General features: G+C 72.0%; 99 protein-coding genes and 1 pseudogene (2 of these 100 cut by a window edge). 58 read left to right on the plus strand and 42 right to left on the minus strand.

Features of this window, described 5'->3' with window-relative positions; translation table 11 throughout:
• The 8 genes in view from ACWGPE_RS00795 to ACWGPE_RS00830 are tightly spaced (at most 55 nt apart) and all read left to right on the plus strand, a layout consistent with a single transcriptional unit that may run on beyond the window.
• A protein-coding gene (locus ACWGPE_RS00795) for a serine/threonine-protein kinase (protein ID WP_231429084.1) crosses the window boundary here: on the plus strand, positions 1–922 show its 3' portion. 218 nt of this gene lie to the left of the window's left edge; the window shows 922 of its 1,140 coding nt (coding positions 219–1,140); the start codon falls outside the window, past its left edge; its stop codon occupies positions 920–922.
• On the plus strand, positions 922–6,894 hold the full coding sequence (locus tag ACWGPE_RS00800; RefSeq protein ID WP_452047901.1) for an Ig-like domain-containing protein: 5,973 nt from the start codon (positions 922–924) through the stop codon (positions 6,892–6,894). The genes ACWGPE_RS00795 and ACWGPE_RS00800 overlap by 1 nt, the downstream gene beginning before the upstream one ends.
• 55 nt (positions 6,895–6,949) lie before the next feature.
• Positions 6,950–7,915 carry an AAA family ATPase gene (locus ACWGPE_RS00805; RefSeq protein WP_231429082.1) on the plus strand — a complete coding sequence of 322 codons (966 nt, stop codon included), beginning with the start codon at positions 6,950–6,952 and terminating at the stop codon, positions 7,913–7,915.
• Positions 7,912–9,300 carry a DUF58 domain-containing protein gene (locus ACWGPE_RS00810; RefSeq protein WP_231429081.1) on the plus strand — a complete coding sequence of 463 codons (1,389 nt, stop codon included), beginning with the start codon at positions 7,912–7,914 and terminating at the stop codon, positions 9,298–9,300. The genes ACWGPE_RS00805 and ACWGPE_RS00810 overlap by 4 nt, the downstream gene beginning before the upstream one ends.
• On the plus strand, positions 9,297–11,867 hold the full coding sequence (locus tag ACWGPE_RS00815; RefSeq protein WP_452047902.1) for a transglutaminase-like domain-containing protein: 2,571 nt from the start codon (positions 9,297–9,299) through the stop codon (positions 11,865–11,867). Before ACWGPE_RS00810 ends, ACWGPE_RS00815 begins: the two co-directional genes overlap by 4 nt.
• Positions 11,864–13,369, plus strand: a complete 1,506-nt coding sequence (locus ACWGPE_RS00820) for a DUF5684 domain-containing protein (RefSeq protein ID WP_452047903.1) — start codon at positions 11,864–11,866, stop codon at positions 13,367–13,369. The genes ACWGPE_RS00815 and ACWGPE_RS00820 overlap by 4 nt, the downstream gene beginning before the upstream one ends.
• Before the next feature lie 14 nt (positions 13,370–13,383).
• Positions 13,384–14,205 (plus strand): PP2C family protein-serine/threonine phosphatase, encoded by an 822-nt coding sequence (locus ACWGPE_RS00825; RefSeq protein WP_231429078.1) that lies wholly within the window; start codon positions 13,384–13,386, stop codon positions 14,203–14,205.
• The gene (locus tag ACWGPE_RS00830) at positions 14,202–14,816 is read left to right on the plus strand and encodes a hypothetical protein (protein ID WP_452047904.1); all 615 of its coding nucleotides are present in this window, start codon (positions 14,202–14,204) and stop codon (positions 14,814–14,816) included. The genes ACWGPE_RS00825 and ACWGPE_RS00830 overlap by 4 nt, the downstream gene beginning before the upstream one ends.
• A gap of 31 nt (positions 14,817–14,847) precedes the next feature.
• Here the strand turns inward: ACWGPE_RS00830 and ACWGPE_RS00835 are convergent, their stop codons facing one another.
• From ACWGPE_RS00835 to ACWGPE_RS00855, 5 genes are all read right to left on the minus strand, one after another.
• Positions 14,848–15,231, minus strand: coding sequence for a DUF1304 domain-containing protein (locus tag ACWGPE_RS00835; RefSeq protein WP_452047905.1), 384 nt, complete (start codon positions 15,229–15,231; stop codon positions 14,848–14,850).
• Between the two features lie 472 nt (positions 15,232–15,703).
• Complete coding sequence (locus ACWGPE_RS00840; RefSeq protein ID WP_452047906.1) at positions 15,704–16,855, minus strand: winged helix DNA-binding domain-containing protein; 1,152 nt, start codon at positions 16,853–16,855, stop codon at positions 15,704–15,706.
• Entirely contained in the window at positions 16,856–17,701 is an 846-nt protein-coding gene (locus tag ACWGPE_RS00845; RefSeq protein ID WP_231429074.1) for an ABC transporter permease subunit, read from the minus strand. It abuts the gene before it with no gap.
• A complete protein-coding gene (locus ACWGPE_RS00850) occupies positions 17,698–18,597 on the minus strand; it encodes an ATP-binding cassette domain-containing protein (protein WP_231429073.1) in 900 nt (299 codons plus the stop codon). The genes ACWGPE_RS00845 and ACWGPE_RS00850 overlap by 4 nt, the downstream gene beginning before the upstream one ends.
• Positions 18,598–18,780: 183 nt before the next feature.
• Positions 18,781–19,551, minus strand: a complete 771-nt coding sequence (locus tag ACWGPE_RS00855; protein ID WP_376929917.1) for an isocitrate lyase/PEP mutase family protein — start codon at positions 19,549–19,551, stop codon at positions 18,781–18,783.
• A 64-nt stretch (positions 19,552–19,615) separates the two neighbouring features.
• On the opposite strand from ACWGPE_RS00855, the gene ACWGPE_RS00860 reads away from it, so the two are divergent.
• Complete coding sequence (locus ACWGPE_RS00860; RefSeq protein WP_231429071.1) at positions 19,616–21,064, plus strand: LssY C-terminal domain-containing protein; 1,449 nt, start codon at positions 19,616–19,618, stop codon at positions 21,062–21,064.
• Positions 21,065–21,115: 51 nt separating this feature from the next.
• Here the strand turns inward: ACWGPE_RS00860 and ACWGPE_RS00865 are convergent, their stop codons facing one another.
• Complete coding sequence (locus ACWGPE_RS00865; protein ID WP_452047907.1) at positions 21,116–22,366, minus strand: FAD-dependent monooxygenase; 1,251 nt, start codon at positions 22,364–22,366, stop codon at positions 21,116–21,118.
• A 106-nt stretch (positions 22,367–22,472) separates the two neighbouring features.
• On the opposite strand from ACWGPE_RS00865, the gene ACWGPE_RS00870 reads away from it, so the two are divergent.
• Entirely contained in the window at positions 22,473–23,063 is a 591-nt protein-coding gene (locus ACWGPE_RS00870) for a TetR family transcriptional regulator (RefSeq protein WP_231429069.1), read from the plus strand.
• Positions 23,064–23,144: 81 nt separating this feature from the next.
• Here the strand turns inward: ACWGPE_RS00870 and trhO are convergent, their stop codons facing one another.
• On the minus strand, positions 23,145–24,044 hold the full coding sequence (gene trhO, locus ACWGPE_RS00875; protein ID WP_452047908.1) for an oxygen-dependent tRNA uridine(34) hydroxylase TrhO: 900 nt from the start codon (positions 24,042–24,044) through the stop codon (positions 23,145–23,147).
• A 68-nt stretch (positions 24,045–24,112) separates the two neighbouring features.
• Between trhO and ACWGPE_RS00880 the strand changes: the two genes are divergently transcribed.
• Positions 24,113–24,670: a YbhB/YbcL family Raf kinase inhibitor-like protein gene (locus ACWGPE_RS00880; protein ID WP_231429067.1), complete on the plus strand. Its 558-nt coding sequence runs from the start codon at positions 24,113–24,115 to the stop codon at positions 24,668–24,670.
• Positions 24,671–24,676: 6 nt separating this feature from the next.
• On the opposite strand, the gene ACWGPE_RS00885 is transcribed toward ACWGPE_RS00880, so the two are convergent.
• Positions 24,677–25,315, minus strand: coding sequence for a LysE family translocator (locus ACWGPE_RS00885; RefSeq protein WP_275506017.1), 639 nt, complete (start codon positions 25,313–25,315; stop codon positions 24,677–24,679).
• Between the two features lie 189 nt (positions 25,316–25,504).
• Between ACWGPE_RS00885 and ACWGPE_RS00890 the strand changes: the two genes are divergently transcribed.
• The gene (locus tag ACWGPE_RS00890) at positions 25,505–26,566 is read left to right on the plus strand and encodes an enoyl-CoA hydratase/isomerase family protein (RefSeq protein WP_376929915.1); all 1,062 of its coding nucleotides are present in this window, start codon (positions 25,505–25,507) and stop codon (positions 26,564–26,566) included.
• 13 nt (positions 26,567–26,579) lie between these two features.
• On the opposite strand, the gene sufU is transcribed toward ACWGPE_RS00890, so the two are convergent.
• Together sufU and ACWGPE_RS00900 are read right to left on the minus strand one after the other, a co-directional pair.
• Positions 26,580–27,071, minus strand: a complete 492-nt coding sequence (gene sufU / locus ACWGPE_RS00895; RefSeq protein WP_231429064.1) for a Fe-S cluster assembly sulfur transfer protein SufU — start codon at positions 27,069–27,071, stop codon at positions 26,580–26,582.
• A complete protein-coding gene (locus ACWGPE_RS00900; protein ID WP_231429063.1) occupies positions 27,068–28,381 on the minus strand; it encodes an aminotransferase class V-fold PLP-dependent enzyme in 1,314 nt (437 codons plus the stop codon). Before ACWGPE_RS00900 ends, sufU begins: the two co-directional genes overlap by 4 nt.
• Positions 28,382–28,507: 126 nt before the next feature.
• Between ACWGPE_RS00900 and ACWGPE_RS00905 the strand changes: the two genes are divergently transcribed.
• From ACWGPE_RS00905 to ACWGPE_RS00925, 5 genes are read left to right on the plus strand one after another with little or no spacing between them, the layout of a single operon-like run.
• Positions 28,508–29,179: a GntR family transcriptional regulator gene (locus ACWGPE_RS00905; RefSeq protein WP_452047909.1), complete on the plus strand. Its 672-nt coding sequence runs from the start codon at positions 28,508–28,510 to the stop codon at positions 29,177–29,179.
• 35 nt (positions 29,180–29,214) lie between these two features.
• Positions 29,215–30,750: an MmgE/PrpD family protein gene (locus tag ACWGPE_RS00910; protein ID WP_231432203.1), complete on the plus strand. Its 1,536-nt coding sequence runs from the start codon at positions 29,215–29,217 to the stop codon at positions 30,748–30,750.
• The gene (gene prpB, locus ACWGPE_RS00915) at positions 30,750–31,649 is read left to right on the plus strand and encodes a methylisocitrate lyase (RefSeq protein WP_376929914.1); all 900 of its coding nucleotides are present in this window, start codon (positions 30,750–30,752) and stop codon (positions 31,647–31,649) included. The genes ACWGPE_RS00910 and prpB overlap by 1 nt, the downstream gene beginning before the upstream one ends.
• A gap of 32 nt (positions 31,650–31,681) precedes the next feature.
• Positions 31,682–32,815, plus strand: coding sequence for a bifunctional 2-methylcitrate synthase/citrate synthase (locus ACWGPE_RS00920; RefSeq protein WP_231429060.1), 1,134 nt, complete (start codon positions 31,682–31,684; stop codon positions 32,813–32,815).
• Positions 32,816–32,817: 2 nt separating this feature from the next.
• Positions 32,818–33,465, plus strand: coding sequence for a dihydrofolate reductase family protein (locus tag ACWGPE_RS00925; RefSeq protein WP_275506020.1), 648 nt, complete (start codon positions 32,818–32,820; stop codon positions 33,463–33,465).
• A gap of 59 nt (positions 33,466–33,524) precedes the next feature.
• On the opposite strand, the gene ACWGPE_RS00930 is transcribed toward ACWGPE_RS00925, so the two are convergent.
• Positions 33,525–34,664, minus strand: a complete 1,140-nt coding sequence (locus ACWGPE_RS00930) for a M24 family metallopeptidase (protein ID WP_452047910.1) — start codon at positions 34,662–34,664, stop codon at positions 33,525–33,527.
• A 120-nt stretch (positions 34,665–34,784) separates the two neighbouring features.
• Between ACWGPE_RS00930 and ACWGPE_RS00935 the strand changes: the two genes are divergently transcribed.
• Positions 34,785–35,516, plus strand: coding sequence for a hypothetical protein (locus ACWGPE_RS00935; RefSeq protein ID WP_231429057.1), 732 nt, complete (start codon positions 34,785–34,787; stop codon positions 35,514–35,516).
• A complete protein-coding gene (locus ACWGPE_RS00940) occupies positions 35,513–36,085 on the plus strand; it encodes a hypothetical protein (RefSeq protein ID WP_452047911.1) in 573 nt (190 codons plus the stop codon). The genes ACWGPE_RS00935 and ACWGPE_RS00940 overlap by 4 nt, the downstream gene beginning before the upstream one ends.
• 416 nt (positions 36,086–36,501) lie before the next feature.
• On the opposite strand, the gene ACWGPE_RS00945 is transcribed toward ACWGPE_RS00940, so the two are convergent.
• Positions 36,502–37,908, minus strand: a complete 1,407-nt coding sequence (locus ACWGPE_RS00945; protein ID WP_374201156.1) for a hypothetical protein — start codon at positions 37,906–37,908, stop codon at positions 36,502–36,504.
• 152 nt (positions 37,909–38,060) lie between these two features.
• Between ACWGPE_RS00945 and ACWGPE_RS00950 the strand changes: the two genes are divergently transcribed.
• Complete coding sequence (locus ACWGPE_RS00950; protein WP_231429054.1) at positions 38,061–38,621, plus strand: acyl-CoA thioesterase; 561 nt, start codon at positions 38,061–38,063, stop codon at positions 38,619–38,621.
• A 48-nt stretch (positions 38,622–38,669) separates the two neighbouring features.
• Here ACWGPE_RS00950 and ACWGPE_RS00955 read toward each other — a convergent pair whose 3' ends face one another.
• Positions 38,670–39,260: a TetR/AcrR family transcriptional regulator gene (locus ACWGPE_RS00955; protein ID WP_231429053.1), complete on the minus strand. Its 591-nt coding sequence runs from the start codon at positions 39,258–39,260 to the stop codon at positions 38,670–38,672.
• Positions 39,261–39,344: 84 nt separating this feature from the next.
• On the opposite strand from ACWGPE_RS00955, the gene ACWGPE_RS00960 reads away from it, so the two are divergent.
• Positions 39,345–40,838 (plus strand): DHA2 family efflux MFS transporter permease subunit, encoded by a 1,494-nt coding sequence (locus ACWGPE_RS00960; protein ID WP_275506022.1) that lies wholly within the window; start codon positions 39,345–39,347, stop codon positions 40,836–40,838.
• A 77-nt stretch (positions 40,839–40,915) separates the two neighbouring features.
• Here ACWGPE_RS00960 and ACWGPE_RS00965 read toward each other — a convergent pair whose 3' ends face one another.
• Positions 40,916–42,007, minus strand: coding sequence for an AI-2E family transporter (locus ACWGPE_RS00965; protein ID WP_231429051.1), 1,092 nt, complete (start codon positions 42,005–42,007; stop codon positions 40,916–40,918).
• A gap of 27 nt (positions 42,008–42,034) precedes the next feature.
• Positions 42,035–42,541 (minus strand): SRPBCC family protein, encoded by a 507-nt coding sequence (locus ACWGPE_RS00970; RefSeq protein ID WP_231429050.1) that lies wholly within the window; start codon positions 42,539–42,541, stop codon positions 42,035–42,037.
• A gap of 65 nt (positions 42,542–42,606) precedes the next feature.
• Here ACWGPE_RS00970 and ACWGPE_RS00975 point away from each other — a divergent pair, with 65 nt between their 5' ends.
• Positions 42,607–42,969 carry a hypothetical protein gene (locus tag ACWGPE_RS00975; RefSeq protein WP_231429049.1) on the plus strand — a complete coding sequence of 121 codons (363 nt, stop codon included), beginning with the start codon at positions 42,607–42,609 and terminating at the stop codon, positions 42,967–42,969.
• 15 nt (positions 42,970–42,984) lie between these two features.
• On the opposite strand, the gene ACWGPE_RS00980 is transcribed toward ACWGPE_RS00975, so the two are convergent.
• The gene (locus ACWGPE_RS00980) at positions 42,985–43,410 is read right to left on the minus strand and encodes a winged helix-turn-helix transcriptional regulator (RefSeq protein ID WP_231429048.1); all 426 of its coding nucleotides are present in this window, start codon (positions 43,408–43,410) and stop codon (positions 42,985–42,987) included.
• Between the two features lie 141 nt (positions 43,411–43,551).
• Here ACWGPE_RS00980 and ACWGPE_RS00985 point away from each other — a divergent pair, with 141 nt between their 5' ends.
• Both ACWGPE_RS00985 and ACWGPE_RS00990 read left to right on the plus strand, forming a co-directional pair.
• Positions 43,552–43,911 carry a DoxX family protein gene (locus ACWGPE_RS00985; RefSeq protein WP_231429047.1) on the plus strand — a complete coding sequence of 120 codons (360 nt, stop codon included), beginning with the start codon at positions 43,552–43,554 and terminating at the stop codon, positions 43,909–43,911.
• 55 nt (positions 43,912–43,966) lie between these two features.
• Positions 43,967–44,329, plus strand: coding sequence for a DoxX family protein (locus ACWGPE_RS00990; RefSeq protein WP_231429046.1), 363 nt, complete (start codon positions 43,967–43,969; stop codon positions 44,327–44,329).
• A 34-nt stretch (positions 44,330–44,363) separates the two neighbouring features.
• Here the strand turns inward: ACWGPE_RS00990 and ACWGPE_RS00995 are convergent, their stop codons facing one another.
• Positions 44,364–44,954, minus strand: coding sequence for a TetR/AcrR family transcriptional regulator (locus ACWGPE_RS00995; protein ID WP_452047912.1), 591 nt, complete (start codon positions 44,952–44,954; stop codon positions 44,364–44,366).
• Positions 44,955–45,009: 55 nt separating this feature from the next.
• A complete protein-coding gene (locus ACWGPE_RS01000) occupies positions 45,010–46,674 on the minus strand; it encodes a phytoene desaturase family protein (RefSeq protein ID WP_452047913.1) in 1,665 nt (554 codons plus the stop codon).
• Positions 46,675–46,839: 165 nt separating this feature from the next.
• Here ACWGPE_RS01000 and ACWGPE_RS01005 point away from each other — a divergent pair, with 165 nt between their 5' ends.
• Positions 46,840–47,004, plus strand: a complete 165-nt coding sequence (locus ACWGPE_RS01005; RefSeq protein ID WP_231429043.1) for a hypothetical protein — start codon at positions 46,840–46,842, stop codon at positions 47,002–47,004.
• 6 nt (positions 47,005–47,010) lie between these two features.
• Here the strand turns inward: ACWGPE_RS01005 and ACWGPE_RS01010 are convergent, their stop codons facing one another.
• Together ACWGPE_RS01010 and ACWGPE_RS01015 are read right to left on the minus strand one after the other, a co-directional pair.
• Entirely contained in the window at positions 47,011–47,793 is a 783-nt protein-coding gene (locus tag ACWGPE_RS01010) for an ABC transporter permease (RefSeq protein ID WP_231429042.1), read from the minus strand.
• Between the two features lie 29 nt (positions 47,794–47,822).
• Positions 47,823–48,809 (minus strand): ATP-binding cassette domain-containing protein, encoded by a 987-nt coding sequence (locus tag ACWGPE_RS01015; RefSeq protein WP_231429041.1) that lies wholly within the window; start codon positions 48,807–48,809, stop codon positions 47,823–47,825.
• A gap of 60 nt (positions 48,810–48,869) precedes the next feature.
• On the opposite strand from ACWGPE_RS01015, the gene ACWGPE_RS01020 reads away from it, so the two are divergent.
• Positions 48,870–49,853: a helix-turn-helix transcriptional regulator gene (locus ACWGPE_RS01020; RefSeq protein ID WP_231429040.1), complete on the plus strand. Its 984-nt coding sequence runs from the start codon at positions 48,870–48,872 to the stop codon at positions 49,851–49,853.
• A gap of 10 nt (positions 49,854–49,863) precedes the next feature.
• Here the strand turns inward: ACWGPE_RS01020 and ACWGPE_RS01025 are convergent, their stop codons facing one another.
• The 3 genes from ACWGPE_RS01025 to ACWGPE_RS01035 are packed head-to-tail and all read right to left on the minus strand — an operon-like array spanning position 49,864 to position 52,041.
• A complete protein-coding gene (locus tag ACWGPE_RS01025) occupies positions 49,864–50,256 on the minus strand; it encodes an META domain-containing protein (protein WP_231429039.1) in 393 nt (130 codons plus the stop codon).
• Between the two features lie 56 nt (positions 50,257–50,312).
• Positions 50,313–51,083: an META domain-containing protein gene (locus tag ACWGPE_RS01030; protein WP_275506024.1), complete on the minus strand. Its 771-nt coding sequence runs from the start codon at positions 51,081–51,083 to the stop codon at positions 50,313–50,315.
• Positions 51,084–51,132: 49 nt separating this feature from the next.
• On the minus strand, positions 51,133–52,041 hold the full coding sequence (locus ACWGPE_RS01035) for a LysR family transcriptional regulator (protein WP_231429037.1): 909 nt from the start codon (positions 52,039–52,041) through the stop codon (positions 51,133–51,135).
• Positions 52,042–52,200: 159 nt separating this feature from the next.
• On the opposite strand from ACWGPE_RS01035, the gene ACWGPE_RS01040 reads away from it, so the two are divergent.
• Positions 52,201–55,854 carry a proline dehydrogenase family protein gene (locus ACWGPE_RS01040; RefSeq protein WP_231429036.1) on the plus strand — a complete coding sequence of 1,218 codons (3,654 nt, stop codon included), beginning with the start codon at positions 52,201–52,203 and terminating at the stop codon, positions 55,852–55,854.
• Between the two features lie 107 nt (positions 55,855–55,961).
• Here ACWGPE_RS01040 and ACWGPE_RS01045 read toward each other — a convergent pair whose 3' ends face one another.
• Entirely contained in the window at positions 55,962–56,246 is a 285-nt protein-coding gene (locus ACWGPE_RS01045; protein ID WP_275506026.1) for a hypothetical protein, read from the minus strand.
• A gap of 57 nt (positions 56,247–56,303) precedes the next feature.
• Positions 56,304–56,831 carry an ATP-dependent zinc protease family protein gene (locus ACWGPE_RS01050; RefSeq protein WP_231429034.1) on the minus strand — a complete coding sequence of 176 codons (528 nt, stop codon included), beginning with the start codon at positions 56,829–56,831 and terminating at the stop codon, positions 56,304–56,306.
• Positions 56,832–56,849: 18 nt separating this feature from the next.
• Here ACWGPE_RS01050 and ACWGPE_RS01055 point away from each other — a divergent pair, with 18 nt between their 5' ends.
• On the plus strand, positions 56,850–58,043 hold the full coding sequence (locus tag ACWGPE_RS01055) for a RimK family alpha-L-glutamate ligase (protein WP_231429033.1): 1,194 nt from the start codon (positions 56,850–56,852) through the stop codon (positions 58,041–58,043).
• Positions 58,044–58,167: 124 nt separating this feature from the next.
• Here the strand turns inward: ACWGPE_RS01055 and ACWGPE_RS01060 are convergent, their stop codons facing one another.
• The 3 genes from ACWGPE_RS01060 to ACWGPE_RS01070 form a co-directional block, all read right to left on the minus strand.
• Entirely contained in the window at positions 58,168–58,542 is a 375-nt protein-coding gene (locus ACWGPE_RS01060) for a GntR family transcriptional regulator (RefSeq protein WP_231429032.1), read from the minus strand.
• Between the two features lie 24 nt (positions 58,543–58,566).
• The gene (locus ACWGPE_RS01065; RefSeq protein WP_231429031.1) at positions 58,567–59,004 is read right to left on the minus strand and encodes an Lrp/AsnC family transcriptional regulator; all 438 of its coding nucleotides are present in this window, start codon (positions 59,002–59,004) and stop codon (positions 58,567–58,569) included.
• 62 nt (positions 59,005–59,066) lie between these two features.
• On the minus strand, positions 59,067–59,681 hold the full coding sequence (locus tag ACWGPE_RS01070) for a TetR/AcrR family transcriptional regulator C-terminal domain-containing protein (protein WP_452047914.1): 615 nt from the start codon (positions 59,679–59,681) through the stop codon (positions 59,067–59,069).
• 144 nt (positions 59,682–59,825) lie between these two features.
• Between ACWGPE_RS01070 and ACWGPE_RS01075 the strand changes: the two genes are divergently transcribed.
• The 4 genes from ACWGPE_RS01075 to ACWGPE_RS01090 all read left to right on the plus strand — a co-directional run bounded on the left by ACWGPE_RS01075 (position 59,826) and on the right by ACWGPE_RS01090 (position 65,769).
• Positions 59,826–61,496 (plus strand): amidohydrolase, encoded by a 1,671-nt coding sequence (locus tag ACWGPE_RS01075; protein WP_452047915.1) that lies wholly within the window; start codon positions 59,826–59,828, stop codon positions 61,494–61,496.
• 26 nt (positions 61,497–61,522) lie between these two features.
• On the plus strand, positions 61,523–62,902 hold the full coding sequence (locus ACWGPE_RS01080; RefSeq protein WP_275506029.1) for an APC family permease: 1,380 nt from the start codon (positions 61,523–61,525) through the stop codon (positions 62,900–62,902).
• 95 nt (positions 62,903–62,997) lie between these two features.
• Positions 62,998–64,929, plus strand: coding sequence for a clostripain-related cysteine peptidase (locus ACWGPE_RS01085; RefSeq protein ID WP_452047916.1), 1,932 nt, complete (start codon positions 62,998–63,000; stop codon positions 64,927–64,929).
• A 36-nt stretch (positions 64,930–64,965) separates the two neighbouring features.
• Positions 64,966–65,769 (plus strand): LLM class F420-dependent oxidoreductase, encoded by an 804-nt coding sequence (locus ACWGPE_RS01090; RefSeq protein WP_231429026.1) that lies wholly within the window; start codon positions 64,966–64,968, stop codon positions 65,767–65,769.
• A gap of 37 nt (positions 65,770–65,806) precedes the next feature.
• Here ACWGPE_RS01090 and ACWGPE_RS01095 read toward each other — a convergent pair whose 3' ends face one another.
• Together ACWGPE_RS01095 and ACWGPE_RS01100 are read right to left on the minus strand one after the other, a co-directional pair.
• Positions 65,807–66,556, minus strand: coding sequence for a hypothetical protein (locus ACWGPE_RS01095; protein ID WP_452047917.1), 750 nt, complete (start codon positions 66,554–66,556; stop codon positions 65,807–65,809).
• Between the two features lie 91 nt (positions 66,557–66,647).
• On the minus strand, positions 66,648–67,388 hold the full coding sequence (locus ACWGPE_RS01100) for a DUF4097 family beta strand repeat-containing protein (RefSeq protein WP_275506030.1): 741 nt from the start codon (positions 67,386–67,388) through the stop codon (positions 66,648–66,650).
• 152 nt (positions 67,389–67,540) lie between these two features.
• Between ACWGPE_RS01100 and ACWGPE_RS01105 the strand changes: the two genes are divergently transcribed.
• Together ACWGPE_RS01105 and ACWGPE_RS01110 are read left to right on the plus strand one after the other, a co-directional pair.
• Positions 67,541–69,058: a peptide MFS transporter gene (locus ACWGPE_RS01105; protein ID WP_275506031.1), complete on the plus strand. Its 1,518-nt coding sequence runs from the start codon at positions 67,541–67,543 to the stop codon at positions 69,056–69,058.
• Positions 69,059–69,089: 31 nt separating this feature from the next.
• On the plus strand, positions 69,090–69,833 hold the full coding sequence (locus ACWGPE_RS01110; RefSeq protein ID WP_231429023.1) for a polyprenol monophosphomannose synthase: 744 nt from the start codon (positions 69,090–69,092) through the stop codon (positions 69,831–69,833).
• 13 nt (positions 69,834–69,846) lie between these two features.
• Here ACWGPE_RS01110 and ACWGPE_RS01115 read toward each other — a convergent pair whose 3' ends face one another.
• From ACWGPE_RS01115 to ACWGPE_RS01145, 7 genes are all read right to left on the minus strand, one after another.
• Positions 69,847–71,076, minus strand: a complete 1,230-nt coding sequence (locus ACWGPE_RS01115; RefSeq protein WP_231429022.1) for an ROK family transcriptional regulator — start codon at positions 71,074–71,076, stop codon at positions 69,847–69,849.
• A gap of 216 nt (positions 71,077–71,292) precedes the next feature.
• Positions 71,293–72,882 (minus strand): carboxylesterase/lipase family protein, encoded by a 1,590-nt coding sequence (locus ACWGPE_RS01120; protein WP_452047918.1) that lies wholly within the window; start codon positions 72,880–72,882, stop codon positions 71,293–71,295.
• A 9-nt stretch (positions 72,883–72,891) separates the two neighbouring features.
• Positions 72,892–74,208: an MFS transporter gene (locus ACWGPE_RS01125; protein ID WP_231429020.1), complete on the minus strand. Its 1,317-nt coding sequence runs from the start codon at positions 74,206–74,208 to the stop codon at positions 72,892–72,894.
• Between the two features lie 222 nt (positions 74,209–74,430).
• Positions 74,431–75,651: an ROK family protein gene (locus tag ACWGPE_RS01130; protein ID WP_452047919.1), complete on the minus strand. Its 1,221-nt coding sequence runs from the start codon at positions 75,649–75,651 to the stop codon at positions 74,431–74,433.
• Between the two features lie 3 nt (positions 75,652–75,654).
• Positions 75,655–76,233 carry a TetR/AcrR family transcriptional regulator gene (locus tag ACWGPE_RS01135; RefSeq protein ID WP_231429018.1) on the minus strand — a complete coding sequence of 193 codons (579 nt, stop codon included), beginning with the start codon at positions 76,231–76,233 and terminating at the stop codon, positions 75,655–75,657.
• Between the two features lie 604 nt (positions 76,234–76,837).
• Positions 76,838–78,643: a SulP family inorganic anion transporter gene (locus tag ACWGPE_RS01140; RefSeq protein ID WP_452047920.1), complete on the minus strand. Its 1,806-nt coding sequence runs from the start codon at positions 78,641–78,643 to the stop codon at positions 76,838–76,840.
• 36 nt (positions 78,644–78,679) lie between these two features.
• The gene (locus ACWGPE_RS01145; protein ID WP_452047921.1) at positions 78,680–79,252 is read right to left on the minus strand and encodes a TetR/AcrR family transcriptional regulator; all 573 of its coding nucleotides are present in this window, start codon (positions 79,250–79,252) and stop codon (positions 78,680–78,682) included.
• Positions 79,253–79,327: 75 nt separating this feature from the next.
• On the opposite strand from ACWGPE_RS01145, the gene ACWGPE_RS01150 reads away from it, so the two are divergent.
• The 3 genes from ACWGPE_RS01150 (at position 79,328) to ACWGPE_RS01160 (ending at position 80,829) form a co-directional block, all read left to right on the plus strand.
• Positions 79,328–79,903, plus strand: a complete 576-nt coding sequence (locus ACWGPE_RS01150) for a dihydrofolate reductase family protein (RefSeq protein ID WP_275506037.1) — start codon at positions 79,328–79,330, stop codon at positions 79,901–79,903.
• Positions 79,904–80,014: 111 nt separating this feature from the next.
• Positions 80,015–80,362: a hypothetical protein gene (locus ACWGPE_RS01155; protein ID WP_275506038.1), complete on the plus strand. Its 348-nt coding sequence runs from the start codon at positions 80,015–80,017 to the stop codon at positions 80,360–80,362.
• A gap of 2 nt (positions 80,363–80,364) precedes the next feature.
• A complete protein-coding gene (locus tag ACWGPE_RS01160) occupies positions 80,365–80,829 on the plus strand; it encodes a hypothetical protein (protein ID WP_452047922.1) in 465 nt (154 codons plus the stop codon).
• A gap of 328 nt (positions 80,830–81,157) precedes the next feature.
• Here ACWGPE_RS01160 and ACWGPE_RS01165 read toward each other — a convergent pair.
• From ACWGPE_RS01165 to ACWGPE_RS01180, 4 genes and pseudogenes are all read right to left on the minus strand, one after another.
• Positions 81,158–82,390 (minus strand): annotated as a pseudogene (locus tag ACWGPE_RS01165) (alpha-hydroxy acid oxidase); the annotation flags it as partial.
• 17 nt (positions 82,391–82,407) lie between these two features.
• Positions 82,408–83,130 carry a FadR/GntR family transcriptional regulator gene (locus ACWGPE_RS01170; protein WP_231429012.1) on the minus strand — a complete coding sequence of 241 codons (723 nt, stop codon included), beginning with the start codon at positions 83,128–83,130 and terminating at the stop codon, positions 82,408–82,410.
• 158 nt (positions 83,131–83,288) lie between these two features.
• Complete coding sequence (locus ACWGPE_RS01175) at positions 83,289–84,323, minus strand: NAD(P)-dependent alcohol dehydrogenase (protein ID WP_231429011.1); 1,035 nt, start codon at positions 84,321–84,323, stop codon at positions 83,289–83,291.
• Between the two features lie 73 nt (positions 84,324–84,396).
• Positions 84,397–85,470 (minus strand): NYN domain-containing protein, encoded by a 1,074-nt coding sequence (locus ACWGPE_RS01180; RefSeq protein ID WP_231429010.1) that lies wholly within the window; start codon positions 85,468–85,470, stop codon positions 84,397–84,399.
• A 147-nt stretch (positions 85,471–85,617) separates the two neighbouring features.
• On the opposite strand from ACWGPE_RS01180, the gene ACWGPE_RS01185 reads away from it, so the two are divergent.
• Both ACWGPE_RS01185 and ACWGPE_RS01190 read left to right on the plus strand, forming a co-directional pair.
• Complete coding sequence (locus tag ACWGPE_RS01185) at positions 85,618–86,589, plus strand: aldo/keto reductase (protein WP_231429009.1); 972 nt, start codon at positions 85,618–85,620, stop codon at positions 86,587–86,589.
• Positions 86,590–86,685: 96 nt separating this feature from the next.
• Positions 86,686–88,263, plus strand: coding sequence for a serine hydrolase (locus tag ACWGPE_RS01190; RefSeq protein WP_452047923.1), 1,578 nt, complete (start codon positions 86,686–86,688; stop codon positions 88,261–88,263).
• Positions 88,264–88,287: 24 nt separating this feature from the next.
• Here the strand turns inward: ACWGPE_RS01190 and ACWGPE_RS01195 are convergent, their stop codons facing one another.
• Complete coding sequence (locus ACWGPE_RS01195; protein WP_452047924.1) at positions 88,288–89,211, minus strand: 2-hydroxyacid dehydrogenase; 924 nt, start codon at positions 89,209–89,211, stop codon at positions 88,288–88,290.
• A gap of 49 nt (positions 89,212–89,260) precedes the next feature.
• On the opposite strand from ACWGPE_RS01195, the gene ACWGPE_RS01200 reads away from it, so the two are divergent.
• The 19 genes from ACWGPE_RS01200 to ACWGPE_RS01290 form a co-directional block, all read left to right on the plus strand.
• Positions 89,261–89,776, plus strand: a complete 516-nt coding sequence (locus ACWGPE_RS01200; protein WP_376929889.1) for a hypothetical protein — start codon at positions 89,261–89,263, stop codon at positions 89,774–89,776.
• 109 nt (positions 89,777–89,885) lie between these two features.
• Positions 89,886–91,247, plus strand: coding sequence for an NADP-specific glutamate dehydrogenase (gdhA, locus tag ACWGPE_RS01205; protein ID WP_231429005.1), 1,362 nt, complete (start codon positions 89,886–89,888; stop codon positions 91,245–91,247).
• An 88-nt stretch (positions 91,248–91,335) separates the two neighbouring features.
• Entirely contained in the window at positions 91,336–92,385 is a 1,050-nt protein-coding gene (locus tag ACWGPE_RS01210; protein ID WP_231429004.1) for a LacI family DNA-binding transcriptional regulator, read from the plus strand.
• Between the two features lie 177 nt (positions 92,386–92,562).
• Complete coding sequence (locus tag ACWGPE_RS01215; protein ID WP_231429003.1) at positions 92,563–93,894, plus strand: ABC transporter substrate-binding protein; 1,332 nt, start codon at positions 92,563–92,565, stop codon at positions 93,892–93,894.
• A gap of 102 nt (positions 93,895–93,996) precedes the next feature.
• Positions 93,997–94,944, plus strand: a complete 948-nt coding sequence (locus ACWGPE_RS01220) for a carbohydrate ABC transporter permease (protein WP_275506042.1) — start codon at positions 93,997–93,999, stop codon at positions 94,942–94,944.
• A complete protein-coding gene (locus ACWGPE_RS01225) occupies positions 94,944–95,888 on the plus strand; it encodes a carbohydrate ABC transporter permease (RefSeq protein WP_275506043.1) in 945 nt (314 codons plus the stop codon). The genes ACWGPE_RS01220 and ACWGPE_RS01225 overlap by 1 nt, the downstream gene beginning before the upstream one ends.
• A gap of 68 nt (positions 95,889–95,956) precedes the next feature.
• Positions 95,957–97,468 (plus strand): arabinosylfuranosidase ArfA, encoded by a 1,512-nt coding sequence (arfA, locus tag ACWGPE_RS01230; protein WP_452047925.1) that lies wholly within the window; start codon positions 95,957–95,959, stop codon positions 97,466–97,468.
• A 43-nt stretch (positions 97,469–97,511) separates the two neighbouring features.
• Positions 97,512–98,807: a D-arabinono-1,4-lactone oxidase gene (locus tag ACWGPE_RS01235; protein WP_452047926.1), complete on the plus strand. Its 1,296-nt coding sequence runs from the start codon at positions 97,512–97,514 to the stop codon at positions 98,805–98,807.
• A gap of 148 nt (positions 98,808–98,955) precedes the next feature.
• Positions 98,956–99,984, plus strand: coding sequence for a LacI family DNA-binding transcriptional regulator (locus tag ACWGPE_RS01240; protein ID WP_231428998.1), 1,029 nt, complete (start codon positions 98,956–98,958; stop codon positions 99,982–99,984).
• A complete protein-coding gene (locus ACWGPE_RS01245) occupies positions 99,981–101,543 on the plus strand; it encodes a sugar ABC transporter ATP-binding protein (RefSeq protein ID WP_452047927.1) in 1,563 nt (520 codons plus the stop codon). Before ACWGPE_RS01240 ends, ACWGPE_RS01245 begins: the two co-directional genes overlap by 4 nt.
• Before the next feature lie 196 nt (positions 101,544–101,739).
• On the plus strand, positions 101,740–102,732 hold the full coding sequence (locus ACWGPE_RS01250) for an ABC transporter substrate-binding protein (RefSeq protein ID WP_452047928.1): 993 nt from the start codon (positions 101,740–101,742) through the stop codon (positions 102,730–102,732).
• A gap of 124 nt (positions 102,733–102,856) precedes the next feature.
• Positions 102,857–104,485 carry a sugar ABC transporter ATP-binding protein gene (locus tag ACWGPE_RS01255; protein WP_452047929.1) on the plus strand — a complete coding sequence of 543 codons (1,629 nt, stop codon included), beginning with the start codon at positions 102,857–102,859 and terminating at the stop codon, positions 104,483–104,485.
• Positions 104,482–105,567, plus strand: coding sequence for an ABC transporter permease (locus tag ACWGPE_RS01260; RefSeq protein WP_452047930.1), 1,086 nt, complete (start codon positions 104,482–104,484; stop codon positions 105,565–105,567). Before ACWGPE_RS01255 ends, ACWGPE_RS01260 begins: the two co-directional genes overlap by 4 nt.
• Positions 105,564–106,619 carry an ABC transporter permease gene (locus ACWGPE_RS01265; RefSeq protein ID WP_275506047.1) on the plus strand — a complete coding sequence of 352 codons (1,056 nt, stop codon included), beginning with the start codon at positions 105,564–105,566 and terminating at the stop codon, positions 106,617–106,619. The genes ACWGPE_RS01260 and ACWGPE_RS01265 overlap by 4 nt, the downstream gene beginning before the upstream one ends.
• A 218-nt stretch (positions 106,620–106,837) precedes the next feature.
• Positions 106,838–109,795 carry a carbohydrate binding domain-containing protein gene (locus ACWGPE_RS01270; protein WP_452047931.1) on the plus strand — a complete coding sequence of 986 codons (2,958 nt, stop codon included), beginning with the start codon at positions 106,838–106,840 and terminating at the stop codon, positions 109,793–109,795.
• 138 nt (positions 109,796–109,933) lie between these two features.
• Positions 109,934–111,085 carry an SLC13 family permease gene (locus ACWGPE_RS01275; protein WP_231432200.1) on the plus strand — a complete coding sequence of 384 codons (1,152 nt, stop codon included), beginning with the start codon at positions 109,934–109,936 and terminating at the stop codon, positions 111,083–111,085.
• Positions 111,086–111,214: 129 nt separating this feature from the next.
• Positions 111,215–112,252 carry a LacI family DNA-binding transcriptional regulator gene (locus ACWGPE_RS01280; protein WP_231428991.1) on the plus strand — a complete coding sequence of 346 codons (1,038 nt, stop codon included), beginning with the start codon at positions 111,215–111,217 and terminating at the stop codon, positions 112,250–112,252.
• 172 nt (positions 112,253–112,424) lie between these two features.
• Positions 112,425–113,141, plus strand: coding sequence for an L-ribulose-5-phosphate 4-epimerase (locus ACWGPE_RS01285; protein ID WP_452047932.1), 717 nt, complete (start codon positions 112,425–112,427; stop codon positions 113,139–113,141).
• A protein-coding gene (locus tag ACWGPE_RS01290) for a xylulokinase (RefSeq protein WP_231428989.1) crosses the window boundary here: on the plus strand, positions 113,138–114,543 show its 5' portion. It continues 280 nt past the right edge of the window; only the first 1,406 of its 1,686 coding nucleotides appear in the window; its start codon is at positions 113,138–113,140; the stop codon falls past the right edge of the window. The genes ACWGPE_RS01285 and ACWGPE_RS01290 overlap by 4 nt, the downstream gene beginning before the upstream one ends.

The raw sequence follows: 114,543 nt of genomic DNA on the forward strand, positions 1-114,543 counted from the left end.
CTCGATCGTCACGATCTACCAGGCCTCGATCTCGGCCGACGGCCGCCCGTACTTCGTCATGGAGTACTGCCCCGAATCGCTCGGCGCCCGCTCGAAGCGCGGCCCGATGCCCGTCGGCGAGGTGCTCGACATCGGCGTGCGCATGGCCGGCGCCCTCGAGACCGCGCACCGATCGGGCCTGCTGCACCGCGACATCAAGCCCTCGAACCTGCTCGTCAACTCGCTGGGCGCCCCGGTGCTCGCCGACTTCGGCATCGCGGGCGCGATCAGCGACGACGGCACGGGCGACACGTTCGCGATGTCGATCCCGTGGAGCGCCCCCGAGGTGCTCGGCGAACGCACCACCGGCACCGTCGCGACCGAGATCTGGAGCCTCGGTGCCACGCTCTACACGCTGCTCGCCGGCCACAGCCCGTTCGAGCTGCCCGATCGCAGCCGCAACACCGTCGATCAGCTCTCGCGCCGCGTGCTCGGCGCGAAGTTCACGCCGCTCGCCCCGCGCGGGGTGCCGGCCCGCATCGACACCGTGCTCTCGACGGCGATGCAGCGCGACCCGGCTCGTCGCTACGGCACGATGGCCGAGTTCGGCGAGGCGCTGCGTTGGGCCCAGTACGAGCTGGGCGTCGCGCCCACGAGCCTCGAGGTCGCGTCGCCCGAGTGGGCGGCTGCGGCGCCGCTCGATTTCGCGGATGCCTCGGAGCGCGGCCCCGTCGTCACCACCGTGAACCCCGACTCTCGTCGGGCGGGCCGGGCGGCCGCCGTCGCCGCGGCGCGCCCTTCAGGACCGCGCGTCGACGACGGCGGCCTCGCACCCGCCAGGGCGCGCGGCGGCGTGTGGAAGCCCCTGCTCATCGGCGTCGGTTCGGCCGTCGTCGTCATCGGGCTGGCCGCGGCCGGGCTCGTCCTGTCGGGGGCGATCTGATGGCGGGCCGCCGGGGCGCGATCATCGCCTCGATCGCGGGGATCGCCGCGGTCGCGACCGTCGTCACGCTCGCGGTCACGGCGAACGGCTACGAGGCGCAGGAGGTGCCCCAACTCGAGACCTCGATCTGGGTGACGCGCGACGCCGGCCAGTACGCGCGCGTCAACACCGACCTCGCCGAGATCGACCTCGTACGCGACGTCGACGACCCGAGCACCGTCGTGCAGTCGGGCTCGACGGCCGCGATCTACAGCCAGGGCCTGCGGCAGCGCTGGGCGATCGACCCCGCCGAACCCGTCGACCTCGTCGCTGAGGACGGCGGCGGTTCGGTGCCCACGCCGACCGGAACGCGCGACGTCGTCACGGCGGGCGACTGGGTCGCCTACCGCACCGACACCGGTACCGTGCACGCGGGGCGCATCGACGGCGACGACGCCTTCCCGGTCGACCCCTACGCCGAGGCTCGCAGCGACGACGGAGGCGACGGCGAGGGCGACGAGACGTACGCCGCGACCGCCGTCGGCGTGTCGTCGGCGGGACTGATCGCGATGTACTCGGCCCGCGAGGAGGCCGTTCGGCTCTACGACGCGTCGGCGGGCGAGTTCACCGGCGGCGAGCTGGGGGTGCCCGAGCCGCCCGCGGCCGACGCGTCCCTCGAGCTGACCGTGCTCGGCGAACGCTGGGTCATGCTCGACCCCGCCGACGGACGCGTCTGGCTGTCGGGGCGCGACGCGCCGGTCGCCCTCGACGTGGCGCCCGACGCGCGCCTGCAGCAGGGCTCCGGCCCCGAGGCATCCGTGCACGTCGCCGACTCGGCCGGCCTCGTCGAGCTGCCGCTCGACGGCGGCGACGCCGATCGCGTGGTCGAGGCGAGCGGGGCGCCCGCCCAGCCGATCCTCGTGGGCGACGAGCTCGTGGCGGCCTGGCTCTCGACCGACGGCGGGGCCGTGTGGACGTCGAGCGGTGGCGAGACGGTGCCGCTCGAGGTGCCCGAGGGCGAGGCCGCCGGCGAGGGACCGCAGTCGCTCACCCCCGTGCTTCGCGGCAACGGCGACCGAGCCGTGCTCAACGAGACCTCGTCGGGCATCGTCTGGACGGTGCCCGACGGCCGCGTGGTGCCGCTCGAGCAATGGGAGCTCGACGACGAGATCGAGGACCGGGTCGGCACTGAGGAGGTCGAGGACCTCGCCCGCCAGGAGCCGCCGGTCGCCGTGGCCGACAGCTTCGGCGTGCGGTCGGGCCAGCAGGTCGAGCTCCCCGTGCTCTACAACGACCACGACCCCAACGCGAAGGACGTGCTCACGGTCGACCCCGCGTCGATCACGGGCGGCTTCGCCGACCCCGCCTTCGGCGAGCTCGCGCTCACCTCGAACGACCAGACGCCGACCGTGCGGGTGCGCGCCGAGTCGGGGTCGACGACGTTCACCTACGCGGTGACCGACGGGTCGGCGAGCTCGGCGCCCGTGACGGTCACGCTCACCGTGGTGCCCTCCGACGTGAACTCCGCACCGGTCTGGTGCGGCGTCGACGACTGCCTGCAGACCTGGCCCGAGCCGCAGCTCATGCCCGGCGGCACGGCGCTCGTGTCGGTGCTGCCCGGCTGGGTCGACCCAGAGGGCGACGCGTTCGTGCTCGCCGACGCCCAGCCCGTCGACGCGAGCGCACCGGTGACGGTCGTGCCGATGGCCGACGGTCGCGTCGCGATCCGCCACACCGACCCGAACGCCGCCGCCGAGAAGGTGCAGGTGCGACTCACCGTCGCCGACGTGAACGGCGCGGCGACCGAGGCCACGCTCGACGTGCGCGTCACCACGAGCGCCTCGCTCGAGGTCGCGCCGGTCGCGGTGACCGCGGGTGCCGGCGAGACGGCGATCGTCGACATCGCCGAGCACGTGAGCGGCGGCTCCGGCTCGTTGCGACTGCTCGACGCCGTTCCCACGGCCGCGGCCGCAGGCGCCGGGCTCGTCGTCGTGCCGAACGCCGCCGCCGGCGAGGTCGAGCTCTCGGCCGAGAAGCCGGGCGCCTACCTCGCGACGTTCACCGTGCAGGACCTGGTGACCCGCGCCGAGCAGACCGCGACGATCCGCGTCACGGTCGCAGCTCCCGGTGCGCCCGTCGCACTCGCCCCGATGACGGCGTTCGTGCGTGCGGGCGAGGACACGATGGTCGACGTGCTCGGCGCGGCGCAGAACACGAGCGGTCGCGTGCTCGTCGTCACCGGCGCGGTGTCGGGCAGCCCCGAGCTCGGCGTCGGCGTCGTCGCCCAGTCGCAGGTGCGGGTGACGGGCGTGACCCGCAACGGCGAGCCGGGCCTCGTCGGCCGGGCGAAGGTGACGGTCGCCGACGGTGCCGGTGCGACGGCGACCGGCGACCTCAGCGTGTTCCTCGTCGCGCCCTCGGCGGGAATCAGCCCCATCGCGATGCCCGACACGGTCACGATGCGCGTCGGCGAGCTCATCTCGATCCCCGTGACCGACAACGACGTGAGCCCGCGCGCCGAGGCGCTCGTCGTGCACCCCGAGGTGTCGAGTTCGGGCGCCGACGGCGAGCTCGCCTTCGCCTCGGGCGACGAGGTGCGCTACCTCGCGCCCAAGACGCCCGGCACCTACGAGCTCGGCTACGCGGTCGGGCTCGCGCAGGCGCCCGAGCGCCTCGACCACTCGACCGTCACGGTGACGGTGCTGCCCGACGGAGCCAACCGCGCGCCCGAGCCGCACCCGCTCGTCGCCCGCGTGCTGAGCGGCCAGAGCGTGCGCATCCCCGTGCCCTCGACCGGGATGGACCCCGACGGCGACCGCACCGTGCTCGTCGGCGTCGCCCAGCCCAAGGCGGGCCTCGGCATCGCGACCATCTCGGCGGAGGGCGACGCGATCGTCTACACCGCGCCCGAGAACGGCACCGGAGACGGCCAGCCGTCGTTCGAGTACACCGTGCGCGACGCCTCGGGCTCCGAGGGCGAGGGGCGCGTGCGAGTCGGCGTGCTCACTGCCGCCGTGACCGACGCCGCACCCGTGACGTTCAGCGACTACGTGCGCGTGCAGCAGTCGGCCGCGTCGCCCGTCACGGTCGAGCCCGCCGGCAACGACCTCGACCCCGCCCAGGGCGAGCTCGAGCTCGTCAAGGTGGTGCCGAACGCGCCCGAGGGCAGCCCCGAGCACGACCGGCTCGCCGCGCTCATCGACCCGTCGACCGATCCCGCCGCCGGTCGCGTCGTGCTGCACCCCGGCGACGTCGCCGGTTCCAACTCGTATCGCTACACCGTGCGATCGGAGCGCACCTCGAGCACGGCCGAGGGACTCATCGTGGTCAAGGTCACCGAGGGCGAGTCGCCCGACGCACCCGTGGTCGCCGACACGGTCGTCACGGCGCGTTCGCGCGCCGACCTGCCCGAGAAGGGCCTCGACGTGATCGCCGGCCATGTCACCTGGGCCTCGGGCGACCTCGCCGCCCTCGAGCTCGAGCTGTGGGGCAAGGCGCCCTCCGGGTTCCGGGTCGAGGGGCACCGCATTATCGGGCCGCTGCCCGACGGGGGCGCGCTCGTGCCGTTCCGCGTGCACGGCGCCGACCGCGCCGGGCGCGACGCCGAGGCGTTCGGCTTCCTCGTCGTGCCCGCGACCGACGACCTCCGCGTGCAACTGCGAGGGGACCTCGACGACCTCGAGGTGAAGGAGGACGCGAAGGTCTCGTTCGACGTGCGCGAACTGCTCGACCTCGCGCCCGGAGACTCGGCCGAGGTCGGCACCGACGGGTACACGGTCCAGCGCGCGAACGCGACCTGCCGCCCGGTCGCGGGCGGCGGTGCCGAGTACACGGCCGGGCGCGACGCACCGTGGAGCGACCACTGCCTCGTGCCCGTGCGCCTCGACGGCCAGAAGAGCTGGTCGTGGGTGGGCGTCCCGATCGCGATCGTGCCGCGCGACCCGCAGGCCATCCTCTCGGCCGTGAGCCGCACGGTGGCGCCGGGCGCCTCCGAGAGCGTCGCCCTCTACGACGAGATGACGACGTGGGAGGGCGGCCGCGAGGGCGACCGCGCGAAGCTCGACTACTCGATCTCGTACTCGGGCAGCGCGTTCACCGTCGAGCAGAAGGGCGACGGCGTCACCTTCGAGGCGCACGCGGATGCCCGCCCGGGCACCCGCGAGACCGCGACCGTCAGCGTGAGCGCGTTCGGGGGGCTCACCTCGGCCATCACGCTCGTCGTCGGCCAGGCGCCGCCCGACACTCCGCGCGGCGCCGTCTTCACGCAGCAGTGCTCCGTCGGCGAGGGCGCCTCGTGCACGATCGCGGTCGTCGGCGTGCCGGGCGAGTACGACCCGTTCTCGGGCAAGACGGGCGCGGGCCTCAAGCTCGCCGGCCTCGGGTCGGGCGCGAACAGCTGCCAGGTCGCGAGCATCCGGGCCGTCGACGACCGCTCGGTCACCGTCACCTGGCCGACCGGCAAGAATGCGTTCGGCGGCGAGTGCGTCGTGCCGTTCTCGGTGACCGACGCGCAGGGCCGTTCGGGCGACGGCCGGCTGACGGTCGACCTGCTCGGTCTGCCGCAGGCGCCCGCGTCGGTGTCGACCGCCGACTACACGGCGAACTCGGTGACGCTCGAGGTCTCGCTCGGCGAGGCGCTGCGCGCCCACCCCGAGGTCATCGGCGTCGAGATCCTCGAGGGCGAGCGCGCCGTGCGCGCCGACTGCAAGCCGGGCGCCCCCGGGGTGTGGTGGTGCACGGTCGGCGGGCTGACACCCGGTGAACGGCACCGGTTCGCGGCGCGCGCGGTCAACAGCGTCGGCGTCTCGACCGCGACGAGCCCCGTCGAGACGTGGAGCTACAAGGCCCCCGTCATCTCCGCGGCCTCCGCGTCGCCGGTCTACCGAGAGGGCACGACCGGTCCGAACACGGGCGTCGTCGAGCTGCGCATCTCGGCGGAGCGCGATGCACGCTCGTTCCGGGTGCAGGAGACCGGCCAGGTCATCGACCGCCGTGGTGCGACCACGACGACCGAGCTCACGCTCGTGCCCGGCCCGCAGATGCTCACGCTCGTGCCGATCAGCATCTACGAGCCCCCGACGGGCCGCGGCGGCAACGAGGGCGGCAACGCCGTCGTGCCGATCACGGCGGCCGGGTCGCCCGTCCTGAACCCGAACGGCATCGCGGCGGCCGCGGCGTCGAACACCTCGATCCTCGTGACGGGCGTCGGCCTCGACGCCAACCACAGCGCTCGTGCGTCGGAGCTCGTGTACCTCGCATGGCAGCGGGGCGACGCGCGGTGCTGGGCCGACGGCGACGGGGGGCTCCAGACCTCGGGCGCAGAGGTCGTCTCGAGCTCGTCGACGATCGCCGGGCTGCAGGACAGCCAGCGCTACTACATCAAGGCCTGCGCCTCGAACGGGTACGGCGTCGTCGAGACCGAGACGGTGCGCGCCGACACGATCCACGACGTCGACCCGCCGAGCGGCACGCTGACCTACACGGTCGCGACGGCGCCCGCCGGCGGCGGCGATCACTTCGAGTACCGGCTCGAGCAGGCGCCCGTCGTCGAGGCCGACAACGGGTTCACCCCGTACTTCTACATGTACGGCGAGTGGCGCGAGGACTTCGTGCTCGAGACGTGGGGCACGCCCGGCGACGTCAAGGTGAGGACCTGCAAGCGGTCGTGGTTCGACACGAAGTGCTCCGGCGACGTCGCCATCGTCGCGAAGACCGCGCCGACCGAGGTCACGGTCGACTTCGCGACCGGTTGCATCCCCAGCCAGGACGAGATCGGCGTCACCGTCTCCGACGCGGCGCGTGGCTCGTACGAGATCCGCAACTGGCGCCAGACCGACCCGACGAACGCGCCGCTCGCGGTCGCGTACGACCTCGTGTTCACCGGCGCGTTCATCGCGCTCGATCCGATCCCGCGCACGGGCGAGCTGTGCCCGCCGCCCGAACCGACGCCGACGCCGACGCCGACCCCGACGCCCGAGGCGCCGGCGCCCTGACGTCGCAGCACCAGCCCCGAGACATCCCCGACCGCCCTTCGAGAGGAACACCACCGTGACGATCGCCCCGGAGCAATCCGCCTGGTTCGCCGAGACGTTCTCGCTCATCGCCGACAACGTCGAGCAGGCCGTGCTCGGCAAGCGCCACGTCGTCGAGCTCGTGCTCGCGACGGCGATCTCGGGCGGCCACGTGCTGCTCGAGGACGCCCCCGGCACCGGCAAGACCGCGCTCGCCCGCGCGATCGGCCAGACCATCCACGGCACCAGCTCGCGCATCCAGTTCACGCCCGACCTCCTGCCCGGCGACGTCACCGGCATCACGGTCTACGACCAGAAGGCCGGGCAGTTCGAGTTCCACGCCGGCCCGGTGTTCGCGAACATCGTCCTCGCCGACGAGATCAACCGCGCGAGCCCCAAGACGCAGTCGGCGCTGCTCGAGGTCATGGAGGAGGGCAACGTCACGATCGACGGCGTCACCCGCCCGGTCGGCAATCCGTTCATGGTGATCGCGACGCAGAACCCGATCGAGCAGGGCGGCACCTACCGCCTGCCCGAGGCGCAGCTCGACCGCTTCACCGTGAAGACCTCGATCGGCTACCCCGACGAGGCCTCGACCATGCGCATCCTGCAGGCGGTCGGCGCACCGAAGCCGCGCCTCGAGGGCATCGTCGGCACCGACACGGTCGTCGCGATGACCGAGCTGAGCCGCGGGGTCTACGTGAACCCGCTCGTCTCCGACTACATCATGCGCATCGTCGACGCGACCCGCCGCGCCAGCGAGGTGCGCCTCGGTGTGAGCGTGCGCGGTGCCATCGCGCTGTCGCGCCTCGCGATGACCTGGGCCGCGGCCGCGGGCCGCACGTATGCGACCCCCGACGACGTGCGCGAGCTCGCCGTCGCCGCGCTCGCGCACCGCCTCGTGCTCGAGCCCGAGGCCGAGTTCGACGGGGTGACCGCGATCGCCGTCGTCAACCAGATCCTGCTCGACGTGCCGGCGCCCCGGGAGAACGGCGTGGCGTGACCGAACCGACCGATCTCCTCCACAAGCCCGCGACCGCCGACACGCTCACCTCGACGCGTGGCGCGACGGTCACGAGGCTCTCGCGCACGCGCCGCGGCCCCGTGGCCGAGGGTGCGGCGCGACTGCGCCGCGGCGCGCGGTGGGCGGGCGGCGCGGTCCTGCGCGCCGTCGAGTGGGTGCGGGAGACGGTCTCACCGGCGGGGATGCTGCTCGCGGGGCTCGTCGTCGCCGGCATCGCCTGCGGTGCCGTGTTCGGGTGGTTCGAGGCCTGGGTGGTCGCGGTGATGGCGGCGACGCTCCTCGTCGTGTGCGTGCCGTTCCTGCTCGGGGCGCACGACTACCGGGTGAAGCTCGAGCTCGACCGCGACCGGGTGGTCGCCGGCTCCGAGATCCGCGGCACCCTCGACCTCGTCAACAGCGGGTCGCGGCCGTCGCTGCCGGGCGTCGTCGACATCCCGGTCGGCAAGGGCCTCGTCGAGGCGCACATCCCGCTGCTGCGCGGCGGCGGGCATCACCGCGAAGAGCTCGTGATCGCGGCGCAGCGCCGGGGCATCATCGACGTCGGCCCGATGACGGTCTCGCGCGGCGACCCGTTGCGGGTGCTGCGACGCGAGATGAGCTGGCCCGAGGTGCAGCGCGTGCACGTGCACCCGGTCACGGTGGCGCTGCCGCCGTCGAGCGCGGGCCTCATCCGCGACCTCGAGGGCGCCCCGTCGAACCAGCTCGTCGACGCCGACCTGTCGTTCCATGCGGTGCGCGAGTACGTGGTCGGCGACTCGCAGCGGCACGTGCACTGGAAGTCCACGGCCCGCACCGGCAAGCTCATGGTGCGCCAGTACGAGGAGTCGCGCCACGCCCGCATCGCCGTGCTGCTCGACCTCGACCTCGACGGCTACTCGAGCGACGACGAGTTCGAGACCGCCGTCAGCGCCGCCGCCTCGCTCGGCGTGCAGGGCGTGCACGAGGGTCGCGACGTGCTCGTCGGCGTGAGCGCCTGGCTCGACACCGCCGACCGCGGCGCCGTGCAGTCGATGCGGTCACTGCCGACCGTCACGCCCCGCGTGCTGCTCGACGGCATGTCGGGCCTCGAGGGCGGCTCCGCCGCCGGAACGGGTGCACGCGTCATCCGCCTCGAATCGGTCGCGGCCCTCGTCGCCCAGTCGTTCGGCGACCTCTCGATCGCGTTCCTCGTGACCGGCTCGCAGGTGCCGCTGCAGCGGCTGCGTCGGGCCGCGATCACCCTGCCGCCGGGCATCACGGTCGTCGCGGTGCGCTGCGAGCCGGGCGCCGAGCCCGGTGCGCGCCGCTCGAGGGAGCTCACGGTGCTCACGCTCGGCGAGCTCGGCGACCTTCCGCAGCTGCTCGCGAGGGGAGCGGTGCGATGACCGACGCGAACGGCCCCCGCACCGCTGCCACCTCCGCGGTCTCCGCCGCGGCACCGGCCGGCGCGCGGGCGGCGCCACGTGCACGCGACCGCGAGTCGACGCGAACCGCGCTCGGCATCGGCTACGTCGTCGTCGCCGGCCTGCTCGCGACCGTCGCCGCCTGGCCGGTCTACGCCTCGGTGCGCATGCTCGTCGTCGCCGTCGTCGCCATCCTCGCGGGACTCGGGCTCGCCGCCCTCGCCCGCGCCCTGCCGCTGCACGGCGTCGTCAAGGCGATCGTCGTCGTGCTCGCGACCGCCGCGGCGTACGCGATCGTCGTCGTGCCGGTCGCGATCCCGTCGGCGATGGCCGATGCGCCCAGCTGGCTGCGAGGCATCCGCGACGGCTTCGTCGGCGTCGTCGTCGGCTGGAAGCAGCTGCTCACCCTCTCGCTGCCGCTCGGCGAGTACCAGGCGGTGCTCGTGCCGTTCCTGGTCGTGATGCTCGTCGGCACGCTCGTCGCGACGCTCCTGGTCGTGCCCGACCGTCGCACCTCGCCGCTCGCCGTGATCGTCGGACTCGCGATGTCGGGCTTCGGTCTCGCCTTCGGGTCGTCGACGCTCAGCGACCCCCTCGTGATCGGGCCCGTGTCGGTGCCCGCCCCCCGTGAGCTGCTCGTCGGCATCGGGGGACTCGTCGCCGCGCTGGTCTGGCTGCTACTGCGGTCGCGCTCGATCCGGGCGGTCGCACTGCGCCGGGCGACCGCGGGCACCGTGCAGCGCGCGGGCCTGTCGGGCTGGCCGGCCTGGCGCCGGCGCGGACTCGCGGGCGTGCTCGTTGTGCTGGCGCTCGTCGCCGGTGCCGTCGCGACGCCCGCGGCCGCCTCGCTCGCCGACCGCACGGCGCTCCGCGACCGGGTCGAGCCCGAGGTCGTCGTGCGGCAGACCGCCACCCCGCTCGCGAGCTACCGCGCCGCGTTCGGCGCCGACCGCATCGACGAGACGTGGCTCGAACTCGACGGCAGCACCACGGGCGTGCAGCGCCTGCGGCTGGCGACCCTGGAGGACTACGACGGCGAGACCTTCCACGTCGCGACCGAGGGCGCGGCGTCGCGGTTCAGCCGGTTGCCGCGTGCTGCGGTGCGTGCGCCCGGCGACGTCGCGTTCGAGGTCGCCGTCGGCGACGGCTACGCGGGCATCTGGGTGCCCGCCCCGCTCGGGCTGCGTGCCGCGCCCGACTTCGGCGGGGCGCGGCAGTCGGCGCTCGACGACGGCTTCCACCGGTCGGCCGACGGATCGACCGCCATCAGCATCGCGAGGATCCCGGATGCCTCGGCCGCGCCTCCGAGCGTCACGCGAGGGCTCGCGCCGGGCGACGTGTACGACCTCGTCGCGGCGCCCGACACCGTCGCGGCGCAGCTCGGCGAGCCCGGTGCGAGCGCGCAGCTCGACCTCGAGGAGTACCCGGCGCTGTCGGCGTGGCTCGAGCTGCAGGCCCAGCCGAACTCCGCGTCGGGCTTCACCGAGCTCGTGCAGCGCCTCCGCGCCCGCGGCTACCTGAGCCACTCGGCGGTCGACGGTCCCGACGCGGCGGGCTGGATCGGGCAGCTCGGCGGCGGCTACTCCTTCCTGCCCAGCTACTCGGGTCACTCGAAGGCGCGCATCGAGGCGCTCTTCACCGAACTCGTCGACCAGCAGCGTCTGGCGGGTCCGAAGGCCTCCGACGCGGCCCTCGTCGCCGGGATCGGCGACGACGAGCAGTTCGCCGTCGCGACCGCGCTCATCGCCCGCGCCCTCGGCTACGACTCGCGGGTCGTGCTCGGGTTCCGGCTGCCCGGTGCCGATGAGGTGCCGGGGGTCGCGACCTGCACCGACGTCTGCAGGGGCGGTGCGCTCACGGTGTGGACCGAGGTGTCGAGCAGCGGCACCGACGGCTGGGTGCCCGTCGACGCGACGCCGCAGTTCGAGGTCGCGCCGAGCCTGATCCAGGAGGGCGAGCAGCTGCCGCAGCACCCGACGACACCCGATCGGCCGGACACCGCGACCGTCGATCCGCCGTCGGCGCAGAGCGAGTCGAGCGACGCCGCCGCGGCGCCGCCGAAGGACGACGCGGTGTTCGGCTCGTCGCTGTTCGCGACGCTGCGCTGGGTCGGCCTCGGCGTCGCCGCCGCACTGTTCCTCGTGCTCCCGCTGATCGTGCTGCTCGTCGTGAAGGGGGCACGCACGCGACGGCGTCGCAACGACCCGGTACCCGAGGTGCGCATCGTCGGCGCGTGGGACGATCTCGTCGACCTCTACATCGACCACGGCGTGATCGACTCCGAGCGCGCCGTCCGCGCCGACACCGCCCGCGCAGCCGGTCGTCCTGCGGCCGTCTCGCTCGCCTCGCTGGTCGCCCGCGCGGTGTTCGCCGGCGACCCGCCGTCGGCCTCCGACGCCGATGCGGCGTGGGCGATCGTCGACACCGAACGGCGCGAGCTCCGCGCGGCTGCTCGCGCTCGACGCCGACTTTCCGCGAGGCTGTCCCTCGCCTCACTCTTCCACCCGTTCCGACCTGCTCGCGCATCACTCGAGGAGCCCGCACGATGACCAACGCCGACACGCAGCAACTCGCCGCGCTCTCGCTCATGATGCTCGGCATCTCCTTCCTCGTCGCCGTCGGCGTGTACGTCTGGTACGCGGTGATGTTCGCGAAGGTGCTGAAGCGCTTCGGCCAGCCCGCATGGTCGGCGTGGGTGCCGGTGTACAACGAGATGCAGCTCTTCAAGATCGGCGGCCAGCAGCCGTGGCTCGCACTGCTGCTCTACGTGCCGCTCGCGCAGATCGTGGGCATCGTGTTCAAGGTGTTCGCGCTCCACCGCATCAGCCAGCAGAGCTGGCGGGGCATCGGCACGACGGTGCTCGGCGTGCTGCTGCCGCCGGTGTGGGCGACCGTGCTCGCGTTCGGCCCGTCGCCCGACCCCGAGCAGGGTCGTATGCCGGTGCGGAGCACGCCGGCCGGTGAGATCCCGCCCGTCGCTCCGACCGGACCGCTCGCGGGCACGGCTCCGGGCGCGCCCGCGCCGGCCGCGGCAGCGCCGTCGACCCCGGTCGCTGCGCCGGCCGCTCCCGACGGATGGTTCCTGGCGCAGCAGCAGGCCGGACCGGCGCCGATCGTTCCGCCGGCGCCCACCGCGGCGCCCGTCCAGCCCGCGGCGCCCGTGCAGACCGCGCCGCCGGCCTCGTGGGCGGCACCCGCCAACGCCGCGCCGCCTGCAGCTGCCGTGCCCGGCTCCGCGACGGTCGCCGGCCCGGCCGTGCCGCCGCCGGCCTCCGCCGAGCCGGGCGGAACCGGCGCGACCGGAGGCGCCGCGGCGCTGTCGTCGCTCTTCGCCCCGCCGAGCGACGCGCCCCCCGCACCCGCCGCTGCGCCCGCCGAGCCGGCACGCATTCCCGGACGCATCGAGCCGCTGCCGCCGGCGCCGGTGATGCCGCCGCCCGCGGCGACGCCGGTTTCGCCCGCCGCGACGCCCCCGGCACCGCCTGCTGCGGCCCCGGCAACGCCTGCTGCGGCCCCTGCCCCGCCTGCGGCGGCGGGGCCCGTGCCGTCTCCTCTGCCGGGGCTGCCGGTCGCGCCGCCGCCCGGCCTCGCCGCAGCCGCCGCGACGCCCATCGCCGGTTACGACCCCGCCGACGCGGAGACGATCGTCACGGGCGACGGCGAGGACGACCCCTTCGACCGGACGGTCGTCGTCACCCGGCGGCCGACCGTGCCGTGGCGCCTCGTGCTCGACGACGGGACCCCGCTCTCGCTCGACGCCGTCGTGGTCGTGCTCGGCCGGAACCCGCGCGAAGCGCTCACGGGCGAGCAGCGCCTCGTCGTGCCCGACCCGAGCCGCACGCTGTCGAAGACCCACGCCGTGCTCCGCCTCGAGGGCGAGCAGTGGGCGATCACCGACCTCGATTCGACCAACGGCGTGATGGTGCCCGACGGCTCGGGCGTCGACCAGCTCATCGACGCGGGCGTGCCGACGCCCGTGGGCGACCGATTCGTGCTCGGCACGCTCGGCGTCCGGCTCGAGCGCGTCGACGAGACCGCGGGCGGCCGATGACCGACGCTCGTGCCGTGATCCTCTCCGCCGCCGCCGCGACCGACGTCGGGCTCGTCCGGCGCGCCAACGAGGACGCCGCCCTCGCCGAATGGCCCGTCTACGTCGTCGCCGACGGCATGGGCGGGTACGAGGCGGGCGACCGGGCGAGCGCCGCGGTGGTCGCGGCATTCCGCGAGCACGTCGTCGGACAGCAGCTCGCGACCGTCACCGACGTGCGCTCGGCCCTCGCGACGGCGAGCGACGCGGTCGCCGCCGTCGCCGCGACGACGGCCCGCGGCGCCGGGTCGACGGTCGCCGGCATCGCCCTCGTCGACGACGACGGCGAACCCGCATGGCTCGTGTTCAACGTCGGCGACTCGCGCGTGTACCGCCATCACGGCACCGTGCTCGAGCAGCTGACCGTCGACCACTCCCTCGGCCAGGAGCTCGTCGACAGCGGGGCAATGCAGCCCGAGGACCTCGCGACGTTCGAACGGCGCAACGTCATCACGCGCGCGATCGGCGCACCCGACTCGACCGCCGACAGCTGGCTGCTGCCCGTGGTGAACGGAGAACGGCTGCTCATCTGCAGCGACGGGCTGACCGGCGAGGTCAGCGACGAGGGCATCCGGGCGACGCTCACCATGAGCGGCCGCCCCGAGTCGGCCGCGGCCGCACTCGTGCAGCGCGCCCGGCAGGCCGGCGGTCGCGACAACATCACGGTCGTCGTGGTCGACGTCGTCTCGGGCGGCATCGACGAGCAGGGCGACGCCACGACCGGGCTGCCGCGACCGACACCGCCCGAGGGGCCCGAGGTCGACGACGAGACCACGATTCCGGTGCGGGGACGCTCATGAGCGACGACACCGACCTGAACGACACCGACCTGAACGTCGACGGCGTGATCGCCGACCGGCACGACGAGGACGCCACCGTCGTCATCAGGGCGGCCGGCGATCCCGACGCGACGATCGTGGTCGAGCGCGGCCATCCCGATGCCGCGGCTCCCGGGGCCGATGCGGCGGATGCCGCCGACGATGCGACGGTCGTCGTGCGCCCGGCCGACTCCGACGACGCCACCCGGGTGGTCGAGCGCGGCGACCAGGTGAAGCAGCGCCTCACCCACGGCGAGCCGGTCATGAACACGCCCCGCCGTCGCGATCGACGCCGCCCGGCCCCCGCCCCGGTCGCCGAGGACGTGCTGCGCACCGCCGAACCCGGTGCCGGCCCCGGCCCGCTCGAACGCTACGAGGTGCGCGAGCTCGAGGCATCCGCACCGCCCGCGCCGCCGCGGTTCGCCGACGGACCGCCGGCCACTCGCGCGACCGACCGCCCGCTGCCGTCGGTGCGCCGCCGGACGCGACGCAGCGCCGCTGCGGCGATCGCCGTCTTCGCGGGGGCGTGCCTCGTCGCCGTCGGCGGGCTCACGGCCGTCGCCCTCGTCGTGCTCGGCGAGCTGCTGGGCTGACCGGTCCCTCGCTCCGGCGGTGCGCTCCGCCTCAGGCGAAGGCGAACAGCACGAAGCCGATCAGCGGGAGCGTGCCCTGCATCAGCGCCGGCTTCAGATAGCCGCGACCCGTCGTCGTGAGCACGGCCGCCGCGAGGAACATGCACGCCGTGGTGAACAGCACGAGCGTCTTGCCGACGGGCATCGCGCCGGCCCAGTACAGCACGAGCCCGAGGGCTGCGCCGACGCCGAGGAACAGGTTGTAGAACCCCTGGTTGTACGCCATCGGGCGCGTGGCGTCGGCCTGTGCCTGGTCGGCGACGCCGAACCGCTTCCAGGTGGACGGGCGCGTCCACAGCACGCTCTCCATCAAGAAGACGTAGCCGTGCAGGAGGGCGGCGAGGGCGACGAAGACGGTTCCGATGACGGCGGCCATGCCGCGATCGTACGCGCAGTGGATGCCTCGTGGCGGGCGCCGCGCGTGGAGCCGCACCGCGATGAACGGATCTGGGGCGGCACCGGCGCGCAGGCATGCCGGTCGTACCGAGCGGGTGTCGACGTCAGGCTGCGTCTGTTGCGAGGTGGGTTGCGGGGTCGGGTGGCGGTGGTGATGGTGGGAGCAGAGCATGATCCCGTTGTCGAGATCGGTCGTGCCCTTGTGGCGCTTCCACCACTTGATGCGATCCGGCTGGGTGTGCGACGGTGGCCCTGTGCACCCGGGCCACGCGCACCCGCCGCAACGGTGCCCGTCATTCGCGCCCAACGAGCGCCGGGCGATGTCGGCGAGGGCGTCGAGTTCATCTGCACGATCGTGCGCTCCTCGGCGAACACGTCATCGACCGGGTCGGGGCCCTGCCCGCGGGCCGCATGCCGTGCTCGTCTTCCCGGATGCGACCGTCTCGATACGCTCACTCCCCGCCCATCGGCTCGAAGGCGACGTCGGTCGACATTCCGAGGAACGCGCCGACCTCGGCCAGGCCCGCGTCGAGCGAGCGCCGCTCGCCGCGCGAGAACACCCGCCACGGCAGCACGCGCAGCGTCGCCCGCCCGCCCTGCACGACCGGCGCCCATCGGCCGACCATGACGCCGCCGGCGAGCATCGCGTGCAGCGGGAACTCGGGGATGATCGGCGCCTCGACGCCGGGCGGCTGCAGGTACGCGCGGGGCATCGCGTAGCCCATGATGTACTCGTCGTAGCCCTGGAGCAGGTCGACCCGCTCCCCGTCGTCGTCGTGCGCGGCCCGTGCCGCGGGCCGTGCCGACCAGGCGGCCGCGACCTCGGCGTCGTGCCAGAGCTCCTCCTCGTCGTCGTCGAACCGCTCGATCCGGCCCCGGCTGCGTTCGGATGCCGCGGCGAGTGCCGTCCGCACGTCGCCGAGCGTCGAGCCCGACCAGGCGGCGAGGTCGCGCACCGTCGCGGGGCCCCGGGTCGAGAGCGCGCGGTCCACGAGTTCGGCGAGGGCCTCCTCCCGTGGGCGGGGCGCCGCGGCGGGCACCCGCTCGTCGAACGCCGCGTACGTGCGCTGCCGCCCGGCGCTCGCACCGGAGATCGCGACGAGCTCGAGCTCGGCGATGAGCAGCACGAAGAGCAGCCCCGCCGTCGGCAGGCCGGCCCGTTCGAGCTCCTGGGCGATCTCGCCGCGCGTGCGGTGGCCGCCCGCGACCGAGCGCGCCACCACGTCGACCGCCCGTGTGCCGGCCTCGCCGTCCCATCCGGCCTTGCGGATCGTGCCGGCCATCTGCCGGCGCACCCGGGGCGCCGACAGCTCGAGCAGCCATCGTGCATCGTCGGGCGCCACGAAGTGCCAGGTCGGGCGCAGCACGTGGGTACGCAGGATCTCGCCGCGATCGATCGCGGCGGCGACCGCGGCGGCGTCGGGTCGACCGTCGGGCGCGATGCGCTGCGCGAGACCCCATTGCGCGGGCAGGTACTCCTGCGCCTGCACCGCGAGCGCACGCCGCACGACCTCGGGGGCCGTCGTGGGCGCCGGCCTCGAGGCATCCGGCCCGCGCAGGCCCTGCGCGAACAGGCGCCGCGAGCGCAGCTCGGCGGCGAGCACCTACGTCACGTCCCTCCGCCAGGTCGTCGCGCCGCCGATCACGGTCGCGACGACGGCGATGCCGAGCAGCACGAGCCCGCCCTGCCACCACTCGAGCGACTGGGCGGTGCCGCCCGGCGTCGCCATCGTGTAGAACGACGCCCCGACGAGGGCGTCGCTCGCCGCGCCCGGCAGGAACTTGCCGATCGCGGCCGTGACCTCGCTCAGCGAGGCCACGATGCGCAGGATCGGCTCGATGAACTGCGCGAACACGATGACGATCACGATGGCCGCCACCTGGTTGACGACGAGCACGCCCAGGCCGACGCCGATGCCGCCCCAGAGTGCGAGGGCGAGCACGCCGCGGCCGATGAGGGCCCAGGTGTCCGACGAGTCGAGGCCGGTGTCGAGGCCGAAGCCCGCGAGCGCCGCGGCTCCGGCGCCGACCGAGGCGGCGAACGCGACCACGCCGAGGCCGGCGCCGATGACGATCTGCGTCGCGAACTTCGACCACAGCACGACCTGACGGTGCGGCGCTGCGAGGAACGTCGGCGTGAGCGTCTTGTGCCGGTACTCGCTCGTGACCGCGAGCGCGCCGAGGAGCACCGGGAACACGTACCCGATCGACGAGGCGAAGCTGTAGATGAGCGGTGCCAGTTCGGTGCCGGGCGGAACGACCGCGCCGCCGCCCGGTCCGCCGCTCGCCTCGGCGGCCGCCTCGGGGTTCGCGGTCGCCCAGCCGAGGAAGGCGCCGAGTCCGCCGGCCGTGACCCCGACGTAGGCGAAGAGGATGATCGCGAGCAGCCACCACATCCGCGTGGTGAACACCTTGCGGAACTCGGCGCCGATCGCGTTCCAGCCGTTCACGACTCGTCACCCCCGCCCACGAGCGACAGGAACGACTCCTCGAGCCCGGATTTCAGCCGGTGCAGCGCGCTGAGCTCGACGCCGCCGACGAAGGCCGCGTGCCCGACGCGCGCCGGATCGGGCTCGGCGACGATGAGCCCGCCGCGCCCTTCGGTGTACTCGAGCCCGGCCGCGTCGAGCGCCGCCACGAGCGCCGCCCGGTCGGGCGAGTCGACGATGGTGCGGGGCGCCGCGTCGAGCTCGAGGCTCGCGAGGGTGCCGCGCTTCACGAGCCGGCCCTTCGAGATGATCACGACGTCGTCGACCGACTGCTGCACCTCGCTCAGCAGGTGCGACGAGACGAGTACGGTGCGTCCCTCGCGGGCGAGCGCCTGCAGGAAGCCCCTGATCCACTTGATGCCCTCGGGGTCGAGCCCGTTGATCGGCTCGTCGAGCACGAAGACGCCGGGGTCGCCGAGCAGCGTGTACGCGAGCGCGAGGCGCTGCCGCATGCCGAGCGAGTACCCGCCGACGCGGCGGTCGGCGTACTCGGCGATGCCCACCTGGGCGAGCACCGCCGGCACGCGCGAGCGGTCGATGCCCGCCGCCGTCGCGTACACGAGGAGGTGGTTGCGGGCCGACCGGCCGGGGTGGAAGCTCGCGTCGAGCGATGCGCCGACGGTCTCGAGCGGGCGCGGCAGCGCCGCGTAGGGCGTGCCGCCGAACGTCGCGGTGCCGGCGTCGGGTCGCTCGAGCCCGAGCAGCACGCGCAGGGTCGTGGTCTTGCCCGCGCCGTTGGGCCCGAGGAAGCCGGTCACCTTGCCGGGCTGCACCGTGAACCCGAGGTCCTCGACCGCGGTGACCGCGCCGAAGCGCTTCGTCAGACCCGTGATCTCGATGGGGATGCCGTCGGCCATGCGCGCTCCTCACGTCAGGGGCGTCGCAGGTCGCCCCCTCGACGAGCTCGGGGACCGGGCCGCGCCCCCGCTCGACCCATGCTCGCGGCCGAGGCCGCGGACATGCTCACCCTAGCGAGCGTGCGGGCCCTCGGGCATCCGTCTCGTGGGGGATTCGCAGATCAGCGCAAGGATCGCTCGGTCTCAGTTCAGCGCCCGGATGCCGTCGGGCAGCACCCCGCCCGAATAGAGGTCGGTCGCGAGGTCCTGCAGGGCTCCGAGTGCGACCCGCTGGGTCGTCGGGCCGTAGGAGAGGCGGGCGACGCCGAGCGCCTCGAGGCGGGCGGGGGCCGGCACCCCTGGCAGCCCGATGAGGGCCAGCTTCTGCTCGCCGAGGGCGGCGACGATCTCTTCGATCTCGGCCTCGCCGAACACGCCGGGAACGAACACGCTCGTCGCACCGGCGTCGAGGTAGGCGCTGCCGCGCTCGACGACGTCGGCGATCCACACCTCGCGCGGGCGTTCGCGGCCGCGCAGCCACGCGTCGGTCCGGGCGTTGAGGGCGAACGGGACGCCCTCGGCCTCGGCCGCGGCGACGGCCGCCTGCACCGTGGCGACCGACTCGGTGAGCGGCTTCAGCCGGTCTTCGATGTTCGCGCCGACGATGCCCTCGCCGATCGCACGACGGACCGTCTCGCCGGGGGCGCCGTAGCCGTCGTCGAGGTCGGCGCTCACCGGGACCTCGACGGCGCGGGCGATGCGACCGGCCATGTCGAGCATGAGCTCGACCGGGATCTCGCCGTCGGCGTAGCCGAACGACGCGGCGATCGAGTGGCCGGCGGTGGCGAGGGCGCGGGTCTCGGGCAGGGCGGCGACGGCGCGGGCGCTCACGACGTCCCACACGTTCACCACCTGCAGGAGCTCGGGGGCGGCGTGCAGTCGGCGGAGTTCGGCGGCGGTCTCGGCGAGGGTCATGACCTCACCCTATGGGCCTCGTCCGACAGGGGCGCCGTGCGTTCGCCGCGAGTAGCATTCGGACATGGGGGAGCGTCCGGCCGAGGCATCCGGGCCGCCGCGCGCCCGCAGGGTGTCGCTCAGTGCCGTGCTCGACGGCTTCTTCTTCGTCTACGCGGGGCTCGCCTCGATCTGGCTGGCCTGGCTCGTGCTCGAGCAGAGCTTCGACTGGGGCTGGTTCGGGCCGCTGTTCTTCGTCGTGTTCTGGCTCGTGCTCGCGTACCTCGTGCTGCCGCGCCTGCACCGCATCCTCACGACGATCTACGTGCCCGACTACTTCATCGGCCGGGCCCGCACGAGCGACGGGCTGCTGGGCGACCCCGTGAACCTCGCGCTCCGGGGCGACGAGCGATCGCTGCACGAGGCGATGGCCGCCGCCGGCTGGACCCGTGCCGACGATGTCGACGCCCGTTCGAGCTGGCGCATCATCGCCTCGACGCTCACGCGCAGGAGCTACGACGAGGCGCCCGTGAGCCCCCTCTTCCTCTTCGGCCGGATGCAGGACTTCGCCTACCAGCAGGAGGTCGCGGGCAACCCGGCGAAGCGCCACCACGTGCGGTTCTGGCGCACCCCCGACGGCTGGCTGCTGCCGGGCGGGCGCCGGGTCGACTGGCTCGCCGCCGGCACGTTCGACCGCTCGGTCGGGTTCTCGCTCTTCACCCTGCAGATCACGCACAAGATCGACGCCGACACCGACGTCGAGCGCGACCACATCGTGCGTACGCTCGTCGACTCGGGCGTGCCCGTCGAGGTCGGGGTGATCAGCGACTTCTCGACCGGCTACCACTCGCGCAACGGCGGCGGCGACACGATCCGCACCGACGGCGACCTGCCGGTCGTCGTGCTGGGCGATGCCATCGGCGTGGAACCCGCGGCCGCCGATGCGGCGGCGCGCGCACGACGCGACGAGCTCGAGGCCGCACTCGCCGCCGGCGGCGGGCCCGGCGAGGTCGGCAAGCGCACCGCCTTCGAGCCGTTCGCCCGTCTCGCCGAGCGCGACACCGGCCGGATGCCTCGGCCGGCGGCCGCTCGACGGCCGATCACGATCTCGCTCGGTGCCGCGCTCATCGTGGTGCGCGTGCTGCTCGGCGTCGTCTGGCTCATCTCGCTCGCGATGCAGTGGCCGACGATCGTGGGCGAGGCGGCCGACATCCACATCGACGACGTCTCCGACGCCGACGCGGCGCAGATCGTGCTGTGGTTCATCGTGGGCGCCGGGGCGATCGTGCTGCTCGCGCAGCTCGTCTTCGCCTGGCTCGTCTTCCGGGGCAGCAACTGGGCCCGCGTCACCGTCATGGTGGTCGCCGTGCTGTCGACGCTGCTGTCGGCGATCGACTACTGGGTCGGCAGCGCCGAGATCACGATCCGCACGACGCTGCTGACCCTCGCCGTCGACATCCTCGTGCTGCTCGCACTGTCGAGCCGGGCGGCCCGCACCTGGTCGCGCCGCCCGCGGTATCGCTCCGCCGGCTGAGCGCGACGACCGTCGACGGGCCGCGGGGGCGGGACGAACGTCCCGCCGCCTTCACCCGGCCGCGACCCGTCCGCCCGGCTCGATCGCGGGCAGTGCCAGGTCGGGCGTTCCGGCCGCGAACATGCGCCGCACGACCGGCAGGAACGGCTTCGACAGCATCACGCGCGTCATCAGCCTGGCCATCGTCGCGTCGAACCGGCTCGCCGGCACCATGCGCTTGATGCCGCCGCCCGGGATCCGCTTGCCCGCGTCGACGAACGGCGCGATGTCGCTCGCGTACCGGGCGAGCGCCGCCGGCAGCTCCCCGGGCGAGGCCACGACGTGCTCGGCGAGCAGGTAGGCGCCGATGAGCGCGGTCGCGGTGCCCATGCCCGTCATCGGCGAGCCGCACGACGCGGCATCGCCGAGGAGCGCGACCCGGCCGTTCACCGGCTCGTCGAGGTCGATGCGCACGAGCTCGTCGAAGTAGAAGTCGGATGCCTCGGCCATCGCCGCGACGATGGTGTCGGCGTGCCACCCGGCGCCGTCGAGCGCCCGGCGGACGAACGCCTCCTGCGCGGCGCGGTCGCCGCGCAGGGCGGGGTCGTGCGCGCCGCGCAGCGTCAGGATCGCCTTCGAGGTGGCCGGGTCGCGGTCGGGCCGGAGACCGAACGCGATGCCGGGCACGAAGCGCAACGCGAACCAGCCGGGCTCGAGGTCGGCCGGCGTCGGCAGGGTGAAGAACGCGGCGTATCCGCCGAGCGGGTGCGCGTAGCTCTCCTCGGGGCCGAAGGCGAGTCGCCGGGTCGCCGAGTGCACGCCGTCGGCGCCGACGACGAGGTCGAACGAGGCGGGCGCGGCGTGCTCGAAGCCGACGTCGACGCGGTCGTCGTGCTGTTCGAGCGCAGTGATGCGGTCGCCGTAGCGCACCTCGACGAGCCCCGGAGCGGTGGCCGCCGCCTCGTCGAGCGCCTCGAGCAGTGCATCGGCGAGGTCGCCGCGGGCGATCTCGATCTCGGCGACGGCGCCCTCGCCGTCGAAGTCCTCCATCGACATGCGGCCGAAGACCCGGCCCTGTTCGTCGACGTAGGACATGCCGGTCTCGTGCACCCGGCGGGCGTCGATGCCCGGCATGAGCCCCATGCGCTCGGCGACCTCGCGGCTCGCGCCGCGCAGGTCGACGGCCTGGCCGCCGGGGCGCGGCGCGTCGGCGCGCTCGACGACGGTGGCGCGGATGCCGTGGCGCACGAGTTGCAGTGCGAGCGCGAGGCCGGCGATGCCGGCGCCGGAGATCAGGACGTGCGGTGCTGCGGTGCTGCTCATGTTCGTGCTCCTCCAGGATTGAGACATTTGTCTGATACGTCTGTTCTACACCTCTGTTAGACAGATGTCTAATACAAACGTCTGAATCGTTCGGTACGATGGGGGCATGGGCAATCGTGAGGACCTGTTGGAGGGCGCGCGCCGGGTGATCCTCGAGCGCGGCGTGGCGAAGGCGACCGCGCGCGACATCGCGGCGGCGGCCGGCGTGAGCCTGGCGGCGATCGGCTACCACTTCGGGTCGAAGGAGCAGCTCATCACCGAGGCGCTCACGGAGTCGCTCGGATCGGGTATCGGCGATCGCATGGAGGCCGTCATCCAGGAGACGACCGCGCTCCCGGCCCTCGAGGGGTTCGCGGCGCTCTTCAACCGCATGCCCGAGGTGTTCGCCGACAACCGCGAGGCCCTGCTCGCCAGCCTCGAGAACACGGTGCGTGTGCTGCGCGGTCCCGAAGGCGCGCACGACCTCGCCGCGGCGACGAACGAGGCCTGCCGCGGGATCGCCGAGCATCTTCGCATCTCCCGGCCCGAGCTCGACGACGCCCGGGTCGACGCGATCGCGAAGCTCGACTTCGCGCTGACGCAGAGCCTCGGCATCCTGTGGCTCGTCGACCCCGACCTGGTGCCGACGGGCGACGAGCTCGCGCTCGCCGTCGCGGCGATCGCGGGGGAGCCGCAGACCGCGCCGCCGGCCGAGTAGCGCGCGACGAAGTCGCACCCGTATCGACGCCCTGGTGGCCCGGTCTCGCGACCGGTCACGTGGTTTCGAGGTGCGTCGCCGCTACTCCACGAGCGATCGGTGCGCCGCGCACGGCGCGGCGCCGCACGGCTCGCACAGCACGAACTCGGCGTCGCACGAGGCATCCGTGCAATTGGCGGTCCTGCTGGTCGCCGCACCGCAGCGGGCGCACTCGCCGATGACGGCCGCATGGTCGGAGAAGTCGATCGACCCGCGCCCGTCGAAGACGTACAGCGATCCCTCCCAGAGCCCGTCGTCGCCGTAGCGCTCGCCGTAGCGCACGATGCCGCCGTCGAGCTGGTAGACCTCGCCGAAGCCGCGGCTCGTCATGAGGCTCGAGAGCACCTCGCATCGGATCCCGCCCGTGCAGTACGTGACGACCGGGCGGTCCTTGAGGTGGTCGTACGCTCCCGAGTCGAGCAGGCCGACGAAGTCGCGCGTCGTCTCGGTCGGCGGCACGATCGCTCCGCGGAACCTCCCGATCTCGGCCTCGAGCGCGTTGCGGCCGTCGAAGAAGACGACGTCGTCGCCGCGCTCGCCGACGAGGTCGTGCAGCGCGTCGGGGTCGAGCTTCGTGCCGCCACCCAGGACGCCCGTCTCGTCGACGCGGAGCTCGCCGGGCGCGCCGAACGACACGATCTCGTCGCGCACCTTGACGCTGAGCTTCGGGAAGTCGAGGCTGCGGCCCTCGTCGTCGAGGCCCGTGCCCTCGCTCCACTTGAAGTCGACGTGCTTGAAGGGCGCGTACTCGCGGGTCTTGCGCACGTAGCGCTTGAGCGCCCGCAGCTCGCCGCCGAGGGTGCCGTTGAGCCCGTCGTGCGAGATGAGCAGGCGCCCGCGGAGTCCGAGCGATTCGGCGAGGTCGCGCTGCCACAGCCGGATCGCCTCGGGGTCGGCGAGCGGCGTGAAGGCGTAGTACAGCAGGATCTTGGCGACGGGCACCCGCAGATCTTACGGGCGTAGGCTGACGACGGCCTCGGATGCCGCGTCCGAGGCCGGAGAGGACGCCGATGTTCGACTACGATCCCTACGCGCAGTTGCAGGCCCTGAGGCCCCTCGACTCGTTCACGGTGACGAGCGCGGACCTCGAGCCGGGGCAGCCGCTCGCCGCGCCGCAGCGGAGCGCCGGTCGCGGCGGGTCCGACGTGTCGCCGCAGCTCGGCTGGACGGGATTCCCGGCGGAGACGAAGAGCTTCGCGGTGACGTGCTTCGACGCCGATGCGCCGAGCGGGGCGGGTTGGTGGCACTGGGCCGTGGCGAACATCCCGGTGACGACGACATCGCTCGAGGCCGGCGCCGGCGCGCCCGATGCGCTGTCGCGAGGCCTGCTGCCCGAGGGCGTGGTCGTGCTCGACAACGAGTACCGCGAGCCCCGGTACCGCGGCTCCGGGCCGCCCGCCGGTACCGGCGTGCACCGCTACTTCTTCGTCGTGCACGCGCTGGGGGTCGAGCGACTCGACGTCGACCCCGCGACGACGACGCCGACGGTGCTGAGTGCCCAGTGCTTCTTCAACGGCGTGGCCCGGGGCATCCTCGTCGGCACCGACGTGAACCCCGCCGACGCGTAGCCCGCGTCAGTGCTTCGAGCCGCTGAAGGCGAGCACGCCGCCGAGGCCGATCATCATCACGCCGCCGGTCGCCGCGAGGTGCTCGGCGCGCTTCGGCGACTTCGCGAACCAGTCGCGAGCCGACCCGGCCGCGAGCGCCCACACGGAGTCGCACGCGAGGGCGAGCACGACGAACACGAGGCCGAGCTCGGCGAGCTGCAGCGGGATCGAGCCGGCGTCGAAGTCGACGAACTGCGGCAGCACCGCGACGAAGAACGCGATGGTCTTCGGGTTCGAGACGCCGACGAAGAATCCCTCGGAGAGCAGCCGCACGGGTGAGCGGCGCACGACGGTTCCGGTCACCGCGGCCGACGCGTCGGCCCGGTGCCGGATCGCCTGGATGCCGAGATATGCGAGGTAGAGCGCGCCCGCGATCTTGATCGCCGTGAAGACGACGACCGACTGCGCGACGATCACCCCGACGCCGAGCGCGACGGCGGCGATGAGCGGGAGCATGCCGATCGCGTTGCCGACGACGCTGAGCAGCCCGCCCACGCGGCCGAGTGCGAGCGACCGCCCGATGACGAACAGCACGCTCGGCCCCGGGATGACGATGAGCACGACCGACGCGACGATGAACGCCCAGAGGTTCGATGCGGGGACCATTCCGGAATCGTACGCCTGATCGCTCCCTCAACCCGCCCTCGCACCTCCCCGGGCGGTCGCTCGCCATGCGGACGGATCCGCGGTGCCCCTTCCGCCCGGCCCGGTGCCGGTGCTCTGCATGCGGCGCGGGTGGGGCCGGGCGGGCACTCGAACCCGTGGAGGACGACTCGGAGCGATACGGTGGCACACGTGAGCGCCCACATCTCCGCGACGGTCGCCGACGGCGTCGGCCACGTCACGCTCGACCGACCGCAGGCCATCAACGCCCTCTCCTACGAGATGGTGCGTGAACTCACCGCCGTGTTCGACGCCTGGCGCGACGACAGCGAGGTCGGCGTCGTCGTGCTCGACGGCGCGGGCGACCGCGGGTTCTGCGCGGGCGGCGACATCCGCGAGCTCTACGGCTACGCGACCAACGGCGGGCACGGCGAGGCGCGCGACTTCTTCCGCACCGAGTACCGGCTCGACGCCGCGATCGCGCGCTACCCGAAACCCGTCGTGTCGATCATGGACGGCATCACGATGGGCGGCGGCATCGGCCTCTCGGGCCACGCCTCGATCCGCGTCGTCACCGAGCGGTCGAAGCTCGCGATGCCCGAGACCCGCATCGGCTTCACTCCCGACGTGGGCGGCACGTGGTTGCTCGCGAAGGCGCCGGGCGAGCTCGGCGTGCACCTCGCCCTCAACTCGCGCACGATGACCGCGGCCGATGCCCTCTACGCCGGCTTCGCCGACGCCTACGTCCCTTCACGCGATCTGCCGCACCTGCTGCAGGCGCTCGCCGAGCGCGCCGACCCCGGCAGCCCCGCCGAGATCGTCATGCTCTTCGACGAGACGCCGGCCGAGGCATCCACGCTCGCCCTCGCCCGTGACTGGATCGACGACTGCTACGTCGCGCCCTCGGTGGGGGAGATCATCGCCCGACTGCGCGCGCACGGGCACCCCGATGCCGCGACCGCGGCCGACGAGCTCGAGACGCTCTCGCCGACGGCGATGGCCGTGACGCTCGAATCGGTGCGCCGGGCGCGCACCCTGCCGAACCTCGAGGCGGCGCTCGAGCAGGAGTTCCGCGCGGTCAACTGGTTCCTCGGCCAGCACGACCTGCACGAGGGCATCCGGGCGCAGGTGATCGACAAGGACCGCGACCCGAAGTGGAACCCGCCCGAGCTGCGCGACCTGCCGCGCGACCTCGGCGCGCGCGTGCTCGACGACCCGAGCGCCGGCCGCGTCTTCGACACTCCCGCCGGTTGAGGGGCGCCGTTCCTCAGCGAGCGGGTCGGGTCGCCTGCGCGAGGCACGCCTCGAGCGCGACCCACGCGAGCATCGCGCACTTGACGCGCATCACGTACTTCGAGACGCCGTGGAACGCGATCGCGTCGCCGAGCACCTCTTCATCGGGTTCGCCCGCCCCCTGCGACCGCAGCATCGCGCGGAACGCCTCGATGAGCTCGCGCGCCTCGTCGACCGTGCGCCCGGCGACGAGTTCGGTGAGCGTCGACGCCGAGGCCATCGAGATCGAGCACCCGTCGCCCTGCCAGGCGAGCTCGGCGATGCGGGCGGTGCCGGGGCCGCCGCGGTCGTCGGTCGAGTCGGCGGCATCGGCGGACGAGAGCTTCACGCGCACGGTGATCTCGTCGCCGCAGGTCGGGTTGTACTCGTGGTGCTCGGCGTCGGGGTCCTCGAGCAGTCGGTCGCCGTTGCGCCGCTTCGACTGGTCGAGGATGATCTGCTGGTACAGCCCCTCGAGCCCGCTCACGCGATCACCGCCGCGGCCTGGTCGGCGACGCCGAAGAACCGTCGCACCTCACCGAGTGCGTCGACGAAGCGGTCCATCTCGTCGGCCGTCGTGTAGACGTGCGCGCTCGCACGCGTCGTGGCGGTGACGCCGAGCGCACGGTGCAGCGGCTGCGCGCAGTGGTGGCCGACCCGCACGACGACGCCGGCCTCGTCGAGGAACTGCCCCACGTCGTGCGCGTGCACCCCCTCGACGCCGACCGCGACGAGGCCCGCACGCGGGGCACCGGCCTGCGGGCCGACGACCCGCACGCCGGGCAGCGACGCGAGCCGGTCGACGACGCGCGCCGCGAGCGCCTGCTCGTGGGCGGCGACCGCCTCCATGCCGATCGCCTCGAGGTAGCGCACCGCCTCGGCGAGGGCGACGGCCTGCGACACGGGCTGGGTGCCCGCCTCGAAGCGGTGCGGTGCCGGCAGGAACTCGGCATGGTCGAGCGTCACCCGGGTGATCGTCGATCCGCCGGTGCGAGCGGGCGGCAGCGCGTCGAGCAGCTCGGCGCGTCCGTAGAGCACGCCGATGCCGTTCGGACCGAGCATCTTGTGTCCCGAGAACGCGGCGAAGTCGACGCCGAGCGCCGCGAAGTCGGTCGGGCGGTGCGGAACGGACTGGCACGCATCGAGCACGACGAGCGCCCGCGGCGCCCGCTCGCGCACGAGCGCGACGACGTCGGCGACGGGCGCGATGAAACCCGTGACGTTCGACACCTCGGCGAACGCCACGACCCGGGTGCGCTCCGAGAGCTCGGCCGCGAGCCCGTCGAGCGACCACAGCCCGTGCTCGTCGACCCGCACGCCGCGCAGGCGCGCGCCCGTGCGGGCCGCGAGTCGTTGCCACGGGATGAGGTTCGCGTGGTGCTCGGCCTCGGTCACGACGATCTCGTCGCCGGCTTCGAGCACGAATCGGGATGCCTCGGGGCCGGCGAGTCCGGCCGAGGCGTCGGCCAGGCCGAGCGCGACGATGTTGAGCGCGTCGGTGGCGTTCTCGGTCCAGACGACCTCGCGGTCGCCGGCGCCGACGAAGCGCGCGACCGTCGCACGGGCGTCTTCGAAGAGCGTCGTCGAGCGGCCCACGGCCGCGCTCGCACCGCGGTGCACGGGCGCGAGGTGCCGTTCGAGGTAGTCGCGTTCGGCGTCGAGCACCTGCCGCGGGCGTTGTGCGGTCGCGGCGGAGTCGAGGTACGCCGGGGCCGAGCGGTCGGCGAATGCGGGGAAGTCGCCGCGGAGGTCTGAGACCGCACGTGCGCCGATGCGGTCGAGGTCGGTGGTGCTCATCCCTTCAATCGTCCCACGCATGAGAGCCGTGTCGGCTGGGACCTCGATGTATACACAATTGCCAGATTTGCTCGGAATTTGCGCCGAAGCGGGCGTGAGCGTATACATGAGTGGGGGAGGGTAACCATGCGAGCGAGTGAACGCGCCTACCGGGCGCTCCGCGAGGAGATCCTCGACGGCGTGCTCGCGCCCGGAACCGCGCTCGCCGAGGTCGAGCAGGCGAACCGGCTCGGCGTCTCCCGCACCCCGGTGCGCGAGGCGCTCGCGCGACTCGAGGCCGACGGGCTCGCGACGGCCGCCTCGGCGCGCGTGCTGCAGGTCTCTGCGCTCGACGCCGCGAGCATCGTCTCGCTCTACGAGGTGCGCGAGGCGCTCGAAGGCCAGGCCTCGCGCCTCGCCGCGCGCCGTCGCGACCCGGCTCGCTTCGCCGAGCTGCGGCGTCGGCTCGCCGAGGCGCCCGAGCTGCTCGACGGGGGCGACGACGGGCTTCGCGCCTACTACGACGTCGTCGACGCCCTCGACGACGAGATCGAGGCGGCCGTCGCCAACCCCATGCTCGCCGCCGCCCTGCAGAGCGCCCGCCTGCACTCGGCCCGCGTGCGCCGGCTCGCGCGCCAGCACCCCGAACGACTCCGCGCCGCGGCATCGGAGCACCTGCTCATCGTCGACGCGATCATCGCCGGCGACACCGATCTCGCGGCGCACGCCACCCACGTGCACCTGCACCTCAGCCTCCGGCACGCGCTCGCGTCGATCGAGGAGAGATCCGCGCTCGTCAGCCCGACGGGCACCGCGTAGCCTGACCGATGGAACACTTCAGAAAGGTCCACCCCATGCACAACCACCACGTCCGCACGCACCGCAGCGATGAGAACCTGCAGCGCGAGGGCCAGCTCGCCTGGGCGCTCGCCGGTGTCGCGACCGACCCGGTCGAGCTCGACGACGACGTCGTCGACATGGTGGTGAACCGCGTCATCGACAACGCCGCGGTCGCGGCGGCCGCGATCGCACGCCGCCCCGTCGTCTCGGCCCGCAGCCAGGCACTCGCCCACCCCGTCTCGATCGGCGGCGACGGCGCGACCGTGTTCGGCGCCGACGCGGCACGCCGCACGAGCCCCGAGTGGGCGGCGTGGGCCAACGGCGTCGCCGTGCGCGAGCTCGACTACCACGACACCTTCCTCGCGGCCGAGTACTCGCACCCGGGCGACAACATCCCGCCGATCACCGCGGTCGCCCAGCACCTCGCGCAGGGCCGCGGCCTCAGCGGGCGCGACCTCGTGCGGGGCATCGCGACCGGCTACGAGATCCAGGTCGACCTCGCCAAGGCGATCTCGCTCCACCAGCACAAGATCGACCACGTCGCGCACCTCGGCCCGTCGGCCGCCGCCGGCATCGGCACCCTGCTGGGCCTCGACCGCGAGACGATCTTCCAGGCGATCGGGCAGGCCCTGCACACGACCACCGCGACGCGCCAGTCGCGCAAGGGCGAGATCTCGACGTGGAAGGCTCACGCGCCCGCGTTCGCCGGCAAGATGGCGATCGAGGCCGTCGACCGCGCGATGCGCGGCCAGACGAGCCCCGTGCCGATCTACGAGGGCGAGGACGGCGTGATCGCGTGGCTGCTCGACGGGCCCGACGGCTCGTACGAGGTGCCGCTGCCCGACGAGGGCGAGTCGAAGCGCGCCATCCTCGACTCGTACACGAAGGAGCACTCGGCCGAGTACCAGGCGCAGGCGTGGATCGACCTCGCCCGCAAGCTCCACGAGGAGTACCCGCTGATCCTCGACGCCGAGCACATCGAGTCGATCACGCTGCACACCTCGCACCACACGCACTACGTCATCGGCTCGGGCGCGAACGACCCGCAGAAATACGACCCGGATGCCTCGCGCGAGACGCTCGACCACTCGATCCCGTACATCTTCACGGTGGCGCTGCAAGACGGGGCCTGGGACCACGAGGTCTCGTACTCGCCCGAGCGTGCGCACCGCCCCGAGACGATCGCGCTCTGGAAGAAGGTGTCGACCGTCGAGGACCCCGAGTGGACCCGCCGGTACCACTCGCTCGACATCGCCGAGAAGGCGTTCGGCGGCCGCGTCGTGATCAAGCTCGCCGACGGCGGCGAGATCGTCGACGAGATCGCCGTGGCCGACGCGCACCCGCTCGGCGCCCGGCCGTTCGCCCGCGAGCAGTACGTGAACAAGTTCCGCACGCTCGCCGAGTGGGCGCTCACGCCCGACGAGATCGAGCGGTTCCTCGACGTCGCGCAGCGCCTGCCCGAGCTCGGCCCCGACGAGCTCGGCGGCCTCACCTTCACGGTCGCGCCGGGCGCCCTCACGGGCGTCGAGATCCCCGAGGGGCTGTTCTGATGCTGTACTCATCCATTCCGGCCCACGAGAAGCGGCGGCTCTTCCGCGAGCGGCTCGCGACCGGCGAGATCATGCGGTTCCCCGGCGCGTTCAACCCGCTGTCGGCGAAGCTCATCGGCGAACGCGGCTTCGAGGGCGTCTACATCTCGGGCGCCGTGCTGTCGGCCGACCTCGGCCTGCCCGACATCGGGCTGACGACGCTCACCGAGGTCGCCGGCCGGGGCAGGCAGATCGCCCGCATGACCGAGCTGCCGGCCATCATCGACGCCGACACCGGCTTCGGCGAGCCGATGAACGTCGCCCGCACCGTGCAGGAGATGGAGGACGCGGGTCTCGCCGGCCTCCATATCGAGGACCAGGTCAACCCGAAGCGCTGCGGCCACCTCGACGGCAAGCAGGTCGTCGACGACGAGACCGCGCTGCGCCGCATCCGTGCCGCGGTCGACGCGCGCCGCGACGAGAACTTCCTCATCATGGCGCGCACCGACATCGCCGCGGTCGACGGGCTGCAGGCCGCGATCGACCGGGCGAAGGCGCTCGTCGACGCCGGTGCCGACGCGATCTTCCCCGAGGCGATGCGCTCGCTCGAGGAGTTCGCTGCGATCCGCGCCGCGGTCGACGTGCCGCTGCTCGCGAACATGACCGAGTTCGGCAAGAGCGAGCTCTTCACGGTGCAGCAGCTGGCCGATGTCGGCATGAACATCGTCATCTGGCCGGTGTCGCTGCTGCGACTCGCGATGGGCAGTGCGATGCGCGGGCTCGACGAGCTCGAGGCATCCGGTTCGCTCAGCGCCAAGCTCGGCGACATGCAGCACCGGGCCGAGCTCTACGAGCTCGTCGACTACGAGGCGTACAACCACTTCGACACCTCGATCTTCAACTTCACCGTCGCACGCTGACGACCGCAGAACGCCAACGCAAGGGAGCATCCATGGCCGAGCAGGAGATCTACAAGGGGCTGGCCGGGGTGCCGGTCGACTACACCGCCATCTCGAAGGTCAACCCCGAGACGAACTCGCTGCTCTACCGCGGGTACCCCGTGCAGGAGCTCGCCGCGTCGTGCACGTTCGAGGAGGTCGCGTACCTGCTCTGGTACGGCGAGCTGCCGAACGACGACGAGCTCGCCGCGTTCGAGGACCGCGAGCGGTCGCTGCGCGGCCTCGACCACGAGGTGAAGCGGATCATCGACGAGCTGCCGCTGTCGGCGCACCCGATGGACGTCGTGCGCACGGCGGTGAGCGTCATCGGCGCGAGCGACCCCGCGACGCCGGACGACTCGCCCGAGGCCAACCTCGACAAGGCGATCCGGCTCTTCGCGAAGCTGCCGTCGATCGTCGCCTACGACCAGCTGCGGCGGCGCGGACTCGAGTTCGTCGAGCCGCGCGACGACCTCGGGTACTCGGCGAACTTCCTCTGGCAGACGTTCGGCGAGGTGCCCGAGCTGCCGGTCGCGAACGCCTTCGACGTGTCGATGATCCTGTACGCCGAGCACTCCTTCAATGCGTCGACGTTCACGGCGCGGGTCATCACCTCGACGCTGGCCGACCTGTACTCCGCCGTCACGGGTGCGATCGGTGCGCTCAAGGGGCCGTTGCACGGCGGCGCCAACGAAGCGGTCATGCACGCGTTCGATGAGATCGGCCCGGGCGAGGGCGGCGCGGAGCGCGCGGTGGCGTGGCTCGACGACGCGCTCGCCTCCAAGCGCAAGATCATGGGCTTCGGGCACCGCGTCTACAAGAACGGCGATTCGCGCGTGCCGACGATGCGCGACGCGATGGAGCGCATGGTCGAGTTCTACGACCGCCCCGACCTGCTCGAGCTCTACGTCGCCCTCGAGCAGGCGATGGGCGAGCGCAAGAACATCAAGCCGAACCTCGACTACCCGGCGGGCCCGACGTACCACATGATGGGCTTCGACACCCTGACCTTCACGCCGCTGTTCGTCGCCTCGCGGGTCACCGGGTGGACGGCGCACATCATGGAGCAGGCCGCGTCGAACGCGCTCATCCGCCCGCTCTCGGTGTACAACGGGGTCGACGAGCGGCACGTCCCGGCCAAGGGCTGACCATGTCGCACGTCTTCCTCGAGATGACGATGACGCTCGACGGCTTCACGGCCGCACACGGCGTGAGCCTCGAGCATCCGCTCGGCATCGACGGCGAACGCGTGCACGAGTGGATCCGCAACTCGGTGTTCGACGGGACGGTGCCGCGCGACAGCGACGCCGTCGTCGACACGGGGCCGCAGCGCATCGATCGCGAGGCGGCCGAGCGCATGTTCGAGTCGACGGGGGCGTTCGTCATCGGTCGGCGCACGTTCGACGTGGGCGAGGGCCCGTGGAGCGACGACCCGGTGTTCGAGGGCCGGCCGTGCTTCGTCGTCACGAGTCGCGATCGCGAGCCGATCGTGCGCGGCGGCTCGCGATTCGAGTTCGTCACGGGCGGGGTGGCCGAGGCGGTCGAGCGTGCGAGTGCCGCCGCGAGCGCCGCGTCGGTGTGCGTGATGGGCGGCGCAGAGGTGGCCCGCCAGGCGCTCGCCGCCGGCCTCGTCGACGAGGCGCGCCTGCACCTCGTGCCCGTGCTCCTCGGCGGCGGCTCGCGACTGTTCCCCGACTCGGCGGCGCACCGCGTCGAGCTCGAGACGCTCAGCGTCGCGCAGGGCGCGAAAGCGACGCATCTGCGCTACCGGGTGCTGCGTCCGGAGGCGGTCGAGTAGCGAGCGCCAGCGAGCGTATCGAGACCACTCGCCGGTGGTCTCGATACGGCGCTCCGCACCTACTCGACCGACGGCTGGACCGTGATGAGGTCGACGGCCGAGGTGTTCATGAGCACCGCGCCCTCGTCGCCGACCACGACGATGTCCTCGATGCGCACCCCGAACCGCCCGGGCAGGTAGACCCCGGGCTCGATCGAGAACGCCATGCCGGGCTCGAGCGGCCGCGTGTTGCCGGCGACGATGTAGGGGTGCTCGTGCACCTCGAGCCCGATGCCGTGGCCCGTGCGCGTGATGAAGAACTCGCCGTACCCGGCCTGCTCGATCACCTCGCGCGCGGCTCGGTCGATCGACTCGGCGGTCGCGCCGGGCCGCACGGCGGCGACGGCGGCGCGCTGCGCGGTGCGCACGAGTTCGTGGACCAGCGCGAACTCGGGGTCGGGCTCGCCGCCCGCCACGAGGTAGGTGCGCGTGCTGTCGGAGTTGTAGCCCGCCGGGTTCGGCCCGCCGATGTCGACGACCACGGGGTCGCCGGCCTCGATGACCCGGTCGGATGCCTCGTGGTGCGGCGATGCGCCGTTCGGGCCCGACGCGACGATCACGAAGTCGGCCGTGCGGTGTCCCTCTTCGACGAGCGCGGCGGCGATGTCGGCGGCGACCTCGTTCTCGGTGCGGCCGGCGCGGAGCCATTCGCCGATGCGCCGGTGCACACGGTCGATCGCCGCGCCGACCGAGGCCAGCTCCTCGATCTCGTGCGGCTCCTTGCGCATCCGCAGTTCGCCGATGAGTTCGCCGGCGGGCCGCAGGCGCAGCTCGGGTCGGGCCGACTGCAGCCGGAACGCGTGCAGGAACGGGAGGTGGTCGTCGACGGCCGCGGCGCCGAGATCGGCGCCGAGTTCGCCGAGCAGCGCGGCGTAGGGGTCCTCGCCGTCGAGCCACGTCACGAAACGGATTCCGGGCGCCTCGGCCGGGCTCCCGTCCCAGCCGCCGCGCTCGAGGGCGGGCAGGATCATGACCGCATCGTCGGGTGCGTCCGAGGGCACGGCCAGCAGCGTGAGCCGCTCGTGCGAGGCGACCGAGCGGCCGACGAGGTAGGCGAGGTCTGGCCCGGGCGCGACCAGCACGACATCGACGTCGGCGTCGCGTGCGGTGCCGGCGAGGCGGCGGAGGCGTTCGGTGGTCGTGGCGGCGGCGGTCGACATGCCATGGAGTCTACGGCGGGGCCCCGAGGCGCCGAATGGGGCGCCCGGTGGCGGCGCGCGGCGGCGGGCCACCGAGCATGTCGGATGCCTCGACCGCTCGCCGCACCCTATGCTGCTGACGTGGAACCGGAACCCGAGACGCGGGCGCAGCAGCCCGTGCCCAAGCGGCGGTTCCACTGGCTGCGCACCGCGAGCGACCGGGTGCCGACGAAGTGGTTCGCGACCGCGGGCACCGTGCTCTTCCTCGCGGCGACCGCCGCCTTCGGCGGCCTGGCCACCGCGGAGGAGCCCGGCCCCGCCGCCCTCGCCGTCGGCGAGGAGCATCGCAACGACCAGCTCGCCGTCGCGGTGCAGCGCGCGGTGCTCATCGACGAGCTGCCCGAGGCCGGCATCACGGTCGAGCCGGGACAGCGGGTGCTCGCGCTCGTCGTCGACGCCGAGAACCTGTGGACCGAGCCGCTCATGACTGCGCGGGGTTACAGCGTGCGAGACGCGGTCGTCCTCGAGCGGGGCTCCGACGTGGTCGAGGCCGATGAGGTCGCCCGGCTCGACGACGGCACCTTCGGACCGTGGCTGCAGCCCGGGGTGCCGGCGACCCTCGTGCTCGCGTGGGCGGTCGATGGGCGGTCGTACCGCGACGACCAGGAGCTGCGCTTCGTGGTGCGCGACGAGACCCTCTACACCGCGTCGTTCGTGGCGAGCGGCCGGAGCTGGGAGGACCCGGTTCCGGCGGCGTACGTCACCGTCGCGATCGAGGATGTCGGGGCGGGGAAGGATCCCGATGCGGATGCCGCGGACGACCCGCCCGTCGATCCCGCCGTCGGTCAGAGCGACGAAGGGGCCGCCGGGTGACCCGCCGCTGGGTGCCCGCGGTCGCGGGCGCCGCCTTGGTCGCGGCGGCCTGGGGCGTCACGGCCGTGACCCCGGCCGAGGACTCCGCCGAGCAGCCGTTCGTCGTCGCCGCGCCGGTGGGGATGCGCGCCGAGGGCCGGAACCTCGCGCTCACCGTCACCGGCGTGCGCGGCGCCGACGCCGTGGTGAACGAGGGCTGGCGGGCCGAGGGGGAGTGGGTGGTCGTCGATGTCGAGTCCGAGGCGACCCGGATGGAGACGGGAACCCTGTTGCAGTTCGTGACCCTCCGCCTCGGCGGCCGCACCTACCGGGCGAGCGAGCGCCCGCCCGATTCGATGTTCGGCCATCCGCTCTCGGTCGGCCTGCCGTCGGCCGGCTCGGTCGCATTCGAGCTGCCCGAGGGCGCGCTCGACGCCGGCGCAGCGGGCGTACCGGACGAGCTCGTGCTGCGCTTCGGCCTGAACCTCGACGACCGACTCGACTCCGTGCTCGAGACCCGCGTGCCGCTCGACGATCTCGAGCACGTCGGGGAGGCCGAGATCGCGCCCGTCGACTGGGCGGGCTCATGAGCGAGGTGCGGCAGGAGGGGTCCGTGCGGCCAGGGCGACGCCGACGCCCGGGCGGCTGGTGGCGGCGCAACGCCGCAGCCCTCGTCGCGCTGGCGCTGCTCGTGCCCGCGACCTTCGGCATCATCAGCTCGAACGAGGCGAGCACGAACGCGACTCGCGCGCAGATCGTGCCGATCGAGGTCGAGTGGGGGCAGACGTACGACTACGCGGGCACGACATGGGGGCCCGCGACCGTCGAAGAGCTGCCCGTCACCGACGAGCACGACATCCCGCAGGACGCTCGCCTCATCGAGGTCACCATCCCGGTGGTGCCGGGCGATGAGGAACCGGGATGCTTCCCGCCGACGCTGCTCGAGACGGGCGGCGAGCAGCGGCAGTGGGATCAGTCGGGGATCCTCCTCGGCTGGAACACCACCTCATGCGCGCTCATGGGGACCGAGCCGTTCGACATCGTCGCTCCGTTCGTCCTCCCGCCCGATGCCGAGGGCCCGTTCGTCGTCGACCTCGAGCTCGTCGCCGACGCGCCGGCGATCCTCCGGCTGCCCGTCGGCGACTGAGGCCGCCGCGGCATCGGCGTCGGAACCGGGCGCCGTCGGGGCGCCGGGCGCCGAGGCATCCGTCGTGGCGAGCCGTCCGATGACCGCGTCGTACGCACTCGAGACGAGGGCGATGCGCACGGGTTCCGTCACGAGCGGCACGACGAGCAGGATGGCCGTGTCGGCCACGAACCAGAACGTCTTCAGGTCGTGCGGTCCGATCGCCCGGGTGATGCCGTAGCCCAGCAGCCGCTCGCCGGCGACGAGGAGGGTGGCGAGCAGGATGTAGCCGCCGATCAGCACCGGCCCCGCGCGCCACATGAGCACGAAGGCGCGGCCGATGGGTCGGAACCGCGAGACGAGCTCGCCTCCGATGTCGGCGAGCCGGCGGCGGAGGCCCGACGGGAGTGCGCCCCAGCCGTGGCGCGCCCGATCGAGGATGCCGACGGACAGCTGCGGCGCCTCGGCGGCGACCGCCTGCCCGTAGATCACCCCTGCGATCGTGAGCCAGGCGACCGGCAGCAGGATGACGCCGCCGAGTTCGCCGAGGAGCCACTCGACGCCCTCCCAGACCCAGGCGATCGGCACCAGCTGCTCGGCGGTCCACGCGCGGAGGTCGGCGAGCCACACCATCCCCTGCCGCGAGGCGACCCACTCGCCGATCCAGCCGGTCGCCTGCGAGAGCAGCATCACGGTGAGGAACACCCAGATCGCCTCGAGGTAGACGGCGACGAGGCTGAGCAGGCGGGGGAGCCGGTCGCGGTAGCGATTCCAGGCCCAACGACCGGCGAAGGCGACGACGATGAGCAGGATCGTGACGGGTTCGAAGCCGAGCTGGTCGATGGTGCCCGCACCGCGAGCGACCGCCTCGCCGCCCAGCAGCTCGGACGCCCCGTTGACCTCCGTCTGCACCTCGAGTGCACGTGCCGAGTAGGCGGCCATGTCGTCGCGCAGGTAGCCCCAGGCGGCGTAGAACGCGAAGAACGGCAGCACGCCGGCGAGCAGTGCGTCGACGAATGCCCGGCGCCGCTCCGACGCCGACGGCGGCAGCGGGGCGATCGCACCGAGACGGGCCATGCCGTCTCGCACGGTGAGGAACATGGCCACGAAGCCCACGAGCCGCGCGAGGATCGCGAGCGGCATGAGCAGCAGGCCGCCGACCGCGCTGTACGCCCCGACGAACCCGGCGAGCTCGATGACGAGATAGCGGACGAGCACTCCGGCGAGGAACCACGCGAGCAGTGCCGGCCAGTGCGCGGCGAGCAGCCGTCCCGTCGTCTTCAGCATGGCGAGCACGACACCACGGTAGCGGCTCCGCCAGGCAGGGGCACGCGCGTCGTGACCGGTCCCCACAACTTCGGCGCGAGGCATCCGCCCGTGATTGTCTGGATCGACGGATTATCCATATCCACTGCGATCTCGTCATACAGTCGTGGATCATGCACATGTTCTTCCGCACGATGCTGCATTTCGTCCTCGCGCGCTTCCGCTCACGGCTCGGCCACGGCGACGTCGCCCGCACGAACTTCGTCACGCTGCCGACCGACCTCGACATCCTCAACCACATGAACAACGGGGTCTACTTCTCGATCATGGATGTCGCGCGGTTCGAGATGCTCGTGCGCAACGGCGTCTGGCAGCTCATGCGTGATCGCGGCTGGTACCCGGTGGTCGCGAGCGAGACGATCACGTTCCGCAAGTCGCTCAATCCGTGGAAGCGGTTCACGGTCGAGTCGCGCATCATCGGCCACGACGACAAGGCCGTCTACATGGAGCAGCGATTCGTGCGCCCCGATGCATCGGGCAAGCCCGAGATCTATGCCACGGGATACATCAGGGCCCGGTTCCTGCGGAAGGCGGGCGGCACGGTGCCGATGGGCGAGCTCGTCGAGGCGTTCGGCGTCGAGGGCTTCGAAGGCATCCCCGAGTGGATGGAGCGCTGGGGCAAGGACGTCGCGCTCCCCGTGACCCGCGCCGCGGCGCCGTCGATCTGGGAGTGACGCCCCCGGCGGTCGGGTCGGCGCGGAGCGCCGTGTCGAGACCCCCGTTCAGGCCTCCTTCGCGAGCCCCTCGAGCACGAGGCCGAGCTTGTCGCCGAACGTGCACGCGAACAGCTCGTCGACCGGGCCGTCGTCGATCTGCTCGGTCAGGTTCGAGGCGATGAGCGTGTTGATGAGCATGCCCTGGGCCATGAAGCGCATCGCCTCGTCGGCGTCCATCACGTCGCGCATGCGCGAGTAGATGCGCATGAACCCGGCGCGCGCGACCGGACCGATGCGGGGGTCGTGGCCGAGGAGGAACCCCTGCATCAGCGCGAGCAGGATGCCGCGGTCGGTCTCGACGAGCTCGACGTACGCCTCGCCGATGCGCGGGCCGACCGGCTTCTCCGAGGTCTCGTCGGCGACCGCCGCGTCGAAGGCCGCGAGGATGCGGGCGCAGGTGCGCTCGAGCACGTCGATGAACAGCTGCTCCTTCGTGCCGAAGAGGCGCACGACGTAGGGCTGGCTGATGCCGGCGGCCTTCGCGACGCGGTCGGTCGTGGCGCCGGCGTAGCCGAGCTCGCCGAACACGCCGGTGGCGGCTTCGAGGATCTGTTCGCGCCGCTCCGTCGCGGGGATGCGATCCGTGGTGGAACTCATGCTTGACATGTTATCAGTCGATTACTACAGTCGCTCCCATACTGGTTATCAGTCGATTACCACATCATCTCGAAGGAGCTTCCGATGTCCACCAGCGCACGCCGCATCCCCGTGTGGCTCGCGATCGTCGCGGCATCCCTGCCGATGTTCATGGCGACGCTCGACAACCTCGTCATCACCAATGCGCTCCCAGCGATGGCCGTCGACCTCGGTGCCTCGATCGAAGAGCTGCAGTGGTTCGTCAACGCCTTCACGCTCGCGTTCGCGACCTTCATCCTCGCCGCGGCCGCGCTCGGCGACCGCATCGGCCGCCGCACCGTCTTCGTCGTCGCGATCGCGATCTTCACCGGGGCGAGCGTGCTCGTCGCGCTCAGCACCGAGCCGTGGATGGTCATCGCGAGCCGCGCCGTGCAGGGCTTCGGCGCCGCGGGCATCATGCCGCTCTCGCTCACCCTGCTCGCCGGCAGCGTGCCGAAGCGACTGCGCCCGATGGCGATCGGCATCTGGGGCGGCGTCGCCGGCCTCGGCGTCGCGCTCGGCCCGCTCATCGGCGGCGCCGTCATCGAGGGCTGGAACTGGCAGGCCATCTTCTGGCTCAACGTGCCCGTCGGCCTCGTCGCGATCCCGCTCGCACTCGCCGTGCTGCCGAACACGCTCGGGGCGCGGGCCCGCATCGACCTCGTCGGGGTCGCGCTCGCCGGTCTCGGCGTGCTCGGGCTCGTCTTCGGGATCGTCCGCGGCAACGACGCGGGCTGGGAGAGCCCCGAGGTGATCGGCTCGCTCGTCGCCGGCGCGCTGCTGCTCGCCGGGTTCATCGCCTGGGAGGCGCGGGCGAAGGCGCCACTGCTGCCGCTGCGCCTCTTCCGCGACCGCAGCTTCACGGCGGCCAACCTCGTCGGCTTCTGGTTCAGCTTCGGCATGTTCGGCTCGGTCTTCGTGCTCATCCAGTTCCTGCAGGTCGTGCAGGGCGCGTCGCCCCTCGAAGCCGGCGTGCAGACGATGCCGTGGACGCTCGCGCCCATGTTCATCGCCCCGATCGCCGGCGCGATCGCCCCGCGCGTCGGCACGCGCACCCTCATCGTCACCGGTCTCGCCCTGCAGGCCGCGGCGCTCACCTGGATCGCGCTCGAGATGGACCCCGACGTCGCCTACGCGTCGCTCGTCGGGCCGTTCCTCATGGCCGGCATCGGCATGTCGCTCGTCTTCGCCCCGATGTCGACCGCCGTGCTCGCGCACATGCCCGAAGACGACCACGCCAAGGCATCGGGCACGAACTCGACGCTCCGCGAGGTCGGCGTCGCGCTCGGCGTCGCGGTGCTGACGGCCGTCTTCACGGGAGCGGGTGGTGAGCTCACGCCCACCGGCTTCACGGATGCCGCGGTGCCGGCCGTGCTCGTCGGCGCCGCCGGCCTCGTGGTCGCGCTCGTCGCGGCGCTCTTCCTGCCCGCGGGCCGCGGCACCGGCGAGCAGGGTCCGGCGGCCGAGGACGACGCGGCCGGGGCATCCGCGGTCGGAGCCGAGCCGGCCGGCCCGGCCGCGCGCGCCGAGCCTGCCGAGCCCGAGCCTGCTGCCGTGTAGCGCGGCCGCGACCGGGCGGCGAAGGCGCGGCGCAGAGGGTGGCGCGGCAGGCGGAGGGGCCGTGGGCGGCGAAACCGCTAGCTGCGCGCCTGCCTCGGGATCACGACCTCGCGGATGATGAGCAGGATGCCCGCCGAGATCGGGATCGCCACGAGGGCGCCGAGCAGGCCGAGCAGCGTGCCGCCCGCGAGGGCGGAGATGAGCACGATCGTGCCGGGCACCTGCACGGCCTTGCCCATCACCTTCGGCGTCAGGATGTACGCCTCGACCTGCATGTAGACGAGCATCGCGATGAGCACGATGATGCCGGCGAGCGGCGAGACGAAGAGCGCGACGATCGTCATGATCACGGTCGTGATGACGGTACCGATGAGCGGGATGAGCGTGATGAAGAACGCGAGCACACCGATGAAGAGGGCGTACTTCACGCCGACTGCCGCGAGCAGGATCGTCGAGAACACGGAGTTGCAGAACGCGAGCACGACCATGCCGCTCAGGTACTTGCCGACCGAGAGCATGATGCGCTCGGCGAGGCTCTCGACCCGGGCTCGGTGGCTCGCGGCCACCAGGGTGTAGCAGGCGCGCTTGGTCGTGTCGAGGGTCGCGATGAAGTAGATCGAGAGCACCACGACGAACACGCCCGTCGAGATGCCGTCGAGCAGTGCGGCGCCGAACTGCAGGGCGCCGCCGCCGATCGCCGCCCACGTGTCGGGGTCGGTGAGCACCCCGCCGACCCACTCGACGATCGACGAGAGCACGCCGTTCGTCGACTCGTCGTACCGCTCGAACCACCCGGAGTCGACCAGGTGGTGGATCTCGGCCGGCATCGTCTTGATGAAGACCGCCGCCTGGTTGACGACCGGCGGCACCACGAGCCACACGATGCCGACCACGACGGCGACGAACAACAGGATGACGGTCACGATCGCGGCGCCCCGAGGCATCCCCCTGCGCTGGAACCAGCGGATGAGCGGGTCGAGCCCGAGCGCGACGAACGCGGCGATGAACACCGAGAGCACGACGCCCTGCAGCGCGACGAGCGCCGACGCGAGCATGAGCGCGAGCAGCACGCCGAGCGTGACGATGAAGCCCCAGCGCAGCGGGTGGTTGACGAAGAGCCCGTCGCGCGGGCGATCGCGTCGCCGCCGGAGGCGTTCTGCCGTGTTCACGCGCGCCAGTCTAGGGTCGGGCCGGCCTCAGTTGGCGGTGTCGGGGACCTTCAGTTCGCGGTAATGGGGCGAGAACTGGGGGAAGTAGGTCTCCCACGCGGGCATCGCGGCGCCCGAGCGGGCGGCGATGAGCCGGTCGAGGTAGAAGTCCCAGCCCGGGCCGATGCTCGCCGCGTCCGCCCCGTCCTTCACGCGCTGGCCGAGCGTCAGGGTCGTCATGCCGCCGCCCTCGACGAGGTGGCAGAACACCCGGACCCCGCTCGGTCCCGACCCCGAATCGGCCGTGAACCGGTGGGGTGCCGCGCACTCGAGGATGGAGACGTTCATCCACTCGGCGCCCTCCTCGCTCATCTGGAAGCGCACGCCGCCCGTCGACGGGCTGCCCGTGTAGGTGCCGATCCACGCCTTCATGGCGTTCGGGTTCGTGAGGCTGTACCAGACGTCCTCGATGGGCGCATGGAACAGCCGATCGAACTGCAGGTAGAGCCCGTCGGCCTTCAGCACGTAGTGCCCGGTCGGTTTCGCGGTCATCATCGCCCCCAGTCTTTCGTTCAATTCAGGCTAAGCCCGCGGATGCACGAACCACTAGAGTCGGTGGCATGAGTTCGAAGGGGCGCGTTGCGCACGAAGAGACGATGGACATCACCGAGGGCAAGTCGGGGCTGTGGGGCTGGCTCGCCGGCCTGATCGTGCTCGTCCTCGTCGCCCTGCCGCTGTCGGCCGCGTTCGCATTCGCGACGAACCCGCACACGCAGCAGCTGTTCTCGGGGCGGCTCGAAGAAGTGGGCACCGGCGCCTACCAGACCTTCTGGTGGATCGTGACGCTCTTCCTCGTGGCCGTGCCGATCCTCGTGGGCTACGTCGTCGCGAATCTCTCGGCGAAGTCGCTGGCGATCGCGGGCGCCATCATCGCGCTGTTCGTCATCGCGATCATCGTGCTCGGCCAGATGTTCATCTTCTGACCCCGGCACCGGGTCTCACCCCGTTCGGGTGGATGCCTCGTCGAAGGCGTCGCGGGCGTCGGTGATCTGCTCGTGGTGGGCGGCAGCCCACCCCACGAGTCCGAGCACGGGTTCGGCGAGCGAACGGCCGAGCTCGGTCGCGGCGTACTCGACGCGCGGCGGGATCTCGGCGTAGCTCGTCCGTGAGACGAGTCCGTCGCGCTGCAGGTTGCGCAGGGTCTGCGTGAGCATGCGGTGCGAGATGCCGTCGATGCGGCGCTGCAGTTCGGTGAAGCGCAGCGGTTCGTCGTGCAGCAGCCCGACGACGAGCAGGCTCCACTTGTCGCCGACGCGGGCGAGCACGTCGCGGATGACGTCGCTCGCCTCGTGCTCGACGCTGCACGGCGACGCCGCGGGCGGCAGGCGATCGACGACGGCGTCGGCGGTCAGCGGGGTCGCCATGGTGCTCCTCTCCGGTCGCACGCCGCCCCCGATACGCACCTCGGGGTGCGTGACGCACGGTGAAGTGCGTGGGGGTCGTCGGTTAGAGTCACCGATCGTGCGTTACGCACTGATGGTAACCGACTCGTCTGGAGAAACACCTTGATCATCGCGCTGTGGATCGTCACCGGCCTGCTCGCCCTCCTGTTCGTCATGGCCGGAAGCATGAAGGCGCTGAAGTCGCGCGAGGCCGTGCTCGCCAACATGCCCTGGGTCGAAGACGTCAGCGCCGGCCAGCTGAAGACCATCGGAATCCTCGAGCTGCTCGGCGGCATCGGGCTCGTGCTGCCCGCCGCGACCGGCATCCTCGCCTGGCTCACCCCGACCGCGGCGTTCGCGCTCGCCGTCACCATGGTGTTCGCCGTCGCGCTGCACGTGAAGCGCAAGGAGTCGTTCGTGCCGAGCCTCGTGCTGGGCGTCGTCTCGCTCGTCGTCGGCGTCGGTTGGATCGTGCTCGCCTGAACCGCGGCATCCTCGTGTCTGGTCGCAGGCCATACCATACGGTATGGTATGGCCCATGGATGCCGCCCTTCCCGACCCGGTCTGGCCCGTCGTGCTGCTCGCTGCCATCTGCTTCGGCGACGCCCTGCTCTGCCTGAAGCCCGTCGCATTCATCGCGAAGTGCTTCGAGGACGTGGGCTTCCCGAAGAAGTGGTGGTGGGTGATGCCGCCGATCAAGTTCGCCGCCGCCGCAGGGCTCATCGCGGGCATCTGGATTCCGTACCTCGGCGCGCTCACCTGCGCCGCGCTCATCGCCTACTTCCTCGTCGCGATCGGCATGCACGTGCGGGCGCGCGACCTCGGGCGCAACCTGTTCCTCAACGCGACGGGCATGCTCGTGATCTGCCTCGCGACCGGACTCTTCTGCTTCGTGCTCTGACCTGCGGGACTCCGCCCCGGTGCGCCGGCCGGCCTCAGTCTCCGGCGCCGTCGCCGTCGGCCGTCGGTCCGCCCGCGACCGGGGCGATCTCGAGCAGCAGCTCGTAGACCGCCCGGAGCTCGTCGCTGCTGATCGGCGGCACCGTCGCGGCCGCGCCGACCGAGACGAGGTACGGCACGAGTGCCGCGGTCCGGGCGGCCGCGTCGGATGTCGTCGCAGGCCGCCACACCGCCTGCAGTGCATCGATGATGCGCGCGTCGATGCGCGCCTGCGTCGCCCGCGCATCGTCGTCGGAGTGCGCCCAGGCGCGCACGGCCGCGTCGAGCGCGGTCGGGCGGATCGATGGAGCGCCCGAGATCGCGAGCTCACTGAGCCACGAGAGGGTGGCGCGCGTGCCGCGGGCGCGCTGTGCCGCGATCCCCTCGTCGATCGCGGCGAGGGTGTGCTCCTCGTAGTACGCGAGCAGTGCGTCCTTGTAGGCGCCCGCCCCGGTGAAGTGGTGGTGGAACGACCCCTTCGTCACGCCGAGGCGTGCCGCGAGCCGGTCGATCCGCAGCCCCGGCGCGCCTTCGGTCGCGAGCACTTCGAGCCCCTCGTCGAGCCAGCGCTCGCGTGTCGTCGACATGGAGCCACCGTACCGGAGGGTATGGCGCGACGCCCCATCCTCAGCCGCCGCGCCCTCAGCCCGCCAGCTCCTCGAGCACGGCCATCGCGGCGTTGTGCCCGCCGATGCCGCTCACCGCGCCGCCGCGGACCGCGCCCGACCCGCACAGGAGCACGCGAGGGTGCCGCGTGGCGACGCCCCACCGCTCGGCCGACGTCGCGAGCGGCGCGCCGTCGTCGGCCCACGGCCACGACAGCGGGCCGTGGAAGATGTTGCCGCCCGGCATGCGCAGCGACTCCTCGAGGTCGAGGGTCGTCTTCGTCTCGATGCACGGCCGGCCCGAGGCATCCTTCGCGATGACGCCCTCGACGGGTTCGGCGAGCACGCTGTCGAGCGAGTCGAGCACCGCCTGCTGCAGCAGCTCGCGCAGTTCGGCGTTTCCGTGGCGTTCGAGCAGTCGGTGCGGCACGTGCAACCCGAAGACGGTGAGCGTGTGCATGCCCGCGGCGGCGAGTTCGGGCGCGAGGATCGACGGATCGCTCAGCGTGTGGCAGTAGATCTCGCACGGCAAGGGCGAGGGGATGCCGCCGCGCACGGCTGTCGAGAAGGCGGCGTCGAGCTGCGTCGCGAGCTCGTTGATGTGGAAGGTGCCCGCGAACGCCTGCTCGGCGGCGACGTCTGCGTCGCGCAGCCGGGGCAGCCGCTCGAGCAGCAGGTTGACCTTGACCTGTGCGCCCTCGGGCGCGTGCAGAGCGTGCAGGCGCGCACGCACGACGGGCGGCACCGCGGCGGCATCGGGGTCGCCCGCCTCGACGAGCCGCTCGAGCACGGCGGGCGCGACGTTCGCGAGCACCGTGCCCGCGGTCGCGACCCGTTCGCCGCCGTCGACCCGGTAGCGCACGCGACCGGCCGGGTCGACGGCCACGACCTCGGCGCCGGTCACGAGCCGCGCTCCTGCCGTGCGCGCCGCACGCTCCAGCTCGCCCGAGACCGCGCCCATGCCGCCGATCGGCACGTCCCAGTCGCCGGTGCCGCCGCCGATGACGTGGTAGAGGAAGCACCGGTTCGCGTCGAGCGACGGGTCGTCGAGCGCGGTGAACGTGCCGATGAGCCCGTCGGTCGCGACGACCCCGCGCACGAGGTCGCTCGCGAAGGTCGCGTCGATCGTCTCGCCGAGCGGGCGCTCGACGAACGCATTCCAGACGTCGTCGTCGCCGACGAGCGCGCGGGCCTCGGCGCGGGTCGGCAGCGGCTCGGTCAGGGTGGGGAAGAGGCGCTCGGCCAGCCGTGCGGTGCTTCGATAGAACGCGTCCCAGGCGGCGGCGTCGGCCTGCGCGTCGACGCGCTCGAAGGCGGCGCGGGATGCCTCGGGGCCGGCGTCGCCGTCGACGAGCAGGCCGCGCCCGGGGTCGGCGGGGTCGGGCGTGTACGACGAGAACCGGCGGCGGACGAGCCCGATCTCGAGGCCGAGGTCGTCGACGATTCGCTGCGGCAGCAGGCTCACGAGGTACGAGTAGCGGCTGAGCCGTGCGTCGACGCCCTCGAACGCCTCGGCCGAGACCGCCGCGCCGCCGAGGTGGTCGTCGCGCTCGAGCAGCAGCACGTCGAGGCCGGCGCGGGCGAGGTAGGCGGCGGCCGTGAGGCCGTTGTGGCCTCCGCCGACGATCACGACGTCGTGTGCGGTGAGGGCGGCGGTGGGGGCGGCGGCGGCGGGCTCGGGCGCTGGTCGGGGGAGCGGCATCCTCCGAGCGTAAACGCCCCGGCTGGGGCGGGGGTTCCGCAAACGGCAATGCCGGTTCCGCCTCACATGGGGCGGAACCGGCATTGGCCGAATCGTTACTCCCGGCGGGGTGCCGACGACGGCTGCGGGCGTCACGATGGAGCGAGCATCAACTCGGGAGGCGTCATGATCGGCTCGACTGTGCTCACCTCGTGCGCGACGAACGTCGACTGTCACGACACGGCGGCGGTCACGTTCGATGCGTCCTGGCTGGTCGCGACCCTGCTCGTGCTCGGGGCGGTGATCGTCGTCGCTGCCGTCGTACTGGCGCGTCGAGGTTCGAAGGGCTGAGCGCGCTCAGCGCGCCCGGCGCATCGCGCGCACGCCGACGACGACACCCACCGCGCACGTGACGATCGCGGCGATCGCGCCGCCGACGACGGCGGGGGCTCCGAAGTCGCCGGCGAGCAGCGCCCGCTCGGCGCCGACGAGGTAGCTCAGCGGGTTCACGGCAGCGGCGGCCTTCATCCAGCCGGGGCCGTCGTCGAGCGGCAGCAGCATGCCCGAGAGGATCATGAGCGGGAAGAGCAGCGTCTGGTGCACCATCCAGAACATCCAGTCGCGGTTCCGGCAGGCGAGCGCGAGCGTGTAGCTCAGTGCGCCGAAGCCGATGCCGAACACCGCGAGCACGAGCAGGCCGGCCACGAGCCCTGCCGCGTTCACGCTGAACCCGAACGGCACGGCGACGAGCACGACGATCGTGCCCTGGATGACGAGGGGCACGACCTCCTTCAGGGCGCGGCCGACGAGCAGGGCGCTCCGCGAGAGCGGGGCGACGAGGGTGCGCTCGTGCGAGCCGGTCTGCATCTCGAACAGCAGGTTCGCCCCGGTCGAGGCGGTGCCGAAGAGGGCGACCATGACGAGGATGCCGGGCACGAACCACTGCAGCGTGCCTGCGACGTCGCCGCCGGCGGCGCCGATGAGCAGCGGCCCGAAGAGCCCGAGGAAGACGAGCGGCTGCACGAGCGAGAACACGACGCTGAACGGGTCTCGGATGAGGGGCTTCGACTCGCGCACGAAGACGGCGGCGGTGTCGTGGACGAAGCCCGTGGGGCGGGCGGTGGGTGCGGTGGTGGTCATGAGAGCGGTCCCTTCAGGTGATCGTGCGGTCAGACGGTGGCGAGTTCGGCGGGCTCGGCGTGCGCCGCCTCTTCGCGGAGACTGCGGCCGGTGAGGGCGAGGAAGACGTCGTCGAGGGTCGGCTGCCGGTGCGTGGCGGCGACGACCTCGATCCCGGCGTCCGACAGGTCGCGGATGTAGCGGGGCAGCGCCCGGTCGCCGCCCGGTGCCGTGACGGCGACGACCCTCGGGTCGGCCGGGTCGGGCTCGGCGCCGATGCGGGCGGCTGCGGCCGCGGCATCCGCGGCGGTGTCGAACGCGAGCGTGACGCGGTCGCCCGCGAGCGACGACTTGAGCGCCCCTGCCGTGTCGTCGGCGATGACCGAGCCGTGGTCCATGACCATGACGCGCTCGGCGAGCTGGTCGGCCTCGTCGAGGTAGTGCGTCGTGAGGAAGATCGTGGTGCCGGTCTCGCGGCGGAGCTCGACGATGTGCTGCCAGAGGTTGGCCCGGCTGTGCGGGTCGAGGCCCGTCGACGGCTCGTCGAGGAACAGCAGCCCGGGCCGGTGGATGAGCCCGAGCGCGATGTCGAGCCGGCGCTTCTGCCCGCCCGAGAGCTGCTGCACGGTGCGGTTCGCGACCTGGCCGAGCTCGAGCGACTCGATGAGCTCGGCCGCGCGGGCGCGGGTCTCTCGGCGGCCGAGCCCGTAGAACGCGCCCTGCGCGTGCAGTTCGTCGCGCACGCGCTGGGTGTGCCCGCCGGAGCTGCCCTGGCCGACGTAGCCGATGCGGCGGCGAACCCCGGCCGCGTCGGTGCGGATGTCGCATCCGGCGACCGTGGCCCCACCGCTCGTCGCGGGCAGGAGGGTCGTGAGCATGCGGAGCGTCGTCGACTTTCCGGCGCCGTTCGGGCCGAGGAACGCGACGAGCTCGCCCTCGCCGACGGCGAGGTCGAGGGAACGGACGGCCTCGACGGTCTGCCCCTTGGAGCGGAACGTCTTCGTGAGGCCCTGTGCGGTGATCATCTGGTTCGTCATGCGGCCAGTCTCTCGAGGCATCCGGTCACTTTCTGTCCGCATTAGAGGGAGAATCGGAACATGGCCGCGACCACCTCGAGAACCCTCGAACTGCTCTCCCTCCTGCAGAGCCACCGGCACTGGTCGGCGCGCGAACTCACGGGCCGGCTCGGCGTCAGCGAGCGAACGCTCCGACGCGACGTCGAACGGCTGCGCGAGCTCGGCTACGGCATCGAATCGGTGCGCGGCAGCGCCGGAGGCTATCGGCTCGAAGCGGGTACGGGACTGCCGCCGCTGCTGCTCACCGACGACGAGGGCGTCGCGATCGCGCTCGGCCTGCGCTCGCAGGCGACGGCCGGGCTGCGCGGCGCCGAGCACACGACGCTCTCGGCGCTCGCGAAGATCGAGCAGGTGCTGCCGCCCGCGCTGCGCCGGCGCATCGAGGCGCTGCAGTCGCACACGGCGGTCGGCGTCGGCGCGGGCGGGTGGAACCGCTCGGGCCGTCCGGCACCCGAGGTCGACGCCGAACTGCTCGGACTGCTCGCCCTGTCGTGCCGCGACGGCGAGCGGCTGCGGTTCAAGTACACGGATGCCTCGGGGCAGGGGTCCGCCCGCAGCGTCGAACCGTACCGGCTCGTGCCCGTCGCCCGTCGTTGGTACCTGCTCGCGTGGGACCGCGATCGCGACGACTGGCGCACGTTCCGGCTCGACCGCATCAGCGACGTGTTCCCGACCAGGGTGCGCTTCGAGCCGCGTGCGCTGACCGAGGAGGATGCGCGCGAGCGCGTCGAACGCGCGGTGCGCTACCGGCGCCGCAGCATCGAGGCGCGCGTGATCGTCGAGCTTCCGCGCGCCGAGCTCGTCGAGCACCTCGGCTGGTACGGGCGCGAGGTCCAGGCCGTCGATGAGGCGCACTGCGCGTGGCCGCTCGAGGCCGAGTCGGTCGAGGCGCTCGCGATGGCCCTCATGTGGATTCCTCCGGGCGTGCGCTACCGCGTCGAAGGGCCGGAGCTGGCCGAGTTCCTCGGCCGGCAGGCCGAACGCTTCGCGCAGGCCACCGCCTGAGCGGGCGCGCTCAGTCGGAGCGTTCGAGGGTGCCGATCTCGTAGCCGTCCTGGCCTAGCACGGTCATCGTGTCGTCGGCGATCGTGGCCTCGTTCAGCCCCGCGAGCCAGGTGTCGACGCCTTCGCACGCCATCTGGGTGACGGCGACGTCTTCGAAGTGGACGTGGTCGGACTCGTCGACCGTCCAGGTGCCGCTCAGCCGGTTGCAGCCGTCGGTGCCGCTGAAGTCGCCGCCCTCGTCGAGGGTGAGCGAGGGTGAAGCCGTGTCGGTCGCATCGCCCCAGGTGCCGGTCGGGTCGATGGAGCCTCCCTGCACCGACCCCTCCTCCCCGAGGCATCCGGTCAACAGGAGCAGCATGACCGCTGCGCCTGCACCGAGCGCGACCCTCCGAGTGATGGTCATGCCGGTCAGGGTAGTGGCCCGGCGGGTCGGCCGCCATGCCCAGAAGTGGGCTCTGCCTATGCCGTGCGGGGGAGCGTCGCGACCACGGCGTCGTGATCGTCGTGGACGGTGAGGGTGTCGCCGTCGACCTTGGCCCAGTCGAGCTTCGCGAGCGACTGGTCGACGCCCTCGCAGGCCATCATCGTGGACGCCATCCGGTCGAACTCGATCGTGCCGTCGTCGTCGGGCTCCCACGAACCGGTGAGCGAGTTGCAGCCGTCGCTGCCCGTGACGGTGCCGTCGGCGGCGATCACGAGGAACGGCTGCTGCGGCGCATCGGTGCCCCAGGTGCCGACGAACGCGCTCGCCGCTCCCGACGCCGCCGGGTCGTCGCCCGCGACGGCCGGCTCGTCGGAGGTGCGTTCGAGCGTGCCGAGCTCGACGTCGTCGTCGCCGAGCACCGTCATCGTGTCGCCGTCGATCGTCGCCTCGTCGAGTGCCGAGAGCCAGGTGTCGACGCCCTCGCAGGCCATCCGTGTCGAGGCGACGTCGTCGAACTCGATGCGGCCGGCGCCCTGGTCCTCCCAGCGGCCGGTGAGCCGGTTGCAGCCGTCGGTGCCGGTGAGCGTGCCGTCGGCGGCGAGCGAGAGCGACGGCGCCGTGGTGTCGGTCGGGTCGCCCCACGTGCCGACGGCGCTCGCCGGGCTCGGGCTCGGCGACGAGTCATCCGACCCGCCCGGGCTCGCGCACGCGGACACCAGGGCGACGGTCATGACGGCGATGATCGCCGCGCCGGTTCGCATGAGCGGGCGGCGCGGGGCGCGGTTCCGGAGCGTCAGCGGTTCCATGCGCCGAGCGTAGCCCTCGGTGGGGCTCGCCGTGCCGCGCCGTGCCGCGTCAGTCGGCGGCGGGCGTCGCGGTCGCGCGGGCCGCGCGGGCGAGTGCGTCGCGGCACGCGACGACGGCCGGCCGGGCGGCGGCGGCGTGCCGCGTCGACGTGAAGACCTCGCGCTCGGGGTGCCCCGGCAGGTCGACGAGGCGCACGCTCGGCGCCTCGCCCGCCCACACGAGGTCGGGCAGGAGCCCGGCGGCGTTGCCCGACCGGATGAGCCGGATGTGCGCCATGAGGTCGGCGGTCTCGAACCGCACGTCGGGTTCGAAGCCCGCCTCGCGGCAGAGCTGCTCGGCCCACTCCCGAGACGCCGTGCCGGCAGGCTCGAGCACCCAGGGCATGCTCGCGGCGGTCTTGAGCCCGGCGGGGCGCGACGCGGGGTGCGGCGGCAGTGCGAGCCGGATGGCGTCGGCGGCGAGGTGCACCCGGTCGAGCTCTTCGCGGTGCGCGCGCGTGTGCCCCGGGTACTGCTCGGCGATGACGAGGTCGAAGTCGCGCGCGGCGACCTCGAAGAGCCCGACGTCGGGTTCGCGCTCGGTGATCTCGACCCGCAGCGCGGGGTGCTCGGCGCGCAGTAGGGTGAGCGCCTGCGGCACGACCGCGTGCGCCGCCGACTGGAACACCGCGATGCGCACGGTGCCGCCGACCGAGGTGAGCGAGCGGGCGACGTCGGCCTCGGCCTCCTCGAGCCGGTCGAGCACCGCGCGCGCGTGCTCGACGAGCACGAGCGCCTGCGGCGTGAGCTGCACGCGCCGGCCGACCTGCACGAGCAGCGGCACGCCGGCCTCGCGTTCGAGCTGGCTGAGCTGCTGCGACACGGAGGAGGGGCTGTACGAGAGGGCCTCGGCGACTGCGGCGAGCGTGCCGCGCTGGCTCAGTTCGACCAGCAGGCGCAGGCGGCGCACATCGAGCATGGGGGCCTCCGGGGGCATCCGAGCTATCGTTCGGTTTCCCTGAATAGTATGCATCGGAATCGTTCGCTGTACCTGACGGATGTCGCGGCGCACACTTATCTCGAGAGGCGCGCGACAACCCCCGGCGTGCCCGAAGCAAAGGACACTACCCTCGTGACCATGTCGAACGCCGCCACTGACGCACGGCCGGATACCGATCACGTCGTCGCCCTCGTGCGCCGCTGGCTCGAAGAGAGCGCGAATCACCCCGTCGACCCCGCCGCCGAGCGTCTCGCCGGCGTGCTGAAAGACCCGAACGGCCTCGCATTCACCGTCGGCTTCGTCGACGGCGTCATGCGCCCCGAAGACCTCGGCGTCGCCGGCCGCAACCTCGCCCAGGTCGCGAAGCTCACCCCGAAGTTCCTGCCGTGGTACCTGAAGGCCGCGATCCGCCTCGGCGGGGTCGTCGCGCCCGTGCTGCCGTGGGTCGTCATCCCGATCGCGCGCCGCGTGCTGCGCGCCATGGTCGGCCACCTCGTGCTCGACGCCACCCCGGCGAAGCTCGGGCCGGCGATCGCGAAGCTGCGCGAGTCGGGCAACCGGCTCAACCTCAATCTCCTCGGCGAGGCCGTGCTGGGTGAGGACGAGGCCGACCGGCGCCTCACGGGCACCTACGAGTTCCTCGCGCGCGACGACGTCGACTACGTGTCGATCAAGGTGTCGTCGGTCGTCAGCCAGCTCTCGATGTGGTCGTTCGACGAGGCGGTCGCGAAGGTCGTCGCGAAGCTCACCCCGCTCTACGAACTCGCGGCCGCCGGCAGCGCGAAGGGCACGGCGAAGTTCATCAACCTCGACATGGAGGAGTACCGCGACCTCGACCTCACGATCGCGGTCTTCACGACCCTGCTCGACCAGCCGCAGCTGCGCGGTCTCGAGGCCGGCATCGTGCTGCAGACCTACCTGCCCGACGCGCTCGGCGCCATGCAGGAGCTCACCGCGTGGGCGCAGGCCCGGCGCGCCGCGGGCGGCGCGCCGATCAAGGTGCGCATCGTGAAGGGTGCGAACCTCGCCATGGAGCAGGTCGACGCGGCCGTGCACGACTGGCCGCTCGCGACCTACTCGTCGAAGCAGGACTCCGACACGAACTACAAGCGGGTGCTCGACTGGTCGATGACCCCCGAGCGCGCCGACGCGGTGAAGCTCGGCGTCGCCGGTCACAACCTCTTCGACGTGGCCCACGCCTGGCTCACCGCGCGCGAGCGCGGCGTCGAGAGCCGGGTCGAGTTCGAGATGCTGCTCGGCATGGCGACCGGCCAGGCCGAGGCGGTGCGCGGCGATGTCGGCAACCTGCTGCTCTACACGCCCGTCGTGAACCCCTCCGAGTTCGACGTCGCGATCGCGTACCTGATCCGCCGCCTCGAGGAGAACGCGAGCCAGGAGAACTTCATGTCGGCCGTGTTCGAGCTCGGCGCAGACCGGCGCCTGTTCGAGCGCGAGCGCGAACGGTACCAGCGCTCGCTCGACGCCCTCGAGGCCTCGAACGGGGATGCCGCGGTGCCGTCGCCGAACCGCACCCAGAACCGCCGCACCGAGTGGGAGGGCGACGCGCTCGCCACGGCGATGGCCGCCTCCGACGCACCCGCACCGGGCAGCGAGCACGAGGGATCGCTCACGAGCGTGGTGCTCGGCATCACGCGCGGGTCGGCGGGTGACGAGCTCGTCTCGCCCGAGGCATCCGCGTCGGCATCGGCCGATGCGCCCGGAGCGGTGGCCGGTCCGGGCGTGACCCCCGGGTTCCGCAACGAGCCCGACACCGACCCCGCCCTCGCGGCGAACCGCGAATGGGGCCGCAGGATCCTCGCCAAGGTGCCCGACACGAAGCTCGGCCTCGACGCCGTCGCGGCCGCTCGCGTCGACGACGAGGCGACGCTCGAGCGCATCATCGAGACCGTCGCGGCGAACGGCAAGGCCTGGGGCGAACTGCCCGGCGCCGAGCGCGCCGCCGTGCTGCACCGCGCGGGCCTCGCGCTCGCCGCGAACCGCGACCGGCTCATCGAGATCATGGCCGCCGAGACGGGCAAGACCATCGCCGAGGCCGACCCCGAGATCAGCGAGGCGATCGACTTCGCGCACTACTACGCCGAGCGCGCCCGCGAGCTCGACCACGTGCAGGGCGCGACCTTCGTGCCGTCTCGCCTGACGGTCGTCACGCCACCGTGGAACTTCCCGGTCGCGATCCCGGCCGGCGGCGTGCTCGCGGCGCTCGCCGCGGGCTCGGGTGTCATCATCAAGCCCGCGAAGCTCGCGCAGCGCTCGGGCGCCGTCATGGTCGAAGCGCTGTGGGAGGCCGGCATCCCCAAGGACCTGCTCGCCCTCGTCGACATCGGCGAACGCGAGCTCGGCAAGCAGCTCGTCTCGCACCCGACGGTCGACCGCGTCATCCTCACGGGTGCGTACGAGACGGCGCAGCTGTTCCGCTCGTTCCGCGAGGACCTGCCCCTGCTCGCCGAGACGAGCGGGAAGAACGCGATCATCGTCACCCCGTCGGCCGACCTCGACCTCGCGGCCTCCGACGTCGTGAAGAGCGCCTTCGGCCACGCCGGCCAGAAGTGCTCGGCGGCCTCCCTCGTCATCCTCGTCGGGTCCGTCGCGAAGTCCGAGCGGTTCCGCCGCCAGCTCGTCGACGCGGCGACCTCGCTGCGGGTCGGCTACCCGGCCGATGCGCAGAGCCAGATGGGCCCGATCATCGAGCCCGCGAACGGCAAGCTGCTGAACGCGCTCACCGAGCTCGGCATCGGCGAGGAGTGGCTCGTCGAGCCCAAGCAGCTCGACGACACCGGTAAGCTGTGGTCGCCCGGCGTGAAGACGGGGGTCGCGCCCGGCTCGTACTTCCACCTCACCGAGTTCTTCGGCCCGGTGCTCGGCATCATGCACGCGAAGGACCTCGACGAGGCGATCCGCTTCCAGAACGCCGTCGACTACGGCCTCACGGCGGGCCTGCACTCGCTCGACTCGGAGGAGCTCGCGACCTGGCTCGACCGCGTCGAGGCGGGCAACCTCTACGTCAACCGCGGCATCACCGGGGCGATCGTGCAGCGCCAGCCCTTCGGCGGCTGGAAGAAGTCGGCCGTCGGCGCCGGTGCCAAGGCCGGCGGCCCGAACTACCTGTTCGGCCTCGGCGACTGGGTGCCCGAGCACGGCAGCGCCTCGAAGTCGCTGCACCTGCGCGGCCTCGAGCGCCGCGTGACCGAGCTCATCGAGGCGGCGCAGTCGGCCCTCGACTACGACTCGTTCGAGGTGCTGCGACGGTCGGCACTGTCGGACGAGGTCGCCTGGGCCGAGGAGTACGGCACGACGCGGGACGTCTCGGGCCTCGGCGTCGAGCGCAACGTGTTCCGCTACCGGACGCTGCCGGTCGCCGTGCGTATCGGTGAGCAGGCGACCCTGGCCGAGGGTCTGCGGGTCATCGCGGCGGGACTGCTCGCGAAGGCGCCGTTCACGGTCTCGAGCGGCGTCGAGCTGCCCAAGAACGTGCGCACGGTGCTCGCCGCCCGCGACGTGCGGGTCGTGCGCGAGAACGACCGCGACTGGCTCGAGCGGGTGCGCGCCAACCGCGCGAACGCGCTGGGCGGCGCCAGCCGCGTGCGGCTCGTCGGCGGGGATGCCTCGGCGCTGGCGTCGGCGCTCGGCGGTTCGCCCGACGTGGCCGTGTGGTCGCACCCCGTGACCCCGTCGGGCCGCGTGGAGCTGCTGCCGTTCCTCCACGAGCAGGCGATCTCGATCACCAATCACCGCTTCGGCAACCCGACGACCCTCTCCGACGGGGTCATCTGAGCCGAGTTCGGTCAGTTGCAGGATGGGCCGGTCGGCACCTTCGTATGAGACGGTGCTCGCCGGCTCATCCTGCAACTTTCGACCACCGCGGCCTCGAAAGCACTCAGTCACCGCGGCGATCGCCGCGGTGCGGGAGTCGAGCCGTCCTCGACCTCCCATTCCGCTCGCGACCAGTGCGTCGGGAGCTCGCCGGTGGTTCGGCGGTGTAGCGCGCCCTGTTCATCGATCTCGATGTGCAGCGTCCGCGTATGCAGCCGGTACGTCGGCACTCCGGACAGCCAGTAGAGCGGATTGATCAGCTCGATGAGCATCCGCCAGCCGGGCGGGGTGGCGACATGGGTCATCGTCAGCTCGAACGCCGATTGCCGGGCCACATCCCAGCCCTGATTCATCCTGAGCAGCATCTCGCGGCGCAGTGCGGCGGTTCGCGCCCCCTCGTTCACGGCGAGTCAGCGCCCGCGGTTGCGGCGGCGGATGCCTCGGGGCGCGCGCCCGCCGACGAACGACTGCGCCGAGTCGACGACGAAGCCCTGTCGCAGCGCCTCGCGGCCGATGAGCATGCGGAAGCCCATCTCGTCGCGATTCGTGAGCGTGACCTCGGCCGTCACGGTGCGGCCCTGCAGCACGACGTCCATGAGCACGACGATGCGCTCCTCCGAGTGGCCCGACGAGCTCCGCACCTGGCGGCGATCGTGCACCGGCAGTTCGACGACGACCGCGTCGTCCTCGCTCTCCTGCCACGGGTGCACGCCGAAGCGCACGCGTCCGAGCGGGGCGTCGGCCGAGGCATCCGACCCTTCGGCGGGCTCGGCCGACGGCGACGGCAGCTCCTCGACGTCGAACGCGTGCAGCGACGAACTCCGCGCGCCCGTGTCGAGCTTCGCCTTGATCCATGGCACCCCGAGTGCGGGCAGCGAAACCCATTCGCGCCATCCTGCGATGGTGCTTGAATGGGAGGTCTCAGTCACATCGTCCATCTTGGCAGGGCACCACGCATGAAACTCGCGATCCTCTCGCGCGCGCCGCAGGCGTACTCGACCCAGCGGCTGCGCGCGGCCGCGCAGCAGCGCGGGCACCAGGTGAAGGTGCTCAACACGCTGCGGTTCGCGATCGACCTCGCCGGGCCCGAGCCCGACCTGCAGTTCCGCGGGCGCCAGCTGAGCGACTACGACGCGATCCTGCCGCGCATCGGCAACTCGATCACGTACTTCGGCACGGCCGTCGTGCGCCAGTTCGAGCAGATGGACGTGTACACGCCGAACACGGCGAACGGCATCTCGAACGCCCGCGACAAGCTGCGCGCGAACCAGATCCTCTCGCGGCACAACATCGCCCTGCCGCCGACCGCGTTCGTGCGCAACCGGGCCGACGTGCGGCCCGCGATCGAGCGCGTCGGCGGTGCGCCGGTCGTCATCAAGCTGCTCGAGGGCACGCAGGGCATCGGCGTCATCCTCGCCCCGCAGGTCAAGGTCGCCGAGGCGATCATCGAGACGCTGCACTCGACCAAGCAGAACGTGCTGATCCAGAAGTTCATCGCCGAGAGCCGCGGCCGCGACATCCGCGCCCTCGTCGTCGGCGACCGCGTGGTCGCCGCGATGCGACGCGTGGCGGCGGGCGACGAGTTCCGTTCGAACGTGCACCGCGGCGGCACCGTCGAACCCGTCGAGCTCGCGCCCGAGTACGAGCTCGCGGCCGTGCGCTCCGCGCAGATCATGGGGCTCAAGGTCGCCGGCGTCGACATGCTCGAGGGCGACGAGGGCCCCCTCGTGATGGAGGTCAACTCCTCGCCGGGCCTGCAGGGCATCGAGACGGCGACGAACCTCGACGTCGCGGGCGCGATCATCGACTACATCGCCAACCAGGTCGCGTTCCCCGAGATCGACGTACGCCAGCGACTCACCGTCTCGACCGGTTACGGGGTCGCCGAGCTGCTCGTGCACGGCAACGCCGACCTCGTCGGCAAGACGCTCGGCGAATCGGGCCTGTGGGAACGCGACATCACCGTGCTGACGCTGCACCGCGGCACGACCGTCATCCCGAACCCGCGCAAGGGCGTCGTGCTCGAGGCCGACGACCGGCTGCTCTGCTTCGGCAAGCTCGAGGAGATGCGGTCGATGATCCCCGAGCGCCGGCGCCGCCGGGCGAAGGTGCGCAAGCTCCCGAAGCAGCCGCTGCAGCAGAGCGAGTAGCGCGCGCCGCGCAGGGCACGCCTTCGCTCGTCGCGCCAGCCTCCGCCCGGCGCTGTCCACGGGTCTTCCCGCATCGTGAAGTCGCGCATGCTGCGCCGCGGGCCGGAGTGTTGGGCGTGGGCGGTCAGCCCGCGTCGAGTGCGGCGGCGACGATCGAGCGGGCGGCGGATGCCTCGACGCCGAGCCGCTTCGCGAGCGCGGCGTAGTCGGCGGCGGCGGCCTGCAGGGCTCGTTCGGCCGGGTCGCCGTGCTCGGCGACGAAGGTGCCGTTGCGGCCCCGGCCCTCGACGACGCCGTCGGCCTCGAGCGCCTTGTACGCCTTCGCGACGGTGTTCACCGCGAGGCCGAGCTGCTCGGCGAGGGCGCGCACGGTCGGCAGCTTCGTGCCGGGGGCCGCGCGGCCGGTGCGCACCGCCTCGACGACGGCCGCGTGCAGCTGCTCGTACGGCGGCAGGGACGAGGGCTGATCGATCGAGATGCTCAGGCTCGAGGCATCCATGTCGTGGCCGAGGTCGCCCGCGGGTCAGTCGCGGTTGCGGTTGACGAGGCGCGAGAGCACGATCGCGCTGCGGGTGTGGTCGACGTTGGGGGCGATGCGCACGCGCTCGAGCGCGTCTTCGAGCGAGGCGATGTCGCGCGCGCGGATCTGCACGATCGCGTCGGCCGAACCCGTGACGGTGCCGGCGTAGACGACCTCGGGCACCTCCTGCAGGATGCGCTTGAGCTCGTCGGGCGCCACGGTGCCGCGGCAGAACAGCTCGACGTAGGCCTCGGTCGACATGCCGTCGACGGTGGGATCGACCTGGATCGTGAACGACCGGATCACGCCGTCGGCGACGAGTCGGTCGACGCGCCGCTTCACCGCGGAGGCGCTGAGCCCGACCGACGAGCCGATGTCGCCGTAGCCCGCCCGGGAGTTCTGCCGCAGCAGATCGAGGATCGCGCGATCGAGGTTGTCCATGGTGGGAGTGTACGCGGATTCTTTGCGCGACGACACCGGATTGCGGCGGAATCGTGCTTGCGCTAGTCGACCGGGGTGAGCGCGGCCGCGCGCCGCGCGCGAAGCCCGTCGAGCAGTGCGGCCATGCCGATCTCGAACGCGGCGATCGCGCTCGTCGACTCCTGGTACTCGGGCGCGAGGGCGGCGTGCACCATCTCGAGCTCGGCGGGCACGGAAGCCTGGTCGAGCATGTCGCTCGGAGCGACGATGTCGAGCGCCGAGCCGAGCACGTGCGCCTCGACCGTGCGCATCACGGCGACCGCGTGGTGCATCGGCCACCCGGCGTCGATGAGCGCGCCGATGACGACGTCGTAGATCTCGAACGTCGACACGTCGCGGATGGGCGTCGTCGCGAGCACGCGGATGAGGTTCGGGTGCGCGGCGAACGCGGTCAGGTACGAGCGGGCCCAGGCCTCGAGGGCGACGTCCCACGGGTGCTCGCCGAACGCCGAGGTGTCGATGTCGCGCACGATGTGGGCGCGCACCAGTTCGATGAGCTCGTCGCGGCTGCCGACGTGGTTGTAGAGCGACGAGACCTGGCGGTGCACGCGGCCCGCGAGGGTGCGCATCGTGAGCGCGTCGCTGCCCTGCTCGTCGACGATCTCGAGCGCGACGCGCACGAGCTGTTCGCGATTCACCGTCGACATGTTGCGCCCCGCATCTTCCGTTCGCCCTGCGGAGAGTGTAACCTCTCAGCACTCGGTACGAACAGTGTTCGTATGAACGATGTTCGTACGGCCCGCACACGCGGGCGGACGCGGCTCACGGAAAGCAACGGTGCATTGACCACGACCCATTTCTTCGGCGGAACCATCTGGCGCGGGGCCGGTGAGGCCACGTCGCGCTCGCTCCTCGTGCGCGACGGCGTCGTCGTCGCGCTCGACGACGAGGCGGATGCCGCGGCCGCGGCCGTCGTCGCCGCTTCGCCCGCCGATCTCGAGCGGGTCGACCTGGACGGCGGGTTCCTCATGCCCTCGTTCGGCGACGGCCACGCGCATCCGCTCTTCGGCGGCCTCGAGGCCGAGGGTCCGGCGGTACGCGACTGCCGCTCGGTCGAAGCGATCGTGGCCGCCGTCGGCGAGTACGCCGCCGCGCACCCCGACGTGCCCTGGATCTTCGGCGCCTCGTACGACCCGGCCCTCGTCGAGGCGGGGCTCTTCGACGCCCGCTGGCTCGACGAGGCGGTCGCCGATCGCCCCGTCGTGCTGCGGGCCTACGACTACCACACCATCTGGGTCAACTCGAAGGCGCTCGAGCTCGCCGGCATCGACGCCGCGACCCCCGAACCCGTGCTCGGCGAGATCACCCGCCGCGCCGACGGCAGCCCGCTCGGCACGCTGCGCGAGTGGGGCGCCGTCGACCTCGTGCTCGACGTCGCGCCGACCCGGCCCGCCGACGAGCGACGTCGCGCCCTGCAGCGCGCGGGGGAGTACTACCTCTCGCACGGGGTCACCTGGGTGCAGGACGCCTGGGTCGAGCCCGGCGACGTCGACAGCTACCTCGACGCCGCCCGGCACGAGTTGCTGCCCGTGCGGTTCAACCTCGCGCTCTACGCCGACCCGCGCCGCTTCGCCGTGCAGTTGCCGCGCATGCTCGACTCGCGTCGCCGCGTCGAGGCGCTCGGGTCGCCGCTGCTCACCGCGAACACGGTCAAGTTCTTCGCCGACGGCGTCATCGAGTCGGAGACGGGCGCGCTGCTCGAGCCGTACTGCTCGGCACTGCACAAGCACGGCATGTCGGTCTGGCAGGGTCGCGATCTCGACGACGCCGTCCGCGCGGTCGACGCGGCGGGGTTCCAGGTGCACATCCACGCCATCGGCGACGCCGCCGTGCGCCAGGCGCTCGACGCCATCGAACGGGCGCTCGACGCCAACGGTCCGCGCGACCGACGCCCCGTCATCGCCCACGCCCAGCTCGTCGACGACGCCGACCTCGCCCGCTTCGCGGAGCTCGGCGTCATCGCCTGCATGCAACCGCTCTGGGCCCAGCTCGACCCGCTCATGACCGTGCTCACGGTGCCCCGCCTCGGTCGGGAGCGCGCCGACCGCCAGTACCGGATGCACTCGATCGACGAGTCGGGCGCGGTGCTCTCGTTCGGCTCCGACTGGCCGGTGAGCTCGGGCGCCCCGCTCGACGGGCTCGCGATCGCGGCCTCCCGGCGGACGGCCGACGGCGTTCCCGCCGGCGGCTGGACCCCCGACGAGATCCTCCCCGTCGACCGCGCGCTCGACGCGTACTCGGCCTCGGTCGCCTACCAGGCGTTCGGGGATGCCTCGGCCGTCGACACCCGCGACGCGGCATCCGCCCCGTGGGGCCGCATCGAACCCGGTGCGAGCGCCGACCTCGTCCTGCTCGCGCGCGACCCGCGCGAGCTCGAACCGGGCGAACTGCCCGTCCTCCCCATCCGCGCCACCTATCTCGCAGGAAGCCCCCGATACCGCGCCGCAATGTAGCGGCGCCCACGAAAGGATCCCCCACCATGTCCCAGTCGACCGGCCCCGAGCCGTTGATCTCACCCACGTCGGCCACCGCCCAGGTCACCGAGGGCCGCTTCAAGCGGGTGCTCGGAGTGCCCTCCCTCACGCTGTTCGGCCTGGCCTACATGGTGCCGCTCACGGTGTTCACCACGTACGGCATCGTGACGCAGATCACGGGCGGCCGGGTGGCGGCGGCGTACATCATCACCCTCGTCGTCATGGTGTTCACCGCTCGCTCGTACGCGCGGATGGCGGTCGCGTACCCGTACGCCGGCTCCGCGTACGTGTACGCGCAGCGCAGCTTCGGCGGCGCCGTCGGGTTCATGGCCGGGTGGGCGCTGCTGCTCGACTACCTCTTCCTGCCGATGATCAACTACCTGGTGCTCGGGTTGTACCTGAACACCGCCTTCCCCGTCGTTCCGCCCTGGGTCTGGATCGTGCTGTCGATCGCGATCGTCACCGTGCTGAACCTCATCGGCATCGTCTCGGTCGCCCGCGCGAACTTCGTCATCATCGCCGTGCAGGTGATCTTCATCGCCGTGTTCGTCGCGCTGGTCTTCGCCTCGGTGGGCGGCAGCGACGTCGACCTGCTGGCTCCGTTCACCGGTGACGGCACGGTCGAGGGCTTCGCACCGCTCTTCGCGGGCGCGGCGATCCTCTGCCTGTCGTTCCTCGGCTTCGACGCGGTGTCGACCCTCTCGGAGGAGGCGAAGGACTCGACCCGCACGGTGCCCCGGGCCATCATGATCACGACCATCGGTGCCGGCCTGCTCTTCATCGTGCTCGCGTACTGCGCCCAGATCGGGTTCCCGTCGAACGAGTTCGGCTCGGCCGACACCGCGGCGTTCGACGTCGTGCAGGCGGTCGGCGGCCAGTGGCTGACGCCGCTCTTCATCGCCGGTTTCGTCGCGGGCGCCTTCGGCTCCGCCCTGACCTCGCAGGCGTCGGTCGCGCGCATCCTCTTCGCGATGGGCCGCGACGGCGTGCTGCCGCGGTCGGTCTTCGGGCACCTGAACAAGCGCTTCGGCACCCCGCACGTGGCGATCCTCATCGTCTCGGCGGTGTCGCTGCTCGCGATCGTGTTCGACCTGACGCTGCTCAGCGAGATGATCAGCTTCGGCGCGCTCATCGCGTTCTCGGTGGTGAACCTGGCGGTCATCAAGCACTATTACGTCGATCGCAAGGAGCGGTCGGGCATCGCCGTGCTGCGAAACCTGATCCTGCCCCTCGTCGGCTTCGGCCTCACGGTCTGGCTGTGGACGAACCTGTCGCCGCGCACGTTCATCATCGGCCTCTCGTGGCTCGCCATCGGCGTCGTCATCCTCGCGATCGCCACGAAGGGCTTCCGCCGGCCGACCCCGATGCTCGACCTGAAGGAGTAGCCGTGCCGGGCGGGGTCGTGCGATCTGTGTGAAATCCGGCCCCGCCCGTGCGCCGCGCTTGAGGCCGTCCCCCGGCCATCGCCACGATGGGGGACATGGTGCCGAAAGTCTGGTGGGGAATTCTGGCGGCGATCTTCGCGGTGTTCGTCATGTTCGTGGGGGTGCTCTACAACTCGTCGTCCTCGACGCCGGTCGCGACCGGGCCGGGCGTCGAGGGCGAAGGCGAGCACAAGAGCTGGACGTTCATGGTCTACATGATCGGTGACACCAACCTCGAGCCGTACGCGCTCGACGACCTCGCCGAGATGGCGTCGGTCGGCTCCACCGACGAGGTGAACATCGTCGCGCTCGTCGACCGCAGCGCCGACTACACGACCGATCCGGCCGTCGACCTCGCCGACTGGGAGGACACGGTCTCCTTCCAGGTGCAGCAGGATCTCCTCGCGATCATCGACGAGCCCGGCGAGCTCAACATGGGCGCCCCCGAGACCCTCGCGGACTTCATCGCCGACACGACGACGCGGTTCCCGGCCGACCAGTACGGCCTCGTGCTGTGGGACCACGGCGCCGGCTGGCCGGGCATCGGGCCCGACGAGACCGACGGCTACGACGTGCTCGACCTCGACGAGATGAACGCGGCCCTCACCGACGGACTGGGCCGCGCAGGAATCGACGCGCTCGACTTCATCGGGTTCGATGCGTGCCTGATGTCGACGTACGAGGTCGCGAGCGTCATGTCGGAGCACGCCGGCGTGATGGTCGCATCGCAGGAGCTCGAGCCCGGCCACGGCTGGAACTACACGGAACTCGCGACGCTCGCCGACGACCCCGGCACGACCCCGACCGACCTCGGCTCGGCGTTCATCGAGGGCTACGCCGAACAGGCGGAGGAATGGGGCACGGGCGCCGACATCACGCTCGCGATGCTCGACCTCGCCCAGGTCGCCGGGGTGCAGGAGGCCGTCACGGGACTGGCCGACGTCTACGAGGCCGATCCCGACGGCCTCGGCCCGGAGATGGCGACCGCGCAGACCGACGTGCTCGAGTTCGGCCGCAACCCCGACCCAGAGCTCGCCACGAACCAGATCGACCTCGGCGGATACGTGCAGAGCCTCGCCGAGACCGGCGGGCCCGAGGTGGCCGCCGCGGCCGAGGCGGTCGCGCAGTCGCTCGACGCGCTCGTGCTCGACGAGACGACCGGGCCGGCGACCGACTCGGCATCGGGCCTCTCCATCTACTTCCCCGAGGTCGAGGCGTACTTCTCGGACGACTACTACTCCCTGCGGGACGTGCCCGCGTGGCCCGACGCCCTGTCGGCGTTCTTCGACAGCGGAAGCCGGCTCGCCGACGACGTACGCGCGCGGTTCGAGACGGGCGACGATGCGACCGAGGTGGCGTTCGACGACGACGGCGTCGCCTTCACGGCCTACCTGCCGCCGGCATCGGCCGCGGCGGTGATCAGCTCGACCGTCTCGGTCGGCTACCGCGACGGGGACGACCTCGTCTACCTCGCCGAGATGCCGGCCGCGCTCACGGCGGGCGACGACGAGGCGTCGGTGTCGGCCCGGTACGACCTGACCTACCTCACGCTCAGCGACGGCGACGGCGAGATCGCCGTCTACCAGGACATCACGACCGACGACGAGACCGGCTACCGCACGATCGACGTGCCGCTCGAATACGTCGCGCCCGACGACGACGAGTACCAGGACGCCCTGCTCTCGATCGTCGTCGACGCCGACGGCTCGGTCCTCGAAGAGGACTTCTACGTGGTCGACGAGTCGGGCACCTACGGTGCGATGACGCCCGACCCGGAGGCGACGATCTACCCCGTCGCCCTCGTGCTCACGGGCGACGAGGAGTGGGAGTACCAGCGCACCGACGACGACGGCATCGCCGCCGACCTGCCGTCCATCGAGTACGCGCTCGAGTACCTCGAGTCGGGCACGACCCTCGTGCTCGACGCCGACGTGCAGGACTACGGGCAGGAGGCCGACACGGTGAGCGTCGAGGTGGTCATCCCCTGACCGGCTGAACCGCAACCCGAGTCGTAGGCTGGGCGCATGCCCTACGACGATCGTGCGCGCCTCGGCGTGCAGCTGCAGCCCCAGCACGCCCGCTACCCGGCGATCCGCGATGCCGTGCTGCGCCTCGAAGAGCTCGGTGCCGACCTCGTGTTCAACTGGGACCACTTCTTCCCGTTGCACGGCGATCGCGACGGGCTGCACTTCGAGGCGTGGACGATGCTCGGCGCCTGGGCCGAGCAGACCGAGCGCATCGAGTTCGGCACGCTCGTCAACTGCAACTCGTACCGCAACGCCGACCTGCAGGCCGACATGGCCCGCACCCTCGACCACATCTCGGCCAAGGGCACGGGCGTCGGCCGCTTCGTGTTCGGCACCGGCGCCGGCTGGTTCGAGCGCGACTACGTCGAGTACGGCTACGAGTTCGGCACCCGCGGGTCACGGCTGAACGACCTCGCGCGGGCGCTGCCGCGCATCGAGGCGCGCTGGGCGAAGCTCAACCCGGCGCCGACCCGGCGCATCCCCGTGATGATCGGCGGCAAGGGCGAGCAGAAGACGCTGCGGCTCGTCGCGAAGCACGCCGACATCTGGCACTCGTTCGTCGCGCCCGACGAGCTCGCCCACAAGCTCGACGTGCTGCGTCGGTGGGGCGACGAGGTCGGCCGGGATGTCTCGGAGATCACCGTCTCGAACGAGCTCGACCGTCACGGGGTCGATGTCGAGCACGCCGACGCGCTCTACGCGCAGGGCGTGCGACTGTTCACGATCGGGGTCGACGGCCCCGACTACGACCTCGGGCCGGTGAAGCGCTGGCTCGCCTGGCGAGACGCCCGCAACGGCTGAAATTCGGCGGGAGGGTGCGGTTGACGGGATGCGCCCGTCACTCGGCGGGCTGTTCAGCCGGGCTGAGGCCCGCTGTTCCATCGGCGTGGAGGCTTACGGTGATCGCCGCCCGATCGTCGAACCCGAACGTCGCCGTCAAACCCTCCGGCGGCAGGACGCCCTGATCGGTGCAGGCGCTGCCACCCCCGACGGCGTCGACGACCATGACAACGCACAGGTCGCCGTCGAGGGTGAGCGCCGCGTAGGCGGCGACCCCGTCCGAGCGGGTCACGAGCAACCGCGGGCTCGTCGGCTCGAGCGCGGTGCCGGCGAGCAGGTCGGCGGGAATCCCATCGGACGGGCGCTGTTCGCGATCGAAGACCTCGTAGACGGGGGTGTGCTCGACGGGGGTTCCCGACCGTGCGATCACCGGGACTCGGTCGCTGTCGTCCGACCCGGCGGTACCTCCCGCGCCGGGCGCCGGCACGTCGACGCGAGCGAGACCGGCGGTCCCGGTGCCGACGGCGAGCCCCATGACGAGAGCGATGACGCCGACGGCGATCGTCGAACGCCAAGTCGATGACGGCGCGCGCGCCGGGCGCGCATCGGCGTCGTCCCTCGGTGCGTCGGGTGCGGCGTATTCGTGCACGCCGTCGCTCGCCGCGGCGGCCTCGCCCGCGTGCGCCGCGACGTCCGCGAGCTCGAGCAGCTCCGCCTCGGCGGCCGCCCGCTCTTCGGGCGAGGCATCCGCACCGTAGGCGATCCGCTGCAGGCGTCGCCGCCGTTCGTCGTGCTCGGAACCGTCCACGCGACCTCCGGGTTCGGCCGGCAGGCCGCCGGGTCTGCTCAGACTGCCGCAGGCCGCGCGCCGTGGCAAGCGGCAGCCGCTGCGGGCCGCGTCACCGGCCGACGACGCGGATGGCCCCGTTCGACGTCGAGAGGTCGAGCAGGAACTCGCCGTCGGCGAGGTCGTCGATGTCGACGTCGACCGAACCGTTCGAGGTGTCGGTCTCGACCCGGTAGGTCGCCCCGTCGGTCGGCACGGCGAGGTCGATCGCCCCGTTCGACGTGCGCGCCTCGACCTCCTGCCCGGTCTCGAGCTGCAGGTCGATCGCCCCGTTCGAGGTCACGGCGCGGATTCCGGCGCCGGCGAGGCCGCGACCCTCGATGCGCCCGTTGCTCGTGCGCGCAGCGACGGTGCCCGACACCTCGTCGAGCTCGATGCGTCCGTTGTTCGTCTCGACGTCGACGTCGGACACGTCCGTGAGCTCGATGGACCCGTTCGACGTCGAGCCGCGCACCTCGACGCCTGCCGGCAGCGACACCGTGTAGTCGACCGAGCAGTTGCGCCCGCAGCCGCCGAGCACGAGCACGCCGTCGCGCACCTCGGCGGTCTCGCGGGTCGGGCGCTCGCCGCGGTACGACACCGTGCGCTCGACCGTGACGGGTCCGGAACCGGACCCGCCCTCGACGCTCACCGCACCGTCGGGATCGTCGATCTCGATCGCGCGCACCGGTTCGTCGAACGATGCGTCGTCGCTGAACCGCTCGACCGGCGCCAGCCAGGCGCACCCGGCGACGAGTGCGGTCGCCGCGACCGCGACGGCGGATGCGATGGTCCGGGTGGTGCGCGTCATCATGCCTTCTCCTCGGGGCACGGTGTCTCCCAGCCCCCATTCGATGGTGGCACGTGGAAGGCGACGTCGCACGGGGGAGGACCCCCGGGGGTCTCGTGACGCTCGCTGCGCTCGCTCCTCAACCCGCTCGACGGGTGGGGAGTAGGGTGACCCGCATGGGCAGTGTCACCGAACCTGCCCCGGGGGAGTACGGACCGCCTGAGCCGGGTGTGACCGACGGCGGCGAACGCGATACCCGGGGCGACCACGGATTCTTCGGGCAGCCGCGACCGCTGATCCACATCTTCGGCGTGGAGATGTGGGAGCGGTTCAGCTTCTACGGCATGCAGGGCATCCTGCTGCTCTACCTCTACTACTCGGTCGCCGACGGCGGGCTCGGCATGGACCAGACCGCTGCGGCGGGCATCGTCGGCGCCTACGGCGGCACGGTCTACCTCTCGACGATCCTCGGCGCGTGGATCGCCGACCGGCTGCTCGGCAGCGAACGGGTGCTGTTCTACAGCGCGAGCGTCATCATGGCCGGCCACCTCGCCCTCGCGTTCCTGCCGGGCTTCTGGGGGGTCGGCGTCGGGCTCGTGCTCGTGGCGTTCGGCTCGGGCGGCCTGAAGGCGAACGCCACGAGCGTCGTCGGCACGCTGTACTCGGAGCACGACCCGCGTCGCGACGCGGGCTTCTCGATCTTCTACCTCGGCATCAACCTCGGCGCGTTCCTCGGGCCGATCCTCACGGGGCTCGCGCAGACCACGCTCGGCTTCCACTGGGGCTTCGGGCTCGCCGCGGCCGGCATGGCGTTCGGCCTCATCCAGTACTCGTTCGGCCGCAAGAAGCTGCCGGCCGAGGCATCCGTGGTGCCGAACCCGCTGCCGCGCGACCGCATCGGGCTCGTGATCGGCATCGCCGTGGCGGCCGTCATCCTCGTCGCCGTGCTCGTGCTCACCGGTCTCGTGACCGCGACGAACCTCGTGAACTGGGTGATCGGCGGCACGATCGCCGCGGCCGTCGCGTACTTCATCGTGATCCTCGCGAGCAAGCACCTCTCGTCGACCGAGCGCAGCCGGGTGTTCGCGTTCATCCCGCTGTTCATCGCGAGCGTGGCGTTCTGGTCGCTCTACCAGCAGCAGTTCACGGTGCTCACGATCTACTCCGACGAGCAGCTGAACCGCGACCTGTTCGGCTGGGAGATGCCGGTGTCGTGGGTGCAGTCGATCAACCCGATCTTCATCATCGTCCTGTCGGGCGTGTTCGCCGCGATCTGGACGAAGCTCGGCGACCGGCAGCCGTCGACGCCCGTCAAGTTCGCGCTCGGCACGATGATCATGGGCGTCGCATTCCTGCTGTTCCTGCCGTTCGCGGGCGGTGGCGAGGGCTCGACCCCGCTGCTCTGGATGGTGCTCATCCTCTTCGTGTTCACGGTCGCCGAGCTGCTGCTCTCGCCCGTGGGGCTGTCGGTCACGACGAAGCTCGCACCGCGGCGGTTCCACACGCAGATGGTGGCGCTGTTCTTCCTGTCGATCGCGCTCGGCACGTCGATCGCGGGCCTGCTCGCCGAGTTCTACACGGTCGTCGACCAGGTGACGTACTTCGGTGTCCTGGGTGCCATCGCGATCGTGCTCGGCGCCGCGCTCGCGCTCGGCAGCCGCGGGGTGCTGAAGCTCATGGCCGGAGTGCGGTGAGGGGTCGCCCGCACCGGTTACGATTCTCTGGATGTCCCGACCGCTCGTGGTGATTCCCACGTACAACGAACGTGAGAACCTCGCCTCGATCGTGGCGAGGGTGCGCACGGCGGTTCCCGATGCCTCGGTGCTGGTGGTCGACGACGCATCGCCCGACGGCACCGGGGTGCTCGCCGACGAGCTCGCGGCCGCCGACCCCGCGGTGCAGGTGCTGCACCGCGGCGGCAAGGAGGGGCTCGGCGCCGCCTACCTCGAGGCCTTCGACTGGGCGCTCGGGCACGGGTTCGACCCCGTCGTGCAACTCGATGCCGACGGGTCGCACCAGCCCGAGCAGCTGCCGTCGCTGCTCGCCGCGCTCGCGGGCACCGACCCGGCCGGCGAACCCGTCGACCTCGTGATCGGTTCCCGCTGGATCCCGGGCGGGGCGATCGAGAACTGGCCCCGGCGCCGTCAGCTGCTCTCGCGCGGCGGCAGCGCGTACGCGCGCTGGGTGCTGCGGCTGCCGACCCGCGACGCGACCGCCGGGTATCGCGCGTTCCGCGCCGACGCGCTGCGGCGCATCAGGCTCGAAGACGTGCACACGCGCGGCTACGGCTTCCAGGTCGACATGCTGTGGCACGCCCGCGAGGCCGGACTCACCGTCGTCGAGGTGCCCGTGACCTTCGTCGAGCGCGAGCGCGGTCGCTCGAAGATGAGCGCCGGCATCGTCGTCGAGGCGATGCTGCGCGTGACCGGCTGGGGCATCTCGAGCCGGTTCCGCCGACCCCCGCGCTGAGCGCGCCGAGCCCTCAGCCGGCGAGCAGCAGCGGCTCGGCGAGCAGCCGTTCGCGGGCCTGCAGGCGGGCCCCCACGAGTGCGGCCTCGCCGCCGACACGGCTCGGCGAGAGGGTCGGGATCGCCTCGAGCGCACCGCCGCCGAGCGTCGGCCGGTTCGCCCGGAAGGCGGCGTCGATGTCGCCGATCAGCTGCCCCCAGTAGCCGCCGACGACGACGACGGTCGGGTCGAGGGTCGGCACCATGAGCTGCAGCGCCCGACCGACCCAGTGGGCGGCGTCGAGCCACGACCAACGGGCGCGGTCGTCGGCGGACCGCACCCCGGCGACGAGCTCCGCGAGCGCGGCGAGCTGCCCCTGCTCGGCAGCCAGGTCGGCGAGGCCGGCACGTTCGACGATGCGCTCGGGAGCGGCGACGGTGACGAGGCATCCCTGCTGGCCGCATTCGCAGCGCACCCCGCCGGGAACGACGGGCAGGTGGGCGAAGCCCGTGGCGAGCCCGTGCGCGCCGGGCATGGGGCGTCCGCCCGAGATCGTCGCTGCGGCGAGGGCGTCGTCGCCGACGATGTAGAGCACGTCGTCGATGCCGGGCAGTTCGGAGTGCTCGGCCGCGACGGCCGCGGCCGCAGCCGGGCGCAGCGAGACCGGCAGCGCGAGCGACGACTCGACGTCGGCGAACGCGGGGGCGTACCCGCGCAGCACCCCGAGCAGGTCGAGCGGTTCGGCGCCGAGGCGGGGGTCGGCGACGACGATCGCGGGCCGGCCGACGACGGCGCCGCCGGCGAGCACCGTGACCTCGGCGATGGGATGCTTCCCGCGCTGCGCGCGGCCGATCGACCTCGAGAGCACGGTCGAGAGCAGCTCGAGGGGGTCGGCTTCGATCGTGAGCGGCTCGGTGAATCGGGCGAGCTCGGTGCCGTCGAGCGCGGCGACCGTCGCGATCGCCTCGTCGGTGCCGAGCATCGCCGTGATGAGCGCGTGGTCGGCGGCCGCGAGGGTGAGCGGGGCGGCGCGACCGTCGCCCGCCGTGCCCGACGCTCCGGGACGCAGCACGCCCGAGTCGAGGAGTCGCGAGGTGAGCCCGGCGATCGTGCCGCGGCCGAGGCCGGTCGCGGACGCGAGCTCCGAGCGGGTCGCGGGCCCGTGCACGACGAGGTGATCGAGCAGCCGGGCCGACTGCGCGCGGTGCACCTCGTCGAGCGGGCCGGTGGTGGTGGGTACGGGATGTTCGCCGGCCGCGGTCATGTTCGCAAGCATGCTCGGCTCGGGTCACGCGGTCACGTACCCCGTTCGGGGGGCATTTCGTACCGTGCGGTGCGCGCCGCCGGGGGCACCGGCGGGTGCTCGCCCTGGTGCCGGGGCTCGGTCTTCGGAACGGATACGCCGGTTCCCCCTCATCGCTGAGGGGGAACCGGCGTCGCGTGAACGGATGTCCGGCCGATCGATCCGGCCCGCTCGGCGTCAGAGCAGGGGGCGCACGCTCGCGTAGCCGTCGTCCGCCACGATCGACGGAGTGTCGTAGACGCGCGTCGGGTACGCGTGCGGGTCGGCGCCCACGGGCGCCCACGGCACCGAGCCGCCGACGACGAACGCGACCGCGCCCGCGTGCAGCTCGTCGGCCAGCGCCTGCGGCGGGTTCGGGCCGGCGAGCGGCACCATCGCGGGGCCGTCGAGGCAGTCGAAGAAGAACGGCACGTCGAGGCAGTGCTCGGCGAAGCCGAACGTGCCGCTGGGCCAGGCGAAGCGGTAGAGCCACGTGCCGCCCGTGGGCCCGTCCGCCGCGCCGGTCGCCGCCGCGCGGGCGGCGACGGCGCGCAGCATCGGCACCTTGAACATGCGGTCGGTGATGAGCCGGCCGAGCAGCCTGGCGTTGCCGTGCTTGGCGACCTCGCGGTTGGCGTCGAGGTACGGGCGCACCTGGGACTTCGACAGGCCCGACTTCTTCAGCAGCATCGACTTCGGCACGAACCGCAGCGCCGTCGGCGCATCGAGCAGGGCCATCGCGAACTCGTCGTCGGTCGCGCCGAGCACGAGCGGCTTGTCGGCGCCCACGCCCGCGGCGAACGAGTCGATCGTCGAACGGCGCAGCAATTCGCCGTCGATCGCGGGCCCGAGCTGCAGGCCGACCTCGAGCAGGTCGTTCATGGCGTCGGGGCCCTCGAGCGCGGTGGCCGACTTCTGCACCTCGATCAGGCGCTCCTCGCTCACCGATCGGAACCCGGCGAGGGTCGGCTCGACGCCGAGCTCGGCGGCGACCCTGCGACCGAGCGCCTCGGCCCGCGAGGGCGTCACGTCGGCCGTCGCGCCCGAGATCGCGTACACCCCGTGGAAGAGGTGCTGCGCCGCCTCCATGCCGAGCAGCGTGAGCACCGCGCCGCCGCCGGCGGACTGGCCGGCGATCGTCACGCGCGCCGGGTCGCCGCCGAACGCGGCGATGTTCTGCTGCACCCACTCGAGTGCGAGCAGCCAGTCGCGGACGCCGCGGTTCGATGGGGCGTCGGCGATCCAGCCGAAGCCGTCGAAACCGAGACGGTACGAGATCGTCACGGTGACGACGCCGTCGCGGTTGAAGTTGCGGCCGTCGTACCAGGGGCTCGCGGGGGAGCCCGCGAAGTAGCCGCCGCCGTGGATCCAGACGAGCACGGGCAGGCCGGCGTCGCCCTCGGCGGGGCGCTCGGGCGAGGGGGTGAAGACGTTCACGTTCAGCGTCGAGTCGCCCTCGATGCTCGGCTCGGGGATGAGCGTCACGCCGGGATCGCCGCGTTGCGCGGTCGGCGCGAACTCGAGGGCGTCGCGCACCCCCGCCCACGGCGCCTTCGGCACGGGCGCCGCGAACCGCAGTTCGCCGACCGGCGCCTCGGCGAACGGGATGCCGAGGAACGCCGCCGACCGCGCGGCACCGCGACCTCCGCTCGCGTCGGCTGCGTGGCGAACGGTCGGGCGCCACCGGCCGCGCACGCGGCCGCCGAGGGTGTCGACCTCGACGAACGGGGATGCCGCGGAGGCATCCTGCTCGGTGCTCGTGCCCGGCCGGGCAGGGGTGTGCGACATGTGGATCTCCTAACGCACGCTCTTGATCGGGGCCGTCGCGATCGCCGCGACGACCGTGAGCACGATGCCGAAGACGAACAGCATCGCATAGCCGCCGAGCGAGGTGATGATGATGCCGGCGATCGCGGCGCTCATCGCCTGCGGCACGTTGGTGGCGATGTTGAGGATGCCGAGGTCCTTCGCGGCGGCCGTTCCGCCGCCGGGCAGCACCTCGGTCATGAGGGCGGCATCGACCGACATGTAGAGCCCGAAGCCGATGCCGTTGACCACGTTCAGGATGATCATGCCGGTCATGTCGGGCATGAGGATCGGGGCGACGAAGCCGGCGGCCATGATCGCCGACGACACGTAGATGAAGACCTTGCGCTTGCCGATCCTGTCGCTCCACCAGCCCGAGAGGGCGATCGCCGCGAGCGTGGGCACGAGCGAGACGAGGGTCAGCATGACGGTGGCCTGGCCGGCCTCGACGAGCGACATGCCGACGTAGTCGGTCAGCATGTAGAACGACATCGCGACGACGACGAAGTAGCCGAGCATGAGCGCGAAACGGGCGGTGAAGGCCCAGGCGAAGTCGGGGTACTGCCTGGGGCTGACCCAGAAGCCCGCGAGGAACTTCTTCCAGCTCCAGGCCTCGACCGCGGCCTCCTTCGACGACCAGTCGCGGTCGACGACGACGAAGACGACCGTCACCACGATGATGGCGATGCCGTACGAGGCGTAGCCGAGGCCGAGGTCGAGGGTCTCCGCGAAGACGCCGGCCGCCATGATGCCGAGCGTCATGCCGACCTGGGTGCCGATGCCGAACATGGCGCTCGCGCCACCGCGCCTGTCGCGCGGGAAGCGGTCGGGCGTGATCGCCGAGAGCGGGCCCTGCACGGCGTTCAGTGCCACCTGGATGAGGACCCAGAAGACGCCGACCCAGAACACCGAGTCGAGGAAGCCCATGCCGAGCAGCAGCACGCCGCCGATGAGCGCGCCGCCCACCATCCACGGGGCGCGCCGTCCGAGGCGGGAGCGGGTGCGGTCGCTGATCGCGCCGACGATGGGCTGGGCGAACAGCGTGAACACGAACGACACGGTCGAGACGATGGCGAGGTTCTGCACCTTGTTCGCGTCGTCGATGATCGCGATCTGCATCGGCAGCAGGATGGCCCCGATGCCGCCGTAGATGCCGAACAGCACGAGGCCGACGGTGAGCAGGCCCGGCAGCGTGCGCCACGTGGGCGGCGGGCTCGCGGGCGGGTCGCCGTGCAACGGCTCGGTCGCGGTGATCACCCCGGTGGGGGCGAGCTCGGTGGCGGGGTCGCTGGGGGGCAGAGCGGACAACGGTGGCTCCTCTTCGTCGAGACGGCCGAGCGGGGGGCTGGGCGGGTCGGTGCGAGCGCGTGCGGTGAAAGCCGAATGGCACTCGGCAATGAGTATGCACCTCGCAGGGTATAAATTCAACCGTTGAACTAATCTCGCGAACGGGCGGCCCGGTTCGCATGGGCACTGCCCGATCGGCGCGGCGGCCGCGGTTCGCGTGGGCCCCGGGCGAGTCGGCCGGGTTCAGCGCGCGAGCAGCAGCTGCGGGTCGGCGAGCAGGCGGTCGCGGGCCTCGTGCATCGCCCCGAGGAGCGCCGCGTCCGAGCCCAACCGGCCCGCCTCGATCGCCGGCACGGCCGGCCACGAGCCGTCCCCCCGCGTGATGGTCGGCCGATTCTCCCGGAAGGCCGCCTCGATCGACGCGGTGAGCCTCGACCAGTAGCCCCCGATGACGATCACCTCGGGGTCGACGGCGAGCGAGAGGATCTGCAGCGTGCGCGCGATCCAGGGGAGGGCGCGCCGCCAGGCCGCGGCGGCGAGCGGCTCGCCCGCGAGGATGCGCGCCGCCAGCTCGTCGAGGGTCGCGCCGAGGCCGCGCTCGCCGACGAGGTTCGTGAGACCCGCACGCTCGAGCAGCACGTCGGGGCCGGCGACGGTCACGAGGCAGCCCCGCTGGCCGCACTCGCAGTGCCGTCCGTCGGGCACCACGGGGAGGTGGCCGAGCGCGCCGCCCGCCCCGTGCGCGCCCTCGAGGATGAGGCCGCTCGACACGATCGCGCCGCCGATGCCCGAGTTGCTCTTGAGGTAGAGCAACGCATCGACTCCGGGCAGCAGTGCGCGCTCGGCGAGCGCCGCGAGCCAGCCGTCTGAGGCGAGCGTGACGTTCGCGCCGGGGTCGAGCTCGGGGAGGCGCTCCCGCAGGCCGGCGGCGACGTCGACCGCATCCCAGCCGAGATCGGTGTCGGCGAGCACGACCGCCGGCTCCCCGCCGACGGGTGCGAACACGACGACCGGCAGCTCGGCGACGCGGCGGCCCAGCGCGGCCGTGGCGTCGAGCGCCTCGCCGACGACGGTCGCGAGCAGGTCGAGCACGCGGCCGGGGTCGCCCATCGGGCGGCCGTGCTGGCGCGAGGTGCGGTGCAGCTCGGTTCCGGCGAGGTCGGTCACGAGCGCGGTCGCGGTGTCGGCGTCGACCTGCGCGACGACGATCGCCACCTCGGGCGCATCGAGTTCGAGGCGCGTCACCGGCCGGCCGGCCCCGCCCGGCTGGGGTGGCTGCTCGCGCAGCACGCGGGCATCCGTGAGCGACGCGACGAGGGCGGTCACGGCGCCCCGCGTCAGCCCCGTGGCGGTCGCGATCTCGCTGCGCGCGCTCGGGCCGGCCGCCGCGACGTGCCCGAGCACGAGCGACAGGTTGTGGCGACGGACGTCGCCCGAGACGAGCGAGCGGGCGGAGCGGGGCACGCGTCAGCTCCGGCGGACGACGAGCTGCCAGAGGTAGGCGATGCTCTCGGCCATGTCGATCGACGGGTCGAGCATCCACTGGGTCTGCAGGCCGTCGGCTGCGGCGAGGAAGAGGTTCGCGGTCTGCTCGGGGTCGATGTCGGCGGGGACGTTGCCGGCCGCCTGCTCGTCGCGGATGAGGTCGGAGAAGCGCAGCCGGAACTGCCGGTACCGCTCGATGAAGAACTCGCGCGCCGGGTGGTCGGGGTCGCCCGCCTCGGTCGAGAGCTGGGCGTAAAGGCGCACGAGCCCCGGGACCTCGGCGTTGTGGCGGATGACGGCGAAGAACCCGTCGATCGGGCGCTCGCGCTCGCCCTCGAGCGCCTGGCTGTCGACCTCGTCGCGCTTGCGCAGGATCTCCTGGAAGAGCTCCTCCTTCGAGGAGAAGTAGTGCAGGAGGCCGGCCTGGCTGAGCCCCACCGCGTCGGCGAGCTCGCGCACGCTCGCACCGCGGTAGCCGTTGCGGGCGATGACCTCGAGCGCGGTGGTGAGGATCTCCTCGCGCTTCGCGACGCCCTTCGCGTACGAACCCCTGCTTGCCATATCTGCATGCTAGTCGCTTGCGCGTCAAAACCGAGTGACGTATGGTTTTCGCACTCGGTCTCATCGGCGAGGCCGCCTCGAGAAGCGATCCCCCGGATGGCGATGGCGTCACCGTGTCGTGCGAGCAGATCGGGCGGCTCATCGCCGCGGCGAACGCGGGTGGCGACGGGGCCCGGTAGGACGCGTACGGGTCCTACCGGAGCCGACTCCGGCACCGCCGCCGGACGGGCGTCGGTGGCGGCGTCGCACCGGGGCGCCGCCCGAGGCGAGCAACCCTGAGACGGCCGGCTCCGATCGGCGCATCATTCGGCGGGACGGCCCGGGTACGAGGCATCCGGCCGCCCCGTAGCTTTCGGAGCATGGACCTCGCCGTCGTCGCCGGCGCGATCTCGACCGGCCTCTTCGCCATGAGCTACCTGCCCATGCTGGTGAAAGCGGCGCGCACGAAGGACCTGTCGTCGTACAGCGTCGGCAACCTCGTCATCACGAACGTCGGCAACGCGCTCTACACGGTCTACGTGGTGAGCATGCCGTTCGGGCCGATCTGGTTCCTCCACGGCTTCTACCTCGCGAGCTCCGCGCTCATGCTCGCCTGGTTCCTGCGCTACCGGTCGCGGTCGGATGCCTCGGGCTCGCCCGGCCCCGACGAGGCGGAGGGCGCGGCGAACGCGCGCGCCGCGGCGAGCCCGGCGTCGAGCGAGTCGCCGATCCGCGGTGTCGCGGCGAAGACCCGGTCGCGGCCGATCACGACGGTCGCCCGGGTCGCATCGAGCTGGGTCATGACCCGGTCGCCGAGCCCCACGAGGATGAGCGCGCCGCCGGCTCGCCGCAGGCGCTCGGCGTAGTCGGTGACGACCCGGATGAACGTCGAGCCGAGCTCGTCGGTGCCGCGCATGCGCAGCACCACGACGGCGCGCTCGCAGCGGTCGGGGATCTCGGGCAGCTGGCCGGCGAAGATCGGTGCGGCCGCGAAGAACAGGCTGCCGTAGGGCACGAGCACGACGACCTCGCCGGGCGCGAGCACCGCGGGCGGCTCGGTCTCGACGGGGTGCGGGCTCGAGTCGTCGTAGACCCAGCGACGGATCACGACCCGGTTCGACTGCCGGGCCACGTGCAGCACCACGGCGAGGCCGACACCGACGAGCACGGCGTACTGCAGCGGCACGATGAGCGTGAGCACGAAGGTGACCGCGAGCACGCTCGCCTGGATCGGGCCGGTTCGCCACACCATCACGAGGTCGCGCGGCTTGAACGTGCGCACGCCGACGAGGATCAGCAGGCCTGCCAGGGCGGGCATCGCGACCTGCGTGATGACGCCGCCGAGCAGCAGCACGCCGACGATCATGACGACGGCGGCGAGGAGGTTCGCGAGCGCGCTGCGGGCACCCGCGGCCCGCACGATGGCGGTCGCCGACATCGAACCGCCGACCGGCATGCCCTGGAAGAGCCCGCTCGTGAGGTTCGCGATGCCCTGTCCGCGGAAGTCGGCGGACGCGTCGGGGTAATCGCCGTCGGGGTTCGCGATGGACCCGGAGATCGCGGCGCCCTGCACGAGCCCGACCAGGGCGAGCGAGAGCGCGGGCACCAGCAGGTCGAGCGTGAGGGACGGGTCGGGCAGCGCGGGCAGTGGGATCGCGTTCGGCACGTCGGTGAGGTCGCCCACGATGGCGGCGTCGCCGAACCACGGCACGAGCGGCAGCAGCGAGGCGAGCACGACGGCCACCACGAGCGAGAGCGGGCCGAGGAAGGTGCGCTCGAGCAGCAGGATGAGCCCGATCGTCACCGCCCCGATGACGAGGCTCGGCCAGTGGATCGACGTGAGGTGGGCGAACGTGTCGATGGTCCGGATGATGCGGTTCGCGCCCTCGCCCGCGTAGCCGGTGAGGTTGGCGAGCTGGCCGAGCACGATGTTCACCGCGACGGCGTTGATGAAGCCGACGAGCACGGCGGTCGGGATGAACCGCACGAGCGAGCCGAGCCGGGCGAGACCGAGGCCGAGCATGACGAGGCCGGTGAGGATCGACAGCGTCGCGATGACGACGCCCTGCCGGTCGGAGCCGACCACCAGGGGCACGTCGGCGATCATGACCGACATCGCCCCGGTCGCCTGCACCGACATGTAGACCGAGCCCGTCGCGAGCGCGCCGCCCAGCGTGCCGAACAGGTAGCCGTAGAGGCCGTAGACGGGGTTCACCCCGGCGAGCACGCCCGAGGCGAGGCCGTCGGGGATGCTCTCGATGCCGAGCACGAGCCCGGCGCGGGCGTCGGAGAGCATCGTGCGCCGGGTGCCGAACCGGGCGAGGTAGCGGCGCACCGGCCCGCGCTTCGGAGGGTGCGGGGCGCCGGCCGGCGGCTCGGCGGGCGGCTCGGCCGAGTCGCTCTGGCCCGTCTCGCCCGCGGCATCCGACATGCTCGACCTCCCCACCGCTCATCGTAGGGGGCCGCGTCAGGTGCGGGGCAGCAACCCCGCCACGAGCGCGTCGACGATCTCATCGGTCGAGGTGCCGGGATCGATCGGCGTCGTGAGGCGATCGAGCACGAGCCCGTCGAGGGCGTAGTGGAAGAGCGCGATCTCGCGGCGCCCGCCGGGCAGTCCCGCTGCCTCGTTGAAGGCGACGTCGGCGGCGAACGCGGTGCGCTGCCATTCGTGGAGCACGGCGGCGATCTCGGGCCGGCGGGTGCTCTCGAGCCGGAGCTCGAAGAGGGCGAGGGTGACGTCGCGCTCGGTGCTCAGCCGTCGCACGATGTCGCGCACGTAGTCGGCGAACAGCGCGGGACCCGCGGGCTGGCCGGCGCGGATCTCGAGGTCGTCGTCGGTCGGTCCGAGTCGCTCGCCGATGCGCGCCACGAGCCCGGCGATGAGGGCGTTGCGGCTCGCGAAGTAGTTCGATGCCGTGCCGAGCGGCACCCCGGCCGCGCGGTCGACCGCACGGTGCGTGAGCCCGCGCGCTCCTTCGGCGGCGAGCACGCCGATCGCGGCATCGGCGAGCAGTCGGCGGCGTTCGTCGTTCCGGGCCATGCGGTCGAGTCTAGACAAGATCACGACAGGTGTAGTAGTTTCGCAACCACAACATCAGTAGTGGATAAGGAAACGATGCGAGAACTCGTGTACTACGTGGCCGTCAGCCTCGACGGCTTCATCGCCGGGCCGAACGGCGAATTCGACGCGCTCGACGCCGAGGGCGACCACATGGCGACGATCTACGAGCGCTACCCCGACGCGATGCCGACGGCGGGTGCCGCAGCGCTCGGGGTCGAGCAGTCCGGCGCCGTCTTCGACACCGTGCTCATGGGCTGGAACACCTACGCGATCGGGCTGCCCTTCGGCATGACGAGTCCGTACTCCCACCTCCGGCAGATCGTGTTCTCACGGTCGCACCGGGCCGAGGGGGCGAACCTCGTCGTCGTCGACGACGATCCCGTCGACGTCGTGCGGGCGCTCAAGGCCGAGGCCGGCGGCACCGACATCTGGCTGTGCGGCGGCGGGGCGCTCGCCGGGCAGCTGGTCGACGAGATCGACCGCCTGGTGCTCAAGGTGAACCCGAAGCTGTTCGGTACCGGCATCCCGCTCTTCGCCGGGCTCGACTACCGGTCGCGCGCCTTCGAACCGGTCGAGAGCACGAGCCACGGGTCGGGCGTCACGATCGCCGAGTTCGCACGGCGGCGCTGAGCCGGCCGCTCCCGGGGTGTTCGGGGCCGTTCGCTCTGCGGCGCGCCCGCAACCCCCTTGTCGACCCGGCGGTCGCAACGTAGACCGGGAGGGTATGGAAGGGAGCACGACATGGCGATCAGGCTGAACGAGACGGCGCTCCGCCACGCGAGGTCGCTCGTGCGCGACGACAGGGTCGAGCGCGACGAGCGCGACGACTGGAGCGAGCACGCGCCGAGCGCCGACGAGGAGAACGCATTCATCGACGACGAGGGCTGGACCGAGTACCGGCACTGGCACCTCGGCATCGACGACGACGCCGACAATGAGACGAAGGAGGCGTACTCGTTCCCCTACGGCGACTTCCGCAGGGTGCACCGATGCGCCGTGATCTCGCTCGAGAGCCGGGCCGGGCAACACGACCACGACGAGATCCGCGACGCGGCGAAGCGCCTGCTCGAGCTGATCGACGAGGGGTGAGCATGCGGGATTCGAAGAGGGCCGACCGCCGCCGCGCGAAGGAGGCGATCGCCGCGGTGCGCGAGCTGGAGGACGAGGTGCGCGGCATGGCGAAGCGGCTGCCGGGCGACGCGCGGGCCAGGCGTCGCCTCGAGTCGGCCGTGGAGTTCGCGGAGGCCGCGGCCCTCGCCGCCGACGCCGAGCGCCGCAGGTCGCCGCGTTTCGCCGCAGAACGAGCGGCGCTTGCTGCCGCCCGACTGGATCGGGCCTCGATCCGGTACGGAGCGGCCCCCGCGTCGACCGGACGCGCGGGTGACGTGCCGCCGGTCGGCGCCGATGCCGCCCTGCGAGCCCGACGGCGTGCGAAGCTCGTGAAACGCCGGCGCACGCAGGCCGAGCAGGCGCGCAAGATGGCGGCCCGTGCGGCCGCGCTCACGATCGCCCAGTCGATCGTGGTGCCGAAGGGGCGCACCGGGCGGGCGCGCTGAGCTCGCCGGTCTACTGAGGGCGCCGATCCGGCGCGTCCGGCTCACCGGGCCACGGGCCGCGCCGGTCGCCTCACTCGGCGGCGGCCGTCTTCGGCTTCGTCCCTCGGGCAGTGCGGGGCTTCGCGGCGGTCTTCGCCGTGGTCGCCTTCGCCGTGGTGGTCGCCTGCTTCGCAGCGGCGGTCGCCCTCGCTGCCGGGGCGGCCTTCGCCGCCGCAGTCGTCTTCGCGGAGGCGGCGGCCGCGGCCCGCGTCGCCGGCTTCGCCGCGCGCGGGCTCCGAACGGTCGTGGGCCTCGCCGACGAGGCCTCGGCCGCGGCATCCTGCACCGGCCGTGCGATGGGCTGCAGTCGGGCCAGCTGCGTCACGTGCTGGGGGCCGAGCTCGTCGAGCGTCTCGACCTCGAGCAGCTTCATGGTGCGCTCGATCTCGGTGCGCAGGATCGAGATCGTCTTGTCGACGCCCGCGCGACCGCCGGCCATGAGGCCGTAGAGGTACGCGCGGCCGATGAGGGTGAAGCGCGCGCCGAGCGCGATCGACGCCACGATGTCGGCGCCGTTCATGATGCCGGTGTCGAGGTGCACCTCGAGGTCGTCGCCGACCTCGCGCACGACGTGCGGCAGCAGGTGGAAGGGGATCGGCGCGCGGTCGAGCTGCCGCCCGCCGTGGTTCGACAGCACGATCGCGTCGACGCCGCGGTCGGCGAGCAGCTTCGCGTCGCCGACGGTCTGCACCCCCTTGACCGCGATCTTGCCGGGCCAGATGTCGCGGATGATGTCGAGGTCGTCGAACGAGATCGTCGGGTCCATCGCCGAGTCGAGCAGCTCGCCGACCGTGCCGCCCGTCGAGCTGAGCGACGCGAACTCGAGCTTCGGGGTCGTCAGGAAGTTGATCCACCACGCCGGTCGCGGGATGGCGTTGACGATCGTGCCCGGCGTGAGCTGCGGCGGGATCGAGAAGCCGTTGCGCTTGTCGCGCAGGCGTGCGCCGGCGACCGGCGTGTCGACCGTGAAGAACAGGGTGTCGAAGCCGGCGGCCGCGGCGCGCTTCGCGAGGTCGTACGAGATCTCGCGACGGCGCATGACGTAGAGCTGGAACCAGTTGCGCCCGTTCGGGTTCGCCGCCTTCACGCCCTCGATCGAGGTCGTGCCGAGCGTCGAGAGCGTGAACGGGATGCCCGCCGCGCCCGCCGCACCGGCGCCGGCGATCTCGCCCTCGGTCTGCATGAGGCGGGTGAACCCGGTCGGCGCGATGCCGAACGGCAGGGCGCTCGGGCCGCCGAGCACGTCGCGGCTCGTGTCGACCTCGGGCACGCTGCGCAGGATGCCGGGGTGGAACTCGATGTCCTCGAACGCCTGGCGGGCGCGGGCCAGCGAGAGTTCGCCCTCGGCGGCGCCCTCGGTGTAGTCGAACGGCGCCTTCGGCGTGCGGCGCTTCGCGATCGCACGCAGGTCGGCGATCGTCAGCGCCTTGTCGAGGCGGCGCTTCGTCGCGTTGAGCTCGGGCGCCTTGAAGCGCATGAGCTCGGCGAGCTCCTTGGGGTTCGGGAACTGGCGCTGGACCATCGTGGTGCGTGCCTCTCTCAGTGGTGGTCGATGAACGTCTCGGCGTAGTACCCCGAGATGTGGTCGTGGATGCGGGTACGGGCGGCCGCGGCATCGCCCGCGCGGATGGCGTCGACGACCCCGCGGTGCTCGCCGCGCAGGCGAGCGGAGGTGGTCGGCCAGTCGTCGATGCGGGCGAGCCCCTCGAGCGCGTAGCCCTCGATGCCGCTGCGCAGGCCCGCCATGGTCGCGGTGATGACCTGGTTGCCGGATGCCTCGGCGAGCGCCAGGTGGAACTCGGCGTCGAGTGCGAGGAACTCGGCGGGCTCGAGCGCGGGGGAGTCCATCGCGTCGAGCAGGCGGTCGGCGGCGGCGAGCTCGGGGGAGTGGGCGCCGCCGTCGAGGCTGCCGCGCTCGGCGAGCTCGCCCGCGACGGCGCTTTCGAGCAGCAGCCGGGTGCGCACGATGTCGGCGACCGGGAACCCGCTCGCCGCCACCTGCAGCCGCATGAGCGCGCTCATGCCGCCCGACGGTGTCGCGATGATGATCGCGCCGGCGTTCGGGCCCGAGCCCGCCTGGGTGCGGATGAGCCCGAGCACCTCGAGCACCCGCAGCGCCTCGCGCACGCTCGAGCGGCCGACGCCGAGATCGGCCGAGAGGGCCCGCTCGCCGGGCAGCCGGTCGCCGGGGCGCAGGCGGCCCTCGATGAGCTGCGACTCGATGTGCTCGAGCACGGTGCGCCACGCGCGCGTCTCGCTCATGCTCCGTCGCCTCCGTGCCTGCAGCCACTGTGGTCAGACCACAGCGTACCAGATGTGGTCAGACCACAGAGCGTCCGCCATGAATCAGGTACGACGCGCTGAGGTGGGTTCGAACCGACCTCAGCGCGCCGAAACCGATTCAGCGCGGAACGGCCCCGTCAGGGAACGACGACCGCGCGCCCGCGCAGGGTGCCGTCGTGCAGGCGCCGGTACGCCTCGGGGGCGTCGTCGAGCGAGAAGCGCTCGGTCTCGATCTTGACGAGACCCGCGCGGGCGAGATCGAACACCTCGAAGAGCTCGGCGCGCGAACCCCAGTACGGCGAACGCACGGTCGCGTCGTACGGCGTCATGAGCATTCCGGCGGGCAGCATGCCGGCCCCGACGCCCACGAGGACCTGGTCGCCCTCGACCGCGAGCATCGCGTGGCCCGCGTCGAGCGTCGGCTGGATCGCGACGAAGTCGAACACGGCGGCGGCGCCCTTGCCTCCCGTGAGCTCCTTGACCCGCTCGGGCGCCTCTGCGTCGGACGGGAACACGTGATGCGCGCCCACCTCGGTCGCGAGGCGCAGCTTGTCCTGGCTCACGTCGAAGGCGATGACCGTCGCCGGCGTGAGCGCGCGCAGGATCTGGATCGCGACGTGGCCGAGCCCGCCCGCGCCGATAACGACGGCGGTCGAGCCGGGCACGAGCTTCGGCAGCGACATCTTGATCGCGTGGTACGGCGTGAGCCCCGCGTCGGTGAGGGCCACGTGCTCGACCGGGTCGAGGTCGCCGAGCGGCAGCAGGAACCGGGCGTCGGGCACGACGAGGTACTCGGCCATCGCGCCCGGGGAGCCGAGCCCGGGCGGGCGGATGCCGAGCTCGGCGGCGCGCTCGCAGTAGTTCTCCTTGCCCTGCGCGCACTGCACGCAGCGGCCGCAGCCCCACGGACCGTAGACGGCGACCGCTTCGCCGACCTCGAGTCCGGTGACGCCCTCGCCGAGCTTGTCGACGACACCGGCGCCTTCGTGCCCGAGCGTGAGCGGCAGGCCGTAGACGTACTGCTCCTCATTCAGCCCCATGATGAAGCTGTCGGAGTGGCAGGCCCCGGCCGCGGTCACCCTGATGCGCACCTCGCCCGGTCCGGGCTCGGGCGTCGCGATCTCGACCACCTCGGGCGGCTGCCCGATCGTGCGGTACTGCAGTGCCTTCATCTTGCTTCCCCCTTCGTATGACCTCGTCCGCCGGTTGAGGAGCCGACGACGGAGGCGTCTCGGAACCCCGCCCTCAGTCCTTGTTCGTGCGGATGCGCACGCGCCCCCGGCCCGTCTCGTCGAGCTCGACGACGCCGCCGCGCGACTTCAGGAACTCGCTGAACGAGGCGAATCCCAGACGCCGCTCCTGGAACGACGGGTCCATGCGCAGCATCTGGTTCTTCACGGCGCTCGAGGACTGCCACTCCTCGTCGTTCTTCGACCGCAGCAGCTCGATCGCCTTGAGCAGCAGTCGACCGGGGTTGCGCGGGCTGCCGGTCGCCTCGTCGGGAACGTGGTCGGTCGGGGCCACGAACTGGATGACGCGCGCCGACGGCCGCTCGGCGGGCTCCGCCGGCGTCTCGTCCGCCTCGGCCGCGCTCTTCGCGTCCTCCTTCGGCTGGCTCCTCGCCCTCCGGCTGCTGCGGGGGGATGCCTCGGGCGCGGCGTCGGCCGCGGCATCCGGCTGCTTCGTGCTCGCCCTGCGGCGCCGCGGCGCCGCCTCGGGTGCGCGCTCGACGACGTCGGCCTCGTCGTCGACCGCGGCGTCGGTCGAGAGCAGCGCGTCGTAGTCGGCGAACTCGTCGACCGCGGCGGTGAGGGCGCGGCTCGTGCCGCCGGCGACGCCGATGCCGACGACGTATCGGCCGAGCCGCTTCGCCTTCTGCGCGAGCGCGACGTAGTCGGAGTCGCCCGCGACGATCACGATGTGCGTGAGGTCGTCGATGCGGAACATGTCCTCCACCGCGTCGACCGCGAGGCGGATGTCGGCGCCGTTCTTCGTCGCCGAGAGCGGGAAGAGCTGCACGAGGTCGACGGCGCGGTCGATGAGCTGGCCGCGGTAGCTCGCGTTCACGGGGGTCGACCAGTCGGCGTAGGCGCGGGCGATCGCGATCGTGCCGAACGTCGCGGCGAAGTCGAGCACCGCGTCGATGTCGACCGTCGCCTCGCGGAGCTTCTCGGCCGTCTTGGTGCCGGCGGTGGGCGCCTTCGAGCGCGAGGTGTCCTTGCGGTAGGCGAAGTCGCCGTGGAGCTGGTCGTACCGCGAGATGACGATGTTGTCGAAGTCGAAGTAGAGGGCCACGCGGGGTTCTGCCGAAGCGGGCATGTCGACCTTCCGTCGGTTGCGTCACCTTCGAGCCTATGCCCGCCCGCGCCGATCGCACACGCGTCATCGTGCGCAACACGGGGAATACCCGGCCGACGCCGTCGTTGTCCTCCGGTGCCGACGACCGTTCCGACCACGAGGAGCCCCATGACCGACGCCACCGCCACCGCCTTCCGCCGCCCCATCGGCGCGTCCGACCTCGAGGTCGCCCCGCTCGCGCTCGGCACGAACGTCTTCGGCTGGACCGCAGACCGCGACGCCACCTTCGCGGTGCTCGACGCCTTCACCGCCGGCGGCGGGAACTTCCTCGACACCGCCGACGGGTACTCCCACTGGGTGCCCGGCAACACCGGCGGCGACAGCGAGCGGCTCATCGGCGAGTGGCTCGCGTCGCGCGGAGCGCGCGACGACGTCGTCATCGCGACCAAGGTGAGCACGCACCCCGAGTTCACGGGCCTCGCGGCGGCGAACATCCGGGCGGCCGCGGATGCCTCGCTGCAGCGTCTCGGCACCGACGTCATCGACCTCTACTACGCCCACTTCGACGACGCCGCGGTGCCGCTCGAGGAGACGGTCGGCGCGCTCTCCGAGCTCGTCGACGCGGGCAAGGTGCGCGCGATCGGCATCTCGAACTACACGCCCGAGCGCATCGACGAGTGGTTCCGGGTGACCGAGGCGAACGACTTCCATCGCGCCGTCGCCCTGCAGCCGCACTACAACCTCGTCGAGCGCGACTTCGAGGCCAACGGGCTGCGCGAGCGCGCGGAGCGCGAGGGGCTCGCGGTCTTCCCGTACTTCTCGCTCGCGAAGGGCTTCCTCGCCGGCAAGTACCGCACCGAGGCCGATGTCACCGCCGAAGGGGCGAGCGTGCGCGCGGGCGGTGCCGCGCCGTACCTCGGCGAGCGGGGGAGCCGTGTGCTCGCGGTGCTCGACGAGGTCGCGGCCGCGCACGGGGCATCCGTCGCCTCGGTGTCGCTCGCGTGGCTCCGGCAGCAGCCGACCGTCGTCGCGCCCATCGCGAGCGCCCGCAGCGTCGAACAGCTCCGCGAGCTGCTCGACTCGATCCCGCTCGAGCTGACCGCGGCGGAGCTCGCGGGGCTCGCCGACGCGTCGGCCTGATCCGTGCGGCGGCACCGGATCGACCGCTAGGCTGCGCTCGTCGGTCCATGGGGGTCCGGGGCTCGGGGGAGCCCGGTGCGATGGGGGAGGAACGCCATGCGCGTCGTCCGAGGTGCCGCTGTTCCGGCGGTCGTGATCATCGCCGCGGCGCTCGTCGGGTGCACGGCGGCCGAACCGTACGCGCCGAGGATCGAGCTCGGCGACGCGCCGCCGGCCGACGCGGTCGAGCTCGCCGAGGGAGCCCTCGACCCCGCGCTCGAGTCGCTGCCGGGCCTCGTCGAACGCGTGCTCGACGAGACCGGCGTGCCCGGCGCCGCCGTCGCGGTCGTGCACGGTGGCGAGACGGTCTTCGCCGACGGGTTCGGGGTTCGGAAGGTCGGCGAGGACGACCCCGTCGACGCCGAGACGGTCTTCCAGGTGGCGTCGATGTCGAAGCCGATCGGGGCGACCGTCGTCGCGACGCAGGTCACCGACGGCGTCGTCGGCTGGGACACCCCCGTCGCGCCGCTGCTGCCCGGGTTCGCGCTCGCCGACCCGTGGGTGACGGAGCACCTCACCGTCGGCGACCTCTACGCCCACCGCTCGGGTCTGCCGCTCGCCGCGGGCGACGACCTCGAAGACCTCGGATACGACCGCGAATACGTCATCGACCACCTCCGGTACCAGCCGCTGAACCCGTTCCGCATCAGCTACGGCTACGCGAACTTCGGCATGACGGCGGGTGCCGAGGCGGTCGCGAACGCGGCCGGCGTCGACTGGGAGACGCTCTCCGAACGCGAGCTCTACGAGCCGCTCGGCATGACCTCGACGAGCTCCCGGCACGACGACTTCGTCGCCCGCGAAGACCGCGCCGCGCTGCACGCCCTCGTCGACGGCGAGTTCCAGCCCCTGTACGAGCGCGACCCCGACGCGCAGTCGCCCGCGGGCGGCGTGAGCTCGAACGTCGTCGACGTGGCGAAGTGGATGAGCTTCGTGCTCGCCGACGGCGAGACGCTCGTCGACACCGCCGACCTGGCTGCGGCGATGCGCCCGCAGGTCACCTCTGCCCCGTCCGACGTGCCCGGCATGCGGTCGGGCTCGTACGGCTTCGGGTTCAACGTCGGCACCCAGACGAGCGGCCGCGCCACCGCCTCGCACTCCGGCGCATTCGTGCTCGGGGCGGGCACGAACTTCCAACTGGTGCCGTCGCTCGGGCTCGGCGTCGTCGCCCTCACGAACGGGGCGCCGGTCGGTGCCGCCGAGGCGATCGTGAGCGAGTTCCTCGACCTCGTGCAGTACGGCGCGTCGACGCGCGACTGGGTCGAGGCGTACGGGGCGGCCCTCGCGCACTACCGCGAGCCGGCCGGGGACCTCGTCGACCAGTCGCCCCCGGCGTCGCCCGCCGCGCCGTCGGAACCGCTCGAGTCGTACGCGGGCACCTGGTCGAACGAGTACTTCGGCCCGGCCGAGGTCGTGGTCGAGGACGGGTCGCTCGTCGTGCACCTCGGGCCCGACGGCGGCTACGAGGTGCCGCTCGAGCCGTGGGACGGCGACGTCCTCGCCTTCACCCCTGACGGTGAGAACGCGCCCGAGGGCTCGCGCTCCTCGGCGACGTTCGTGCTCGGCGGCGCCGGGTCGTCGACGATGACGCTGCAGTTCTTCGACGGCAACCACCTCGGCACGTGGTCGCGCTGACCGATCGTGCCGCTCGATGCGACGTCAGCTGCGCAGCACCACGTTCTCGGGCGCCTCGCCCCGCAGCATCCGCTCGATCTGGCGGCGCAGGAGCCGCGCCATGCGCGGCATCATCGCGGTCGACGCACCACCCACGTGCGGCGTGACGAGCACGTTCGGCAGGGCGAAGAGCGGGTGGCCGTGGGGGAGCGGCTCGGGGTCGGTGACGTCGAGCGCGAACCGCAGCCGGCCGGTGCGGGCCTCGGCGAGGATCGCCTCGGTGTCGGCCACGCGGCCGCGGGCGACGTTCACGACGAGCGCGCCGTCGGGCAGCGCGGCGAGGAAGCCGGTGTCGACGAGCCCGGTCGTCGCGTCGCTGAGCGGCACGCCCACGACGACGACCTCGGCCTCGGGCAGCAGCGCCGGCAGCTCGTCGACCCCGTGGATGCGGCCGCGCTCGTCGTCGCGCGCGTGCCCGGCCACCCGGGTGATCTCGACCTCGAAGGGCTCGAGGCGGGCCTCGATCGCGCGGCCGACGCCGCCGTAGCCGACGATGAGCACGCGCCGGTCGGCGAGGCTCTCGTGCCGGGCGGGCGCCCAACGGCCGTCGGCCGCGGCACGCACGAAATCGGGGATGCCGCGCTGGCACGCCAGCACCATGCCGACCGCGAGCTCGGCGGTCGAGGGCTCGTGCACGCTCGCCGCGTTCGCGAACACGTGCCCGGGCGGCAGGGCGTCGGCGATGTCGTCGTAGCCGATCGACTGCGACTGCACGAGGCGCGTCGTCACCCCGGCGAGGGCTCCGAGCCGGTCGGAGGTGCCCATGTACGGCGGCACCACGATGTCGAGGTGCGCCGCGGGCGGCGGCGATTCGAGGTCCCACACGACGACCTCGACGCCGTCGGGCGGGGCGCCGAGCGCGTCGCGCAGGGTGGTGCCGGGCACTGAGACGGTGAGCGTGGCAGCCATGCTCCGATCCTCGCAGACCGCGCCGGGGCCGGGTGCTACCGTTCTGCGCATGGAGCACGGTCACGGTGAGGACCGTCCAGAGGACGAGCGGGGCGAGGCGCTGAAGGAGCGCGTCTACGCGACGTTCACGGGGCTCGCGATCGTGCTCGTGCAGCTCGGCAACGTCGAGCACGTCGACGCGACGCGTGCGGTCGTGACCCTCTTCGTCGGCATCGTCGCGATCACCGCCGCGGGCTTCGTCGCCGGGGTGATCGCGCACCTCGCCGTGCACAGCGCGTTCCCCGACCGCGCCGAGGTCGGCGGCATGCTCCGCGTCGCCGGGTCGGCCATCGCGTCGGCGGGCGTGCCGCTGGTGCTGCTCGCCCTCGCGGCGCTCGGGCTGCTCGACCTCGAGTTCGCGCTGCGCGCCGCGTCGATCGTGTACGTCGCGACGCTCGGCCTGATCGGGTACATCGCGGTGCGCCGCACCCGCGTCGCGTGGTGGAAGCAGCTCGTCGCACTCGGTGCGCTCATCGCCCTCGGCCTCGCCGTGGTCGGCCTGCAGCAGCTCGCGCACGGCCACTGACCCGCGGCCGCGTCACACTCGGCCGGGGCATCCGCGCCCGTGGGTATGGTGGAGAGCGCCGCGCGCGAGAGCACCACGTGGCCATCCGTTCGAACCTGAAGGAGCGCGCGTGACCGAGCCTCGCACCGCCATCGACGACGTCTACAGCCAGATCCTCGCCCGCAACCCGGGCGAGTTCGAGTTCCACCAGGCCGTGCGCGAGGTGTTCGGCTCGCTCGACCGCGTGCTCGAGCGCAACCCGCACTACGTGCAGGCGTCGATCCTCGAGCGCATCTGCGAGCCGGAGCGGCAGATCATCTTCCGGGTGCCGTGGGTCGACGACGCCGGGCGCGTGCAGATCAACCGGGGCTTCCGCGTGCAGTTCAACTCGGCGCTCGGGCCGTACAAGGGCGGCCTGCGGTTCCACCCGACCGTCGGCCTGGGCACGGTGAAGTTCCTCGGCTTCGAGCAGATCTTCAAGAACTCGCTCACCGGCATGCCGATCGGCGGCGGCAAGGGCGGCAGCGACTTCGACCCCAAGGGTCGCAGCGACGCCGAGATCATGCGGTTCTGCCAGTCGTTCATGACCGAGCTCTCACGGCACGTCGGCGAGTACCGCGACGTGCCCGCCGGCGACATCGGCGTCGGCGGTCGCGAGATCGGCTACCTCTTCGGCCAGTACAAGCGCATGACGAACCAGTACGAGTCGGGCGTGCTGACCGGCAAGGGGCTCACCTGGGGCGGCTCGCTCGTGCGCACCGAGGCGACCGGCTACGGCGCCGTCTTCTTCACCCAGCACATGCTCGAGACCCGCGGCCGTTCGTTCGACGGCGCCCGCGTGCTGGTCTCGGGCTCGGGCAACGTGGCCGTCCACGCGATCGAGAAGGTGCACGAGCTCGGCGGGCTCGTCGTCGGCGCCTCCGACTCGTCGGGCGCCGTGCACGACCCCGACGGCATCGACGTCGCCGTCCTCCGCGAGGTGAAGGAGGTGCGCCGCGAGCGCATCGAACGGTACGTCGCCGAGCGCGGCGGGCGCGCCGAGTTCGTCGCGGGCGCCACCGCGTGGGACCTCGCCGATCGCGGCCCGGTCCACGTCGCGCTGCCGTGCGCGACGCAGAACGAACTCGGCGAGGCGCACGCACGGGCGCTCGTCGCCGCGGGCGTCGTCGCCGTCGCCGAGGGCGCGAACATGCCGACGACGCCCGAGGCGATCGCGGTGCTGCGCGAGGCGGGCGTGCTGTTCGGGCCGGGCAAGGCGGCGAACGCGGGCGGCGTCGCGACGAGCGCGCTCGAGATGCAGCAGAACGCGTCGCGCGACTCGTGGAGCTTCGAGCACACCGAGGAGCGCCTCGCCGCGATCATGGCCGCGATCCACGAGCGATGCGCGACGACCGCCGACGAGTACGGCGCGCCCGGCGACTACGTCGTCGGCGCGAACATCGCCGGCTTCATCCGCGTCGCCGACGCGATGCTCGCGCTCGGCGTGATCTGACGGTCCGGGACGGGGCGCCTCGCGGCGCCGCCCCTCCGGATCACAACGTTGTACAGTGACTCCATCCGGTTCGGCGAGGGAGGGCGCAATGGCGGTCACGCTGCACGACGTGGCCCGGCTCGCCGGGGTGTCGATCAAGACGGTCTCGAACGTCATCAACGACTACCCGCACATCCGCCCGGCGACGCGCGAGAAGGTCGAGCAGGCGATCGCCGAGCTCGGCTACACCCCGAACCTGACGGCGCGCAGCCTGCGGTCGGGTCGCACGGGCGCGATCGCCCTCGCCGTGCCCGATCTCGCGCTCGCCTACTTCGCCGAGCTCGCCGCGTCGGTGATCGCGGCGGCCGAGGCATCCGGCCTCGTCGTGCTCGTGGAGCAGACCGGCGGCGACCGCGACCGCGAGCTCGAGCTGCTGCGGAGCCCCCGGTTCAAGATGACCGACGGGCTGCTCTTCAGCGCGCTCGGCCTCGGACAGGACGATGCGGAGGTGCTCGACGTGCCGTACCCGCTCGTGCTGCTCGGCGAGCGGATCTTCGACGGCCCGACCGACCACGTGACGATGCAGAACGTCGCGGCGGCGCGCGCGGCCACCGAGCACCTCATCGCCGCCGGTCGCCGGCGCATCGCGGTGGTCGGCGTGCACGAGGGCGAGGTGATCGGCTCGGCCGGGCTGCGCCTGCGGGGCTATCGCGAGGCGCTCGAGGCGCACGGCATCGCGTTCGACGAGGCGCTCGTGGGGCCGTCGATGGCCTGGCATCGCGAGAGCGGTGCGCGGGCGATGCGCGAGATCCTCGCGCGCGGGGTGCCGTTCGACGCGGTCTTCGCGATGAACGACACGCTCGCGCTCGGCGCGATGCGTGCGCTGCTCGAGGCTGGAAGGCGGGTGCCCGACGACGTGGCGGTGATCGGGTTCGACAACATCGACGAGGCCCAGTACACGGTGCCGTCGCTGTCGACGATCGACCCGGGGCGCGAGTGGATCGCCAACACCGCGGTGGGCACGCTGCTCGAACGCATCGAGCGCGGCGACGCGGCCGGCGGGCCGCGCACCCTGCTCGCCGACTTCGCCGTCGTCGCGCGCGAGTCGGCGCCCGCGGTCGACCCTGTGCCGGCGGCGATCGCCGCAGTCGTCGGCTGAACACCGCACGCCGTACGTCCGTGCGAGGTTGACACGTCGCGACGGGCGCGGCATCATGTCCGTTACAACGTTTACGTACAACGTTGTAAAACAAGCGGATCCCCCCGACCGCGCCGACGTGGGCGCGGCGGCACCCAGAGACACCGGTGTCCCCACCGCGAGAGGAAGCACAGCACAATGAAGTCGAAGTTCCTGGCAGCGGGCGGCGTCGTCGCCGTCGCCGCAGCCGCGCTCACCGGCTGCTCGGCCGGCGGCGCCGAAGAGGCCTCCTGCACCAACAAGATCGTCAACGCCGACGCCACGCAGGTCAGCGTCTGGGCCTGGTACCCCGCGTTCGAAGACGTCGTCGACCTCTTCAACGAGAGCCACGACGACGTCCAGATCTGCTGGACGAACGCCGGGCAGGGCAACGACGAGTACACGAAGTTCTCGACCGCCATCGAGGCCGGCTCGGGCGCCCCCGACGTCATCATGCTCGAGAGCGAGGTGCTCTCGAGCTTCTCGATCCGCGACGCGCTCGTCGACCTCACCGAGTACGGCGCAGGCGACGTGCAGGCCGACTACACCGACGGCGCCTGGAAGGACGTCTCGAGCGGCGACGCCGTGTACGCCATCCCCGTCGACGGCGGCCCCATGGGCATGCTCTACCGCAAGGACATCCTCGACCAGTACGGCATTGCCGCCCCCACCACGTGGGACGAGTTCAAGGCCGCCGCGCAGGCCCTGAAGGATGCGGGCGCCCCCGGCGTGCTCGCCGACTTCCCGACCAACGGCCGCGCCTACAACCAGGCGCTCTTCGCCCAGGCCGGCTCGGTGCCGTTCGCCTACGACAACGCGAACCCGACCGAGATCGGCATCGACGTGAACGACGACGGCTCGAAGCAGGTGCTCGCCTACTGGGACGGGCTCGTGAAGGACGGCCTCGTCGCCACCGACGACGCGTTCACCGCCGACTACAACACCAAGCTCGTCGACGGCTCGTACGCGATCTACGTCGCCGCCGCATGGGGCCCCGGCTACCTGCAGGGCTTGTCCGACGCCGACAGCGACGCCGAGTGGCGCGCCGCACCGGTTCCGCAGTGGGACCCGGCGAACCCCGTGCAGATCAACTGGGGCGGCTCGACCTTCGCCGTGACGAGCCAGGCGAAGGACAAGGAGGCCGCAGCGACGGTCGCCAAGGAGATCTTCGGCACCGAGGAGGCGTGGAAGATCGGCATCGAGCAGGCCGCCCTCTTCCCGCTGTGGAAGCCGATCCTCGAGTCCGACTACTTCCGCGACCTCGAGTACCCGTTCTTCGGTGGGCAGCAGATCAACAAGGACGTCTTCCTCGAGGCCGCCGCCGGCTACCAGGGCTTCACGTTCAGCCCCTTCCAGAACTACGCCTACGACCAGCTGACCGAGGAGCAGTTCGCGATGGTGCAGGGCGAGAAGACCTCCGACCAGGCGCTCGACGACCTGCAGGCCTCGCTCGAGCAGTACGCGACCGAGCAGGGCTTCACGCTCGAGTGATCGGCGGGCGGATGCCTCGCGCCCATGCCGAGGCATCCGCCCGTGCCCCACGCACCGACCACGGACCCCGGCTTCCGACCGTCTCGACGAGGAGAACGAGCCATGACCACCCAGACCAGCGTCGCCGCCCCCGCGGTGCCGCGACGCCGCGCCCTGCGCGCCGGCGGATCCACCCTCCTGCGCCGACGGCAGCGCTGGGGCTGGCTCTTCGTCTCGCCGTTCCTCGCCGTCTTCGCGCTGCTGCTCGTGTTCCCCCTCGCCTACGCGTTCGGCATGAGCCTGTTCACGTCGACGCTCGCGACCGGCACCGAGTTCACCGGGCTCGGCAACTACGCGAAGGCGTTCACCGACCCGCTCTTCCTCGAGGGCATGCTGCGGGTGCTCGCGTTCGCCGTCGTGATGATCCCCGCGCAGCTCATCGTCGCGATCGCCGCGGCGCTCGTGCTCGACACCCTCGCGACGAAGCTCTCGAAGCTCTCGCGGCTGCTGATCTTCGCGCCGTACGCCATCCCCGGCGTCATCGGCGCACTCATGTGGAGCTTTCTGTACAGCCCCCGGTTCGGCCCGGGCGGCACGCTCTTCAACCTCGTCGGCATGCCGACCCCCGACTTCCTCGCCCCGGGCACGATCTTCGGCAGCCTCGTGAACATCGTCACGTGGCAGTGGGCGGGCTACTACATGGTCGTGATCTACGCGGCCCTGCGCGCGATCGACCCGTCGATCTACGAGGCGGCCCGCATCGACGGCGCGAACGGCTGGCAGACGGCGCTGCGCATCAAGGTGCCGATGATCGGTTCGTCGATGGTCATGATCGTCATGTTCGCCCTCATCGGCACGCTGCAGTTCTTCACCGAGCCGGTCGTGCTGCGCAACGTCGCCCAGGGCGCGATCGACGCGGCGTACACGCCCAACATGTACGCGTACTCGCTCGCCTTCTCGTACAGCCAGTTCAACTACGCGTCGGCGATCGCGTTCTCGCTCGGTGCCCTCGTCTTCGCCGGCTCGTTCGTCTTCCTGTTCCTCACCCGCAAGCAGAGCGGACTGAAGTGATGTCGATCTTCACCCAGCGCCCGACCGAGGCGGCCGAGCCGCTCACCACCGCGACCGGGGTGCCCTCGCACGTCGACCGAAGCGCCAAGGGCCGCCGCCGCGCCGGCGGGCGGCGCATCGGCTCGCACGTCTTCCTCGTGATCCTCGCGATCTACTTCGTCGTGCCGATCTGGTGGCTCGTCGTCGCCTCGACGAAGGACACGGCAGGGCTGTTCTCGAGCCCGGCGTTCTGGTTCTCCGGCGACTTCTCGCTGTTCTCGAACATCGCCGAGCTGTTCACCCACCAGGGCGGCATCTACTGGCGCTGGCTCGGCAACTCGTTCCTGTACGCCTTCGCGGGCGGCATCGGCGCGACGATCCTCGCGATCCTCGCGGGGTACGGCTTCGCGAAGTACGACTTCCGGGGTCGCGGGGCGGTGTTCACGGTCGTGCTCGGCTCGGTCATGGTGCCGCTCACGGCCCTCGTCATCCCGACGTTCATGCTGCTCAGCCAGTACGGCATCATCAACACCCCGTGGGCCGTCATCCTGCCGAGCCTGCTCAGCCCGTTCGGCGTCTACCTGATGCGGGTCTACACGCAGGACGCGGTGCCCGACGAGATGCTCGAGGCGGCCCGCATCGACGGCGCCGGCGAGCTGCGCACCTTCTTCCAGGTCGCGCTGCCGCTGCTGCGCCCCGCGATCGTGACGGTGCTGCTGCTCTCGATCGTCGGCACGTGGAACAACTTCTTCCTGCCGCTCGCCGTGCTGACCGACCCGCAGCTGCTGCCCGTCACCGTCGGGCTCAACCGGTGGACGGCGCTCTCGAACGCGGGCGCCGGCGGCGAGCAGGTGTGGAACCTCATCACCTCGGGCGCCTTCATCTCGGTGCTGCCGCTCATCCTCTCCTTCCTCTTCCTGCAGCGCTACTGGCAGGGCGGCCTCTCGGTCGGCTCGATCAAGTAGCACTCGACGAACGGGCGGTGCCGAGGCGACCGCCCCCTTGAACCGAACACGAAACAGAAAGCACCCGCATGCCCAGCGCACACCTCACCATCGACCCGCACTTCGAGGTCGGCCGCATCGACCGCCGCGTCTTCGGCGGCTTCGTGGAGCACCTCGGCCGCCACGTGTACGACGGCATCTACGAGCCCGGTCACCCCGCAGCCGACGCGGAGGGCTTCCGCACCGACGTCGTCGAACTCGTCAGGGAGCTCGGCGTCTCGACCATCCGGTACCCCGGCGGCAACTTCGTGTCGGGCTTCCGCTGGGAGGACTCGGTCGGACCGCGCGAGGAGCGTCCGCGCCGGCTCGACCTCGCGTGGCACTCGACCGAGACCAACGAGGTCGGGCTGCACGAGTTCTCGTCGTGGCTCGACAAGGTCGGCTCGGAGCTCATGCTCGCCGTCAACCTCGGCACCCGCGGCACCCTCGAGGCGCTCGACCTGCTCGAGTACGCGAACCTCGCGGGCGGTACCGCCCTGTCGCAGCGCCGCATCGACAACGGCCGTACCGACGCGTTCGGCGTGAGGATGTGGTGCCTCGGCAACGAGATGGACGGCCCGTGGCAGCTCGGCCACCGCAGCGCCGACGACTACGGCAAGATCGCGTCGCGGACCGCGAAGGCGATGCGCCAGCTCGACCCGTCGATCGAGCTCGTCGTCTGCGGGTCGTCGAGTGCGCACATGCCGACCTTCGGCGAGTGGGAGCGGGTCGTGCTGACGCACGCCTACGACGACGTCGACTACATCTCGTGCCACGCCTACTACGAGGAGAAGGACGGCGACCTCGGCTCCTTCCTCGCGTCGGCCGTCGACATGGACGGCTTCATCGAGACCGTCGTCGCGACCGCCGACCACGTGAAGGCCGTGCGCGGCAGCGACAAGGCCGTGAACATCTCGTTCGACGAGTGGAACGTCTGGTACCTCTCGCGGTTCCAGAACGTCGACAAGATCGAGGGCCTCGACAACTGGCCGGTCGCGCCGCGCCTGCTCGAGGACGTGTACTCGGTCGCCGACGCGGTCGTGTTCGGAAACCTCATGATCTCGCTGCTGAAGCACGCCGACCGGGTCACCTCGGCGAGTCTCGCCCAGCTCGTCAACGTCATCGCGCCGATCATGACCGAGCCCGGCGGACCTGCCTGGCGCCAGACGACGTTCTTCCCCTTCTCGATCACCTCGCGCCTCGCGCAGGGCGCGGCGCTCGAGCTGAAGCTCGACGCGCCGACGTACGAGACGAAGGAGTACGGCGTCGTGCCGCTCGTCGACGCGGTCGCGACGCACGACGCGTCGACGGGGCGTTCGGCGGTCTTCCTCGTGAACCGCTCGACGACCGAGGCGCTCGACGTGACCGTCGACGTCGCCTCGCTCGGCGACGTCTCGGTCCTCGAGTCGCACACGCTCGCCGACGAGGACGCGTACGCGAAGAACACCCTCGCCGAGCCCGAGCGGGTCGCGCCGCACGAGAACGACTCGGTGCGCATCGAGGGCGGCGCCCTCACCGTGACGCTGCCGCCGGTGTCGTGGACGGCGCTGTCGCTCGGGTGAACCGTGCGCAGCGGCGGGCGCGCCGACCCGTACGGTGGTGACCATGCGCACCAGTGGGGGCCGGCGGAACTGGGCCGGCAACCTCGGATATCGAGCGAGCCGGGTCGTGCGACCCCGCTCGGTCGCCGAGCTCCAGAATCTCCTCGCCGACCCGGGCTGGGTGGGCGGCGACCGGTTCCGCGCGCTCGGCTCGCGGCACAGCTTCAACGACCTCGCCGACACGGCCGGCACCCACATCGAGACCGACGGGCTGCCGGTCGAGGTCGATGCCGGCAGCGCGCCCGGGGCGGTGCGCATCTCGGGCGGACTGCGCTACGGCGCACTCGCCGAGGCGCTGCACGCGCGCGGGCTCGCCCTCGCGACCCTCGCCTCGCTGCCGCACATCTCGGTCGCGGGTGCGATCGCGACCGGCACCCACGGCTCGGGCGACCGGCTCGGTTCCCTCGCGAGCGCCGTGCGCGCGATCGCGATCGTCGGCGGCGACGGCGAGGTCCGGAGCCTTCGGCGCGGCGACGCCGACTTCGAGGGCGTGGTCGTGAACCTCGGCGCCCTCGGCGTGGTCGTCGCCCTCGAACTCGACGTCGAGCCGGCGTACGCGGTCGCGCAGCACGTCTTCGACGGGCCGCGGTGGGACGCCGTGCTCGACGGGTTCGACCGGGTCACCTCGCTCGCGACGAGCGTCAGCGTCTTCACGACATGGCAGCGCACCGACCGGGCCGACCTGCTCTGGCTCAAGCAGCGAGCGGATGCCTCGGGGCCGGGTGCCGACGGCGAGGCATCCGCGTTCATCGCCGGCACGCTCGGGGCGACGGCCGCCGCAGCGCCACGCCATCCCGTGCCGGGCGGTGACGCGCGAGCGACGACCGAGCAGCTCGGGGCGCCCGGCCCGTGGCACGAGCGGCTGCCGCACTTCCGGCTCGCATTCACGCCCTCCGCGGGAGAGGAGCTGCAGTCGGAGTACCTCGTGCCGCGCCGTGACGCGGTCGCCGCGATCGCGGCCGTGCGCTCGCTCGCCGACCGCGTCGCGCCGCTCCTCCACGTGTGCGAGATCCGCACCGTCGCGGCCGACCGCCTGTGGCTGAGCTCGTCGTACGGGGTCGACGCCGTCGGCATCCACTTCACGTGGCGGCGCGAGCAGGCGGCCGTCGAGGCGCTGCTGCCGCGGATCGAGGCGGCCCTGCCGGCGACCGCGCGTCCCCACTGGGGCAAGCTCTTCGCGCTGCCCGGCGAGGAGGTGGCCAGCCGGTACCCGCGCTGGCGCGACTTCGCCGTACTGCGGGAGCGCTTCGATCCCGAGCGCCGCTTCGTGAACTCCTACCTGGAGCGGCTCGGGCTCTGAACCGCCCTGCCGAGTCCTGCGACACCTCCGGCAACCGTCCATCCCGCACGGTGTGCGGGATGGACGGAGCGAATAGTCTGGTCCCGTCGGCTCGCGGATGCGCGGCCGAGGTCCGGCGCATCTGCGCTCCCGAGGCAGGAGATCGGTGGTGAGCGGCATCGAGGTAGGTGAGCGCCCCGAGAAGCTCGGCATCCGCGAGGTCGCCGCGCTCGCCGGGGTATCGCACATGACGGTCTCGCGAGTGCTCAACGGGCATCCCGGGATTCGGCCGTCGACCCGCCAGCGCGTGCTCGATGTCGTGCGCGAGCTCGATTTCAAGCCGAACAGCGCAGCCCGGGCCCTCGCGACCCAGCGCACCCAGCGCATCGGCGTCATCGTCGACAGCGCGGTCGAGTTCGGGCCGACGAGCACGTTGCGCGGACTCGAGCTCGCGGCCCGGTCGAGCGGCTACTCCGTGACCTCCGTCGCGATGCAGGACGACGCGAACCTCACCCCCGAGGCGGCCGTCGGCCACCTCATCGCGGAGGGCGTCGACGCGCTGTGCGTCGTGGCCCCGCGCTCCTCGTCGGTGACGGCGCTGCGCAGCATCTCGATCGACGTGCCGGTGCTCGTCGTCAAGGCCGCGAAGGATCCGACCTTCCTCACGGTCAGCGTCGACCAGCAGCTTGGAACGATGCTCGCCGTCGATCACCTCGTGTCGCTCGGCCACCGCGACATCCTGCATCTCGCCGGCCCGCTCGACTGGCTCGACGCCCGTGGCCGCGAGCGTGCGTTCCACACCCGCATCGAGGAATGGGGACTCAAGGCGCGCCCGATCGTCGTCGGCGACTGGACGGCCGACTTCGGCTACGAGTACGCGGCCGGGCTGAAGGGGGTGCCCGACTACACCGCGATGTTCGTCGCGAACGACGAGATGGCGCTCGGGGTCGTGCACGGCTTCCACGACCGCGGCATCCGCGTGCCCGACGACGTCAGCGTCGTCGGCTTCGACGACCTGCCGTTCTCCCGCCACTTCATCCCACCGCTGACGACCGTCAGGCAGGACTTCCACGCACTCGGCACCAAGGCGATGGAGGTGCTCCGGGCTGCGCTCGAGGGGCGAGAGATACCGCAGCGCTCGAAGATCGCGAGCGAACTGGTCGTTCGGTCGTCGACCGCGCCGCCGAGGTCGACATGACCGCGACGGATGCCTCGCCGTCGCGGGTCGCCGACGAGCGGCCCGTCGTCGAGATGATCGGCGTCACGGTAGAGATCGAGGGGAGGCCGGTGCTGCATGAGGTCGATCTGCGGCTCTACCCGGGCGAGGTGCATGCGCTCATGGGCGGCAACGGCGCCGGTAAGTCGTCGCTCGTCAAGGCGCTGACCGGCGCGTACCGCATCGGCGCCGGTGAAGTGAGGATCGCGGGGGAGAGCGTTTCGCTCGCCGGACCCGGTGCGGCGGAATCCGCCGGGATCGCCGCGGCGTTCCAGGACGTCGACCTCTGCGTCAACCTCTCCGTCGCCGAGAACGTCATGATCGGCCACGAGGAGCGCCGCTGGTACGGCATCGCCTGGGGCGCGACCCGGCGGCGTGCCGTGTCGGTGCTCGAAGAACTCGGCTTGGGGGGCCTCGACCCGCGCAGCGCCGTCGCGACGCTCGCGCCGGCGATGCAGCAGCTCGTCGCCATCGCGCGAGCGATGGTGACCCACCCCAAGGTGCTCGTGCTCGACGAACCCACGTCGAGCCTCGACGCCGACGAGGTCGCGACGCTCTTCCGCGCGCTGCGCAGGCTGCGCGACCAGGGCGTGGCCATCCTGTTCGTCTCGCACTTCCTCGAACAGGTCTATGCGATCAGCGATCGCATCACCGTGCTGCGCGACGGGCGCGGTCAGGGCGAGTACCCGACACGCGAGCTCGATCGCGCCGTGCTGATCTCGAAGATGATCGGCAAGGACCTCACGGAGTTGCGGCGCATCGGATCGGAGCGGCGCGCGCACCGCGCCGACCCGACCGGGGAGCCCCTCTACCAGGCAGCCGGCGTCGGGCGGCGCGGCGAGTTCGCGCCGACCGACCTCGAGCTGCACCGGGGTGAGATCGTCGGACTGGGCGGCCTGCGCGGCTCCGGTCGCAGCGAGCTCGGGCAGCTGCTCGCGGGGGTCGTCCGGCGGGACTCGGGCACGATCCGCGTGGACGGGCGGGAGGCCGCCCTGCCGAACCCGGCAGCGGCCCTTCGCCGCCGTGTCGCGTTCGCGAGCGAGGACCGCCGGGACGGCGGCATCATCGAAGAGCTCAGCGTGCGCGAGAACATCATCCTCGCGCTGCAGGGCATCCGCGGCTGGGCGAGGCCGATCTCGCGCGCGGAGCGGGATGCGCTCGTCGATCGGTTCATGGAGTCGCTCGCCATCGTCGCCCCGGGGCCGGATGCGCCCGCGCGGCAGCTCTCGGGCGGCAACCAGCAGAAGGTGCTGCTCGCGAGATGGCTCGCCACGCGGCCGCACGTGCTCGTGCTCGACGAACCGACCCGCGGTGTCGACATCGCGGCGAAGGTCGAGCTCCAGACCGTCGTCGCCGAGCTGGCGCGCGAGGGGGTCGCCGTCGTCTTCATCTCGTCCGAGCTCGACGAGGTGGTGCGGTTGAGCGATCGCATCGTGATCCTCAAGGACCGCCGCAAGATCGGCGAGGTGAGCAACGGCCCGGGGCTCAGCGTCGACACGATCATCGAGATGATCGCGGCCGACACCGACGACGACGCGTAACCCCAGCCTGCCGCTCGATTTCCGACGTGTGTCCAGAACGTTATGTTCCCGGGAACATTTTGTATTGCGCGGACGTTTCTGTTCCCGGTAACATCGCCGCGTGGCCACGCATCGAGCGTCGCTGCAATCACTCGAAATCCCGCGCGAGCGGGGAGCTAGCCGGCGCATCGGTGCCGGGTCTCAAGGAGGAGATCTCATGTCAGTTCAGAGGCGATTCACGAAGTTCCTCGGCCTGGCGGCCGTCGGCGCGATCAGCATCGGCCTCGCGGCCTGCTCGAGCGGCGGCGGCAGCGCGGAGGCCGGCGACGACGACCTCACCACCGTCGGCTTCGTCGCCGTCGGCCCCGAAGGGGCGTGGCGCGAAGCCAACGAGAAGAACATCCAGGAGACGTTCACGAAGGACGCCGGCTTCGACCTGAAGTACGCTCCGGCCACCAACCTCGACCAGAAGTCGCAGATCGACGCGTTCACGTCGTTCGTCGACGAGGGCGTCGACGTCATCCTGCTCTCGGCCACCGAGGCGTCCGGCTGGGAGGACTCGCTCTCCCGCGCACAGGAAGCCGAGATCCCCGTGATCCTGCTCGACCGCGGCATCGAGCCCGACGACACGAGCCTGTACGTGACCCGCATCGCACCGGACAACGTCGAGGTCGCGAAGGAGGTCGGCGCCTGGGCGGTCGCGACGTTCCCGGACGGCGGCAACTACATCACGCTCGAGGGCCCGGCCGGCGTCGGCGTCGTGAACGAGCGCAACGAGGGCTGGGACGCCTCGGTCGACGGCTCGAAGCTCGTCGAGGTCGCCGCGCAGACCGCCAACTGGTCGGCCGAGGAGGGCAAGAGCGTCACCGAGACGCTGCTCAAGGCGAACGGCAACGACATCCAGCTGATCTTCGCGCAGAACGACGAGATGGGCCTCGGCGCTGCGCAGGCCGTCGAAGAGGCCGGCCTGAAGCCCGGCGTCGACGTCAAGATCGCCACGATCGACGGCACCGCCGCAGCCATGGAAGCGCTCGCGAACGGCCAGCTGAGCTACGTGCACGAGTACAACCCGCTGTTCGGCGAGACCGCGCTCGACGTCGTGGAGAAGACCCTCGCGGGCGACTCGGTCGAGTCGTACATCATCGTGCCGAGCGAGGCGTTCGACTCGCCCGAGGCGGCCCAGGCCGTCCTCGCCGACCGCAAGTACTGACCAGCCGACGGCGCCGTCTCCCTCGGCGCGCTGCACATGCGGTGCGGGGTCAGCCCGATGGCGGCCCCGCACCGCTGCCCACCGAGACGTCGGCCGCTGCGGCCGGGTACAGGATGCGAACGTAATGACTGAAGCACTGCCCATCGTCGAGATGCGCGACATCTCGATCGAGTTCCCGGGCGTCAAAGCGCTGGACGGGGTCGACTTCCGCCTCTTCCAGGGCGAAGTCCATGCGCTGATGGGCGAGAACGGCGCCGGCAAGTCGACGCTCATCAAGGCGCTCACGGGCGTCTACCGGATCGACGGCGGTTCGATCGTCGTCGCCGGCCAGGAACGCCAGTTCAACGGCACGGCGGATGCGCAGCATGCGGGCATCTCGACCGTGTACCAGGAGGTGAACCTGGTCACCAACCTCACGATCGGCGAGAACGTCATGCTCGGGCACGAGGTGCGCGGCACGTTCGGCGTCAACTGGAAGGCCACCCACACGGCCGCGACCGAGGCGCTCGCCCGGCTCGGACTCGGGCACCTCGACACCCACAAGCCCCTCTCCACGCTGTCCATCGCCATGCAGCAGCTCGTCGCGATCAGCCGCGCGATGGCGATCAAGGCGAAGGTCCTCATCCTCGACGAGCCGACCTCGAGCCTCGATGCGGCAGAGGTCGAGGGCCTCTTCCGCGTCATGCGGACCCTGCGCGACGAGGGCGTCGCCATCCTCTTCGTCTCGCACTTCCTCGATCAGGTCTACGCGATCAGCGATCGCATCACGATCCTGCGCAACGGCCGCTACGAGGGCGAGTACCTCGCGCGAGAGCTCGACCGGCACGCACTCATCTCGACGATGATCGGCAGGGACCTGAACGTGCTCTCCTCTCTCGGAGGCAACCGCCGCGTCGAGGAGCGCGACTACGCGGCGGAGGAGCCGCTGCTCGCAGCGAAGGGGATCGGCCGTCGCGGTTCGATCGAACCGACCGACCTCGACATCCACCCCGGCGAGGTCGTCGGGTTCGCAGGCCTCCTCGGGTCGGGCCGCACCGAGCTCGCCCGACTGCTCTACGGCGCGGACCGCCTCGACGAGGGCTCCATCACGCTGCGGGGCGAGCACGTCGACATCAAGAATCCCGCCGACGGCCTCGGCAGGCGCATCGCCTTCTCGACCGAGAACCGGCGCGATGAGGGCATCATCGGCGATCTCACGATCCGCGAGAACATGATCCTCGCGGTGCAGGCCGAGCGCGGCTGGGCGCGCCCGATGTCGCGCAAGGAGCAGGACGAGATCGTCGACCGATACGTCAGCGCGCTCAACGTGCGGCCCGCCGACCCGAACCGCCTCATCAAGAACCTCTCGGGCGGCAACCAGCAGAAGGTGCTGCTCGGCCGGTGGCTCGCCACGAAGCCCGACCTGCTCATCCTCGACGAGCCCACGCGGGGCATCGACGTCGGCGCGAAGGCCGAGATCCAGGAGGCCGTCGCCCGGCTCGCCGAAGACGGCGTCTCGGTCGTGTTCATCTCCTCGGAGCTCGAAGAGGTCGTGCGACTCAGCGAACGCATCGTGGTCCTGAAGGATCACCAGAAGATCGGCGAGATCGTGAACGGCCCCGACGTGACGGCGCAACAGGTCGTCGACGTCATCGCCGCGCACGGGGTCGACGCCGCCGCTCGCAGTGGCATCATCGATGCCGAGGACGACGCGCACCCGACCGCCTCGACCGACGACGGGCAACTGCCCGAGCTGACGGAGGAACACTCATGAGCACCGCCGCTCGATCCACCTGGCTGCACGACCTCGTGCGCAAGCCGTTCTTCTGGGGCGTGGTGGCGATCATCGCCCTCCTGCTGCTCAACGTCATGAAGGACCCGACGTACCTGGCGATCTCGGTCAACCCCGACAACGGCAACCTGGTCGGCAACCTCGTCGACATCCTCCGCGCCTCGGCGCCGATCCTCATGATCGCGGTGGGCATGTCGCTCGTGATCGCCACCGGTGGCATCGACCTCTCGGTCGGATCGGTGATGGCGGTCTCCGGCGCGGTCGCGATGGTGTTCATGAAGGACGCCGGACAGTCGGGTTCCCTCGGCGTCGCCCTCGGCGCCATCGGGCTCGCGCTCGCCGTGAGCGCCGTGCTCGGCGTCGTGAACGGCGTGCTCGTCGCCTACATCGGCCTGCAGCCGTTCATCTCGACCCTCATCATGATGCTCGCAGGGCGGGGCATCGCGAAGGTGATCACGGAGGGGCAGAACACGTCGGCGACGAACGATCCGTTCCGCTGGCTCGCGAACGGCTTCATCGTCGGCCTCCCCGTGGTGTTCCTCCTCGCACTCGCGATCGTCGGGCTCGTCGGGCTCGTGGTCCGCCGCAGCGCCCTCGGCCTCATGATCGAGGCGATCGGCATCAACCCCAAGGCGAGCCGCATGGCCGGCATCCGACCGAGCGGACTGCTGCTGACCGTCTACGTGCTGAGCGCCGTGCTCGCCGGTATCGCCGGCATCATGTCGGTCGGCACCGTGATGACGGTGGACGTCTCGCGAACCGGCTACCAGATGGAGCTCGACGCGATCCTCGCGGTCGTCATCGGCGGCACGTCCCTGTCGGGCGGCAAGTTCTCGATCGGCGGCGCAGTGGTCGGCGCGCTGCTCATCGCGACGCTCGACAAGACCGTCGTCTTCCTCGGCGTCTCGTCGTCGGCGACGCCGGCGTTCAAGGCGATCGTCATCGTCGTGCTCTGCCTGCTGCAGTCCGACCGGGTGCGCGGCTGGTTCGTACAGCGTCGGAAGCCTCCGAAGGAGCGACCCGTTCCGAACGCCGTCGCCGCGAGAGAAGAGGTGTCGGCATGACCGCACTGCAGTCCCCCCGCCTCGAGCCCCAGGTCGAGGCATCCCCGCACTCGCGACTGTGGGAACGCGTGAAGCGCGTCGTCGCGTCGAACCCGTCGGTGCTGCCGACAGCCGCGGCCATCGTGATCTTCATCGGCATGGTGATCTACGGCGAGGTGGCCTACGGGCGCATCGTGCAGTACAACACCCTGTCGAACCTGCTCATCAACAACGCGCACCTCATCATCCTCGCGGTGGCGATGACGTTCGTGATCCTCACCGGCGGCATCGACCTGTCGGTCGGCTCGGTGATCGCGCTGTCGAGCGTCGCAGGCGTCATGCTCTCGAACGCGGGATGGAACCCGTGGGTCGTGATCGTGCTGATGATCCTCATCGGCACCGCGTTCGGCCTCGCGAGCGGCATCCTCATCCAGTACTTCAACGTGCAGCCGTTCATCGCGACGCTCGCCATGATGTTCCTGGGGCGCGGCCTCGCATCGCTGCTCAGCACGAGGCCCGAGCGGCTCGCCGACGACTCGCCGATCCTCTGGCTCGGCGAGCAGTTCAAGGTCATCGACGGCGAGAAGGTGAACGACGTCGTCATCACGCCGGGCGTCATCATCGCCGTGCTGGTCGTCATCGTCGCGTTCTTCGTGCTCCACCGCACCCGCACGGGCCGCACCGTCTACGCGATCGGCGGCTCGGAGAGCTCGTCGTCGCTCATGGGCCTCGCGGTGCCGCGCACGAAGGTGCTCGTGTACGTCATCAGCGGGACGCTCGCGGGCGTCTCGGCGGTCGTGTACACCTCGCGCCTCGGCATCGCGCAGAACATCACCGGCATCGGGTGGGAGCTCGACGCGATCGCCGCGACCGTCATCGGCGGCACACTGCTCACGGGCGGCTACGGCTACGTGCTGGGCTCGGTCGTCGGAGCCCTCGTGCTCGGGCTGATGAACGTGCTCATCACCCGCGACGGCGGCATCCCGCCCGAGATGACGACGATCATCACCGGCGGCATCCTGCTCGTGTTCGTGCTCCTGCAGCGCCTCGTGCTCATGCGCCGGCGGACGTAGCCGACACGCTCGGTTCCCGGCGATCTCGTCGACGGCACCTCCCCGCACACCCACAAGCCCGATTGGGGCCGGCCGCAGTCGGTTCACGTGAACCGACTGCCGCCGGCAGCTCCATCGAGCTCTGCCATCGTGTCCAGACGTTGCGTCGCGCCGGTGTTCCGGCGTCCGCAGCGCGAGGCGGGCGGAGCTCATCGCGATCGAATCAAAGGAGACAAGACGTGAAACGACATGAACGACTCGCGGGCCGCGGACGCGGCCGCCCTGCCCGGGCGTTCGCCGCGACGCTCGGCATCGGCGCCCTGGTCGCCTCCGTGCTCAGCGTGGGAGGCGGCGCATACGGCGCAACGACGGACATCATCGAGAACGGTACGTTCGAGACCGGCATCGTCGGATGGTCGGCCCCGCTCGGCGGGACGCTCTCGGAGAGCGACGACGCCAAGTCGGGTGCGAAGGCGCTCGCCATCAGCGGACGGACGAGCTTCCAGTCCGGCCCTGCGGCGACGGTCACCGGCCTGCTCGAGACCGACAGGTCCTACGATCTGAGCCTCGCCGTCAAGTTCGACGCCGGGCGGGCATCCCAGAACTTCAACGTCGTGCTCTGCACGGCATCGCGGAGCCGCTGCGACGTCGTGGCCTCCGCGGCGGTGACGGCGGGCCAGTGGACCACCATCGAGAAGGCGTTCACGCCCCTCTCGGCCGACTACGACATCCTCTTCGTCGAGACCCCGTGGAACACCGACATCCAGACGTTCGTCATCGACGACGTGTCGCTCACGACCGAGGGCGGGTCAGGACCGGCGATCGAAGAGCCGCCCGCCGTCGCGGGCAATCTTCTTCCCGACGGTCGCTTCGTCGACGGCTTCACGGGGTGGAGCAGCGTGCGCGGCGGCACGCTCGCGCTCAGCACGGATGCCGCGAGCGGTGCCAACTCCCTGCAGGTCACCGGCCGCGCCAACACGCAGTCGGGTCCGTTCGCCGACGTCACGGGCAAGCTCGAGGTCGGGGCGACCTACCGCATGAGCGGCAAGCTGAAGTACGAGCAGGGCAACGACACCCAGCAGTTCAACTTCACCTTCTGCCCCTCGAACTTCAACGGCTGCGCCGACTACGGCCAGAGCTTCACCCGCGGCGAGTGGGGCACCTTCTCGCGCGAGTTCACGGCGGAGGCGAAGCATGCCGCGGCGAACTGGCTCTTCGTCGAGACGCCGTGGGGAGCGAACGCGCTGCAGGACTTCAAGGTCGACGACGTCTCGCTGATCAAGATCGCCGATGCCCCGCCGGCTCCGGAGTACACGAGCCTCGAGAAGGTGCAGACGAAGCCGGTCGGCGACCACAACCCGCTGGTCGGCCACAAGTTCGGCGCAGACCCGCACCACCTCGTGTACAACGGGCGGCTCTACATCTACTCGACCGACGACACCCAGCAGTACGAGCTCAACAGCAAGGACGCGAACGGCCTGCCGACGCAGTCGAACGGCTACGGCGGCATCACCCGGCTGAACGTCATGTCGACGAGCGACATGGTCAACTGGGTCGACCACGGCGCCGTCCCGGTCGCCCGTGAGGGCGGCGCCGCCCCGTGGGCCCGCAACTCCTGGGCTCCGGCGGCCATCGAGAAGGACGGCAAGGTCTACCTCTACTTCTGCGACAGCGGAACCGGCACCGCGGTGGTCGTCGGCGGCTCGCCGCTCGGGCCGTGGACCGACCCGCTCGGCAAGAAGATCATCCCCGACACCGTCTCGCAGGACTACATCGCGAGCGGCGGGTTCCCGGCCGGCATGTGGCTCTTCGACCCCGAGGTCTTCATCGACGACGACGGGCAGGGCTACCTGTACTTCGGCGGGAACTCGCAGATCGGCACCGCGCCGAACATCCAGGGGCCGCAGAACCCGAAGTCGACCCGCGTGGCGAAGCTGAAGGACGACATGGTCACCCTCGACGGCGACCCGGTCGAGATCGACGGACCCGGCATGTTCGAGGCCTCGAGCATGTTCAAGCACGGCGACAAGTACTACTACTCGTACTCGTCGAACTTCCAGGTGAACGAGGTGCCGGGGCAGTACCCCTCTCGGGGCGCCATCGCCTACATGATGACGGACGACCCGATGGACCTGCCCGCCGCGAAGTACGCCGGCGTCGCGTTCCAGAACCAGGGCACGTTCTTCGGTGCGGGCAACGGCGGCAACAACCACTCGGACATGTTCACCTACAAGGGCGAGACGTACTTCACCTACCACGCGCAGACGCGCGGGGCGGCGTGGGCCGCTGCGCTCGGCACCCCGGGTGCGACCCAGGGCTACCGCTCGGTGCACATCGACAAGCTCGAGTTCAACGCCGACGGCACGATCAAGCCGATCACGGGCACCCGCACAGGGGTGGAGCAGGTCGAGTCCTTCGACCCGTATCGCACGTTCGAGGCCGAGACCCTCGCCTGGCAGCTCGGCATCGGCACGGCCAAGACCGACGTCCCCTCGGCCGAGTTCCCGGAGCACAACGGCAACGGCAACATGGTGCTGTCGCGGATCGACGACGGCGACTTCGCCGGCCTCTCGGGCGTCGACTTCGGCTCAGGAGCCACCTCGGTGTCGGCCGAGGTCAAGCCGCTGGTCGAGGGCGGGAGCATCCAGGTGCGCCTCGACGACGCCGACGGCCAGGTCGTCGCCGAGATCCCCGTCGAGGGCGAGGTCGGCGAGTGGACCACGGTGACGGCCGACGTCGACGGCGCGAGCGGCACCCACGACGTGTTCTTCGTGTTCGCCGCTCCCGACGGCCTCGACGCCGACACCGACCTCGTCGAGGTCGACAACTGGGCGTTCGCGGCCCTGCAGCCGACGGCGCCCACCGCGCCGCAGGCCGTCGCCGTCGTCTCCGGCGATGCCAGTGCGAAGGTGACCTGGCAGGCGCCCGCGAGCGACGGCCACTCGGAGATCACCTCGTACCGCGTGACGGCGACACCCGTGGTCACCGGTGGCAAGTCGAAGCAGGCGGTGCCCGTCGTCGTCGAGACCACGGAGCCGGCCGCGACCCTCACCGGCCTGCGCAACGGCGTCGACTACACCGTCGTGGTGACGGCGACCAATGAGCACGGCACCTCCGAGGCATCCGAGCCGGTCGTGGCGAGCCCGCGCGTCGCGCGGGCGACTCCGGCCACGCCGCCCTCGAAACCTCGCGGCTGATCGCACGCGAACGGGCCGGGCCCCGGCGGTCCGGCCCGTTCGCGCGTGCCCGTCGCCGACGCGACCGTCGCCGAGGCGGACCTTCGGCCGCCCAAGGCGGTGGCGGGCGCCGCTCCGGGAGTCGGCTACCCTCTCCTCGTGCGGATTGCAGTCGTGGGGGTCGTTCTCGTCGTCCTCGGAATCGCGGCGATGGTCGGCGGTGTCCTCCCACTCGACGCAGTCGGCGCACTCGCCGTTCGATCGGCGCCCATCCTGGGTTTCGTCGTCGCGATGACGATCGTCGCGGAACTCGCGGCCGAGGCCGGGGTCTTCCGTGCGATGGCGCAGCGGCTCGCCCGATTCGCCCGCGGCCGGGCGATCGTGCTGTGGCTGCTCGTGGTCGCGGCCGCCACCGCGTCGACGATCTTCCTCTCGCTCGACACGACGGCCGTCCTGCTGACGCCCGTCGTCGTCGCGGTCGCGGCGCACGCCCGCATCTCGCCCATCCCGTTCGCGCTGACGACCGTCTGGCTCGCGAACACGACCTCGCTCCTGCTCCCGGTGTCGAACCTCACCAACCTGCTCGCCGCCCAGCGCCTCGAACTGCACCCGATCGGATTCGCGGCGCTCATGTGGGCCCCGACCCTCGTCGGGATCCTCGTGCCCGCCGGGTTCCTCCTCGCCACGCGTCGGAGGCAGCTCAACACTCGGTTCGTGCCCGACGAGCCCGCACCGCCCCGAGACCGCGTGCTCTTGACGATCGCGTCGATCGTGCTCGTCCTGCTCGTCCCCTTGCTCGTGTCGGGCGTCGAGGTGTGGATTCCGGCGACCGCCGCCGCAGCGGTCCTGGTGGTCGTCTTCCTCGTGCGCCGACCGGCCGTGGTCCGCCCCGCGCTGGTGCCCTGGCGGCTCGTGGTGTTCGTCGCCGGGCTCTTCCTCGCCATGGAGGCCGCCCATGAGCTCCGTCTCACCGAGGTCCTCGCCTCGCTCGCCGGCGGCGGGGAAGGCCCGATCGAGCTCCTGCGCCTCGCCGGGGTCGCAGGATTGAGCGCGAATGCGTTCGACAACCTTCCGGCCTACCTCGCGCTCGAGCCGTTCGCCGACAGCCCGTTGCGCACCGCGGCCCTCCTCATCGGAGTGAACGCCGGCGCACTGATCACGCCATGGGCATCGCTGGCGACGCTCCTGTGGCACCACCGGCTGGTCGCGATGGGCGTCCAGATCTCGTGGCTGAGATTCGCTGCGCTCGGACTCGTCGTGGCGCCCCTCACCGTCACCGGCGCCGTCCTCGCCCTCGCCGCATTCGCGTGAGCGGCCGGTCGCCCGTGTGCGCGGCTGCCTCCGCGGCGGCACGCGCGGTCTCGCCGCCGCGCACTCGGGTCTGCCCGCCGCATGCCCGGCCCCGCCCGCCGTACACTCGGGCGGTGGAGGTGTGATGCGGTGAGCGAGGCGAGCCCCGAGGTATCCGGCGCCGACCGCGCGCGTGCCCGCCCGGTCGGCGTGCGCGAGGTGGCCTCCCGCGCCGGTGTGTCGCGGCAGACCGTGTCGCGTGTGCTGAACGACCATCCCGATGTCGCCGACGAGACGAAGCAGCGGGTGCTCGACGCCATGCGCGAGCTCGGGTACCGCATGAACAACGCCGCCCGCGCGCTCGGCACGAACCGGTCGCGTACCATCGGCGTACTCGCCTCGGACGCACTGCAGTACGGCCCATCGCGCAGCATCGCGGCGGTCGAGCAGGCGGCTCGGGCCGCGGGCTACTGGGTCAGCGCCGTCTTCGCCGAATCGGACGACCCCGGCCAGGTCGCCGCCGCGGTGCAGCACCTGCAGGCGCAGTCGGTCGAAGGGCTCGTCGTGGTCGCGCCGACGAGGGGCGCGCTCGAGATGATCGAATCGCTCGACGCGGGCATCCCGATCGTCACCCTGCACTCGGCCGGGCACGAGCCGAACAGCTTCTCGGTCGACCAGGTGGCCGGTGCTCGACTCGCGGTCGCATGCCTCGCCGATGCCGGGCACCGCCGCATCGCGCACCTCGCGGGCCCTTCGAACTGGCTCGAGGCCGAGTCCCGTGCCGCGGGCTTCGTGGCGGAGCTCGCCGCACGCGGGCTCGAGACCGGACCCCGGTTCGCCGGAGACTGGACCGCGGGCTCGGGGGCGGATGCCGCTGGCGCGGTGCTCGCCTCCGGAGTCACCGCGGTCTTCGTCGCGAACGACCAGATGGCGCTCGGGCTCCTCAGCGGGCTGCGTGAGGCCGGCATCGACGTGCCGGCCGCGATGAGCGTGGTCGGCTTCGACGACGTGCCCGACGCCGCGTACTACTCGCCTCCCCTCACGACCGTGCGGCAGGACTTCGAGGAGCTCGCCCGCCGGGCCGTGCACGCCCTCATCGGTGCGGCCGAGGGGGCGGATGAGGTGCCCCGCGAGCCGCTCGTTCCCGAGCTCATGGTTCGCCGCTCGGTCGCAGCACCGCCCCGCTGAGCGACGAGCCGGAGCGGGTTGACGCGCTCACCGGTTCATGGTTCACTGTTCCGTGACCGGTCACAGTGACCGGTCACGGCCGCTGGCTCGGTGCGGTGGTCTCGAAACATGGCCGCTCGTTGAGACCGGCCGGGACCCCGGTGGTCCGGCCAGAACAGAGGAGTCGACCCGCATGAGTGCATCGAGGCACTACGAACCAGAGGTCGAGACCGCGATCAGTCGTGTCCGCGACGAGGTCGCGCGCCTGCATGGCGAACTCGTGCGCTACGGCCTCGTCGTCTGGACGGGCGGCAACGTGTCCGGCCGGGTGCCGGGAGCCGACCTCTTCGTCATCAAGCCCTCGGGGGTCTCGTACGACGAGCTCTCGCCCGAGAACATGATCCTGTGCAACCTCGACGGCGAGGTCGTGCCCGGCACGCCGGGCAGCGACCGCAGCCCCTCGAGCGACACGGCCGCGCACGCCTACGTCTACCGCAACATGCCCGAGGTCGGGGGAGTGGTGCACACCCACTCGACCTTCGCCGTCGCCTGGGCGGCACGCGGCGAGGAGATCCCGTGCGTGATCACCGCGATGGCCGACGAGTTCGGCGGCCCGGTGCCGGTCGGTCCGTTCGCGATCATCGGCGACGACTCGATCGGCCGCGGCATCGTCGAGACCCTCACCGGCCACCGCTCGCGTGCGGTGCTCATGCAGAACCACGGGCCGTTCACGATCGGCTCCGACGCGAAGGACGCGGTCAAGGCCGCCGTCATGCTCGAGGACGTCGCGCGCACGGTGCACCACGCCCGGGAGGCGGGGCCGCTCATCCCGCTCCCGCAGGAGTCGATCGACCGCCTCTTCGCGCGCTACCAGCACGTCTACGGTCAGCCCGGCGAGGTGCGCCGATGAGCACGGATGCCTCGCCGTCGACCATCCTCGAGGCGCGCACCGCGCTCGGCATCGAACTCGGCTCGACCCGCATCAAGGCCTGCCTCGTCGACGCCGACGACCCCACCACGGTGCTCGCGACGGGCTCGCACGAGTGGGAGAACGAGTTCACCGAGGATCGTCGCTGGAGCTACTCGCTCGAGTCGGTCTGGTCGGGTCTCGCCGCCGCCTACGCGGAACTCGTCGCCGACGCCGAGCGACGTCACGGCGTGCGGCCGACGACCTTCGGCGCGATCGGCGTCTCGGCGATGATGCACGGCTACCTCGCGTTCGACGAGCAGGGCGGGCTGCTCGTGCCGTTCCGTACCTGGCGCAACACCTCGACCGGGCCGGCCGCCGCCGAGCTGAGCACGGCGTTCGGCCTCAACATCCCGCTGCGCTGGTCGATCGCGCACCTGCACCAGGCGATCATCGACGCCGAGCCGCACGTCGAGCGGCTCGACTTCCTGACCACCCTCGCCGGTTACGTGCACTGGCGGCTCACCGGCCGGAAGGTGCTGGGAATCGGCGACGCCTCGGGGATGTTCCCGATCGATTCCGCCACAGGCGGTTACGACCCCGACCTCCTCGTGCGCTACGACGCACTCGCCGAGGGCCGTCGGCCGGGTACGCGGGTCGCCGAGCTGCTGCCCGAGGTGCTCGGCGCGGGCGAGCACGCCGGCGAGCTCACCGCCGAGGGGGCGATGCTGCTCGACCCGACGGGCGAGCTGCGACCGGGCGCGCCGCTCTGCCCGCCCGAGGGCGACGCGGGCACGGGCATGGTCGCGACGAACTCGGTCGCACCGCGCACGGGCAACGTGAGCGCCGGCACGAGCATCTTCGCGATGGTCGTGCTCGAGCGGCCGCTCGCGAGCGCGCACCACGAGATCGACCTGGTGACGACCCCCGCGGGCGATCCCGTCGCGATGGTGCACTGCAACAACGGCGCCTCCGAGCTGGCGGCGTGGGCGGGCGTCTTCGAGCGCTTCGCCGAAGCGGCCGGCGCGACCCGCGACGGCGCGCCGCTCGCGCGCGACGCGGTCTTCGAGGTGCTCTTCGGCGAGGCGCTCGCGGGCGAGCCCGACGCCGGCGGACTGCTCGCGTACAACACGCTCGCGGGCGAGCCGATCGCGGGGCTCGACGAGGGCCGGCCGATGGTCGTGCGCACGCCCGACAGCCGGCTCACGCTCGCGAACCTCATGCGCGCGCAGCTCTACGGCGTGTACGGCACGCTCGCGCTCGGCATGCGCGTGCTCTCCGCCGAGGGCGTCGAGCTCGACCGCATGTTCGGCCACGGCGGCATCTTCCGCACGGCCGGGGTGGCGCAGCGCTTGCTCGCCGGGGCGCTCGATGCCCCGGTCGCGGTCGGCGAGACGGCCGCCGA

It is taken from the genome of Agromyces sp. NPDC055658, assembly GCF_053618155.1.

Bases quoted from the DNA above. Each gene is read 5' to 3' on its own strand.
- ACWGPE_RS01020 (WP_231429040.1), top strand. From the start codon at position 48,870: ATGGCCGCGACCACCTCGAGAACCCTCGAACTGCTCTCCCTCCTGCAG.
- ACWGPE_RS01175 (WP_231429011.1), bottom strand. From the start codon at position 84,323: ATGAAGGCACTGCAGTACCGCACGATCGGGCAGCCGCCCGAGGTGGTC.
- ACWGPE_RS01080 (WP_275506029.1), top strand. From the start codon at position 61,523: ATGTCCCAGTCGACCGGCCCCGAGCCGTTGATCTCACCCACGTCGGCC.
- ACWGPE_RS00990 (WP_231429046.1), top strand. From the start codon at position 43,967: ATGGATGCCGCCCTTCCCGACCCGGTCTGGCCCGTCGTGCTGCTCGCT.
- ACWGPE_RS01285 (WP_452047932.1), top strand. From the start codon at position 112,425: ATGAGTGCATCGAGGCACTACGAACCAGAGGTCGAGACCGCGATCAGT.
- ACWGPE_RS01110 (WP_231429023.1), top strand. From the start codon at position 69,090: ATGTCCCGACCGCTCGTGGTGATTCCCACGTACAACGAACGTGAGAAC.
- ACWGPE_RS01145 (WP_452047921.1), bottom strand. From the start codon at position 79,252: ATGGCCCGGAACGACGAACGCCGCCGACTGCTCGCCGATGCCGCGATC.
- prpB (WP_376929914.1), top strand. From the start codon at position 30,750: ATGCTGTACTCATCCATTCCGGCCCACGAGAAGCGGCGGCTCTTCCGC.
- ACWGPE_RS00955 (WP_231429053.1), bottom strand. From the start codon at position 39,260: ATGAGTTCCACCACGGATCGCATCCCCGCGACGGAGCGGCGCGAACAG.
- ACWGPE_RS01210 (WP_231429004.1), top strand. From the start codon at position 91,336: ATGGCGGTCACGCTGCACGACGTGGCCCGGCTCGCCGGGGTGTCGATC.
- ACWGPE_RS01220 (WP_275506042.1), top strand. From the start codon at position 93,997: ATGACCACCCAGACCAGCGTCGCCGCCCCCGCGGTGCCGCGACGCCGC.
- ACWGPE_RS01090 (WP_231429026.1), top strand. From the start codon at position 64,966: ATGCCCTACGACGATCGTGCGCGCCTCGGCGTGCAGCTGCAGCCCCAG.
- ACWGPE_RS01250 (WP_452047928.1), top strand. From the start codon at position 101,740: ATGTCAGTTCAGAGGCGATTCACGAAGTTCCTCGGCCTGGCGGCCGTC.
- ACWGPE_RS01040 (WP_231429036.1), top strand. From the start codon at position 52,201: ATGTCGAACGCCGCCACTGACGCACGGCCGGATACCGATCACGTCGTC.
- ACWGPE_RS01265 (WP_275506047.1), top strand. From the start codon at position 105,564: ATGACCGCACTGCAGTCCCCCCGCCTCGAGCCCCAGGTCGAGGCATCC.
- ACWGPE_RS01225 (WP_275506043.1), top strand. From the start codon at position 94,944: ATGTCGATCTTCACCCAGCGCCCGACCGAGGCGGCCGAGCCGCTCACC.
- ACWGPE_RS00960 (WP_275506022.1), top strand. From the start codon at position 39,345: ATGTCCACCAGCGCACGCCGCATCCCCGTGTGGCTCGCGATCGTCGCG.
- ACWGPE_RS00870 (WP_231429069.1), top strand. From the start codon at position 22,473: ATGGGCAATCGTGAGGACCTGTTGGAGGGCGCGCGCCGGGTGATCCTC.
- ACWGPE_RS00905 (WP_452047909.1), top strand. From the start codon at position 28,508: ATGCGAGCGAGTGAACGCGCCTACCGGGCGCTCCGCGAGGAGATCCTC.
- ACWGPE_RS01035 (WP_231429037.1), bottom strand. From the start codon at position 52,041: ATGCTCGATGTGCGCCGCCTGCGCCTGCTGGTCGAACTGAGCCAGCGC.
- ACWGPE_RS01160 (WP_452047922.1), top strand. From the start codon at position 80,365: ATGCGGGATTCGAAGAGGGCCGACCGCCGCCGCGCGAAGGAGGCGATC.
- ACWGPE_RS01015 (WP_231429041.1), bottom strand. From the start codon at position 48,809: ATGACGAACCAGATGATCACCGCACAGGGCCTCACGAAGACGTTCCGC.
- ACWGPE_RS01000 (WP_452047913.1), bottom strand. From the start codon at position 46,674: ATGCCGCTCCCCCGACCAGCGCCCGAGCCCGCCGCCGCCGCCCCCACC.
- ACWGPE_RS00835 (WP_452047905.1), bottom strand. From the start codon at position 15,231: ATGGCCGCCGTCATCGGAACCGTCTTCGTCGCCCTCGCCGCCCTCCTG.
- ACWGPE_RS00815 (WP_452047902.1), top strand. From the start codon at position 9,297: ATGACCGACGCGAACGGCCCCCGCACCGCTGCCACCTCCGCGGTCTCC.
- ACWGPE_RS00910 (WP_231432203.1), top strand. From the start codon at position 29,215: ATGCACAACCACCACGTCCGCACGCACCGCAGCGATGAGAACCTGCAG.
- ACWGPE_RS01200 (WP_376929889.1), top strand. From the start codon at position 89,261: ATGGAGCACGGTCACGGTGAGGACCGTCCAGAGGACGAGCGGGGCGAG.
- ACWGPE_RS01005 (WP_231429043.1), top strand. From the start codon at position 46,840: ATGATCGGCTCGACTGTGCTCACCTCGTGCGCGACGAACGTCGACTGT.
- ACWGPE_RS01170 (WP_231429012.1), bottom strand. From the start codon at position 83,130: ATGAGCGAGACGCGCGCGTGGCGCACCGTGCTCGAGCACATCGAGTCG.
- ACWGPE_RS00880 (WP_231429067.1), top strand. From the start codon at position 24,113: ATGTTCGACTACGATCCCTACGCGCAGTTGCAGGCCCTGAGGCCCCTC.
- ACWGPE_RS01255 (WP_452047929.1), top strand. From the start codon at position 102,857: ATGACTGAAGCACTGCCCATCGTCGAGATGCGCGACATCTCGATCGAG.
- ACWGPE_RS01245 (WP_452047927.1), top strand. From the start codon at position 99,981: ATGACCGCGACGGATGCCTCGCCGTCGCGGGTCGCCGACGAGCGGCCC.
- ACWGPE_RS01185 (WP_231429009.1), top strand. From the start codon at position 85,618: ATGACCGACGCCACCGCCACCGCCTTCCGCCGCCCCATCGGCGCGTCC.
- ACWGPE_RS01105 (WP_275506031.1), top strand. From the start codon at position 67,541: ATGGGCAGTGTCACCGAACCTGCCCCGGGGGAGTACGGACCGCCTGAG.
- ACWGPE_RS00925 (WP_275506020.1), top strand. From the start codon at position 32,818: ATGTCGCACGTCTTCCTCGAGATGACGATGACGCTCGACGGCTTCACG.
- ACWGPE_RS01135 (WP_231429018.1), bottom strand. From the start codon at position 76,233: ATGGCAAGCAGGGGTTCGTACGCGAAGGGCGTCGCGAAGCGCGAGGAG.
- ACWGPE_RS00865 (WP_452047907.1), bottom strand. From the start codon at position 22,366: ATGAGCAGCACCGCAGCACCGCACGTCCTGATCTCCGGCGCCGGCATC.
- ACWGPE_RS00950 (WP_231429054.1), top strand. From the start codon at position 38,061: ATGCACATGTTCTTCCGCACGATGCTGCATTTCGTCCTCGCGCGCTTC.
- ACWGPE_RS01180 (WP_231429010.1), bottom strand. From the start codon at position 85,470: ATGCCCGCTTCGGCAGAACCCCGCGTGGCCCTCTACTTCGACTTCGAC.
- ACWGPE_RS01030 (WP_275506024.1), bottom strand. From the start codon at position 51,083: ATGGAACCGCTGACGCTCCGGAACCGCGCCCCGCGCCGCCCGCTCATG.
- ACWGPE_RS00975 (WP_231429049.1), top strand. From the start codon at position 42,607: ATGAGTTCGAAGGGGCGCGTTGCGCACGAAGAGACGATGGACATCACC.
- ACWGPE_RS01155 (WP_275506038.1), top strand. From the start codon at position 80,015: ATGGCGATCAGGCTGAACGAGACGGCGCTCCGCCACGCGAGGTCGCTC.
- ACWGPE_RS01100 (WP_275506030.1), bottom strand. From the start codon at position 67,388: ATGATGACGCGCACCACCCGGACCATCGCATCCGCCGTCGCGGTCGCG.
- ACWGPE_RS01045 (WP_275506026.1), bottom strand. From the start codon at position 56,246: ATGAATCAGGGCTGGGATGTGGCCCGGCAATCGGCGTTCGAGCTGACG.
- ACWGPE_RS01215 (WP_231429003.1), top strand. From the start codon at position 92,563: ATGAAGTCGAAGTTCCTGGCAGCGGGCGGCGTCGTCGCCGTCGCCGCA.
- ACWGPE_RS01190 (WP_452047923.1), top strand. From the start codon at position 86,686: ATGCGCGTCGTCCGAGGTGCCGCTGTTCCGGCGGTCGTGATCATCGCC.
- ACWGPE_RS01055 (WP_231429033.1), top strand. From the start codon at position 56,850: ATGAAACTCGCGATCCTCTCGCGCGCGCCGCAGGCGTACTCGACCCAG.
- ACWGPE_RS00885 (WP_275506017.1), bottom strand. From the start codon at position 25,315: ATGGTCCCCGCATCGAACCTCTGGGCGTTCATCGTCGCGTCGGTCGTG.
- ACWGPE_RS00830 (WP_452047904.1), top strand. From the start codon at position 14,202: ATGAGCGACGACACCGACCTGAACGACACCGACCTGAACGTCGACGGC.
- ACWGPE_RS01050 (WP_231429034.1), bottom strand. From the start codon at position 56,831: ATGGACGATGTGACTGAGACCTCCCATTCAAGCACCATCGCAGGATGG.
- ACWGPE_RS00945 (WP_374201156.1), bottom strand. From the start codon at position 37,908: ATGCTGAAGACGACGGGACGGCTGCTCGCCGCGCACTGGCCGGCACTG.
- ACWGPE_RS00970 (WP_231429050.1), bottom strand. From the start codon at position 42,541: ATGATGACCGCGAAACCGACCGGGCACTACGTGCTGAAGGCCGACGGG.
- ACWGPE_RS00995 (WP_452047912.1), bottom strand. From the start codon at position 44,954: ATGTCGACGACACGCGAGCGCTGGCTCGACGAGGGGCTCGAAGTGCTC.
- ACWGPE_RS00980 (WP_231429048.1), bottom strand. From the start codon at position 43,410: ATGGCGACCCCGCTGACCGCCGACGCCGTCGTCGATCGCCTGCCGCCC.
- ACWGPE_RS01120 (WP_452047918.1), bottom strand. From the start codon at position 72,882: ATGTCGCACACCCCTGCCCGGCCGGGCACGAGCACCGAGCAGGATGCC.
- ACWGPE_RS01235 (WP_452047926.1), top strand. From the start codon at position 97,512: ATGCGCACCAGTGGGGGCCGGCGGAACTGGGCCGGCAACCTCGGATAT.
- arfA (WP_452047925.1), top strand. From the start codon at position 95,957: ATGCCCAGCGCACACCTCACCATCGACCCGCACTTCGAGGTCGGCCGC.
- ACWGPE_RS01025 (WP_231429039.1), bottom strand. From the start codon at position 50,256: ATGACCATCACTCGGAGGGTCGCGCTCGGTGCAGGCGCAGCGGTCATG.
- ACWGPE_RS00855 (WP_376929917.1), bottom strand. From the start codon at position 19,551: ATGACCCTCGCCGAGACCGCCGCCGAACTCCGCCGACTGCACGCCGCC.
- ACWGPE_RS01010 (WP_231429042.1), bottom strand. From the start codon at position 47,793: ATGACCACCACCGCACCCACCGCCCGCCCCACGGGCTTCGTCCACGAC.
- ACWGPE_RS01260 (WP_452047930.1), top strand. From the start codon at position 104,482: ATGAGCACCGCCGCTCGATCCACCTGGCTGCACGACCTCGTGCGCAAG.
- ACWGPE_RS00800 (WP_452047901.1), top strand. From the start codon at position 922: ATGGCGGGCCGCCGGGGCGCGATCATCGCCTCGATCGCGGGGATCGCC.
- ACWGPE_RS00850 (WP_231429073.1), bottom strand. From the start codon at position 18,597: ATGGCCGACGGCATCCCCATCGAGATCACGGGTCTGACGAAGCGCTTC.
- ACWGPE_RS00900 (WP_231429063.1), bottom strand. From the start codon at position 28,381: ATGAGCACCACCGACCTCGACCGCATCGGCGCACGTGCGGTCTCAGAC.
- ACWGPE_RS00930 (WP_452047910.1), bottom strand. From the start codon at position 34,664: ATGTCGACCGCCGCCGCCACGACCACCGAACGCCTCCGCCGCCTCGCC.
- ACWGPE_RS00820 (WP_452047903.1), top strand. From the start codon at position 11,864: ATGACCAACGCCGACACGCAGCAACTCGCCGCGCTCTCGCTCATGATG.
- ACWGPE_RS00860 (WP_231429071.1), top strand. From the start codon at position 19,616: ATGGGGGAGCGTCCGGCCGAGGCATCCGGGCCGCCGCGCGCCCGCAGG.
- ACWGPE_RS01195 (WP_452047924.1), bottom strand. From the start codon at position 89,211: ATGGCTGCCACGCTCACCGTCTCAGTGCCCGGCACCACCCTGCGCGAC.
- ACWGPE_RS00920 (WP_231429060.1), top strand. From the start codon at position 31,682: ATGGCCGAGCAGGAGATCTACAAGGGGCTGGCCGGGGTGCCGGTCGAC.
- ACWGPE_RS01140 (WP_452047920.1), bottom strand. From the start codon at position 78,643: ATGTCGGATGCCGCGGGCGAGACGGGCCAGAGCGACTCGGCCGAGCCG.
- ACWGPE_RS01115 (WP_231429022.1), bottom strand. From the start codon at position 71,076: ATGACCGCGGCCGGCGAACATCCCGTACCCACCACCACCGGCCCGCTC.
- ACWGPE_RS01065 (WP_231429031.1), bottom strand. From the start codon at position 59,004: ATGGACAACCTCGATCGCGCGATCCTCGATCTGCTGCGGCAGAACTCC.
- ACWGPE_RS01060 (WP_231429032.1), bottom strand. From the start codon at position 58,542: ATGGATGCCTCGAGCCTGAGCATCTCGATCGATCAGCCCTCGTCCCTG.
- ACWGPE_RS01085 (WP_452047916.1), top strand. From the start codon at position 62,998: ATGGTGCCGAAAGTCTGGTGGGGAATTCTGGCGGCGATCTTCGCGGTG.
- ACWGPE_RS01150 (WP_275506037.1), top strand. From the start codon at position 79,328: ATGCGAGAACTCGTGTACTACGTGGCCGTCAGCCTCGACGGCTTCATC.